The 112,624-nt window shown below is 74.0% G+C and carries 109 protein-coding genes and 2 pseudogenes (2 of these 111 only partly in view); 65 read left to right on the top strand and 46 right to left on the bottom strand.

Annotation, left to right across the window (positions count from 1 at the left end):
- The 4 genes from JN535_RS01155 to JN535_RS01170 all read left to right on the top strand — a co-directional run.
- Positions 1-778 carry the 3' portion of an ABC transporter ATP-binding protein gene (locus JN535_RS01155; RefSeq protein ID WP_205201207.1) on the top strand. It extends 65 nt beyond the left edge of the window, so 778 of the gene's 843 nt are visible here — the last part of the coding sequence; its start codon lies off the left edge, out of view; it ends in the stop codon at positions 776-778.
- A 64-nt stretch (positions 779-842) separates the two neighbouring features.
- Positions 843-1,769 carry a dihydrodipicolinate synthase family protein gene (locus tag JN535_RS01160; RefSeq protein ID WP_205201208.1) on the top strand — a complete coding sequence of 309 codons (927 nt, stop codon included), beginning with the start codon at positions 843-845 and terminating at the stop codon, positions 1,767-1,769.
- Positions 1,762-2,835 (top strand): ROK family protein, encoded by a 1,074-nt coding sequence (locus JN535_RS01165; protein WP_205201210.1) that lies wholly within the window; start codon positions 1,762-1,764, stop codon positions 2,833-2,835. Before JN535_RS01160 ends, JN535_RS01165 begins: the two co-directional genes overlap by 8 nt.
- Positions 2,832-3,548: an N-acetylmannosamine-6-phosphate 2-epimerase gene (locus JN535_RS01170; protein WP_205201212.1), complete on the top strand. Its 717-nt coding sequence runs from the start codon at positions 2,832-2,834 to the stop codon at positions 3,546-3,548. Before JN535_RS01165 ends, JN535_RS01170 begins: the two co-directional genes overlap by 4 nt.
- Before the next feature lie 35 nt (positions 3,549-3,583).
- Here JN535_RS01170 and JN535_RS01175 read toward each other — a convergent pair whose 3' ends face one another.
- Both JN535_RS01175 and JN535_RS01180 read right to left on the bottom strand, forming a co-directional pair.
- Positions 3,584-4,099, bottom strand: coding sequence for a mycothiol transferase (locus JN535_RS01175; protein ID WP_205201214.1), 516 nt, complete (start codon positions 4,097-4,099; stop codon positions 3,584-3,586).
- 93 nt (positions 4,100-4,192) lie between these two features.
- A pseudogene (locus JN535_RS01180) lies at positions 4,193-4,372 on the bottom strand (LuxR C-terminal-related transcriptional regulator); the annotation flags it as partial.
- Between the two features lie 203 nt (positions 4,373-4,575).
- Here JN535_RS01180 and JN535_RS01185 point away from each other — a divergent pair.
- Positions 4,576-6,432, top strand: a complete 1,857-nt coding sequence (locus JN535_RS01185) for a cation:proton antiporter (protein ID WP_205201218.1) — start codon at positions 4,576-4,578, stop codon at positions 6,430-6,432.
- A 64-nt stretch (positions 6,433-6,496) separates the two neighbouring features.
- The gene (locus tag JN535_RS01190; protein ID WP_205201219.1) at positions 6,497-7,297 is read left to right on the top strand and encodes a MerR family transcriptional regulator; all 801 of its coding nucleotides are present in this window, start codon (positions 6,497-6,499) and stop codon (positions 7,295-7,297) included.
- Between the two features lie 18 nt (positions 7,298-7,315).
- On the opposite strand, the gene JN535_RS01195 is transcribed toward JN535_RS01190, so the two are convergent.
- From JN535_RS01195 to JN535_RS01205, 3 genes are read right to left on the bottom strand one after another with little or no spacing between them, the layout of a single operon-like run.
- The gene (locus tag JN535_RS01195; RefSeq protein ID WP_205201221.1) at positions 7,316-8,047 is read right to left on the bottom strand and encodes a zf-HC2 domain-containing protein; all 732 of its coding nucleotides are present in this window, start codon (positions 8,045-8,047) and stop codon (positions 7,316-7,318) included.
- Complete coding sequence (locus JN535_RS01200) at positions 8,044-8,550, bottom strand: sigma-70 family RNA polymerase sigma factor (RefSeq protein WP_307868047.1); 507 nt, start codon at positions 8,548-8,550, stop codon at positions 8,044-8,046. Before JN535_RS01200 ends, JN535_RS01195 begins: the two co-directional genes overlap by 4 nt.
- Before the next feature lie 20 nt (positions 8,551-8,570).
- The gene (locus JN535_RS01205; protein WP_205201223.1) at positions 8,571-9,257 is read right to left on the bottom strand and encodes a YceI family protein; all 687 of its coding nucleotides are present in this window, start codon (positions 9,255-9,257) and stop codon (positions 8,571-8,573) included.
- Between the two features lie 171 nt (positions 9,258-9,428).
- Between JN535_RS01205 and JN535_RS01210 the strand changes: the two genes are divergently transcribed.
- A complete protein-coding gene (locus JN535_RS01210) occupies positions 9,429-10,010 on the top strand; it encodes a COG4315 family predicted lipoprotein (protein WP_205201224.1) in 582 nt (193 codons plus the stop codon).
- 73 nt (positions 10,011-10,083) lie between these two features.
- On the opposite strand, the gene JN535_RS01215 is transcribed toward JN535_RS01210, so the two are convergent.
- The gene (locus JN535_RS01215; RefSeq protein ID WP_205201226.1) at positions 10,084-10,380 is read right to left on the bottom strand and encodes a hypothetical protein; all 297 of its coding nucleotides are present in this window, start codon (positions 10,378-10,380) and stop codon (positions 10,084-10,086) included.
- A 210-nt stretch (positions 10,381-10,590) separates the two neighbouring features.
- Between JN535_RS01215 and JN535_RS01220 the strand changes: the two genes are divergently transcribed.
- From JN535_RS01220 to JN535_RS01235, 4 genes are all read left to right on the top strand, one after another.
- Positions 10,591-11,604: a PDDEXK nuclease domain-containing protein gene (locus JN535_RS01220; protein ID WP_307868048.1), complete on the top strand. Its 1,014-nt coding sequence runs from the start codon at positions 10,591-10,593 to the stop codon at positions 11,602-11,604.
- Positions 11,605-11,695: 91 nt separating this feature from the next.
- Positions 11,696-11,887, top strand: a complete 192-nt coding sequence (locus tag JN535_RS01225) for a hypothetical protein (RefSeq protein ID WP_205201228.1) — start codon at positions 11,696-11,698, stop codon at positions 11,885-11,887.
- Between the two features lie 103 nt (positions 11,888-11,990).
- On the top strand, positions 11,991-12,848 hold the full coding sequence (locus JN535_RS01230; protein WP_205201230.1) for a hypothetical protein: 858 nt from the start codon (positions 11,991-11,993) through the stop codon (positions 12,846-12,848).
- The gene (locus JN535_RS01235) at positions 12,832-13,269 is read left to right on the top strand and encodes a hypothetical protein (protein ID WP_205201232.1); all 438 of its coding nucleotides are present in this window, start codon (positions 12,832-12,834) and stop codon (positions 13,267-13,269) included. Before JN535_RS01230 ends, JN535_RS01235 begins: the two co-directional genes overlap by 17 nt.
- A 209-nt stretch (positions 13,270-13,478) precedes the next feature.
- Here JN535_RS01235 and JN535_RS01240 read toward each other — a convergent pair whose 3' ends face one another.
- Positions 13,479-13,895, bottom strand: a complete 417-nt coding sequence (locus tag JN535_RS01240; protein WP_205201234.1) for a hypothetical protein — start codon at positions 13,893-13,895, stop codon at positions 13,479-13,481.
- A gap of 1,223 nt (positions 13,896-15,118) precedes the next feature.
- Here JN535_RS01240 and JN535_RS01245 point away from each other — a divergent pair.
- Genes JN535_RS01245 through JN535_RS01260 form a run of 4 tightly spaced genes read left to right on the top strand, consistent with a single transcriptional unit; the run spans position 15,119 to position 18,422 of the window.
- On the top strand, positions 15,119-15,658 hold the full coding sequence (locus JN535_RS01245; RefSeq protein ID WP_205201236.1) for a hypothetical protein: 540 nt from the start codon (positions 15,119-15,121) through the stop codon (positions 15,656-15,658).
- A complete protein-coding gene (locus JN535_RS01250; protein WP_205201237.1) occupies positions 15,655-16,752 on the top strand; it encodes a peptidoglycan-binding domain-containing protein in 1,098 nt (365 codons plus the stop codon). The genes JN535_RS01245 and JN535_RS01250 overlap by 4 nt, the downstream gene beginning before the upstream one ends.
- A 4-nt stretch (positions 16,753-16,756) precedes the next feature.
- Positions 16,757-17,392: an ABC transporter ATP-binding protein gene (locus JN535_RS01255; RefSeq protein WP_205201239.1), complete on the top strand. Its 636-nt coding sequence runs from the start codon at positions 16,757-16,759 to the stop codon at positions 17,390-17,392.
- Positions 17,385-18,422, top strand: a complete 1,038-nt coding sequence (locus tag JN535_RS01260; RefSeq protein WP_205201241.1) for a hypothetical protein — start codon at positions 17,385-17,387, stop codon at positions 18,420-18,422. Before JN535_RS01255 ends, JN535_RS01260 begins: the two co-directional genes overlap by 8 nt.
- Positions 18,423-18,445: 23 nt before the next feature.
- Here the strand turns inward: JN535_RS01260 and JN535_RS01265 are convergent, their stop codons facing one another.
- The gene (locus tag JN535_RS01265; protein ID WP_205201243.1) at positions 18,446-18,709 is read right to left on the bottom strand and encodes a hypothetical protein; all 264 of its coding nucleotides are present in this window, start codon (positions 18,707-18,709) and stop codon (positions 18,446-18,448) included.
- Positions 18,710-18,816: 107 nt separating this feature from the next.
- Positions 18,817-19,512: a hypothetical protein gene (locus JN535_RS01270; RefSeq protein WP_205201245.1), complete on the bottom strand. Its 696-nt coding sequence runs from the start codon at positions 19,510-19,512 to the stop codon at positions 18,817-18,819.
- 153 nt (positions 19,513-19,665) lie between these two features.
- Here JN535_RS01270 and JN535_RS01275 point away from each other — a divergent pair, with 153 nt between their 5' ends.
- Positions 19,666-20,649 carry a hypothetical protein gene (locus tag JN535_RS01275; protein WP_205201247.1) on the top strand — a complete coding sequence of 328 codons (984 nt, stop codon included), beginning with the start codon at positions 19,666-19,668 and terminating at the stop codon, positions 20,647-20,649.
- A 41-nt stretch (positions 20,650-20,690) separates the two neighbouring features.
- Here the strand turns inward: JN535_RS01275 and JN535_RS01280 are convergent, their stop codons facing one another.
- The 4 genes from JN535_RS01280 to JN535_RS01295 all read right to left on the bottom strand — a co-directional run bounded on the left by JN535_RS01280 (position 20,691) and on the right by JN535_RS01295 (position 24,545).
- Positions 20,691-21,473 carry a deoxyribonuclease IV gene (locus JN535_RS01280; RefSeq protein WP_205201249.1) on the bottom strand — a complete coding sequence of 261 codons (783 nt, stop codon included), beginning with the start codon at positions 21,471-21,473 and terminating at the stop codon, positions 20,691-20,693.
- Between the two features lie 54 nt (positions 21,474-21,527).
- Positions 21,528-21,800: a hypothetical protein gene (locus JN535_RS01285; protein ID WP_205201251.1), complete on the bottom strand. Its 273-nt coding sequence runs from the start codon at positions 21,798-21,800 to the stop codon at positions 21,528-21,530.
- Positions 21,801-22,104: 304 nt separating this feature from the next.
- Entirely contained in the window at positions 22,105-23,238 is a 1,134-nt protein-coding gene (locus JN535_RS01290) for an RDD family protein (protein ID WP_205201253.1), read from the bottom strand.
- Positions 23,239-23,306: 68 nt separating this feature from the next.
- Positions 23,307-24,545, bottom strand: a complete 1,239-nt coding sequence (locus JN535_RS01295) for an MFS transporter (protein WP_205201255.1) — start codon at positions 24,543-24,545, stop codon at positions 23,307-23,309.
- 66 nt (positions 24,546-24,611) lie between these two features.
- On the opposite strand from JN535_RS01295, the gene JN535_RS01300 reads away from it, so the two are divergent.
- The gene (locus JN535_RS01300) at positions 24,612-25,037 is read left to right on the top strand and encodes a MerR family transcriptional regulator (protein WP_205201257.1); all 426 of its coding nucleotides are present in this window, start codon (positions 24,612-24,614) and stop codon (positions 25,035-25,037) included.
- A 26-nt stretch (positions 25,038-25,063) separates the two neighbouring features.
- On the opposite strand, the gene JN535_RS01305 is transcribed toward JN535_RS01300, so the two are convergent.
- Positions 25,064-25,399: a YnfA family protein gene (locus JN535_RS01305; RefSeq protein ID WP_205201259.1), complete on the bottom strand. Its 336-nt coding sequence runs from the start codon at positions 25,397-25,399 to the stop codon at positions 25,064-25,066.
- 87 nt (positions 25,400-25,486) lie between these two features.
- On the opposite strand from JN535_RS01305, the gene JN535_RS01310 reads away from it, so the two are divergent.
- The 6 genes from JN535_RS01310 to JN535_RS01335 all read left to right on the top strand — a co-directional run bounded on the left by JN535_RS01310 (position 25,487) and on the right by JN535_RS01335 (position 35,309).
- Positions 25,487-26,500, top strand: coding sequence for a LacI family DNA-binding transcriptional regulator (locus JN535_RS01310; RefSeq protein ID WP_205201261.1), 1,014 nt, complete (start codon positions 25,487-25,489; stop codon positions 26,498-26,500).
- Between the two features lie 308 nt (positions 26,501-26,808).
- Positions 26,809-28,983 (top strand): alpha-galactosidase, encoded by a 2,175-nt coding sequence (locus JN535_RS01315; RefSeq protein WP_205202906.1) that lies wholly within the window; start codon positions 26,809-26,811, stop codon positions 28,981-28,983.
- Positions 28,980-29,915 (top strand): carbohydrate ABC transporter permease, encoded by a 936-nt coding sequence (locus tag JN535_RS01320; protein WP_205201262.1) that lies wholly within the window; start codon positions 28,980-28,982, stop codon positions 29,913-29,915. Before JN535_RS01315 ends, JN535_RS01320 begins: the two co-directional genes overlap by 4 nt.
- A gap of 7 nt (positions 29,916-29,922) precedes the next feature.
- A complete protein-coding gene (locus JN535_RS01325) occupies positions 29,923-30,873 on the top strand; it encodes a carbohydrate ABC transporter permease (protein ID WP_205201264.1) in 951 nt (316 codons plus the stop codon).
- 92 nt (positions 30,874-30,965) lie between these two features.
- Positions 30,966-32,306: an ABC transporter substrate-binding protein gene (locus JN535_RS01330; protein WP_205201266.1), complete on the top strand. Its 1,341-nt coding sequence runs from the start codon at positions 30,966-30,968 to the stop codon at positions 32,304-32,306.
- Between the two features lie 99 nt (positions 32,307-32,405).
- Positions 32,406-35,309 carry a hypothetical protein gene (locus JN535_RS01335; protein ID WP_205201268.1) on the top strand — a complete coding sequence of 968 codons (2,904 nt, stop codon included), beginning with the start codon at positions 32,406-32,408 and terminating at the stop codon, positions 35,307-35,309.
- A gap of 437 nt (positions 35,310-35,746) precedes the next feature.
- Here JN535_RS01335 and JN535_RS01340 read toward each other — a convergent pair whose 3' ends face one another.
- The 3 genes from JN535_RS01340 to JN535_RS01345 all read right to left on the bottom strand — a co-directional run bounded on the left by JN535_RS01340 (position 35,747) and on the right by JN535_RS01345 (position 38,169).
- The gene (locus JN535_RS01340) at positions 35,747-36,382 is read right to left on the bottom strand and encodes a sugar O-acetyltransferase (protein WP_205201270.1); all 636 of its coding nucleotides are present in this window, start codon (positions 36,380-36,382) and stop codon (positions 35,747-35,749) included.
- Between the two features lie 118 nt (positions 36,383-36,500).
- The gene (locus tag JN535_RS21105) at positions 36,501-36,635 is read right to left on the bottom strand and encodes a hypothetical protein (protein ID WP_275892125.1); all 135 of its coding nucleotides are present in this window, start codon (positions 36,633-36,635) and stop codon (positions 36,501-36,503) included.
- 97 nt (positions 36,636-36,732) lie between these two features.
- Positions 36,733-38,169, bottom strand: a complete 1,437-nt coding sequence (locus JN535_RS01345; protein WP_205203180.1) for an NAD(P)/FAD-dependent oxidoreductase — start codon at positions 38,167-38,169, stop codon at positions 36,733-36,735.
- A gap of 190 nt (positions 38,170-38,359) precedes the next feature.
- On the opposite strand from JN535_RS01345, the gene JN535_RS20500 reads away from it, so the two are divergent.
- Positions 38,360-38,821 carry an Lrp/AsnC family transcriptional regulator gene (locus JN535_RS20500; RefSeq protein WP_307868054.1) on the top strand — a complete coding sequence of 154 codons (462 nt, stop codon included), beginning with the start codon at positions 38,360-38,362 and terminating at the stop codon, positions 38,819-38,821.
- A 5-nt stretch (positions 38,822-38,826) separates the two neighbouring features.
- On the opposite strand, the gene JN535_RS01355 is transcribed toward JN535_RS20500, so the two are convergent.
- Positions 38,827-40,383, bottom strand: a complete 1,557-nt coding sequence (locus JN535_RS01355; protein WP_205201272.1) for a class I adenylate-forming enzyme family protein — start codon at positions 40,381-40,383, stop codon at positions 38,827-38,829.
- Positions 40,384-40,532: 149 nt separating this feature from the next.
- On the opposite strand from JN535_RS01355, the gene JN535_RS01360 reads away from it, so the two are divergent.
- The gene (locus tag JN535_RS01360) at positions 40,533-41,228 is read left to right on the top strand and encodes a TetR/AcrR family transcriptional regulator (protein ID WP_205201274.1); all 696 of its coding nucleotides are present in this window, start codon (positions 40,533-40,535) and stop codon (positions 41,226-41,228) included.
- A 67-nt stretch (positions 41,229-41,295) separates the two neighbouring features.
- Complete coding sequence (locus JN535_RS01365) at positions 41,296-43,029, top strand: acyl-CoA dehydrogenase family protein (RefSeq protein ID WP_307868056.1); 1,734 nt, start codon at positions 41,296-41,298, stop codon at positions 43,027-43,029.
- A 13-nt stretch (positions 43,030-43,042) separates the two neighbouring features.
- On the opposite strand, the gene JN535_RS01370 is transcribed toward JN535_RS01365, so the two are convergent.
- Both JN535_RS01370 and JN535_RS01375 read right to left on the bottom strand, forming a co-directional pair.
- Complete coding sequence (locus tag JN535_RS01370) at positions 43,043-43,690, bottom strand: response regulator transcription factor (RefSeq protein ID WP_205201276.1); 648 nt, start codon at positions 43,688-43,690, stop codon at positions 43,043-43,045.
- A complete protein-coding gene (locus JN535_RS01375; RefSeq protein WP_205201278.1) occupies positions 43,681-44,772 on the bottom strand; it encodes a sensor histidine kinase in 1,092 nt (363 codons plus the stop codon). Before JN535_RS01375 ends, JN535_RS01370 begins: the two co-directional genes overlap by 10 nt.
- 188 nt (positions 44,773-44,960) lie before the next feature.
- On the opposite strand from JN535_RS01375, the gene JN535_RS01380 reads away from it, so the two are divergent.
- From JN535_RS01380 to JN535_RS01405, 6 genes are all read left to right on the top strand, one after another.
- Entirely contained in the window at positions 44,961-45,674 is a 714-nt protein-coding gene (locus JN535_RS01380; RefSeq protein ID WP_205201280.1) for a DedA family protein, read from the top strand.
- Positions 45,675-45,684: 10 nt separating this feature from the next.
- Entirely contained in the window at positions 45,685-46,125 is a 441-nt protein-coding gene (locus JN535_RS01385; RefSeq protein ID WP_205201282.1) for a phosphatase domain-containing protein, read from the top strand.
- An 89-nt stretch (positions 46,126-46,214) separates the two neighbouring features.
- Entirely contained in the window at positions 46,215-46,790 is a 576-nt protein-coding gene (locus JN535_RS01390; protein ID WP_205201284.1) for a DUF4240 domain-containing protein, read from the top strand.
- 201 nt (positions 46,791-46,991) lie between these two features.
- Complete coding sequence (locus JN535_RS01395) at positions 46,992-47,297, top strand: hypothetical protein (protein ID WP_205201286.1); 306 nt, start codon at positions 46,992-46,994, stop codon at positions 47,295-47,297.
- A 98-nt stretch (positions 47,298-47,395) separates the two neighbouring features.
- Positions 47,396-47,935 (top strand): SigE family RNA polymerase sigma factor, encoded by a 540-nt coding sequence (locus tag JN535_RS01400; protein WP_307868058.1) that lies wholly within the window; start codon positions 47,396-47,398, stop codon positions 47,933-47,935.
- Positions 47,932-48,618, top strand: coding sequence for a hypothetical protein (locus tag JN535_RS01405; RefSeq protein WP_205201290.1), 687 nt, complete (start codon positions 47,932-47,934; stop codon positions 48,616-48,618). The genes JN535_RS01400 and JN535_RS01405 overlap by 4 nt, the downstream gene beginning before the upstream one ends.
- A gap of 95 nt (positions 48,619-48,713) precedes the next feature.
- Here JN535_RS01405 and JN535_RS01410 read toward each other — a convergent pair whose 3' ends face one another.
- The 3 genes from JN535_RS01410 to JN535_RS01420 form a co-directional block, all read right to left on the bottom strand.
- A complete protein-coding gene (locus tag JN535_RS01410) occupies positions 48,714-50,102 on the bottom strand; it encodes an FAD-binding oxidoreductase (protein WP_205201291.1) in 1,389 nt (462 codons plus the stop codon).
- A gap of 116 nt (positions 50,103-50,218) precedes the next feature.
- On the bottom strand, positions 50,219-51,016 hold the full coding sequence (locus tag JN535_RS01415) for an alpha/beta hydrolase (RefSeq protein WP_205201293.1): 798 nt from the start codon (positions 51,014-51,016) through the stop codon (positions 50,219-50,221).
- Positions 51,017-51,091: 75 nt separating this feature from the next.
- The gene (locus tag JN535_RS01420; protein WP_205202920.1) at positions 51,092-52,060 is read right to left on the bottom strand and encodes a 5'-3' exonuclease; all 969 of its coding nucleotides are present in this window, start codon (positions 52,058-52,060) and stop codon (positions 51,092-51,094) included.
- 225 nt (positions 52,061-52,285) lie between these two features.
- Between JN535_RS01420 and JN535_RS01425 the strand changes: the two genes are divergently transcribed.
- Together JN535_RS01425 and JN535_RS01430 are read left to right on the top strand one after the other, a co-directional pair.
- Complete coding sequence (locus JN535_RS01425) at positions 52,286-52,579, top strand: hypothetical protein (RefSeq protein WP_205201295.1); 294 nt, start codon at positions 52,286-52,288, stop codon at positions 52,577-52,579.
- Positions 52,580-52,624: 45 nt separating this feature from the next.
- Positions 52,625-53,029: a transposase gene (locus JN535_RS01430; protein WP_205201296.1), complete on the top strand. Its 405-nt coding sequence runs from the start codon at positions 52,625-52,627 to the stop codon at positions 53,027-53,029.
- Positions 53,030-53,751: 722 nt separating this feature from the next.
- Here the strand turns inward: JN535_RS01430 and arsM are convergent.
- Positions 53,752-54,537 carry an arsenite methyltransferase gene (arsM, locus tag JN535_RS01435; RefSeq protein ID WP_205201297.1) on the bottom strand — a complete coding sequence of 262 codons (786 nt, stop codon included), beginning with the start codon at positions 54,535-54,537 and terminating at the stop codon, positions 53,752-53,754.
- An 89-nt stretch (positions 54,538-54,626) separates the two neighbouring features.
- Between arsM and JN535_RS01440 the strand changes: the two genes are divergently transcribed.
- Positions 54,627-55,001 carry an ArsR/SmtB family transcription factor gene (locus tag JN535_RS01440; RefSeq protein WP_205201299.1) on the top strand — a complete coding sequence of 125 codons (375 nt, stop codon included), beginning with the start codon at positions 54,627-54,629 and terminating at the stop codon, positions 54,999-55,001.
- Entirely contained in the window at positions 54,998-55,432 is a 435-nt protein-coding gene (locus JN535_RS01445; RefSeq protein ID WP_307868060.1) for an arsenate reductase ArsC, read from the top strand. Before JN535_RS01440 ends, JN535_RS01445 begins: the two co-directional genes overlap by 4 nt.
- A gap of 237 nt (positions 55,433-55,669) precedes the next feature.
- Here JN535_RS01445 and JN535_RS01450 read toward each other — a convergent pair whose 3' ends face one another.
- The 3 genes from JN535_RS01450 to JN535_RS01460 form a co-directional block, all read right to left on the bottom strand.
- Positions 55,670-56,356, bottom strand: coding sequence for a response regulator transcription factor (locus JN535_RS01450; protein ID WP_205201301.1), 687 nt, complete (start codon positions 56,354-56,356; stop codon positions 55,670-55,672).
- A complete protein-coding gene (locus tag JN535_RS21380; RefSeq protein WP_205201302.1) occupies positions 56,353-58,365 on the bottom strand; it encodes a sensor histidine kinase in 2,013 nt (670 codons plus the stop codon). The genes JN535_RS01450 and JN535_RS21380 overlap by 4 nt, the downstream gene beginning before the upstream one ends.
- Before the next feature lie 170 nt (positions 58,366-58,535).
- The gene (locus JN535_RS01460) at positions 58,536-59,231 is read right to left on the bottom strand and encodes a hypothetical protein (protein ID WP_205201303.1); all 696 of its coding nucleotides are present in this window, start codon (positions 59,229-59,231) and stop codon (positions 58,536-58,538) included.
- Positions 59,232-59,459: 228 nt separating this feature from the next.
- Here JN535_RS01460 and JN535_RS01465 point away from each other — a divergent pair, with 228 nt between their 5' ends.
- Entirely contained in the window at positions 59,460-59,879 is a 420-nt protein-coding gene (locus JN535_RS01465; RefSeq protein ID WP_205201305.1) for a phage holin family protein, read from the top strand.
- A gap of 41 nt (positions 59,880-59,920) precedes the next feature.
- Here the strand turns inward: JN535_RS01465 and JN535_RS01470 are convergent, their stop codons facing one another.
- Entirely contained in the window at positions 59,921-60,550 is a 630-nt protein-coding gene (locus tag JN535_RS01470; RefSeq protein ID WP_240200419.1) for a PAS and ANTAR domain-containing protein, read from the bottom strand.
- Between the two features lie 58 nt (positions 60,551-60,608).
- The gene (locus tag JN535_RS01475; RefSeq protein ID WP_205201306.1) at positions 60,609-62,396 is read right to left on the bottom strand and encodes a SulP family inorganic anion transporter; all 1,788 of its coding nucleotides are present in this window, start codon (positions 62,394-62,396) and stop codon (positions 60,609-60,611) included.
- A gap of 177 nt (positions 62,397-62,573) precedes the next feature.
- Here JN535_RS01475 and JN535_RS01480 point away from each other — a divergent pair, with 177 nt between their 5' ends.
- The 3 genes from JN535_RS01480 to JN535_RS01490 all read left to right on the top strand — a co-directional run bounded on the left by JN535_RS01480 (position 62,574) and on the right by JN535_RS01490 (position 65,884).
- Entirely contained in the window at positions 62,574-63,071 is a 498-nt protein-coding gene (locus JN535_RS01480; RefSeq protein WP_205201308.1) for a DUF1269 domain-containing protein, read from the top strand.
- A 159-nt stretch (positions 63,072-63,230) separates the two neighbouring features.
- Complete coding sequence (locus tag JN535_RS01485) at positions 63,231-63,902, top strand: GAP family protein (RefSeq protein WP_205201310.1); 672 nt, start codon at positions 63,231-63,233, stop codon at positions 63,900-63,902.
- A gap of 62 nt (positions 63,903-63,964) precedes the next feature.
- Positions 63,965-65,884 (top strand): alkyl/aryl-sulfatase, encoded by a 1,920-nt coding sequence (locus tag JN535_RS01490; RefSeq protein ID WP_205201312.1) that lies wholly within the window; start codon positions 63,965-63,967, stop codon positions 65,882-65,884.
- Between the two features lie 27 nt (positions 65,885-65,911).
- Here JN535_RS01490 and JN535_RS01495 read toward each other — a convergent pair whose 3' ends face one another.
- Positions 65,912-67,201: an AI-2E family transporter gene (locus tag JN535_RS01495; RefSeq protein ID WP_240200420.1), complete on the bottom strand. Its 1,290-nt coding sequence runs from the start codon at positions 67,199-67,201 to the stop codon at positions 65,912-65,914.
- Positions 67,202-67,350: 149 nt separating this feature from the next.
- Here JN535_RS01495 and JN535_RS01500 point away from each other — a divergent pair, with 149 nt between their 5' ends.
- Both JN535_RS01500 and JN535_RS01505 read left to right on the top strand, forming a co-directional pair.
- Entirely contained in the window at positions 67,351-67,758 is a 408-nt protein-coding gene (locus JN535_RS01500) for a DUF7144 family membrane protein (protein ID WP_205201314.1), read from the top strand.
- Positions 67,759-67,801: 43 nt separating this feature from the next.
- Positions 67,802-68,284 (top strand): DUF1269 domain-containing protein, encoded by a 483-nt coding sequence (locus JN535_RS01505; RefSeq protein ID WP_205201316.1) that lies wholly within the window; start codon positions 67,802-67,804, stop codon positions 68,282-68,284.
- A gap of 37 nt (positions 68,285-68,321) precedes the next feature.
- Here the strand turns inward: JN535_RS01505 and JN535_RS01510 are convergent, their stop codons facing one another.
- The 6 genes and pseudogenes from JN535_RS01510 to JN535_RS01535 all read right to left on the bottom strand — a co-directional run bounded on the left by JN535_RS01510 (position 68,322) and on the right by JN535_RS01535 (position 76,409).
- Positions 68,322-69,392: a sigma-70 family RNA polymerase sigma factor gene (locus tag JN535_RS01510; RefSeq protein WP_205201318.1), complete on the bottom strand. Its 1,071-nt coding sequence runs from the start codon at positions 69,390-69,392 to the stop codon at positions 68,322-68,324.
- A 140-nt stretch (positions 69,393-69,532) separates the two neighbouring features.
- Positions 69,533-71,680, bottom strand: a complete 2,148-nt coding sequence (locus JN535_RS01515) for a SpoIIE family protein phosphatase (protein ID WP_205201320.1) — start codon at positions 71,678-71,680, stop codon at positions 69,533-69,535.
- A gap of 360 nt (positions 71,681-72,040) precedes the next feature.
- Positions 72,041-72,832 carry a 2,3-bisphosphoglycerate-dependent phosphoglycerate mutase gene (locus JN535_RS01520; protein ID WP_307868229.1) on the bottom strand — a complete coding sequence of 264 codons (792 nt, stop codon included), beginning with the start codon at positions 72,830-72,832 and terminating at the stop codon, positions 72,041-72,043.
- 5 nt (positions 72,833-72,837) lie between these two features.
- Positions 72,838-75,063 carry a helix-turn-helix transcriptional regulator gene (locus JN535_RS21385; protein WP_307868064.1) on the bottom strand — a complete coding sequence of 742 codons (2,226 nt, stop codon included), beginning with the start codon at positions 75,061-75,063 and terminating at the stop codon, positions 72,838-72,840.
- A 238-nt stretch (positions 75,064-75,301) separates the two neighbouring features.
- A pseudogene (locus JN535_RS01530) lies at positions 75,302-75,784 on the bottom strand (ATP-binding protein); the annotation flags it as partial.
- A gap of 448 nt (positions 75,785-76,232) precedes the next feature.
- Positions 76,233-76,409 (bottom strand): hypothetical protein, encoded by a 177-nt coding sequence (locus JN535_RS01535; RefSeq protein ID WP_205201321.1) that lies wholly within the window; start codon positions 76,407-76,409, stop codon positions 76,233-76,235.
- A gap of 132 nt (positions 76,410-76,541) precedes the next feature.
- Between JN535_RS01535 and JN535_RS01540 the strand changes: the two genes are divergently transcribed.
- From JN535_RS01540 to JN535_RS01550, 3 genes are all read left to right on the top strand, one after another.
- A complete protein-coding gene (locus JN535_RS01540; protein WP_205201323.1) occupies positions 76,542-77,804 on the top strand; it encodes a GNAT family N-acetyltransferase in 1,263 nt (420 codons plus the stop codon).
- Between the two features lie 89 nt (positions 77,805-77,893).
- Positions 77,894-78,586 (top strand): hypothetical protein, encoded by a 693-nt coding sequence (locus JN535_RS01545; RefSeq protein ID WP_237841197.1) that lies wholly within the window; start codon positions 77,894-77,896, stop codon positions 78,584-78,586.
- A gap of 62 nt (positions 78,587-78,648) precedes the next feature.
- Positions 78,649-78,993, top strand: coding sequence for a UBP-type zinc finger domain-containing protein (locus JN535_RS01550; RefSeq protein ID WP_205202935.1), 345 nt, complete (start codon positions 78,649-78,651; stop codon positions 78,991-78,993).
- Between the two features lie 10 nt (positions 78,994-79,003).
- Here JN535_RS01550 and JN535_RS01555 read toward each other — a convergent pair whose 3' ends face one another.
- Positions 79,004-79,939 (bottom strand): SDR family oxidoreductase, encoded by a 936-nt coding sequence (locus tag JN535_RS01555; RefSeq protein ID WP_205201325.1) that lies wholly within the window; start codon positions 79,937-79,939, stop codon positions 79,004-79,006.
- Between the two features lie 126 nt (positions 79,940-80,065).
- Between JN535_RS01555 and JN535_RS01560 the strand changes: the two genes are divergently transcribed.
- Complete coding sequence (locus tag JN535_RS01560; protein WP_205201327.1) at positions 80,066-80,905, top strand: helix-turn-helix transcriptional regulator; 840 nt, start codon at positions 80,066-80,068, stop codon at positions 80,903-80,905.
- A 226-nt stretch (positions 80,906-81,131) separates the two neighbouring features.
- Positions 81,132-84,695 carry a LamG-like jellyroll fold domain-containing protein gene (locus JN535_RS01565; protein WP_205201328.1) on the top strand — a complete coding sequence of 1,188 codons (3,564 nt, stop codon included), beginning with the start codon at positions 81,132-81,134 and terminating at the stop codon, positions 84,693-84,695.
- 94 nt (positions 84,696-84,789) lie between these two features.
- Here the strand turns inward: JN535_RS01565 and JN535_RS01570 are convergent, their stop codons facing one another.
- Together JN535_RS01570 and JN535_RS01575 are read right to left on the bottom strand one after the other, a co-directional pair.
- Positions 84,790-85,251 carry an ATP-binding protein gene (locus tag JN535_RS01570; protein WP_205201330.1) on the bottom strand — a complete coding sequence of 154 codons (462 nt, stop codon included), beginning with the start codon at positions 85,249-85,251 and terminating at the stop codon, positions 84,790-84,792.
- A 34-nt stretch (positions 85,252-85,285) separates the two neighbouring features.
- Positions 85,286-85,555: a GlsB/YeaQ/YmgE family stress response membrane protein gene (locus JN535_RS01575; protein WP_205201331.1), complete on the bottom strand. Its 270-nt coding sequence runs from the start codon at positions 85,553-85,555 to the stop codon at positions 85,286-85,288.
- Positions 85,556-85,782: 227 nt separating this feature from the next.
- Here JN535_RS01575 and JN535_RS21390 point away from each other — a divergent pair, with 227 nt between their 5' ends.
- The 4 genes from JN535_RS21390 (at position 85,783) to JN535_RS01595 (ending at position 88,816) form a co-directional block, all read left to right on the top strand.
- Positions 85,783-86,124, top strand: a complete 342-nt coding sequence (locus JN535_RS21390) for an S-adenosylmethionine decarboxylase family protein (RefSeq protein ID WP_205201333.1) — start codon at positions 85,783-85,785, stop codon at positions 86,122-86,124.
- Positions 86,121-86,876, top strand: coding sequence for a DUF4178 domain-containing protein (locus JN535_RS01585; RefSeq protein WP_205201334.1), 756 nt, complete (start codon positions 86,121-86,123; stop codon positions 86,874-86,876). Before JN535_RS21390 ends, JN535_RS01585 begins: the two co-directional genes overlap by 4 nt.
- A 76-nt stretch (positions 86,877-86,952) precedes the next feature.
- The gene (locus JN535_RS01590) at positions 86,953-87,186 is read left to right on the top strand and encodes a DUF350 domain-containing protein (RefSeq protein WP_307868068.1); all 234 of its coding nucleotides are present in this window, start codon (positions 86,953-86,955) and stop codon (positions 87,184-87,186) included.
- 1 nt (position 87,187) lies between these two features.
- Complete coding sequence (locus JN535_RS01595) at positions 87,188-88,816, top strand: polyamine aminopropyltransferase (protein ID WP_307868070.1); 1,629 nt, start codon at positions 87,188-87,190, stop codon at positions 88,814-88,816.
- On the opposite strand, the gene JN535_RS01600 is transcribed toward JN535_RS01595, so the two are convergent.
- Entirely contained in the window at positions 88,810-89,829 is a 1,020-nt protein-coding gene (locus JN535_RS01600) for an LLM class flavin-dependent oxidoreductase (RefSeq protein WP_205201336.1), read from the bottom strand. The two genes, JN535_RS01595 and JN535_RS01600, sit on opposite strands and share 7 nt — an antisense overlap.
- A gap of 100 nt (positions 89,830-89,929) precedes the next feature.
- On the opposite strand from JN535_RS01600, the gene JN535_RS01605 reads away from it, so the two are divergent.
- The 12 genes from JN535_RS01605 to JN535_RS01655 all read left to right on the top strand — a co-directional run bounded on the left by JN535_RS01605 (position 89,930) and on the right by JN535_RS01655 (position 106,201).
- Positions 89,930-91,096, top strand: coding sequence for a serine hydrolase domain-containing protein (locus tag JN535_RS01605; protein WP_205201337.1), 1,167 nt, complete (start codon positions 89,930-89,932; stop codon positions 91,094-91,096).
- Positions 91,097-91,204: 108 nt separating this feature from the next.
- Positions 91,205-91,939 carry a DedA family protein gene (locus tag JN535_RS01610; RefSeq protein WP_205201339.1) on the top strand — a complete coding sequence of 245 codons (735 nt, stop codon included), beginning with the start codon at positions 91,205-91,207 and terminating at the stop codon, positions 91,937-91,939.
- Between the two features lie 176 nt (positions 91,940-92,115).
- A complete protein-coding gene (locus JN535_RS01615; RefSeq protein WP_205201341.1) occupies positions 92,116-92,955 on the top strand; it encodes a hypothetical protein in 840 nt (279 codons plus the stop codon).
- An 87-nt stretch (positions 92,956-93,042) separates the two neighbouring features.
- A complete protein-coding gene (locus tag JN535_RS01620; RefSeq protein ID WP_205201343.1) occupies positions 93,043-94,287 on the top strand; it encodes a MalY/PatB family protein in 1,245 nt (414 codons plus the stop codon).
- 98 nt (positions 94,288-94,385) lie between these two features.
- The gene (locus JN535_RS01625; RefSeq protein WP_053369180.1) at positions 94,386-94,676 is read left to right on the top strand and encodes a DUF1905 domain-containing protein; all 291 of its coding nucleotides are present in this window, start codon (positions 94,386-94,388) and stop codon (positions 94,674-94,676) included.
- Positions 94,677-94,861: 185 nt separating this feature from the next.
- The gene (locus JN535_RS01630) at positions 94,862-96,358 is read left to right on the top strand and encodes a WXG100 family type VII secretion target (RefSeq protein WP_205201345.1); all 1,497 of its coding nucleotides are present in this window, start codon (positions 94,862-94,864) and stop codon (positions 96,356-96,358) included.
- A complete protein-coding gene (locus JN535_RS01635; protein WP_205201347.1) occupies positions 96,355-97,038 on the top strand; it encodes a hypothetical protein in 684 nt (227 codons plus the stop codon). Before JN535_RS01630 ends, JN535_RS01635 begins: the two co-directional genes overlap by 4 nt.
- Before the next feature lie 144 nt (positions 97,039-97,182).
- Positions 97,183-99,174 carry a penicillin-binding transpeptidase domain-containing protein gene (locus JN535_RS01640; RefSeq protein WP_307868072.1) on the top strand — a complete coding sequence of 664 codons (1,992 nt, stop codon included), beginning with the start codon at positions 97,183-97,185 and terminating at the stop codon, positions 99,172-99,174.
- Between the two features lie 295 nt (positions 99,175-99,469).
- Entirely contained in the window at positions 99,470-102,058 is a 2,589-nt protein-coding gene (locus JN535_RS01645) for a YhgE/Pip domain-containing protein (protein WP_205201349.1), read from the top strand.
- Entirely contained in the window at positions 102,055-104,241 is a 2,187-nt protein-coding gene (locus JN535_RS01650; protein WP_205201351.1) for a YhgE/Pip domain-containing protein, read from the top strand. Before JN535_RS01645 ends, JN535_RS01650 begins: the two co-directional genes overlap by 4 nt.
- A gap of 150 nt (positions 104,242-104,391) precedes the next feature.
- Positions 104,392-104,463, top strand: coding sequence for a putative leader peptide (locus tag JN535_RS21685; RefSeq protein ID WP_369799778.1), 72 nt, complete (start codon positions 104,392-104,394; stop codon positions 104,461-104,463).
- Positions 104,464-104,692: 229 nt separating this feature from the next.
- Positions 104,693-106,201 carry a dicarboxylate/amino acid:cation symporter gene (locus JN535_RS01655; protein WP_374100392.1) on the top strand — a complete coding sequence of 503 codons (1,509 nt, stop codon included), beginning with the start codon at positions 104,693-104,695 and terminating at the stop codon, positions 106,199-106,201.
- Between the two features lie 82 nt (positions 106,202-106,283).
- Here JN535_RS01655 and JN535_RS01660 read toward each other — a convergent pair whose 3' ends face one another.
- The 6 genes from JN535_RS01660 to JN535_RS01685 form a co-directional block, all read right to left on the bottom strand.
- Entirely contained in the window at positions 106,284-106,592 is a 309-nt protein-coding gene (locus tag JN535_RS01660) for an SHOCT domain-containing protein (protein WP_205201353.1), read from the bottom strand.
- A 170-nt stretch (positions 106,593-106,762) separates the two neighbouring features.
- On the bottom strand, positions 106,763-107,428 hold the full coding sequence (locus JN535_RS01665; protein WP_205201354.1) for a response regulator: 666 nt from the start codon (positions 107,426-107,428) through the stop codon (positions 106,763-106,765).
- Positions 107,425-108,738, bottom strand: coding sequence for a sensor histidine kinase (locus JN535_RS01670; RefSeq protein ID WP_205201355.1), 1,314 nt, complete (start codon positions 108,736-108,738; stop codon positions 107,425-107,427). The genes JN535_RS01665 and JN535_RS01670 overlap by 4 nt, the downstream gene beginning before the upstream one ends.
- Positions 108,739-108,945: 207 nt before the next feature.
- Entirely contained in the window at positions 108,946-109,428 is a 483-nt protein-coding gene (locus tag JN535_RS01675) for an SRPBCC family protein (protein WP_205201356.1), read from the bottom strand.
- Between the two features lie 131 nt (positions 109,429-109,559).
- Positions 109,560-110,021, bottom strand: a complete 462-nt coding sequence (locus tag JN535_RS01680) for a hypothetical protein (RefSeq protein ID WP_205201357.1) — start codon at positions 110,019-110,021, stop codon at positions 109,560-109,562.
- Between the two features lie 135 nt (positions 110,022-110,156).
- Positions 110,157-111,086, bottom strand: coding sequence for a quinone oxidoreductase family protein (locus tag JN535_RS01685; protein ID WP_205201358.1), 930 nt, complete (start codon positions 111,084-111,086; stop codon positions 110,157-110,159).
- Positions 111,087-111,272: 186 nt separating this feature from the next.
- Here JN535_RS01685 and JN535_RS01690 point away from each other — a divergent pair, with 186 nt between their 5' ends.
- Both JN535_RS01690 and mgtE read left to right on the top strand, forming a co-directional pair.
- Complete coding sequence (locus tag JN535_RS01690) at positions 111,273-111,650, top strand: TraR/DksA family transcriptional regulator (protein WP_205201359.1); 378 nt, start codon at positions 111,273-111,275, stop codon at positions 111,648-111,650.
- A gap of 127 nt (positions 111,651-111,777) precedes the next feature.
- Positions 111,778-112,624, top strand: partial view of a magnesium transporter gene (mgtE, locus tag JN535_RS01695; protein WP_205201360.1) — the 5' portion only. The gene runs 491 nt beyond the window's last position; only the first 847 of its 1,338 coding nucleotides appear in the window; the start codon lies at positions 111,778-111,780; the stop codon falls past the right edge of the window.

Genomic DNA, 112,624 nt, shown 5'->3' on the forward strand with positions numbered 1-112,624 from the left:
CGTCGTCGAGCTGCGCGGCGTGCACGTCGTCTTCAAGGCCCGCACGGGCACGCTCTTCAAGGCCCACCGGGTGCACGCCGTGAACGACGTGAGCGTCGCGGTCCGCCGCGGCAGCACGCTCGGGATCGTCGGCGAGTCCGGCTCGGGCAAGTCGACCATGGCGAAGGTGCTCGTCGGGCTGCGGGCGCCGACGTCCGGCGAGATCCGCTTCCGCGGGCAGCCGGTCGAGAGGTACACGACGCGCGTGCGGCGCGACGTCGGCCGGGTCGTCTCCGTCGTCTTCCAGGACCCGGCCACCGCGCTCAACGCCCGTATGCGTGTGCGGGACGCGCTGCGCGACCCGCTCGACGTGCACCGCGTGGGCGACGCCGCGGCGCGCGAGGCGCGCGTCCGTGAGCTCGTGCACCTGGTGGGGCTGCCCGAGTCGGCGCTCGACGCGCTGCCCGGCCAGCTCTCGGGCGGCCAGCGCCAGCGCGTCGCGATCGCGCGCGCCCTCGCGCTCGCACCGGACGTCATCGTCGCCGACGAGCCGACGTCGGCCCTCGACGTGTCCGTGCGCGCCCAGATCCTCAACCTGCTCGCCGACCTCAAGGCCGAGCTCGACCTGGGGATGGTCTTCATCTCGCACGACATCCAGACCGTCCGGCACGTGTCCGACGAGATCGTCGTCATGCAGGGCGGCCGCATCGTCGAGTCGGGCCCCGCCGCGCGCGTGCTCGACGATCCCCAGGACGACTACACCCGCACGCTGCTCGCCGCGGCGCCCGCGCTGCTGTGAGCGGGGGGCCGCGCGCGGCCCCCCGCCCGACCGAACCATCGCTGAACCAGAACCGGAGCTCCTCGTGACCACCCCCTCCTTCCACGGGATCGTCCCGCCCGTCCTCACCCCGCTCACGACCGAGGGTGAGGTCGACATCGCATCGCTCGAGCGTCTCGTGGACCACCTCGTCACGGAGGGCGTGCACGGCCTGTTCGTGCTCGGGTCGACCGGCGAGGTCGCCTACCTCACCGACGCGCAGCGCGACGTCGTCGTGCGGTCCGTGGTGCGCGCGGCTGCGGGCCGCGTGCCCGTCATGGGCGGCGCCATCGACCTCACGACGGCGCGCGTCGTCGAGCAGGCGAAGGCGCTCGTGGCGGGAGGGGTGGACGCGGTCGTCGCGACGGCCCCCGTCTACGCGCTCAACGACCTCGACGAGATCGAGCGCCACCTGCGCGCCGTCGCGGCGGCCGTGGACGTGCCGCTCTTCGCGTACGACATCCCGGTGCGGGTCCGCACCAAGCTGCCCGTGGACCTCCTCGTCCGGCTCGGCACCGAGGGCGTGCTCGCGGGCGTCAAGGACTCGTCGGGCGACGACGTCGCGTTCCGCCGCCTCGTCGCCGCCAACGCGGCGGCCGGCTCACCCCTCGTGCTCTTCACGGGGCACGAGGTCGTGGTCGACGGGATGCTGCTGCTCGGCGCCGACGGCGTCGTGCCGGGCCTCGCGAACGTCGACGCCGGCGGCTACGTGCGCCTGTGGGACCTCGCGCAGGCGGGGAAGTGGGACGATGCCCGGGTGGAGCAGGACCGTATCGCCGCACTGTTCGAGATCGTGTTCCAGGCGCGAGGCCGCTCGGGCGACGCCGCGGGCGTCGGCGCGTTCAAGGTCGCCGCGCAGCGCCAGGGCCTCATCGACACCGCGACCATGGCGTTCCCCGTCGAGGCGCTCGACGGTGACGTCGCCGACCGCATCGAGGAGATCACGCGCGCCGCGGGGCTCCTGCGTGGCTGACGCCTCACCGGACGCCGGGGCACCGTCGGTCGTCGTCGGGGTCGACCTCGGGGGGACCAAGACCGCTGCGGCGACCGTCGCGGCCGACGGGGTCCTCGGACCCGTGCGCGCCGTGCCGACCCCGGCCGCGGGCGGCCCCGACGCGGTGCTCGACGCCGTCGCGGGGCTCGTGCGCGAGGTCGTCGCCGCCTTGCCGGGCGGGGTACGGCTGCGCGCGCTCGGCGTGGGCACGGCCGGGGTGGTCGACGTCGGTCGCGGCGTGATCGTCTCGGCCACCGACACCCTGCCCGGCTGGCCCGGGACCGACGTCGCGGGCGGGCTGCGCCGTCGGCTCGTCGACCTCGCCGTGCTCGCACCCGAGGGGTCGTCCGGCGACGCGCCCGCGCTGCCCGTGTCCGTCGAGAACGACGTCGACGCGCACGCCGCGGGCGAGGTCTGGCTCGGCGCGGCCGCCGGGGCGCGCAGCGCGCTGCTCGTCGCGGTCGGGACGGGCGTGGGTGCGGCCGTCGTGCTCGACGGCCGTCCGCTGCGGGGCGCGCACCACGTCGCCGGGGAGCTGGGCCACATGCCGGTCCCCGGGGCGGAGCTCCTGCGCTGCCCGTGCGGCCGCACCGGTCACCTCGAGGCGATCGGCGCGGGACCGGCGATCCACCGCCGCTACCTCGCGCTCGGCGGCGACGCGGCGAGCCCGGACACGCGCGACGTCGTCGCGCGCGCCGCGGCCGGCGACGAGCTCGCGGCGTCGGCCGTGCGGGACGCGGCGCAGGCCGTGGGCCGCGGGGTCGCGGGGGTCGTGACCGTGCTCGACCCGGAGGTCGTCGTGGTCGGCGGGGGTCTCGCAGGAGCGGGAGACCTGTGGTGGTCGGCGCTGGAGGACGCGCTCCGCGCTGAGGTCGTCGACGTGCTCGCCGACCTGCCGCTGCGCCGTGCTGCGCTCGGCAACGAGGCGGCGATCGTCGGGGCCGCGCGCGGAGCGTGGGGCCTCGTCGGCCTGGCCGGTGACGAACCCGGGGCGAGACCCGGCGGACTGGGCGAGGAGACCCATCGAGAGAGGACGACGGCATGACCGGACCGCAGGAGACGCGGACGACCTGGACGCGCGAGCGCGTGCTCGACGCGATGCGCGGTCGGCTCACCGTGTCGTGCCAGGCCTATCCGGGCGAGCCGCTGCGCGACCCGCGCACGACCGCGCAGATGGCGCGCGCCGTCGTCGCCGGGGGAGCGGCCGCGGTGCGCGCGCAGGGTCTGGACGACGTCGCGGCGGTCGTCGCCGCGGTGGACGTCCCGGTCGTCGGGCTGTGGAAGGACGGCGACGGCGGGGTCTTCATCACGCCGACGCTGCGGCACGCGCGCGCCGTCGCCGACGCGGGCGCGCACGTCGTCGCGCTCGACGGCACGCGCCGCCCCCGACCCGACGGGCTCACGCTGGCCGAGACCGTGGCGCGCCTGCGCGAGACGACGGACGTGCTCGTGATGGCGGACTGCGGGTCGCTCGACGACGCGCTCGCCGCGCAGGACGCGGGCGTCGACCTGCTCGGCACGACGCTCGCCGGGTACACGGGCGAGCGGCCGAAGACGTCGGGGCCGGACCTCGGGCTCGTCGACGAGGTGGTCGCGGCGTGCTCGCTGCCCGTCGTCGTCGAGGGGCGCGTGCACACGCCCGCGCAGGCGGCCGAGGCGATGGCGCGGGGTGCGTTCAGCGTGTGCGTCGGCACGGCGATCACCCACCCCACGACCCTCACGTCATGGTTCGTGGAGGCGTTCCCGACGCGCCAGTGAGTCGTCCGCATGTTGCCCGACTTCCGTGGACCACGTCAGGCGCGACCGGTGCGCTCGAGGACGCCACGCAGATAGGCGGCCTGGCCCGCGTGCTGGAGGCTGTCCACCGCGATGCTCACGAGCCGGACGCCGAGCGTGACCGGCGGGTCCCAGGCCTCGTCGACGACGCGGTCGAGGTCGTCGTCGGTCAGCGCGGCGAGCACGTCGTGGGACTCGACCTGGACGGCGTGCACGTAGCCGAGCAGGAGGTCGTCGCTCGCACGCACCCGACCGACGTCGGCGGCGGACTGCCCGTAGCCCGTCGCCTCGTCGTCGAACGGCAGGTCGAACCGGCGTGCCCAGCCGTCGCGCGTCCACACCTGCTCCCGCCCGACGGCGGCGGCGACCTGTGCGTCCTGGCCCCGGGCGAGGTGCCACGCGAGCCAGGCGATCGTGTTGGCACGCGGGTCGAGGCGCGCGGTCAGGGCGTCCTCCCTGAGCCCGTCGACGGCGCGCGTCGCCGTCGGTCCGATCCGGCCGAACAGGTCCTCCAGCACCGTGCAGGCGTCCACGTCTCTCCCTCTCGTCGTCGACCACCGTCCTGTGCAGCCTCCGACGAGCCGCGCGCGGTCGCGACCCGAACGGCGCCTTCTCCGGCGACGGTGTCAGAGCACGAGGCCCGGCTCGTCGGCTCCGACGACGAGCCGGACCCGGTCACAGCAGCCCGTCATGCGCAGGGACTCCGCGACGCGCGACGCGACTGTCGTCTCGGAGACGGACAGCTCCGCCCCGATCTCGGCAGCGGACAGCCCGCGCGCGACCGCGAGCACGACCTCCCGCTCGCGCGCCGTGAGGTCGTCAACGCCGGGCGACGAGCGCGCCCCCGACCACGCACAGGTTGGGCAGCGGGAGGAGCGAGCCCGGGTTCGGCGCGGTCGGGTGAACCGGAGCCCGGGCTCGGCGCGCGGCCCGACGACGGTCCGGGCGGTTAGCGTGGACCCGTCCCCGCGCGCCGAGCCGCGCGCTGCCGCGGCCGCCGGAGGTGCCGATGGAGTTCCCGTTCAGCCTCACCGAGGAGCAGATCCTCTCGCTCATCGTCGTGGGGACGCTCGCGGTCGTCGCGATCGTCGGCGTGAACGTCCTCGCGCCCAAGGCGGGCGTCGCCGCGCCGCTGGTCCTCGTCGCCGTCGGCGTCGCGGTGAGCTTCGTCCCCGCGGTGCCGGAGATCGAGTTCGAGCCCGAGTGGATCCTCGCGGGCATCCTGCCGCCGCTCCTGTACTCGGCCGCGGTGGGCCTGCCGACGATGGACTTCCGGCGCGACTTCACCGCGATCAGCGGGCTCTCGGTCGTGCTCGTGCTGCTCAGCACGGTGCTGCTCGGGTACCTCTTCACGTGGCTGATCCCCGGCATCCCGCTCGCGGCGGGCTTCGCGCTCGGCGCGATCGTCAGCCCGACGGACGCCGTCGCGACGTCGATCGTCAAACGGCTCGGGGCGTCGCCACGCGTCGTCACGCTGCTGGAGGGCGAGAGCCTGCTCAACGACGCCTCGGCGCTCGTCCTGCTGCGCTCGGCGATCGCGGCCATCGCGGTCACGGTCGCGAGCGGCGGCGCCGCGGCATCGGTGTCGGTCTGGGCCGTCGCGGGCGACTTCGTGTACGCGGTCGTCGTCGCCGTGCTCGTGGGATTCCTCGTCGGGTTCCTCGGGCTGACCGTGCGGCGACGCCTCGCCAACCCGGCGCTGAGCACCGCCGTCTCGTTCGTCGTGCCGTTCATCGCGTACCTGCCCTCGGAGGAGCTCGGCGCGTCCGGCCTTGTCGCGGTCGTGACGGCCGGTCTCGTCACGGGCAACGGCGCCGCCAAGTACCTGCGCCCCCAGCACCGGCTCGCCGAGGAGTCGAACTGGCGCACGGTCGAGCTGCTCCTCGAGGGCGGCGTCTTCCTCCTCATGGGCCTCGAGCTGTTCGCGCTCGTCACCGACGTGCGGGAGGCGCACGGGAGCCTGTGGGAAGCCGCCGGCATCGCGGCGCTCGCGGCGGTCGTCATCCTCGTCGTGCGGTCGGCGTACGTCGCGACGCTCCTGCGGTCGCTCGCGCGTCGAGCGCGCCGCGGCGAGTCGATGCGCGACGTGATCCAGGGCATGCAGGAGAAGATCGACGCGCGGTTCGGCCCGGCCGAGGCGCCGCTCGAGACGTACGAGCCCTCGGGGCGTCACCGCGACGCGCCCCGGACGGGCGGGCCCAAGGAGGTCCCGCTGGCACGCGTCGGGCGCATCCGCACGTCGCTGCGCCGTCGCGCGGCCGACATCGACTACCTCACGGCGGAGCCGCTGGGGTGGCGTGAGGGCGCGCCCCTCGTCTGGGCCGGCATGCGCGGCGTCGTGACGCTGGCGGCGGCGCAGACCCTGCCCACCGACACGCCGCAGCGGTCGTTCCTCGTGCTCGTCGCGTTCGGCGTGGCCGCGGGCACGCTCGTGGTCCAGGGCGGCACGTTGCCGTGGGTCGTCCGCCGCCTGGGCCTGGTCGGTGGGTCGTCCCGGGCCGACGAGGACCGCGGCGCGGTCCGCGTCGAGCTCGACGCCGCCGCCGTCGCCGTCATCGACGCGCCCGACCTGCGCCGTCCCGACGGGAGCACGTACGACGGCGACGTCGTCGCCCGCGTGCGGCGCGACGTCGTGCGCGAGCTGGAGAACCGCGACACCGACGCCGCGACGTCGGCCGAGCTGTTCGCCCAGTACAAGGAGCTGCGCCTGCGCGCGATCGCCGCGCAGCGTGTCGCGCTGCTCGCCGCGCGGACCTCCGGCGCGTACAGCTCGCAGGCCCTGCGGCACGCGCTCGACCTGCTGGACGCCGAGCAGATCGACCTCGAGCTGCGCCGCGGCCCGTACGTGCCGGGCGACGACGACTGACCGGTCGGGCCGCGGGCGCCCGACGCTTGCGCCTTCCCCTGGGGGAGGATCTAGCGTCGCGGCCATGGACGAGCGCACGACGGGACAGGTGGCCCGCGCGACGGGGCTGAGCGAGAAGGCGGTCCGCCTGTACGCGGACCGGGGGCTGCTCAGCGCCCGGCGGGACACGGACGACGGGCCGCGTCTGTTCGACGACGGCCAGGTGGCGGCGGCCCGGCTGGTGCGGCTCCTGCGGGGCGTCGACCTGTCGCTCGCGGAGGTCGGGGAGGTGCTCGGCGCACCGGACGCCGTCGCGGCCTTCGACGCGCTGTGGGGGGAGCGGCGGTCCGCCGTCCCCGAGTCGCTCGCGGCCGGGGAGTACGTCCGGTCCGTCCTCGCCGGGGCGCCGCGCCTCGACGTCGAGGTGCGGCGACGCGCGGTGGCGGAACGGCTCGTGCTCGGCACCGTGCGCCGCGCGACGCTCGAGGAGCTCCCGCGCGTGCTCCCGGAGGCCACCGCCGCGGCGTTCGACGTCCTGCGCACGGCCGACGTGCCGCTCGCCGGGTACCCGTACGTCGAGTACCACGAGCGCGCGACCGAGGGTTTCGCGGCGCGTGTCACCGTGCAGGTCCCCGTGGCCGACGCCGTGCGGCCACCCCGGGGGTTCGTCCTCGCCACGGACGGCCCGCACGACGAGGCGTACGTCGGCCTGACCGCCGCGGAGGCGGGCGACCAGGCCCACCTCGTGCTCGTCCACGACCACCTGTCGTCGGGGCACGCCCTCGCCGACGGCGCACCCGCGGGCGACAACCGCGAGATCTACCTGCCCACGTGGGCGACGCGCGGCCCCGGCCCGGTCGTCGAGGTCGCAGTCCCGGTGGCCTGACGCGCGGTCGGCGGCGGCTCAGACGTCGGCGGCCGCGAGCGCGCCGTCGACCCCCACGACCCCGAGCTCGAGGCGCGCGATCCCGTCGACCGGGACGGCGGACGACGCGCCGAGCCCGTCGGAGCTTCCCGCCTCCGTGGACGACCACGTGGCCACGACCTCCCGGGTGCCGACGTCGTCGACGAGGACGAGCTCGTACGTCGCGCCGTCCTCCCACGCCCCGACGGGGTACGAGCACGACCAGTCGAGGCGCGTGCCCCACGCCGCCGGGGTGAGCGTGAGCTCGGCGCGCACGTCCGCGGTCCCGACCGGCTCGAGCGCGACCTCGGTCGTGCCGGCCGCGACCGGGCGCGGGACGTCGTCGGGCCGCGTGACCGCCGCGCCACCCACGCCGCCCGCCACGACCAGCCCGACGGCGGCCGCCGAGAGCAGCGCGCGGCGTCGGACCTGACGGCGCCGCGCTCCGGCCGCGACGACCGCGAGCGGGACGACGACGCCGTCGTCGGACGTGCCGTGCGCGTCGCGTCGGGCGCCCGCGTCGCCCGCGCCGTCCACGAGCGCGTCGGCGTGCTCCGCGGTGAGCATGCCGAGGATCCCGGGCATGCCGGCGAGCTCGCCGACCGCCTCGCGGCACGCGGGGCACGCGGCCAGGTGCTGCTCGAACGCGCGCCGGTCGCGCGGGCTCAGCGCGCCCAGCACGTAGGCCGCGTCCCACTCGCGGTACGGGTCCGGGGGAGGGGTGGCGGTCATGACGAGACTCCCTTCTCCTGCAGCGCGAGCCTCAGCGCCCGGAGCGCGTAGTGCATGCGGGACTTCACCGTCCCGGGCGGGACGCCGTGCGCCGACGCCATCTCGGCCACGGAGCGCCCGTGGTAGTACGCGTCGACGACGACGGCCCGGTGCTCGGGCGAGAGCGACACGAGCGCGTCCGCGACGAGCCACGCGTCGAGGACGGCTTGCGTCGCGTCCGCCTCGCCGTGGTCGGGCACGTCGGCGCTCGCGAGCTCGCGCCGGTGGTGCGCGCTGCGCAGCTCGTCGACGACGAGGTTGCGCGCGACCGTGAAGAGCCACGCGCGCACCGAGCCCTCCGGCCGTTCCAGCACCTCGGGATGCCGCCACGCGCGCAGCAGCGTCTCCTGGACCACGTCCTGCGCCTGCGCGGGGTCGTCGGTGAGGCGCGCGACGTAGCGCTCCAGCGCCGGACCGTGCGCGGCGTGGACCGCCCGCAGCAGGTCGTCGGCGTCGGCGCGCACGCGCGGCACCTCCCCGTCCGTCACGACCCCGACGCCGGCACGAGGTCGAGGCCGAACTCGACGCTGCCCGTGTCGTCGACCGTGACGAACCCGAGGCTCGGCGCCTCGACGTCGAAGTCGGAGAACGTGATCGGCACGCTACCGACCACCTGGACGCCGTCGGCGGTCGGACCGACCTGCGCCTCGACCGTGACGGCCTGCGTCACGCCGTGGATCGTCAGGTCGCCCGCGAGCTCGACGTCCGCCGAACCGGTGGGGAGCTCGACGGGCGACGTGAGCGCGAACGTGGCGGTCGGGTAGGTCCCGACCTCCAGCGCGTCGCCGCGGAAGTACGCGTCGCGCGGCGGCTCGTCGGTCGCGACGCTCGCCATGTCGACCTCGACCGTCGCCTCCGTGAGCGCGCCGTCGGCGACGGTGAACGACCCCGTGACCTCGTCCGTCCGGCCGGTGACGGTGACGTCCTCGCCCTGCAGCACCTCGTGCACGCGGTACCCGGCGTACGAGCCGTCGGCGACCGTCCAGTCGCCCGCGAGGCTCGCCGGGTCGAGCGCGCCGGCGCCGCCCGACGACGCGTCGAGGGTCGGCTCCTCGGCTGCCGCACGGTTGGACCAGTCCGCGTACAGGCCCGGGCCGAACGCGACGGCAGCACCGCCGAGCACCACGACACCGACCCCGACCCCCACGAGCACCTTCGTCCTCCTGCGCACGTCCGCCCCTCCCGATCATCCTCTGCGACTCCGTCACCAGGGAGACGAGGCAGCGGCCCGATCGGTTCAGCCGAGTCTCACCGTGCGATCCGGTGAACCGTCCGGCGAGCCGCGCCGTCGTGAGAGTAGGGGCCGTGCTCGCGACCCTGACCGTCCTTCCGAGGAGTCGACATGCGAGGCACCCTGATCACCACCGCCCCGGCCCGGTCCGTCCGCGCCGCCCCCGCCGTCGTGCTCGTCGGCGTGCTGGTCGGCGTCCTCGGCGGCTGCTCCGGCGGGGGAGGCGGCGGACTGTACGGCGACGACAGCCCCACCCCGTCCGGGTCGACGTCGACGGGCGACGACTCGACCGGCGACGGAGCGTCGGGCGCCGGTCCGGTGCTCGGCACGGCCGACTCCTCGCTCGGCACCGTCGTGGTCGACGGCGAGGGCATGACCGTCTACTACTACGACGAGGACACCAAGGGCTCCGGGACGAGCGCCTGCGAGGGGGAGTGCGCCGCCGCGTGGCCGGCGGTCCACGCGGAGAGCGCGGAACCCGAGGTCGAGGGCGTCACGGCCGAGGTCGGCACGATCACCGGCGTCGACGGCGAGCTCCAGGTCACCGTCGACGGCCGCCCGGTCTACACGTACGCGGGCGACCAGGCCCCGGGGGACGTGTCCGGGCAGGGCGTGAACGACGTCTGGTGGGTCGTCGCGCCCGACGGCACCGAGATCACGGACGCCGCTCCTGCCGCCGGGCCGGGTTACTGACCGGTGCCCCGTGACCCTCGCCCCCCTGGCGGGCGGAACACGGCGCGGCCTCGTTCGGAGGGACCGCTGCTGGTCAGCGGCCCGGTGCACCGTCCGACCGCGCCACGAGCGACCCGTCCACGTAGGCAAGGACGGGCTGGGGACGGAACCCGGCGAAGAACACCTCGCGGTGCTTCTCGATGCGGACGTGGTGCCGTTCACCCGTGCCGACCCAGAACTCGTACACCTTGACCCTGGACAGAGAGAAGATCCGCACGGTGTCGACGACGCTCCGGCCGTCGACCGTGATCGTCAGGCGTCCCCAGAACTGGTCCCACGAGAAGACCACCACGTGGGGCTCGAACTGACCGACCGTGAAGGTGAGCTGCATATCGCCGGACGATACCGAGCACAGCGCCCGCACGGCTCACCGCCCGAGCGGCGAGAGGACCATCCCGCCGTGCGCGGGACTCGCCACCACCCACAGAGCGCTCGGGCAAGGGGCCTCGGGACGGAGTCCGCGCCGGACACCTTTGCGTCTCCTCGACCCGAGCGGCAACGAGCCGGCTCGGGCGCGCCCGACAGGCGGCGGCTAGGGTTCGTGGTCGAGGTCGCTGCCGAGATCCGCAAGTACGAGCGCGAGCTCGTCGCGCTGGTCTACGACCCCGACACGGGCTATCGGCCCGCGACCGAGCGCGAGCAGGCACGGCGCCGACGTCGCCTCGAGCCGGCGATCGCCGAGGCCTGCGACAACCTCGCGCACTGGGAGGGCGTGCGCGCCCAGCGGGGCTGGTCGCGGTCGAACCTGCTGTACATGCGCCGTGCGGCGGAGGCGTGGCCGACGGAGGACGAGTTCGTCCAACGACCCGTTGGACGATTGCCGTGGGGGCACGTCACCGTCCTGCTTGACCGGCTCACGACCCGCGAGGAACGGGACTGGTACGCCGCGAGTGCCGCGGAGTGCGGCTGGTCGCGCGCGGTGCTCGAGCACCAGATCAAGGCCGATCTGCGTCGTGCCGTCGGTGCTGCGCCGACGAACTTCACCGAGGCGCTTGAGGCGCCGGACTCTGAGCTTGCGCAGCAGCTGGTCAAGGACCCGTACGTGTTCGAGCACCTCGCGATGGTCGAGCGGGTGGCCGAGCGGGACGTCGAGCAGGCGCTGATGGACCGGTTGCAGGACACGATGCTCGAGCTCGGGCGCGGGATGGCGTTCGTCGGGCGTCAGGTGCGTCTGACCGTGCCGGACGATGCGAGCGACCGGGTGGACGAGTTCTACGTCGACCTGCTCTTCTTCCACGTCGAGCAGCTGCGCTATGTGGTGGTTGAGCTCAAGATCGGGCCGTTCGAGCCGGCCCACGTCGGCCAGCTCGGCACGTACGTCGCGATCGTCGACGACCAGTTCCGTCGGCCCGAGATCCACGCCCCGACGATCGGGATCCTGCTGTGCACGGGCAAGACCGGCCCGACGGTGCGGTACGCGCTGGCCGGCACCCGGGTGCCGATCGCCGTCGCGGACTACCAGGGTCTGCCCGAGGACGCCCGCGGCGTGCTGCCGTCCGCCGCCGAGCTCGAGGCGGTCATCGAGGACGAGCTCGACCACCGGGCCGAGGGCTGAGAGACCCCTTCTGACCAGCGCAGACGCCGTGCCGATAAGTTATCGTAATGTCACATTAAGCAGTGCGTATCGCATCTACCCGAACTACCTCATGGGCAACCTCCGCGACGCCGGCATCGACCTCCGCGGCGCACGCAACGCACCCCTACGACAACTCGTCCTCGACATGCCACCAGCCATCGCCGCCGACACCCTCGGCTACGCCTACACCACCACCGAACGCCACGCCCGCAACGCCGGCACCACCTGGGTCGGCTACCCCTCAGCACGGCAATCCTTGTGACGACGATCACGTTCGCGATTACCGCAGGCCACGAGCGTGCGGCGCTGCCATGGTCGTGGCGGGCCGACCCGCAGGGGGTCGGTTCCTGAATGAAGGAGTCGACATGCAGTTCATGCACAGCACGAGATCCCATCGACGAGGCGCTGCCACAGTTGCGGCGGCGGTCACGGGTGGTCTCGTGGTTGTTCTGGCCTCGACCACAGCAGCAGTGGCCACGACCGACGATGTCGCTGCTCCCGCCGAGGGGATCGAGTACGTGATGTCGTCGGAGGACACGCTCGGCGACGTCATCGAGCGCGCCGCTCAGGAGTACGGCAACGACGTCATCGCTGCCGACCTCCAGGCGACCGCGCAGATCGCCGAGCAGGGGCTGGACACCGGGGTGCCAGGTCTCGCAGACGCCAACCCCGCGCAGGCCGCGAACGTGCTGGGCGACTTCGTTACCTCGCTTGAGGCGGGAGCCGAGCTTCCCGATATTGCCGACATCCCGCTCGCCGAGGTCGAGGCGGCCCCCGAGGAGCCGGTCATCACTGCCTTCGGTGCGATCAACGACAAGCGCTCCTGGCGCGACACCTACTTTCTGCAGGTGAAGGTCTCGCAAGGTCTCGGCTGGAAGATCACCGATCGTATCGACGGCACCGTGACCGTCGACCCTGGTGCGGCCTCAAGCCGGATCGGTTACAAGGTCACCTACTTCCCTAGCGCAAAGAAGTTCAGCAACATCAGCATCTACACGCGCGCCGAGGACCGCAACCAGGCCTACCGCGGTCAGACCGAAGCGACGTTCACGATCGCAGGCGGGAGCAAGACCCACACCATCACCAACACCGCCCTGATGCGCGACAAGCAGCTGCGCCACGGCTCCGAGCTGCGCGCGACGCTCGGCGGGAAGCGCTACACCGACTACCGCGCCACCGGTTGGGCGACCTGCAACAAGAACGACAATGTCTGCAAGTACTGACGACCGTTCTGACGGCGGCACCTGGCAGATCGTTCGTCACGGCGATCTCGGCCAACGCGCCCGACTCGCCGCCGACGAGTCGGGGAACGTGCCGCGCGACGTCCTGCTCGCACTCATCAACGATCCCGAGCCCGCGGTCTGGGGAGCGATCGCTAGCAACCTCGCGGCCTCCGCCGATGTGCTCGATGCTCTCGCTCGGTCCCATCCCGAGATCTTGCCCACTATCGAGACCCACCCCCACTTGGGACAGGACCGCATGCTCGCGCTTCGCTGCGACGCGCTTACCGGAGCCCAGCAAGACACGTTCTTCAACCGGTTCCAAGCCACCGAGGAAGAACGCCAGCAGTTCAACACCCTGATCGATATCCACGCACCGTGGAAGACGGTCGGACAAATCTGGGCCATCGTCCGACCGGTCTGAGTACACCAAGCGGGTGGCGGCGGCCGAAGCCGCCACCACCCCGGCGCTGATGCCCATTCGCACTACCTCAATACGCACCGTTACCTGTAGCGTCCGGTTCGTGCCGTTCGCCTCCGCGCGGCTCCCGCCCCTCGCCCTGCGGCAGCAAGTTCGTTGGAGATCCGGGCTGCGGGCGCGTAGCGGGCGGCGGTCGCGCTACTACGAGGGGCCTATGCCAATCGCTCGTCGGAGCGGACGAAAGGAAAGACCTTCTTGTTCAAGATCGTCGAGATCTTCCGCAACTGCGGTTGCGTGATCTCGTCCTTCTTGCGCTTGCTGAACATCGTCAACAAGAACTGACAATCGTTGCCTCCGTCGTTGCCATTCCACCGGTCCGGCGGAAACGCTCCTTGCTCGTGCAAGTAGACGAGCACGGCGCGTGAGAAGTGCTCGCTCGTGAGGTCCACTCGCTGGTGTGTGTCAAGCGCTTCCCGAAGGCGGAGGAGTCGAGGCAGAACATCAACATCGCGGTCGAGGTCGGCGCGTCCAAACTGGTTGGTGCACTTGCTGCCGATCGGAAACAACCGGGCGTCGCTGTGCTGGTTCCTAATGGTGAACAGTTGGACAAGGCCGGTCTGACCGCACACGCAGACCCCACCGGCATCCGGATCTTGTTCAACGCCGACGATCTACCACTCCAAGACCGCTGGTGCCCATCGGGACGCCACTGATGCTCCGACAACAGCGGTCGCGAGTGCGTCGAAACTTCCTGTCGTCATGGTGACCTCCCGGGAAGGAACTCTAGCGTGACCCGTGATTCACCCCACCAGGGAAAGCGGGGCGCGCGGCGTCGTCGGCGCCGCTGCCCTGGCGCGTCCCTCGATCGGGTCGATCAGGAGGCCGCCTAGTGTCGACAGCGTCAGCATCCATCGGTCCGTGATACCGAGGGCGGTGCGGGCCAAGTCGAGTTCGCGGCACCGGAGGTGTGCACCGCCGGCACCGGGATCGACCCAGCGGTGGGCAACGGCGTCGAGCCGCACCGCGGCCTGCTCCCACTCCCCCACGCCCACGCGCCCGGCGCCGCGCTCACGCGCCCGGCTGTGCAGCCGACGCCGCTCGGACGTCGTGAGCCGAGCGTCCGCCCCCGACGACGACGTACGTCACGCCGCTTCAAGCGCGCCCAATACCATGTGCGGGTGACGTCGGACACCTGGCTCCCTGTTGTCGCCGCTGCACTTGGAGCCGGCGGAGCGATCGCCGCTCAGGTGGTAGCGGCGACGTTTACAGCCCGTCGAGAGGCCCGACGCTTGCGCTGGGATCAGGATCGCCACGAGGAGGAGAGCCGGCGCGCTCGGGCGCAACAGTTTGCGGCAGACAAGCGTGAGTTGTACAGCCGCTACCTGCAGATTCGCGCCCAGGGCCTTCGATCCTGACAGTTTGTTTCGCGGGGTTGCGCAATAGCCTGCCGACCCCTACGTTGAGCACCACTGTTCGATGTTCGATGACGAAGATTGAGGGGAAGCAGTGATGCGCAAGGGAACGAAGGGGCCTCTGCGCTCCTTGCGGTGGTGGTCTCGGTGGGGCTGATGGTGTCGACGGCGGCGCCCGCTTCAGCGGGGACCGCGTCACGGACGTGCAGCACGGGCGCCATGGTCTACGGGGCGTCGAACTCCACCACAGTGCAATCTGTCGCAGCCGGAAACTGCGGCACTGTGGGCGTGCGGGGCTACTACACGCACGTCGGTGGGGCCTCTTGGACCATGTGGACCACGAAGACCGGATCCGACGTCACCGCCCGACGCACCGGCACCAACTTTACGCAGGCACAGCATTACGGGCAGGGCACCGGCACTTTCACGATGAACGTGTGATGAAACGTCTGTCACGCCGCCGCGGGATACTCCTCGGGGTCTCGCTGGCGGCGCTGCTCGTGGCAGGGTGCTCGGGCGGGGGTGCGGGCTCGAGCGCGGACGGGCTTCCGCACTTCGACGCGATCAACGACGACGAGGACCTCTCTCTTGCTGGTCCGGAGCAGCGCGAGGCGCTGTCGGACGGTGAGGTGACCCAGGGCGAGTACATGGCAGGGTTCGAGCGGTTTCGAGCGTGTCTGCGCGCTGAGGGCTACGAGCTGCGGGACGTCGAACTCGTCGGGGTGGTGTGGCAGGGGGGCATCCCCGCGGAGGCTGTCGACTCCGGCGTCGAGAAGACCTGCTACGACCGCGACTTCAAGTTCGTCGACGTCGTCTGGCAGACCTCGAACCAGGACGAGTCGTCGTTGCTGGACGCGCTGAGGTACTGCCTGCAGGAGCGTGGGCTGGGCGTCCCGTCGACGCTCGCGGAGGCGCAGCGCGCCGTGGCCGGCGCCGGGCTGGACGAGGCGTCGTGCGTCGCGGAGTACGACGCCCTGTGAGGAGCGACCGGGCCCGTGGCTGGGTGCGCCTGGTGCCGTTGGTGGCGCTGTGGGCCGTGCCCGTGGTCGCGGTCGCCGTGGCGTTCCCGCTCGTCGACGCGGCGGAGGAGCGGAGCGTCGCGGTGCCGGCGCCGACGGTCGTCGAGGTCGGTGCCCGTTCCGACGACGGACGGACCGCGGTCGAGGTCGCGACGGTGCGCGCCGTGGCTCCCGAGGTCCGCGCTCCCGCGGGGGGAGTCGTCACCGCGCTCACCGAGGCGGGTCCCGTCGTGGCCGGGCAGGCGCTGTTCGCCGTCGACGGCGTCGACGTGCTCGCGTACCGCGGCGACCCGCTGTGGCGCGACCTGCGCCCCGGTGACCGTGGTGCGGACGTGCGCGCGCTCGGGGGCTACCTCGTGTCGCTCGGGTACCTGGACGCGGACGGCGTCGACGACCGGTTCGGCCCGGCGACGCGCGAGGCGGTCCGGGCGCTCCAGGAGCGCCTCGGGGTTCCCCGGGACGGGGAGTTCCGCCTCTCGTACGTCGTGCGGGTCGACGACGCCGTGCCGGCGGTCACCGGTCCCCTCGTCGGCCTGGGAGACCGGATCGAGGCGGGCGACGCGGTGCTGGAGGGCTCGCAGCCCGTGGAGGCGCTGACCGTCGCCCCGATCGCCGAGGGCGGCGGCCTCGGCCGGCTCGCCCGAGAGCCGGTCGTGCTGCGCCTGGGCGAGGTCGAGGTACCGATGTCGAGCGCGGCGCCCCAGGGCGCCGAGCTGGTCGGCGTCGTGGCGGCGCTCGAGGAGGCCGTGGCCGCGGGCACTCTCGAGCGGATCGCCGACGAGGCGACGTCGACGGTGCGCTACCGGGGGGCGATCCTCGCGCTCCGGGACCCGGCGGAGCGCGGTGCCGTCCCCTCGACGGCTGTGCGCGTGGACCACGACGGCACGACGTGCGTCCTGCTGAGCGACGGCTCTACGGCCACGGCACAGCCCCGCCGGCTCGAGGTCGCGGAACCCGGGAACGAGCTCGCCACGGTGCTCGTCGACGCCGACCTCGTCGGCTCTCGCGTGCTCCGCGACGCGACGCAGGCCACCGGCACGGCAGGGTGCGGGTAGCGGCGTGCGCGTGGACGTGATCGACGCCGCCATCGCATTCGGGCCCGTCCCGGTGTTCGCCGGGCTGACCGCGACGTTCGAGCCCGCACGCGTCACCGCGCTCGTCGGACCGTCGGGGAGCGGCAAGTCGTCGCTCCTCGCCGCCGTCGCGGGGTACCAGCCGCTCGCGACCGGACGGATCGAGCTCCACGGGAACGACGGAGCGCCCCGACCACCCTCGCCCGGCGTCGTCGCCTGGGTCCCCCAGGGGTCCAACGCGCTGGGGCGCCGCTCCGTCCTCGACAACGTGCTCGTCGCACCGCTCGCGGCGGGCCGCCCCGGACGAGAGGCCAGGGAGACCGCGCGCGCCGCGCTCGACCAGGTCGGGCTCGCGGACCGGGCCGACGAGCAGGCCCGGCGCCTGTCCGGCGGCGAGCTCCAGCGGGTCGCGCTCGCGCGCGCCCTCGCGTCGGGCAAGGAGCTCATCCTCGCCGACGAGCCGTCGGCCAACCTGGACGCCGCCAACACCGAGCTCGTCGCCCGGATCCTCGCGGGGCTCGTGTCGCACGCGACGATCGTCGTCGCGACCCACGACCCCGTGCTCGTCGCCGCCGCCGACGCGACCGTCCCGCTCCGGCGCGAGGCGGTCGTCCGTGCGTGACGGCTGGCGCGTCGCCGACCTCGCGCGCGAGGCCCTGCGCAACACCCTCGGTCGCTCGGCACGGCTGCTTCCCGCGGTCGCGCTCGCCGTCGTCCTCGGGTCGGGCACCGCGGCGTTCGTCGCGCTCGAGACCGTGTCGCTCCAGGACGAGCTGGACGACCTCGCCGGGCGCGGGCGGGGCGTCGTGAGCTACATGCAGGCCAATCCCGACCAGCCTGCCCTCGTCTCGCGCGCGTCGTGCGAGGCGCTCACCGGAGCACCGGGGGTCGAGGCCGCGGGCGCCGTCGTGCCGGGCGGCAGCGCGGAGGTCGTACCGGTCGGCCCGGACGTCCCCGTGCAACGTGCGTCGACCACCCTCGTCCCCGGCCTCGCCGGCGTCGACGCGCTCGTCGACGCCGGCCTGCTCGACCGCGCCGGACCCTCGGACCAGCGCGTGCTCGTCGGCGCCGAGGCGCTCGGCTCCGCGCGGACCCCGGACCTGCGCGAGGGTGTCGGGGCGGGTCGTTCTCTGACGGTGCCGCTCCGACCCGACGACGCCCTGGTCGAGCGCTGCGTCGTCGTGCTCGATCCCCTGGTGGCCGTCGACGACGTCGCCGCTACCCAGATCGCCTCGCTGCACGTGAGCGGCAACGCCGTGGTCGGCACCGAGGCACTGCGGGCGACGACCGACCCGGTGCAGGCGTTCCTCGACCGTCCGAGCCGCTTCCTGCCCGTCCTCCTAGGGCTCCTGGGCGCCGTCACCACCGCCGTCACGTACCGGCTGCGCGCGAGCGAGCTCGCGGTCTACCGGCTCTCGGGCACGTCCGCGCGCTCGCTGCTCGTCCTCGTCGCGCTCGAGACCCTCCTCGTCGCGGGCGTCGCCGCGACGGCGGCGACGCTGGCCGCCGTCGCGCTCCGTGCCCGGTACCTCGATCCGACGACGCCCGTCCTGTGGGGGCTGGTCCTCGCCGGGACCTGGGCCGTCGTCACCCTCGCCGCGACCGCTGACCTCGCGCTCCGGCGCCCGACGGACCTCGCGAAGGACCGCTGAGCCGGATCGGCAGCACCTCGCCCTCAGTCGAGGAGGAGGGCCTGGGGCTGGGGGAAGAGGGTCTGGTCGAGCACGAGGCAGGCCGCGCCGACGGCGCCGACGTCCTCGCCGAGGTGCGTGCTGACGACGCGGATGTCGTGCATCTTGTCGACGAACGGCGAGCTGGAGATCATCGGCTCGACCGTCGCGAAGAACCGGCGTGAGAGCAGCGGCCAGTTGGGCCCGCCGAACACGACGAGCTCCGGTACTCGGTGCGAAGCGTCGACCCGTCCGCGTCGACGGCCCACGGCTGCGCGATGGTCGCGAGACTGACCGAATCCCCCCGCTCTCGACGTCGCAGACGTTCTGACCCTGGCACGCCCTTCCCACAGGCGAAGACGTGCCAGGCGACGGGTCAGGGAGTGGCCGGCAGAGCAAGCGGGGCGCGGCGGAGCACGTCGTCGACCCGAGACTGCTTGTCGAGCCAGCCCCGCATCCCGGGGTCGAGGTCACTCGTCACCCTGCACATCGCCGCGTACGCGCTGTTCGCGTGGCCCGTGCCGAAAATGGGCTCGAGGTGCGCCACGCGATTGCGGAACCGATGGACCTTGTCGAGGTCGTCGACGAGCTCGCCGTGCGGACGTCCGAGGTGGGGGAAGGCGTTCTTCAGTCCGGCGTTCCACAGCGCCGCTTTGGACGGGGACTTCCGGAGGTTCCTGGCCGGGAGGAGGTACCGCCACGTACCGAGGGTGAGTTGAGCGACGACGTCGTCGTGGCACAGGCTTGCAGTGGGACGGCCGGCGCGCTTGACCGCCTTCTTCGCGCGCTCAAGCGCGGTGGGAAGGTCTCGCGCCGGGAGCTGTCCGAGAGAGTGATGCGGATCGAGGAGCCAATCCTCGCCGTGAGACTGCCCGTTGCGGTCGACGTGGGCGGCGTTCCACGTGCGAAGCTCAGCGTCCATCGCGTTGCGCAAGCCGACCTCGACCAGATGGAGCGCCTCGTACGAGGCTGCTGAGAGCGCCATGTTCCACCGGTAGAGATTGAACGCGTCCGCGGTCTTCCCGCCGGTCGCCCGAAGGTAGGGCTGGAAGCGCGGTTCCGAGAGCGGCACGGCGAGCGGCTAAGGCGAAAGGCGCGGCCTCTGCTGCATCCGCGGTCAGCGTGGGGACCGGTCCCCATCGAAGCGGGTCGGGTCCCCGGATAGCCTCGTTCCGCTGGTCACGTCCGATCTCGAGATGGCGCCGTCGCGGAGGAGCAGAGCCTGGTGAGCACTGCCGAGCCCCGGGCACGCGTGCACGTCCTCATTCGTGCTCTCGGCGTCGTCGCCACGCTCGGCATCTGCGCCTGGGTCTTCACCGCGTGCAACGCGATGGCGATCGCCTCGTGGCGCGCAGCGCCGGCGCTCTCCGCCGTGGTCGGCGACCGCGGCGACTGGTGGGTGAGCACCGACGAGGCGAACGTCAACGTGTCGCCCAGATGCGAGTTCCACGTCGAGCTGGGTGACGTCGAGCCGGCCGCGATCGCCGAGGTCCTCGAGGGTGTGGGCCCAGCGATGGACGGCTCGGACTGTGCGGTGCTCGACGTGCGGGTGCCGTCGGGGTCGCGCGTCGCTGCCGACGACTGGCGGGCCCTCACGCCGCAGGCGCGCTCGGTGATCGCTGAGCGGCTCCTCGCCGTGCCCGGCCTCCAGCTGTCGTTCTCCGACGACGCGTCACCCGTCGCGGCGGTCTTCGAGCGGCAGGGCGGCCTCACCGACGCCGTCATGCTGCTACGGACGATGGTCGGCGACGGCGCGCTCGAACGTGCGCTCGGCGACACCCGGTGGAGATTCACCTGGTCACCCGAGGACGCGCCGCCGTACCACGGCATCAGCCTCGAGCTCGATGGCGCCCCGGACCCCGAGCTGCTGTCGGCGCTCGACCGGGTCGCGGACCTCGATCCGTCCTTGATCGATGGAGCGCCCGACGCGGACGATCTCGCGGGGGCGAACGACGCGGTCCGGGGCGTCCAGGTGACCGTCGAATCCGAGGCGAACGGGCTCCGCACGCGCGTCGACCTGATCGTCGACGACTGGAACCCCGCTCGGATGGCCGGACAGGAGACGTCGATGACCGAGGAGAGCGTCGCAGCGGACGCCGCGCGTGCCATCCTCCTGGCGTTCGCCGACGCCGGTGTGTCGGGAGAGGTCGTCGTGGTCGCGAACGACGGCCTCAGCTGGACCGGCGGCACGAGCCCGACGAACGGATGAGCTCGTCGTCCTTGCCGGGCTGACGTGCCTCGTCGTCGGCCTCAGCCGAGCTGCCCGCGGAGCCACGCGACGTCGGCGGGGACGTCCGCGTGCGTCTCGCACACCACCGACGTCCCGGCCGCCCGGACGACGCCGAGCAGGAGCTCCGGGTCGATCGTGCCCGCGGTGAGGCCCGCGTGGCGGTCCGCGCCCGAGCCGGCGGTGTCGCGGCTGTTGTTGAGGTGCACGAGGTCGACGCGGCCCGTGATCCCGCGGACCTGCTCGACCGCCGTCGTGAGGTCGATGCCGCCCGCCCACGCGTGGCACGTGTCGAGGCAGAACCCGACGTTGTCGGCGCCGTCGGCCTGCTGGATCGCGGCCCACAGGCCCTCGATGCGCTCGAGCCGGCGCGCCATGGAGAAGTCACCGCCTGCGGTGTTCTCGACGTAGACGGTCACGTCCGTCTGGAGCGCGTCGATCGCCTTGCGCCAGTTGTCGAAGCCCTTCGCCGGGTCCTCCTTCGCGGTGACGTGCCCGCCGTGGACCACGACGCCCGTCGCGCCGACCGCCGCCGCGCCGTCGACGATCTGCTGGAGCAGCTTGCGGCTCGGGATGCGGATGCGATTGTTGGGGCTCGCGACGTTGATGACGTACGGCGCGTGCACGACGAGCTCGAGGTCCGCCGCCGCGGCGGCGTCCTTCAGGGCCTCCGCCCCGCCCGGGAACGTGAACTCCGGTCCCTTCCAGGACTGAGGGTCCCCGAGGAAGATCTGGGCAACGTCCGCGCCGATGCTCGCGGCCTGCGCGACGACGTCCGACTGGTCGAGGTGGGCTCCGATCCGCATGGGGACCAACCTACGCGGCGGCGCCCACGACGCGCCGCTCGGCGTCCCGCGAGGTCACCACCCGTTGGCGCTGCGACGGATGACGTCGCGCCGCAGGTCGAGCAGCGCCGCTCGGGCGCGACGACGGCGGTCGGCGGGGTCCACGGTGAGCTCGTCGCCGGGGTTGGCGCGACGCTGCGGCTCCTCACGGGGGTGCAGGTCCCGGGTCACGCCGTGGTCGGCGGGTCGGTGGGCGGTGGTCCGGGTGGCGCGGGCCGGTCCCGCGGGCGGCGCGTCGACGGGGCCGGGGGACGACGGGGCGGAGAAGAGCGGGCGGTTGTCCGGCACGGTGGCCTCCTCGGGTGCGGTCGCCGGGGCGGCCGCTGGTCGGGACGGATGCTGGTGCGCCGGGCTCGTGGCCCGGCGCACCCCCATCGTGCGACCGCGACGTTTCCCCCGGTCGTCCGAGGCGTTTCGGTCGTGTTGCCGCCGAACAGCCGCTCCGTGAGACGGCCGCCACCGCGCCGAGCACGACATGACGGTCGTTGTCGGACGGACGACGACGACCCCCATGTCGTGTTCGGCAGCGGGTGAAGGTCGTCCTCGGTGCACGTCTCCGGCCGGGCGGAGGCGTCGCCCGGGAGGGCAGCGGTCAGGAGGTGCCGCGGCCTCCGCACGAAGCCACCGTCTCGCCCTCGACGACGACCGAGGCATCCCAGCTCCACGCCGCCGGGAGCGCGGCGACGGTCGCCGCCGGGACGTGGACCGCGTCGAGCCCCGAGCCGTCGGGCGTGGGCGGGACGACTTCCCAGTCGCTGCCGCCGTCGGCGCGCTGGTCGACCCGGAACGGCGACTCGAACGTGGCGAGGTCGTCGCCCTCCCACGTCTCGAGGCGCAGGACGAGCGCGGCGTCGAGCGGCTGGTCGAGCGTGGCGTCCAGGTCCACGTCGACGGCGAACGACGCGTCGAGGCCCGTCTGGTCCCCGGCCTCGTCGGGGAGCGGGCTCGTCCGGGTCACGCCCCACCGGCTCTCGGTGCCCGGCGTCGACCAGCTGACGACCTCCACGTCCCCGACGGTCAGCGGTGACTCGTCCGACACCTTCGGTGTGCACGTCGCCGTCCACACGTCGCCGCCGGTGTACGTGGCCGGGCCGAGGGCGAAGACGGCGCTCCCCACCGAGAGGACGGTCGCCGCGACGGTGACGGTGCGCGACGGCGTCGGGCCGCCCATGCCGGTGCCGGGGCCGAGGAACGGCACGGGCGGGCGGACGCGCCGCAGCACGACCGTGCTGCACAGGGAGTCGGCGAACGTCCGGCGCTGCGCGTGCCACAGCGGGCGGAGGAAGCCGATGTACAGGATGGCGTCGAGGAGATGGGCCAGGTGGCGCAGGACGGTGCGGATCAGCCCGGCGGGTCGCCCGGTGGTGTCGTGCACGACGACGATGCCCACCGCCCGCTTGCCGGGCGTCGCCCCGGTCCAGCCCTGGAAGGCGAAGAGCGCGGCCGAGGTGCCGAGAGCCCACCAGGTGCCGCCGGGGACCACGGTGTCCGCGGTCACGCCGAAGCTGATCCCCGGGAGCCAGGCCACCTCGTAGGCGGGCCCGACCGCGAGGAACAGCACCGTCGCGACGATCGCCGTGTCGAGCAGCGACGCGACGACGCGGCGGGACCAGCTCGCGTACTCCTCGCGCGCCGGCTCCGGAGAGAGCCCGGGAAGGGCGGGCTCGAGGTCTCCGGCTCCGACGGCGTGCGTCGGCCCCCTGCCGGTCGGGGCGTCGATGGCCACGCGCCGATCCTGGCAGAGACCCCGGCCGGCGGGAAGCGCGGCCGGCTATGTCCGAGCGGCGGAGCGGTTCAGCGGAAGGAGTGCCGCCGACCCAGGGCGACGGTCGCGAGCACCGGGACCATGAGGGCGAGCGAGACCCACGGGAGGCCGCCGGGGCCCGCGACGGCGAGAACCGCTCCGCCGACGGCTCCGCCGAGCGCGACGGACGTGTTCCACACCGTGACGAGCGCCGACTGCGCGACGTCGGCGCCGTCGCCCGCGGCCCGGGCAGCGGCGGTCGTGTAGAGCGTCCCGGCGCCGCCGAACGCGGCACCCCAGGCGGCGACGGCGACCACGACGACGACCGTCGACGTCGGCGCGAGGCCGAGCACGAGCATCGCGAGGGCGAAGACGACGACCGACCCGAGCGTGAGGGCACGCAGGCGGCGGTCGATGAGCGAACCGAGGAGCACGAGCGCCCCCGCGGACGCCGCGCCGAGGACGAGCAGCAGCGCGCTGGTGCGTGAGCCCTGGCCGAGGTGCGCGAGGTGGACCGCGACGTACGTGTAGAGCGACGTGTTGGCGAGCACGTTGAGTCCAGTCACGAGCAGCACGGGCCGCAGGCCCGGGCGGGGGAGGACCGCGGTGATCGCGAGCTGCGCGCCCCGCGGGGTGCCCGCGGCGGCGGGGGCACCGAACCGGACCCCGGCGAGCAGGCCGAGGCCGACGAGCGAGAGGACGCCGAACGTCCACCGCCACCCGACGGCGGCGCCCAGCACCGCGCCCGCGGGCACGCCGAGCGTGAGGGCGAGCGGACCGCCCGCCATGGCGATCGTCATGGCGCGGCCGAGGCGGTCCGCGGGCGCGATCCGGCGCACGTACCCGGGCAGGAGCGCCCACGTGAGGCCTGCGACGAGCCCTGCGGCGAAGCGTGCGACGAGCGTCAGCGTGAACGACGACGACACCGCGGTGACGGTGTTCGCGACGACGAACCCCGTGACCGTCACGAGGAGCAACGTTCGGCGGTCCCACCGCGCCGTGACGCGTGTGAGCGGGATCGCGGCGACGATCGCCCCGACGGCGAACGCGGTGACGGTCTGCCCGGCCGCGCCGGCGCCGACGCCGAGGTCGGCGGCCATGGCGGGCAGCACGCCCGCGGGCAGGATCTCGGTGAGCAGCGTGAGGAACCCCGACGCCGCGAGCGCGACGAGCGCGCCGACCGGCAACGTACCCGGGCTGCGAGCGCCGGAGGCGGTGGGAAGGGCGCCGGCCGAGGAGGTGCCGGGGTCCGGGACGGTGGCGGTGGTGGGTGTGCTCGTCGTGGACATGGGGTTAGCATCGATGTCTGACATTGATGTGAAGGTCAAGCGACGCGGCCCGGTGAGGTGGATCACGTGCGGATCGGCGAGCTGTCCCGGCGCACCGGGACCCCGACGCGGCTCCTGCGGTACTACGAGGAGCAGGGGCTGTTCACGCCCGAGCGGGCGGAGAACGGGTACCGCGAGTACGGCGAGCACCTGGTCGACCGGGTGCTCCAGATCCGCGGGCTCCTCGAGGTCGGCTTCACGACGAGGATCATCAAGGAGTTCCTGCCCTGCCTCGGCGACGCGCCGGAGATCCACCTGCACAACGCGTACCCGGACAAGATCGCGCTCCTGGAGGCCGAGCTCGCGCGGCTGGAGGACCGCATCCGCATCCTCGAGAAGAACCGCGACGCGATCGCCGACTACCTCGACCGCATTCGCCCCTTCGCCCAGCGCCCGGAGGACCGCGTCCCGGCACCCACCCGGTCGGGCGAGCCGACCGCCGTCGTGCGCTGACCGCCGTCCGGCGGGAGCGTGCTCGGCTACTCGGGGCGCGGCGCGTACATGATGACCGCGACGCCGACGAGGCAGAGCAGCGCGCCGACGACGTCCCAGCGGTCCGGGCGGAACCCGTCCACGACCATGCCCCACGCGAGCGAGCCGGCGACGAACACCCCGCCGTACGCGGCGAGGATGCGGCCGAAGCCGGCGTCCGGCTGGAGCGTCGCGACGACGCCGTAGAGCCCGAGCGCGACGACGCCCGCCCCGATCCAGAGCCAGCCGCGGTGCTCGCGCAGCCCCTGCCACACGAGCCACGCCCCGCCGATCTCGAGCAGCGCGGCGAGGACGAACAGCGGGACGGAGCGCGCGAGATCCATGCGCGCCAGCGTAGGGGGCAGTGCACGCGCCCCGAGTTCGGGGTCTCTCGTGCAAACGTAGGTCGCGATTCGGCGTAGCCTTCCGGGGTGACTCCCAGACACCAGCCGCCCGTGCTCTCCGACGTGGCTGAGCTCGCCGGGGTGAGCGTCTCGACGGTCTCGCGCGTCCTCACCGGACGCACCCCGGTGAGCCCGAAGCTCCGGGACAAGGTGCAGGCCGCCGTCTCCCAGCTCGGCTACCGCCCCAACGCCGCTGCGCAGACGCTCGTCAGCGGGCGCCGGTCGACGGTCGCGGTGCTCGCGCGCAACACGCTGCGCTACGGCTACGCCGCCACGCTCCAGGGGATCGAGGAGGCGGCACGCGCTGCGGGCTACGTCGTCTCGATCGCCGTCGTGGAGTCGGAGGCCCCTCGCGACCTGGGCCGCGCGGTCGACCTCGTCCTGTCGCAGTCGCTCGCCGGGGCGATCGTGGTCGAGTTCGACTCGCTCGGCGTGCGCACGCTCGAGGCGCTGCCGGAGGCGCTGCCGGTCGTGGCGGCCGCCGGCGCGCGGCGCAGGCAGGGGACGCGACCGCACGCGTTCCTCGACGACCAGGCGGGTGGCGAGGAGGCGACGCGCTACCTCCTGGGACTGGGGCACCGCACCGTCCACCACGTCGCGATCCCCGCGACCCGGCCGCGCAGCGGGCGCAGCTGGGGCTGGCGGCGTGCGCTCGACGCGGCCGGGGTCGAGCGGCCGGACGTCGTCCAGGCGAGCTACGACCCCGACTCCGGCTACGAGGCCGGGCTGCGGCTGGCCGACGACCCCGACGTCACCGCGGTCCTGTGCGGCAACGACGAGCTGGCGATCGGCGTCATGCGGGCGCTGGCCGAGCGCGGGCGTCGCGTCCCGGAGGACGTCAGCGTGGTCGGCTTCGACGACCAGCCGTTCGCGCGCATGTGGAGTCCCCCGCTGACGACGGTCGCCCAGGACTTCGTCGACCTCGGGCGCCGGACCTTCGGGATGCTGGCGCGCTGGGTCGAGACGGGCGAGCCGCCGGAGGACAGCGCGACCCGGCCCACGCTCGTCGTCCGGGAGAGCGCCGCGCCGCCGCGCGCCTGACACCGCCGCGCGCCTGGCGCCCCCGCGCCCTCCTGCGCCTGACGGCGCCGCGCGCCCGGCGGCCCCGCGCGCGTGACGTCGCGCCCGTGGCGCTCGGGCTGGCGCACCCGCCTCCGACCGCGGGCTCGGCCTGGACGCCTCCGCCCCGTCCCGAGGTCCCTTCCCGTCGGGTCTCCGGCCGATCGGCCGCCGCATTTTGACCGACGTTTGCAGAACCTCGGATGTGTGCGCTAACTTCTGACCAACGTTTGCAGGACCCGCACCGGTGCGGGGCGACGAGGGAGTGCACGTACGTGGTGAGCACAACGATGGCCGAGGACGTCCGGGACGCGGGCGGGACCCGTGTCTGGCCCCGGGTGGTGCGTCTGTCGGCGGCGGGTGCGGCCGTCGTCCTGCTGCTCCCCGAGGACGGTCTCCCCGAGGTCCTGCACTGGGGCTCCGACATCGGCGAGAGCCGGCAGGACCTCGAGGCCCTCGAGCGGGCGACCAGTCCCGTGCTCGCCACGAACGGGGTCGACCAGGGCGTCCGCGTCTCCCTGCTGCCGGAGTCCTGGACCGGCTGGACGGGCACGCCGGGCCTCTCGGGGCACCGCGCGGGAGCGGCCTGGTCGCCGCGGTTCCGGCCGGTCCGGATCGACGTCGACCAGCGTCGGCACGGCGGCGCGGTCGTCGTCGAGGCGCACGACGCGGACGCAGGGCTGCGCCTCGGGCTGGAGCTGGAGATGCTGCCCTCGGGGCTGCTCCGCCTCCGCGGCCGGGTCACCAACGTCGCCACCCGGCCCTACGCGCTCCACGGGCTGCAGCTCGCCCTGCCGGTCCCCACGACGGCGGACGAGCTCCTCGATCTCGCCGGGCGCTGGGCCAAGGAGCGGGTCCCGCAGCGGTCCGCCTTCGTCGTCGGCTCCCACGTCCGCGAGGGCCGGCACGGCCGGACCGGCGCGGACGCCGCGACCGTGCTGGTCGCGGGGGAGCCGGGGTTCGGTTTCGAGGCCGGGGAGACGTGGGGCATCCACGTGGCCTTCAGCGGCAACCACGTCGTCGCCGCCGAGCGGACCTTCGACGGGCGCCGGCTCCTCCTCGGTGGCGAGCTGCTGCTCCCCGGCGAGGTCGAGCTCGCCCCGGAGGAGTCGTACACGGGCCCCTGGCTCTACGCGAGCCACGCGGACGGTCTCGACGCGCTCGCCGCGCGGTTCCACGACCACCTCCGCGCACGTCCCGGGCACCCGCGCACCCCGCGGCCGGTCGTCATGAACGTGTGGGAGGCCGTCTACTTCGACCACGACCTCGACCGTCTCAAGGAGCTCGCCGACCTCGCCGCCGAGGTGGGGACCGAGCGGTTCGTCCTCGACGACGGGTGGTTCGGCGGGCGTCGGGACGACGCCACGGGCCTCGGCGACTGGACCGTGTCCGACGACGTCTGGGGAGACGGGCGCTTCGCCGACCTCGTCCGGCACGTCAAGGGGCGCGGGATGGAGTTCGGCCTCTGGTTCGAGCCCGAGATGGTGAACCTGGACTCCGACCTCGCGAGGCGGCACCCCGAGTGGATCCTCCAGGTCGACGGACGGCTCCCCGTCGAGGCGCGGCACCAGCAGGTGCTCGACCTCTCGCACCCGGGCGCGTACGAGCACGTGCTGTCGAGCATCGTCGCGATCGTCCGCGAGCACGGCGTCGACTTCATCAAGTGGGACCACAACCGCGACCTCGTCGACGCGGGCTCGACGCGCACCGGTCGTGCCGGCGTCCACGAGCAGACGCTCGCGACCTACCGCCTCCTCGACGAGGTCCGCGAACGGTGCCCGGGGCTCGAGATCGAGTCCTGCTCGTCCGGCGGAGCGCGCGTCGACCTCGAGATCCTCGAGCGGACCGACCGGGTGTGGGCGTCGGACTGCATCGACGCCCACGAGCGACAGCAGATCCAGCGCTGGACGGCGCAGCTCCTCCCGCCCGAGCTGGTCGGCAGCCACGTGGGGGCCGACCGGGCCCACACGACCGGGCGCCGGCTCGACCTGTCGTTCCGCGCGGCCACGGCGCTCTTCGGCCACTTCGGGATCGAGTGGGACCTCTCGGAGGCCACCGAGGCGGAGCGGCGCGAGCTCGCCGACTGGGTGGAGCACTACAAGCAGGTGCGCCACCTCGTGCACACGGGCCGGGTCGTGCGCCGGTCGCTGGAGGGCGGCGACCTGTGGCTGCACGGCGCGGTGAGCCCGGACCGTACCGAGGCGCTGTACGGGCTCACGCTGCGCGAGCGCCACGTGACGTGGCCCGCGGGGCGGGTGCAGCTCCCCGGTCTCGACCCCGACGCGACCTACCTCGTCCGCCCGTCGGGGCCGCCGGTGGTCCGCGGGGGCGACCCGCGCTCGGTGCCCGCGTGGTGGGCGAGCGGGCTCCGGCTGAGCGGAGCGGCCCTCGGGTCCGTCGGGCTGAGCGTCCCCGCGCTCGACCCGGACCAGGCGGTGCTGATCCACGTGGAGGTGGAGCGATGACCACGCAGGTGACGGGGGCGCGGCCGGGGGCCGCCCCTCCGGCGGCGCGACGGCGGTCGCAGGAGCTGCGGAACCTGCCGGCGGCCCTGCTGTTCGTGCTGCCCGCCGGGATCGGGTTCGTCGTGTTCTTCCTGTGGCCGGCGCTCCGGGGGATCTGGCTGAGCTTCACCGACTCGACCGCCTTCAACACCGGCGGGTTCGTGAGGCTCGAGAACTACCAGCGGATGGTCGCGGACCCGGTCTTCTGGAACGCCTTCAAGGTGACCGTCTGGTACGTGCTGCTCAACATCGGCCTCCAGACGGTGCTCGCGGTGGTGGTGGCGGTGCTCATGCACCGGCTCACGCGGTCCCTGGTGGTCCGCGGCATCATCCTCACGCCGTACCTCGTGTCCAACGTCGTGGCGGCGATGCTCTTCCTCATGCTGCTCGACTATCAGCTCGGCTTCGTCAACGAGCTGGTCGAGTCGCTCGGCGGCGACCGCGTCATGTTCTTCGGCGACCAGTCCCTCGTGATCCCGACGATCGCCCTCGTCAACGTGTGGCGCCACCTCGGCTACACGGCGCTCCTGCTGTTCGCGGGCCTCCAGACGATCCCCGAGAACCTCTACGAGGCGGGCCGCGTCGACGGCGCGTCCGAGCTGCGCATGTTCCGGTCGATCACGATGCCGCTCCTGCGCCCGTACCTGGGCCTCGTGCTCATCGTGACGATGATCGGCTCGTTCCAGGTGTTCGACACCGTCTCCGTCGCGACCCAGGGCGGGCCGGCGAACGCGTCGAACGTCATCCAGTACTACATCTACGAGGTCGCCTTCAGCCGCGGGTACGACTTCGGGTACGCGTCGGCCATGTCGGTCGCGCTGCTCGTGGTGCTCGCCGCGATCGCGGTCGTCCAGTTCCGGCTCACCCGGGCGAACCAGAACGACATGGCGTGAGGTACCGATGACCACCACAGCTCCTGCTCCCGTCGCCACGCCGACCGGACCAGCCCGCCCCGAGCCGGGACCCCGCCGGCGCCGCCGCACCACCCCGGGCCGGGTCCTCGGCTGGGTCGTGCTCGCGCTCCTCCTGGTCGTGACGCTCTTCCCGTTCTACTGGATGCTCCGCACCGCGTTGTCCACGAACGCCGCGCTGCCGGGAGGAGCGGCCGACCCGCTGCCCGTGGGGCTCAGCGGGGAGGGCTTCCGCCGTGCGCTCGGGCTCGCCACCGCGCAGGAGTCGCTCGCGGACGGCGGGTCCGGCGCCTCGATGGACTTCCCGCGCTACCTGCTGAACTCCGTCGTGGTCGCGACGCTCGTCACCGTGTGCCAGGTGTTCTTCTCGGCGATGGCGGCGTACGCGTTCGCGCGGCTGCGCTGGCCGGGACGCGACGCCGTGTACGCGGTGTTCCTCGCCGGCCTGATGGTCCCGACCATCTTCACGCTGCTGCCGAACTTCCTGCTCGTGCGCGACCTCGGTCTGCTGGACACGCTGCCCGGCATCGCGCTCCCCACGATGCTCATGACGCCGTTCGCGGTGTTCTTCCTCCGCCAGTTCTTCGCCGGGATCAGCTTCGAGATCGAGGAGGCGGCGAAGCTCGACGGCGCGGGCCGGTTCCGGACGTTCTTCACCATCGTGCTGCCCATGGCGTCGCCCGCCGTGGTCACGCTCGCGGTCCTCACGTACATCACGGCCTGGAACGACTACCTGTGGCCCCTGCTCGTGAGCCAGTCCGACGACTCACGAGTCCTGACCCTCGCGCTCGGGATCTTCCGGGCGCAGTCCCCCCAGGCGTCCCCGGACTGGGCGGGGCTCATGGCGGCGACGCTGCTCGCAGCGCTGCCGATGCTCCTGCTCTTCCTCGCCTTCGCGAAGAGGATCGTCAACTCGATCGGCTTCACCGGGATCAAGTAGCCGCTCGGCACCAGGGGGGCACGGGCCGGCGGCCGTCGGACCCGACAACCATTCCGCACCATCGACGCGGATGTCTGCGAAAGGGAACAACGATGCGAAAGTCTGTCCACGTCGCGGTGGCGGGATGCCTGGTCCTGGCCCTCGGTGCGTGCTCGTCGGGAGGCGGCTCCGGCTCGGGAGGGTCGGGCGAGCAGATCTCGTACTGGCTCTGGGACTCGAACCAGGTGCCCGCCTACCAGGAGTGCGCGGCCGCGTTCACGGAGCAGAACCCGGACATCACGATCAAGATCGAGCAGTTCGCCTGGGACGACTACTGGACGAAGCTCACCGCCTCCTTCGTGGGCGGCTCCGGCCCGGACGTCTTCGTCGACCACCTGTCGAAGTACGGCGAGTTCGCGGCGCAGGGCCAGATCGTCGCGCTCGACGACCTCGTGGAGGAGGACTCGGTGGACACGTCGGTCTACGCCGAGGGCCTCGTCGACCCGTGGCGGTACGCCGACGGCTCGCTCTACGGCCTGCCGAAGGACTGGGACACGACCGCCTTCTTCTACAACGAGGCGCTGGTCGCCGACGCCGGCTACACGGCGGAGGACCTGTGGGCCGCCGACTGGAACCCCGACGACGGCGGCACGTTCGAGCAGATCGTCGCGCACCTGACGGTGGACGCGAACGGCGTGCGCGGCGACGAGGCCGGGTTCGACAAGTCGAACGTCGCGGTCTACGGCCTGGGCATCAACCCGAACTTCGAGGAGACGGGCCAGATGCAGTGGGCCAACTTCACGGGGTCGCTCGACTGGGACTACCTCGACGAGAACCCGTGGGGCACGCGCTACAACTTCGACGACCCGGAGTTCCAGAAGGCGGTCGACTGGTTCTACGGGCTCGCGGACAAGGGCTACGCCCCCGCCGCCGGCGTCTTCTCCGAGGAGACGCTCACCCAGGTGGGTTCGGGCAAGGTCGCCATGGGGACCAACGGCTCCTGGGCGACGGGGACCTTCAAGGCGCTCGAGGGCGTCGAGGTCGGGATCGCGCCCGGGCCGGTCGGGCCGACGGGTGAGCGTGCCTCGGTCTTCAACGGCGTCGCCGACTCGATCAGCGCGTCGTCGAAGAAGCAGGACGCGGCCTGGGAGTGGGTCAAGTTCCTCGGGTCCAGCGCGTGCCAGGACCTCGTCGCCGAGCACGCCGTCGTGTTCCCCGCGATCCCCGGCTCCGCCGACAAGGCGCTGGCGGCCTTCGACGCGAAGGGCTGGGACGTCTCGGCGTTCTTCAGCTACCGCGAGGAGGGGCGCACGTTCCTCCCGCCGATCACCGTCCGGGCCGGCGAGGTGAACGCGATCGCGTCGGTCGCCTTCGAGGACATCGCGCTCGGGAACAAGGACGCGTCGTCGCTGACCGAGGCCAACGAGCAGATCAACGCGGTCCTCGCGGACTGAGCACCAGCACGACGGCGGGGTGCGGCGTCGTCGCACCCCGCCGGCGGGGCGGTCGTCCCGGGCGCCCCGCTTCCCGACAGCACGAAGGAGTGTGGACAGATGCACGGCAGGAGAGCGGACGGCGGGCGCAGGATGCTCCGCCGGCTCACGGCAGGGTTGACCGCGTCCGTGGTCGTGGCGACCGGCGCGGTGACCGTGCTGCCCGGTGCGGCGGCCGCGGAGGACGTGGAGGTCCTGGCCGTCGACCTGGCCGCGTCGACGGGCGCGGTGCAGGGCGGAGCCTCGGGCATGCTCTACGGGCTGGGTGACGACGGCGTGCCCACCGACCCGATCATCGCGGGGGCCCGGCCGACCAACGTCACCCAGAAGGCACCGCACGGCGCGCAGCACCCCAACGGGGACCCGCTCGACGTCGAGCGCTCGCTCTTCGAGAACGGGGGCGAGTACCTGATGGTGAACATCCAGGACTACTACCCCGACTGGCCCTACAACGGCGGCAAGCGTCCCGAGGACTTCGACACCTACCTCGACATCGTCCGCACCGTCGTGACGAGCATCGTCGAGGAGTCCGACCACCCCGAGCGGTACGTCTTCACGCCGTTCAACGAGCCCGACGGCATCAACTGGTACGGCGACTGGAACGTCATGCGGGACACGTTCCTCGCGGACTGGAAGGCCGCCTACGAGACCATCAAGGAGGTCTACCCGGAGGCGAGGATCGCCGGCCCCGGTGACGCGTGGTGGCACGGGACGAGCACCCGCCAGATCCTCACCTACGCCAAGGCCAACGACGTCCTGCCGGACATGTGGACCTGGCACGAGCTCGGTGTCGAGAACCTTGCGACCTTCCGCTCGCACCTCGCCGAGTTCCGTCGGATCGAGCAGGAGGTCGGGGTCGGCCCGCTGCCCGTGAACATCACGGAGTACGCGATGCGCCGCGACATGGGCGTGCCCGGTCAGCTGGTGCAGTGGATCTCGATGTTCGAGGACGAGAAGGTCGACGCCCAGACGGCGTACTGGACGTTCGCGGGCAACCTCAACGACAACATGGCCAAGAACAACGGCGCGAACGGCGCGTGGTGGCTGCTCAAGTGGTACGGCGACCTCACGGGGGAGACCGTGGAGCTCACCCCGCCGGCGCTGAACAAGGTCGACACGCTGCAGGGGCTCGCCGCCCTGGACGCCGAGAAGCGCCAGGCGACGGTGCTCTTCGGCGGTGGCTCGAAGGACGTCCGCGTCGACGTGTCGGGGGTCGACACGGAGGTCTTCGGCGACGAGGTCGACGTCCAGGTGCGCCGGGCGGAGTTCACCGGGCAGGAGGGCGAGGCACTGGCGCCGCCGGTCGTGGTGGCCGAGCGCGCGCCGGTGGTCGACGGCGCGGTGCAGGTCGTCGTCCCGAACGACGACCGCCACTCGGCCTACCAGGTCGTGGTGACGCCGGCCCTCGACGAGGCGCCCGTGGCGGACACGACGTGGAGGCAGCGCGTGGAGGCGGAGTCGACCCGGCTGTCGGGGCTGACGGTCGTGGACCGGCCGGCCGGTGACGCGTGGACGTTCGCGGCCTCGGGCGCCAAGGACGTGCGCGGGTTCACGACGGCGGGGGCGTCGGCGTCGTGGACGGTCGACGTCCCGACGACGGGTACCTACCGCCTGGGCGTCATCGCGGGGGTGAACGGCCCGAACGTGGGGCCGGGTTCGCACGCGCTGTTCGTCGACGGCGCTGCGGCGGGCACGATCCGCTACGAGGCCGGGTTCTCGGACTCCTACCGCGGCAAGGCGGAGGTCCTGGTCGAGCTCGAGGCGGGTGCGCGCGAGCTGTCGGTGCGTGCGAGCGCCGACGGGTCGACCGTGCTGCCCGGGGCGAACGTCACGCTCGACCGGTTCGACCTCGAGCGCGTGGACGGTCCGGACACGACGACCTACCCGGCGAACCTCGCCCGCCTGGAGGGCGCGTCCGTCTCCTACGACGCCGGCGAGGCCGGGCGCGTGCACGTCGGCGGCGAGGGCACGGCGACGTTCTACGTGGCCGCGCGCGAGACGGGGTACTACGACGTCACGCTCGACTACTCCGCGGACGCGCCGACCACGGTCGGCCTGCGTCTCAACGGTCGCGAGGTCGTGGGCCTCGAGGCCGACGCCGCCGGTGCGCGCACCTCGACGGCGCGGGTGCACCTCGCGCAGGGGATCACGGAGCTCGCGGTCACCGCGCCGGGCGGCATCTCGCTCGGCTCGCTGACGACCACGCGAGCGGCCGCGTCCGACGAGACGGTCGAGACGGTCGAGGCCGAGGACGTGCTCCAGCTCTCGGGCGGTGCGCGCATCGAGTCGGTGGCGCAGCCGACCGACGTGTCGGGGCGGCAGGTCTCCTGGCTGGGCGGCAGCGAGCAGAGCGTCGCGGTGTGGCCGCGGGCCGAGGGCGTGGGCGCGGGCCAGTACGACCTCGTGGTGCGGTACGCGAACGCGGAGAAGAACACCGGGCACGCGTACAACACCGACGTCATCACGCGCTTCCTCGACGTGAGCGAGGCCGGGGGCGGCACCACGCGCGGCGCCTTCCGGCACAACTACTCGTGGAAGGGCTTCTGGACCCACACGGTGGCCCTGGACCTGACCACCGACGACGGTGCCCTGACGCTGGGCAACGCCACGGGCTGGGCGCCGAACCTGGACACGCTCGCCCTGGCGCCGCTCGTGCTCGACGTGAGCAACGGGGAGTCCTCGCCGGGCGTCGCGGTGGAGGTCCAGGTGCAGCCACGCTGCCTGGCGGGCACCGCGTACCTCGCCGTGCGTGCGACGAACGAGGAGCCGTCCGCGGTCGACCTCGACGTCGTCACGGCGTACGGCACCCGCGACTTCGCCGCGGTCGCGCCCGAGCGCTCGGGCTACCAGTCGTTCTCGACGCGCGCGGCCCGTCTCGAGGCGGGCTCCGTCACGGTGACCGCGTCGACGGACGGGCGCGACGGCCGGTACGACGTCGCGTACGACGCGCTCGACTGCGGCTGACCGGCTGACGGTCGCCGCGACGTCGCTCGGGCCCCGCACGGAAGTGGATCGTGCGGGGCCCGAGCGTCGTGCTCTCCAGGGAGGTAGGAGGGCCGAGGACCCCGAGGCGGAGCGCCGCGCGGCTACCGCCGAACCTGCTCCAGCGGCTCGGCCAGGCGGGTGCACTCGCTGCACCGCAGGCGTCGTGCCGTCCGCGCCACCGGGTTTCCCACGGAGGTGGCGGGGATCCGGATCCTCACCTCGTGGGTGTGCTCCGTGCACGTGGCCGCGCCGCACTCGCTGCACACGGCCGTCGCGACCCGGCCGTCGCGGGGGGTGGTCCCGCACTCTGCACACTGCATGGCTCCTGCTCTCCGCCGGCGCCGAGCGCCGGCTGTTCGGGGGGACTGCGTTCGTCGTGCGCACCGGGGCGTCGTCGCCCCGGCACGGGGTGCGGTTCAGCGGGAGGTGGTGTCCTCGGCGGCGGTCGCGATCTCGCGGAGGGGTCGGCACGGGTTCCCCACCGCGACGACGCCCGCGGGGATGTCCCGCGTGACCACGGACCCGGCACCGATGATGCTGTCGTCGCCGATCGTCACGCCGGGCGTGATGGTGACCGAGCCGCCGATCCACACGTTGCGCCCGATCGTGACGGGCTCGGGACGCTCCCACCCCTCGTGGCGGCGGACGACGTCCTCGGCGTGGTTCGGCGTGTAGATCGAGCAGCGCGGGCCGATGAGGCAGTCCGGGCCGATCGTGACGAGGCCGCCACCGATGACCATGAAGTCGGCGTTGATGAAGGTCCGCGCGCCGATGAGCAGCCGGTCGCCGTAGTCGATCGTCAGCGGCGGGCGGAAGTCGATCCCTTCCTCGGCGCCGGGGACGAGCCGGTGGAAGAGGCGGCGCGCCTCGTCGACGTCCTCGAAGTACACGCGCCCGATCCGGGCGCACGTCGCGTGCGCGTGGCGGGTCAGCTCCTGCAGCGCGGGCGACGTGCGGTAGCGCAGCCACCCGCCGGAGAGCAGGCTGCGGAGGTCCTCGTCCGTGGCCGCCAGCTCGGCCATCCTCGTCGTCGGTTCGGTCGTGCTGCTCATCGGACTCCCTCGTGCCGATTAGTATTTCGGTTAAACATATAGGCGCCCGCGACGCGACGCAAGACCCCTCGGGCACAGCCTCTGTGCCGCCGTCGCCGGGGCGGCTCCCGGCGCCCGGTCAGGACGTGCGGTCGAGCTCGAGGTTCGCGCGCGGGCCCGGCAGCCCCGACCCCGCGGTGAGGTGCGCGCGCACCGCGGCCGGCTCGCCGTCGAGCGCGCGCAGCGCGGCCCGGTGCTCCTCCCGCACGGTCATGACGACCACGCTGGCGGCGTCCCCGCCCGACAGGGTCTTTCGGCCGCGCTGGGCCGGCCCGGACCCGGGAGCCGTCCGAGGGCGCCCGCCGCCAGGCTCAGCGCAGCGGGTCGAACGCGCGGATCTCGTCGGGCGTCTCGCCGGTCGTCACGAGGCGGGCGAGCGCCCGGCCGGTCGCGGGCCCGAGCACCATGCCCCACATGCCGTGGCCGCCCGCGACGTAGACGCCGCGCGTGCGCGTCGCGCCGACGAGCGGCAGGCCGTCGGGCGTGACGGGGCGCGAGCCGACCCACTCGTCGTGCCGGTCGTCGAGGTCGACGCCCTGGAACAGGTGTCGCACGGACGCGAGGATGGCCTCGATCCGGCGCGGCTGGAGCGGCTCGTCGGGGCCGCGGAACTCCATGGTCCCCGCGACGCGGAACCGCCCCTGGTAGGGGGTGCACGCCACACGGCGCGCGGGGAGGTAGATCGGTGTCTCGACGGGCTCGTCGGTCTTCACGGTGAACGAGTAGCCGCGTCCGGCCTGCACGCGCGTGCGCACGCCGAGCGGCGCCGCCAGCGTCGGCAGCCACGCGCCGGTCGCGAGCACGACGGCGTCGCCGCGCAGCACGACGCCCTCCTCGCGGTCGGCGGGAGAGCCGGCCCGGCTCGGCGCCCCGGCGTCCGGCCCGACGCCGTCGGTGACCCCGGACCCGTCGCTCGCCCCGGCGCCCACGAGCGCGGGGTGCCGGGCGGCGTCGGGGTGCACGGCGCGCGCGAAGACGCACGCGCCGAGGCGGCCGGGCTCGACGTCGAGCACCTCGAGCCCGGTGAGGATCGTGCCGCCACGGGCGCGCACGGAGTCGGCGAGGGCGTGGACGAACGGTCCCGGCTCGAGGAAGCGCTGGCCTTCGAGCGCGTAGACCGTGGAGACGCGCTCGGTGAGCTGGTGCGCGCGCTCGCCGGCCTCGACGCGCCGGACGGGGACGGTCTGCCCGGCGGCGGCGACGTGCTCGAGCTCGCGCAGGAACGGCCGCGTCTCGCGCGCGTGCTCGAACGCGACGGTGAACGGCCCGGGCGTGGTGCCGGCCGCGACGCCGTGCCCGAGGCTGCCGCCCGCGGCGAGCTCGTCGAACGCGTCGAGCGCGACGCGGTCGATGGGGGTGAGGGCCGCCATCGCGCGGTCCCAGCGGGTCTGCGTCGCGTGCGCCATGAAGCGCGCGAAGAACGTCCACAGGCGCGGGTCGAACCGCAGCGGGACGTGCAGGGGAGCGGCGGGGTCGAGGAGGGCGCGCGGCCCGTACGTCCACAGGGACGGGTCGGCGAGCGGCATCGCCATGCCGGGCGTGAGCCACCCGGCGTTGCCCCACGACGACCCGGCGGCGACCCCCTCCCGGTCGACGACGGTGACCTCGACGCCCTGCTCCTGCAGGTGCCAGGCGGTGGCGAGGCCCACCATGCCGGCGCCGACGACGACCGCCGTGCGGGGGGCGCGGCCGGGCGACGCGGACCGCGCGTCGCGGGTGCGGGGACGGGTACGGGGGGTCGTGCTCACGCCGGGCTCCTTCGACCGACGCCCGCCTCGCGGGTGGCGAGGCGGGCGCGTGGCTGGCGTGCGACGGGATGGTGTCGCACGACTCCAGCGTGGTGGATCCTTCGGCGTGCGGCAAGATGTGCCGAAGGATCGTCGTCGTGCGTGGCGTCGATCGACCTCACCTTCGTCTGACCGCCGGAGGAGGCTCCTCGTGCCGAAGGATCTTCGACCCACCGTCCTGGACGACGTCGACCGCCGCATCCTCGACGTCCTCGCCACGGACGCGCGCGCCACGAACGCGGCCATCGCCGCCCGCGTCGGCATCGCCGCGTCGACGTGCCACGCGCGCGTGCGTGCCCTCGTGGACCGCGGCGTGATCCGCGGCTTCCGGGCCGACGTCGACCCGGCCGCGCTCGGCCGCGGGCTCGAGGCGCTCATCGCGATCCGGCTCCAGGCAGGGGCGCGCAAGGGCCTCGAGGCGTTCCGCGACTACCTGCTCACGCTGCCCGACGTCGAGGGCGTCTTCTTCGTCACCGGCGACCGCGACTTCCTCCTGCACGTCGCCGTCGCCGACTCCGACGCCCTGCGCGACCTGGTCTCCAAGACGCTCAGCGTCCGGCCCGAGGTCGCGGGGACCAGCACGACCGTGATCTTCGAGCACGCGCGCCCCTGAGCGTGTCAGACGGCGGGCGCCCCCTCCCGGACCCGCGAGCGCAGCACGTGCTTGGTGAGCTTGCCGGACGGGTTGCGGGGGAGCTCGGTGACGAGCACGACGTCGCGCGGCACCTTGTAGCGCGCGAGCCGGTCGGCGAGGAACGCGCGCAGCGAGTCGAGCGTCGGCTCGGCGCCCGGCGCGGGGACGACGAACGCGACGACCGTCTCGCCCCAGTCGGCGTGCGGGCGGCCGACGACGGCGACGTCGGCGACCTCGGGCGACCCGCGCAGCGCCTCCTCGACCTCCTGGGAGTAGACGTTCTCGCCGCCCGTGATGATGACGTCCTTGAGCCGGTCGACGATGAAGAGGTACCCGTCCTCGTCGACGCGCACGACGTCGCCGGTGCGGTACCAGTCGCCGACGAGCACGGCCTCGGTCGCCTCGGGGTCGTCGAGGTAGCCGACCATCCGGGTGTCCGACCGCAGCCAGATCTCGCCGGTGCCGCCCGGGCCGACGTCGTTCCCGTCGAGGTCGACGACGCGCACGTCCACGCCGGGCATCCCCGCGTGGCCGATCGAGCCGGCCTTGCGCTCCTGGTCGGCCGGGCCGAGCGCGGTGCCGACCGGCCCCATCTCGCTCATGCCGTAGACCTGGTGCAGCTCGCCCGGGTAGGCGGCGCGGATCGCCCGCACGGTGTCGGCGCCGACGGGCGCGCCACCGGCGAGCCACAGCCGCGCGCTCGACAGGTCGAACGTCGAGAGGTCGATGCCCTGCGCGGCCGCGACCTGGAGCGGCGCGACGTACGCGATGGGCGCGCCGAAGAAGGCGGTCGTGCGCTCCGCGGCGACCGTCCGCAGCATCTCGATCGGGTGGTACTCGCGCAGCAGCACCGTCGTCCCGCCGAGGAACACCATCGACAGGAACCAGTTGTTGAGCGGCGACGCGTGCCAGATCGGCATGGCGAGGAGGAAGCGGTCGTCCGCGCGCAGCCCGACGGCGGCCGTCGTGTACGCCGCGACCGAGCTCAGCCCGCGGTGGGTGTGCTCGCAGCCCTTGGGGGCCGCCGTCGTGCCGGACGTGTAGAGCACCTGGGCGATGGTGTCCTGGTCGGGCGGGACGCCGTCCCACGGCGTCGCCGCCGCGACGAGGCGGTCGAAGTCGTCACGCTCGTCCGTCGACCCTGCGTCCGGCCCGACGGCGTCCGCCTCCGTCCACAGCCACCGGACCGCGGGCGCCGCGGCCGTGACGACGGGTGCGAGCGAGGCGTCGGCCACGCCCAGCGCGGCGCCGCCGTGCGCGACGAGTCGCGCGACCTCCGGCGCCTGGAGCTTGTGGTTGACGGGGACGAGCACGGCGCCCGCGCGCCACAGCCCGAACGCCGCGACGACGAAGCCGGGGGTGTTGAACGTCATCACGGTGACGCGGTCGCCGGGGCGCACCCCGGCGTCGCGGAACACCGCGGCGGCGCGGCGCGCGGCGTCGTCCAGCTCGGCGTACGTGAGCCGGCGCTCGCTTAGCACGAGCGCCTCCTTCGCGGGGACCTTGCGTGCCGTGCTCTCCAGCATGCTGGCCAGGTGCATGTCGTCCTCCTCGACGTCGTGCCGGCGTCACCCTCGACGCCGTCTCGGCGGCCCGGCCGGAGCCGGTACCGTGATGGATTGAACCATGATTCAATTCTTGATGGGAAGCCGCGACGGTGCGGTGCACCCTCGACGACGACGGAGGAACCGTGCCCTACCGCGAGACGCCCGCCACGCGGGCCGCCCGTGAGCGCAAGCGCGAGGCGCTGCTCGACGCGGCGCGCGCGATCGTCGCCGAGCACGGCTTCGCGGGCGCGAGCGTGCAGGCGCTCGCCGCGCGCGCCGGGGTCAGCACCGGCGGCGTCTACTCCTACTTCCCCACCAAGGCCGACCTGCTCGTGGCCGTGTTCCGGCAGGCGGCCGACGTCGAGCTCGAGGCGGTGCGGGCCGCTGCGTCGGCACGTGCGGACGACCCGCCCGGCGGGACGACCGTCGCGCGCCTCGGCCGCGCCGTCGACACGTTCGCGCGGCGCGCGCTGCGCGGCCCGACGCTCGCGTGGGCGTTGCTGCTGGAGCCGGTCGACCCGGCCGTGGACGCCGCGCGCCTGGAGTACCGGCGCGCGTACGCGGAGACGTTCGCGGAGGTCGTGCGCGCCGGCGTCGACACGGGGGAGATCCCCGACCAGGACGTCGCGGTCGTCGCGACCGCCCTCGTCGGCGCGATCGGCGAGTCGCTCACCGGTCCGCTCTCCCCGCTCGCGGGCGGCGGGCCGACCGCGTCCGACGGAACGGTCCCCACCGAGGCGCGGGACGCCGTCGTCGCGACGATCCTGCGCTTCTGCCTGGGCGCGGTCGGCGCCCTGGCCGGCGCGCGAGTCGACCCGACCACGTCCGAGCCGACCTGAGCTCCGACCCCGCCGCACCACCGCACGGCGCAGCCCCGAGCCACCCGCAGAGCCGCAGGAGGACACCGTGACCCCCACCGACACCGCACCGACGACGACCACCGCCCCGGCCACCGCTCCGGCGGACCCCGCCGCGCGTCCGGCGCCGCACGTCACGCACCGCGTGACGAACCAGCCTCCGGAACGCGTGGGCGTCAACGAGTACCTCGACCACCCCGTGCTGCGCGAGGCCGTGCACGCCTACGGCGGCGCGTGGGGCGAGGACCGGCTCGTCGAGGTGGGCGCGCTCGTCGGGTCGGGGGACTTCCAGCGCGCGGCCGAGCTCGCGAACGACCACGAGCCGGTGCTGCGCACGCACGACCGCCGCGGGAACCGCGTCGACGAGGTCGAGTACCACCCGGCGTACCACGAGGTGATCGGGGCGGCGGTCGCGCACGGCGCGCACACGAGCGCGTGGGCGGAGCCGGGCCCGGGGGCGAACGTCGTGCGGGGCGCGGTGTTCTCGCTGTTCGCGCAGGTCGAGCCGGGGCACGCGTGCCCGGTCTCCATGACGCACGCGGCGGTACCCTCGTTGCGGCACGCGCCGTCGCTCGCCGCGCTGTGGGAGCCGCGCCTGCTCTCGCGCGGGTACGACGGCGCCCTCGCGGCCCCGGGCAGCAAGCCCGGCGCGCTCGTCGGCATGGCGATGACGGAGAAGCAGGGCGGCTCGGACGTGCGCGCGAACGCGACGACGGCCGTGCCCGCCGGGGCGGACGGGGCGTACCTGCTGACCGGGCACAAGTGGTTCTGCTCGGCGCCGATGTCGGACGCGTTCCTCGTGCTCGCGCAGATCCCGGGCGGCGCAGGAACGGGCGCGCCGTCGTGCTTCCTCGTGCCGCGCGTGCTGGAGGACGGGACACGCAACGTGTTCCGCATCCAGCGGCTCAAGGAGAAGCTGGGCAACCGGTCGAACGCGTCGTCGGAGATCGAGCTCGACGGCACCGTCGGGTTCCTCGTCGGGGAGCCCGGGCGCGGCGTCCGGACGATCATCGAGATGGTGTCGCGCACGCGGCTCGACTGCGTGCACGGCTCGGCCGCGGGGATGCGGCAGGCCGTGACCGAGGCCCTGTGGCACGCGCGGCACCGCAGCGCGTTCGGCGCGGCGCTCGTCGACCAGCCCGCCATGACCGCGGTGCTCGCCGACCTCGCGCTCGAGTCCGAGGCCGCGACCCTCACGTCCGTGCGCCTCGCCGCCGCGCACGACGGCGAGTCCGAGCACGACCGCGCGTTCCGCCGCCTCGCGACGGCCGTGAGCAAGTACTGGGTGTGCAAGCGCGGGCCGCACCACGCGTACGAGGCGATGGAGTGCCTGGGCGGCAACGGCTACACGGAGGCGTTCCCGCTCGCGCGCCGCTACCGCGAGCAGCCGGTCATGGCGATCTGGGAGGGGTCGGGCAACGTCATCGCGCTCGACGTGCTGCGCGCCATGGGCCGGGAGCCCGCCTCCGTCGCGGCGTTCGAGGCGGAGCTCGCCACGACGGCGGGCGCGCACCCCGTCCTCGACGCGCACGTCGCGCGCACGCGCCGCCTGCTCGCCGAGGTCGCGGGGTCCGACGCCGCGGCGCAGCAGGCGCGGGCCCGCCGTGTCGTGGAGTCGCTCGCGCTCGCGCTCCAGGGGTCGCTCCTGGTGCGGCACGCGCCGTCGGCCACGGCGGACGCGTTCGTCGCGGCACGCCTCGGGGAGGACCGCGGCCACGGGTACGGCGTCCTGCCGCGCGGCACCGGCGCGCACGCGATCCTCGCGCGGCACGCGGGCGCGTGACCCGGCGTCGTCGTCAGCCCTGGAGATAGTGCAGGACCGCGAGCACGCGGCGGCTGTACCCGCCGACGGCGTCGAGCCCGAGCTTCGTGAAGATCGCGTTGCCGTGCTTCTCGACCGCCGAGAGCGACAGGTGCAGCGCGGCCGCGATCCCGGCGTTCGTCCGGCCCTCGGCCATGAGGCGCAGGACGTCGTGCTCGCGCTGCGTCAGCCGCGACAACGGGTCGGTGCGGGAGGTGTCCGCGAAGAGCTGGCGGACGACCTCCGGGTCGACGACGAAGTCGCCGGCGTCGACGCGTCGCAACGCGTCCAGGAGCTCCGAGACCCGCATCACGCGGTCCTTGAGCAGGTAGCCGACCCCTGCGCCGTCGCTCGTGACGAGGTCGCGCGTCGGCTCGGCCTCGACGTACTGCGAGAGGACGAGCACGCCGACGCCGGGGAAGCGGCGCCGCACCTCGATCGCGGCCCGGATCCCCTCGTCGGTGTGGGTCGGGGGCATCCGCGCGTCGAGCAGCACGACGTCCGGCGCGGGACGACGGCCGAGCAGGGCGAGGAGCTCGTCGGCGTCGCCGACGGCGGCGTCGACCGTGACGCCCTCGTCCAGGAGCAGGGCCCGCAGGCCCTCGCGCAGGAGGGCGGAGTCCTCGGCGATCATCACGCGCACGGCAGCACCGCCGTCACCGTGGTCGGCCCGCCGGGCGGGCTGTCCACGTCGAGCGAGCCGCCGAGCGCCGCCGCCCGGGCCGCGAGCCCTGCGAGCCCCCGGCCCGCCGCGGTGCTCGCCCCGCCCACCCCGTCGTCGGTGATCGTGGCCGTGACGACCCCGTCGTCCGCGGCGACCGTGACCGTGGTCCGGCTCGCGCGCGCGTGCTTCGCGACGTTGGCGAGCGCCTCGGCGACCACGTAGAACGCGCACGCCTCCACCTCCGGCCGCGGGCGACCGTCGAGGCGGTAGTCGAGGTGCGCCGGCGGCGTGGCCCGTGACGCGAGGCGCGCGAGGACCGGCCGCAGCCCCCGGGTGTCGAGCACAGAGGGGTGCACCCGCCACGCGACGTCGCGGACGGCGGCGAGCACGCGGGACGCCTCGTCGGCGGCGTCGGCGAGCAGCCGGTCGCGCGCCGCGGGGTCCGTGGCCCGCCGACCGCGGTCGAGCAGCATGCCGAGCGCGACCACCTGCTGCTGGACGCCGTCGTGCAGGTCGCGCTCGACCCGACGACGCTCCGCCTCGACGGCCGCGACGATGTCCGAGCGCGAGGCCGTGAGGGCCTCGACCTGGGCCAGGAGCCGCGTGCGGTCCTCCGTGCCCAGCAGCCGGCTCGCCGTCGAGCGCTCGAGCGCCGCGGAACCGACGAGACCCATGACCGCCAGGTAGAGCAGGATCCCGCCCGGGACGACGGCGGACAGGACGGTGAGCCCCGTCGTCGGTTCGCTGTCGTCGTCGGCGAGCGCCGGCACGCGCAGGTCGAACGCCCAGGACGCGACCATGAGGGCGGCCGCCACCGCTCCGTAGGCGAGCAGGAGGCCGATCCCGGCGGTGAGCAGGCCGACGGCGAGGCGCGCGGTGAGGTACCGCAGCGGTCGGCCGGCGCCGTCCGGGGTGTCGGTGCGCCAGGCGAACCACCGCGCGAGGCGCCGCGTGTGCACCTGCACCGCGGCGGCGACGAGCCGGTCGCGCCGCGCGGCGACCCGGGCGGACCGGGCGAACGGGGCGGCCGCGGCGGCGGCGAGCAGCGTCGCCGCGTCCATCGGGACGAGGCACACCCCGACCGCGACGCCGTACGACGCGCGGCGCTCGGCTGGGCACGCGACTCACCCTAGTCAGGCGCGGCCGGGGACGGACTGCGGGAAACCGCACCTCGTGGTGCGGGAGGCCGTCGCGGGTCGTGCGCGACACCGCGTACCGGCGCGGCTCGTGCCTTCCTAGCGTCGTCGGCATGACCTTCTCCTCGACGGCCGTCCTCGCGGCCGAGTCCCCCGGCACCGGTCCGATCTCCCGCATCACCGACTGGGCGGTGAGCCTCATGGAGTCCCTCGGCGCGCCGGGCGCGGGCGTCGCGGCGGCGCTGGAGAACCTCTTCCCGCCGATCCCGAGCGAGGTGATCCTGCCGCTCGCCGGGTTCACGGCCGCACAGGGGCGTCTCGGTCTGCTCGAGGCGATCCTGTGGACGACGGCCGGCTCCGTCGTCGGGGCGCTCCTCCTCTACGGGCTCGGCGCCGCACTCGGTGCCGACCGGCTCCGCGCCGTCGCCGCGCGCCTGCCGCTCGTGCGGGTCGAGGACGTGGACACGGCCGAGGCGTGGTTCGCCCGGTACGGGACGACCGCGGTCCTCGTCGGGCGCGTCATCCCCATCGTGCGCAGCCTGATCTCGATCCCGGCCGGCGTCGAGCGCATGCCCCTGGGGCGCTTCCTCGTCCTCACGGTGCTCGGCAGCGGCGTGTGGAACACCGCGCTCGTCCTGCTCGGCTACGGTCTCGGTGAGCGGTGGCCCGAGATCGAGGCCGCGATCGGGACGTACCAGAAGGGCGTCCTCGCCGTCGTCGCGGTGCTCGCGGTGGCGTACGTCGTCCACCTGCTGCGCCGCCGCGTGCGTGCCGACGCGGGCACGTGGCGGTCCGACGGCGCACCGCGTCGGCACGCACGCCGGTGAGGAGGAACGCATGGGGACGTGGGAGCGAGGCGACGGGGTCGTGGAGCTGCCCGACGGGCGCCGGGTGCGGGGCCGCGGTCTCCGGTCGGGGCCACCCGGGCCGGACGACGTGCCGGAGCTCGGCGTCTACCTCACCGGGACGCCGCCGCCGGCCACGGTGTGGGAGTCGCGCTGGGTCCGGTGGCCGGACTTCGCGCTGCCGCGGTCCACGCCGGACGCCGTCGCCGTGCTGCGCGAGGCCTACGATCGGGCCCCCGACGAGCGCGTCGAGATCGCGTGCGGGGGCGGGACCGGTCGCACCGGCACGGCGCTCGCGCTGCTCGCCGTCTGGGGCGGCGTCCGGCCCGACGACGCCGTCGCCTGGGTTCGCGCGCACTACCGGCCCCGCGCCGTCGAGACGCCGTGGCAGCGCCGCTGGGTGCGGCGCTCCGGGGCCCGGACGGTCGCGTAGCGGTGGACCGACCCTGGTCCGCAGGCGGGCCGATCGGAGCGTCGAGCACCGGGCACGAGCTGTGGGTGCCGGGCCGTACCGTCCGCGCCATGGATCGAGAGACCTTCTGGCAGATCGTCGACACGGCTCGCGAGCGGGCGGGCGCCGGCGCCGACGACCGCGGACCCGAGGACGACCCGCTGCCCGACGCCCTGACCGACCTCCTCGTCGAGCGGCTGAGCCCGGACGAGATCCTCGCGTTCGCCGACGTCGCCGGTGCCGTGGCGCGCGACGCCTACGCGTGGCCGGTGTGGGGAGCGGCGTACCTCGTCGAGGGCGGGTGCGGCGACGACGGATTCATGGACTTCCGCGACGGGCTCGTCCTCGCGGGCCGTGCGACGTTCGAGCGCGCGGTCGCCGACCCGGACTCGCTCGCCGACCACCCCGTGGTCGCGGCGATGGCCGACGGCGGCTCGCCGTGGTTCGGGTACGAGTCCCTCGAATGGCTCGTCGGCGATGCCTGGGCGCGCGCGACGGGTGAGGACCGCGCGGCGTATCTCGCGGCGCGCGAGCGGACGTCGTCGGGGCACGCCCACCCCGAGCCCGCGGGCGAGCGGTGGGACTTCGACGACGACGAGGAGAACGCGCGCCGTCTCCCGCGGCTCGCCGCCCTGTTCGCGGTGTGAGACCTCGCCGTGTCGATCGACGCGCGGTCGGTCGGCAACGGCCCCACCTATCGGCTGGTCCGAGGCTGAGAGACTGCCGGGGTGGGAGATGACGAGGGGGCATCGACGCGACGGGGCGCCGTTCCTGCGCGGCGCGACGGTGACAGCTCGCCCCTGGACGGAGAGGCCCCGAGAGTGCATCCGGTGCTCACGACGTCCGAGATGCGTCGACGACGAGACCGGGCAGCCGCGGGAGCGCTCGTCGCCTTCCTCGGGCTCGTCCTCGCCGTGGTGCCCGCGGGTATCGCGTTCATCCTCGGTGCCGACGCCAACAGTGACACGTGCGTGGACGCGTTCGGCGACCCGTGCCGCACGGCGCCGCAGGCCTTCGGCGTGATGGTCGGTCTCCTCGTGGCGCCGCTGCTTCTGGGGCTGGCGATCGCCCGCCCCCGTCGCACACGCGTGTGGATCGTCGCGACGCTCGGAGCGGCGCTCGTGCTCTTCGTCGTCCTGTTGATCGCGACCTGAATCACCTCACGACTCGACGCCGGTGCGATGCGTCTCAACCCGTGGGCCGAGTCGTGCGTTGTCCTGGGTGATCGGGAGGGTCGATGGTGGAGGTGCGGGTGGAGCAGGGGGCCGGGTCGGGCGACGTCGAGGCGTACCTTCCCCTCGCGGTGGGCGACCGGTCTCCGGCGGTCGAGTTCGAGGTGTTCGTGCGCGACTCGGCGAGGGCGCTGGCCACGACGGCGTACCTGCTGGTCGGCGAGCGGCACCGGGCCGAGGAGCTGACGCAGCAGGCCTTCGAGCGCGTGTGGCGGGCGTGGCCGCGGGCGCGCCAGGACCCGCTGCCGTACGCGCGGCGGGTGCTGGTGAACCTGCGGGTCGACCACTGGCGCCGACGGCGGCGTGAGCATCTCGTCGAGGCCGTGCCCGAGCGCGCGCACGCAGCGGGAGACGACGCCGTGGTGCTGCGCGACGAGCTCGTGCGCGCGCTGATGACCCTGCCGCCGCGCCAGCGTCGGATCGTCGTGCTGCGTCATCTGCTGGACCTCTCGGTCGAACAGGTCAGTGCCGAGCTGGGCGTCACGCCCGGCACCGTCAAGGCTTCCGCGTCGCGCGGCCTCGCCGCGCTGCGCGTCGTGCTGGGAGAGGAGCACCCGTGAACGACGACGACCTCGCCGCCGCGCTGCGCGACCGGCTGCGCGCCGCCCCGCTCGACCCGGACCTCGATCCTGCGAAGGTCCTCACCCGTGCCCGGCGGGCCCGTACGCGCCGCCGAGTCGGCATGGTCAGCGGGTCCGTGGTGGCTCTGGTCGCGGTGGCTGCTCTGGTCGTGCCCGCAGCGCTCGGGGCGTCGGGCACGGACCCCAGCGACCGCCCGGACCCTGTCATGCCAGGTGGCCCGAGCGATCCTTCGAGCCCCGGCCTCAGCACGAGTGACCCGGAGCCGTCCACGCCCGCGCGCGACACGAACGGCGTCCGGGTCTGCGGGAACCACGTGGCACAGTCCAGCGGGAACACGGTGACCCAGTACGAGCCCGACGGCACGACGTACGAGGTCGGCGGGCTCGAGGGCTGGTGGAACTCGATCCCCGCCGACACCGACGGCAGCTACCTGCCCGTCGAAGAGTGGCCCCAGCAGATCCTCGACCACCCCGCGACCGCCACCGTCGAGACCGTCAGCGGCACCGTCCTCGAGTCCTTCGACCGGCGCACCTGCCGACCCGTCGAGGACTACGTCCCCCCGCCGGCCGAGACGCTGCCCGCCGACGCCATCGTCGTCCTGGACGCCCAGACCGGCGAGGTCCTTGCCGAGCAGGCGCTCAACACCCCGACCACGCCGTAGACCCGGCCTGAGACGACACCCCGCGACCGCGGACATGCCCCGCACGACACGGTGCCCGTCGAGTCGCCTCCCCCCGTTGCCGGGGGGCGACGACGTCACACGCGCCAGGCGAAGAGACCTGTGGGGTCGTAGGCCGACCGTACGGACGCGAGCCGCGCCGCGGTCTCCGGGGACCAGGCCCGCGCGAGCGTCTCGTCCGTCCACGGCCCGGGCAGGAAGTTGATGTTGGTCTCCGACGCGGCCCACGGCTGCGACCACTGCGAGAAGGCGGCCGCCGCCTGGATCATGTCCGGCACGCGCGGCGGGTTCACGCCGACCAGGCCGAGCAGGAACCCGGCAGTCCGACCGCCCGCGGCCGAGCCGCCGGGGACGTCGCGGGCGCCGGCCCCGCCGACGTGGCGCAGCTCCGCGGCGACGAACGGCGAGCCGCTGCCAGGCCCGAGCTCGGCGAGGAACCGGTCGAGGAACGCCGCGTCGACCTCGCGGAGCCCGGCGCCGAAGACCCACGACGGACCGGCGTCCTCGGGGTCGGAGTGGATCGACGCGACCGCGGTCGTGGGGATCTCGGCCACCGCGTCGGTCAGGACGGGAGCGAGGGCCCGCAGCGGCGCGGCCAGACGCTCGCCCTCCGCGGCGTCGCCCGGGTAGGCGAACCGCAGGTTGAGCACGGTCCGTCCGCGCAGGTGCTCCGGGATGAACGGCAGGTCCGGGAGGGCGAGCACGGCGACGGAGGTCGTGACGTCGTCGGGCGCGGTCGCGGTCCAGTCGACCCAGCCGCGCAGGACGTCCTCGACGTGCGGGGTGTCGAACGTGAGCGCCCCCGCGTACAGGGTGCGCAGCGGCGCGAGCTCGACGTCCACGCGCGTCACCACGCCCAGGCCGCCCTTGCCGCCGCGCAGCGCCCAGAACAGGTCCGGCTCGGAGTCCGCGCTCGCCTCGACGACCGAGCCGTCGGCCAGCACGACCCGGAAGCCGCGGACCCAGTCCGTCGTGAGCCCGTGGCTGCGCGTGAGCGGACCGAACCCGCCGCCGAGCGTGTAGCCGACGACGCCGACGCCCGTGGACGACCCCGTGACGGGGAGCAGCCCGTGCTCCGCCGCCGCCTCGACCACGGTCTTCCAGCGCGTGCCCGCGGCGATGCGCGCGATCCGGGTCTCCGGGTCGAGCTCGACGCCCGCGAGGTCGCTCGTGCCGATCACCAGGCCGTCGGTGATCGGGGACGACTGGCCGTGGCCCGTCGCGTGGGCCCGCACGCGCAGCCCGTGGTGGGCCGCGAACCGCACGGCCTCCACGACGTCGGCCTCCGTGGCGGCGAGCACCGCGAGGTCGGGGTCGTGCGTGACGAGCGTGCTGTGGGCGGCGACGGCCTCCGCGGCGGTCGGGCCGCCGTCGGGCAGGTCGCCCCGGGCGAGGACGCGGCCCGTGACGCGGTCGCGCAGCGCGGCGACCTCGGTGGGCGGGAGCGTGGTGGCAGCGGTGGTCATGGTGGAGGTCCCCTTCGTCGCGGTGTGCGCGTCTCGACGCCAGGTGCGGTCACCCGGACGACGACGCACGGGCACGGTGTGTGACACGTGCCCCGAGGGGTAGGGAGGGCGCGACGTCAGGTTCGTGGCGTCCCGGGCAGCGGCAGCCAGTCGAGGACGTCCTGGATCGTGCGGTCCCAGAAGCCCCACTCGTGCGTCCCGGGCGAGAACTCCGACCGCAGCGCGACGCCCGACTCATCGGCCACGCGCTCGAACGCTCTGTTGCCATCGACGAGGAAGTCCTCCGTCCCGCACGCGAGGAACAGGTCCGGCAGGTCCGCGGTGCGCCCCTCGGCGGCGGCCCGGCGCAGCAGCGCGAGCAGGTCGTCGTCCGTGCCGGCGATCTCGCGGTCACCGAACACGCGCTCGATGTCCGGCAGGCGGCGCTCGCGGTACGACTCGTCGGCGAGGTCGAGGACCCCGGACAGGCTCGCCGCCGCCGCGAACCGCTCGGGGTGCCGCAGCGCCCACCGGAACGCGCCGTAGCCGCCCATCGAGAGCCCGGCGACGAAGGTGTCCTCGCGCCGCGACGACACCCGGAAGAACTGGTCGACCAGGCTCGGCAGCTCCTCCGACAGGAAAGTCCAGTACCGGTGCCCGTGCAGCTCGTCGGCGTAGAAGCTGCGCTCCACGCGCGGCATGACGACGGCCAGCCCCCGGTCGGCGACGTACCGCTCGATCGACGTCCGGCGCGTCCAGATCGTCTCGTCGTCGCTCATGCCGTGCAGCAGGTAGAGCACCGGCGCGCCCTCGGCGCGGGCGCTCGCGGACCCGGCCATGCCGATCTGGGTCGTCGTGGCCTGCGGGAGCACGACGGTCATGGTCGTGCTCACCTCGAGCACGTCGGAGTAGAAGGAGCAGCGGACGAGGGCCACGGGGTCGCCTCCAGGGGTCGTTCGGGTCGCCCGGGCGTGTGCCCGACGGCGCCCGCCCAGTCTGCCGGACCGCCGTCAGGGCGCGGTGCGCGTCGCGGCGAGCGCGTCCAGCAGTCGCCGGACCGACGTGCCGAGACCCCACCGATCGGTGAGCTCGGCGAGCGCGTCGGGGTCTGCGGGAGCGGTCGGCAGCGCGTCCTGGACCTCCCCGACGGGGGCGTCCGGCGCGACGCGCACGACGAGCGGCGCGACCTCCAGGTAGGACGCTGCCTCGGTGAGCCGACGGCGCTGCGTCGCCGTCAGGCCGGGGTCCCCCGCGTCGCGCGCGGCGAGCACGCCGGCGAGGTCACCGAACTTCGCGAGCAGCGCGACCGCCGTCTTCTCCCCGATGCCGGGCACGCCCGGCAGGCCGTCGCTCGGGTCGCCGCGCAGCACCGCCATGTCCGCGTACGCCGCGCCGGTCGTGATGCCGTACCGCTCGGCGAGGCGCGACTGGTCGACGACGTCGAGGTTCTTCACGCCCTTCGTCGGATAGAGGATCCGCACGCCCGCCGCGTCGTCGACGAGCTGGAACAGGTCGCGGTCCCCGGTGACGACCTCGACGGCGGCCCGGCCCGACGGGTCTGGTGCCGCCCCCTCGGCCGCGCGCCGCGCGACCTCGCGCGCGGTGAGCGTGCCGATGACGTCGTCGGCCTCGTAGCCCGGCGCGCCGACGCGCGCGATGCCCAGTGCCGCGAGCACGTCGACGATCACCGGGACCTGGGCGACCAGCTTCTCCGGGACCTCCTCGACGCCCGTGGTCCCCGGCACCTTCTCGGCGACCCGGTGCGCCTTGTAGGTCGGGATGGCCTCGACGCGGAACGCCGGGCGCCAGTCGACGTCCCAGCACGCGACGAGGCGCGACGGACGCCGGTCCGTGACGAGCGTCGCGATCATGTCGAGCAGGCCGCGCACCGCGTTGACCGGCGTGCCGTCGGGGGCCTTGATCGAGTCGGGCACACCGAAGAACGCGCGGAAGTACAGGCTCGCGGTGTCGAGCAGCATGAGCTCGCCGCCCGCCGTCGGGCTGCTGCCTGCCGGGTCGCCCGCGGGGCCGCTCGAGGGGGCGCCGTCGTCCGTGCTCTGCGTCATGCCGCCATCCTGCCGCACGGTCCCGACACCCGGCCCCCGACGCCCGGTCCCGGCACCGCCTGGTGCCGCGCCTGCCCTCGCCGCCGGGTGACGCGCGCGGTTCACTGGTGCCCTCGACCGGTACACGGAGGTGCGCTCATGTCCACGACGACGCGACGAGGAGCCGGCGCGGCCCTCGCCCTCGCGGTGCTCCTGCTCCTGGGGGCGTGCGCGGCCGGGCCCAACGTGGCCGCGAGCCCGGGCGGCTACGGGTTCTGGTGGGGACTGTGGCAGGGCATCATCCTGCCGGTCACGTTCATCGTGTCCCTGTTCACGGACACGGTGAGCATCTACGAGGTCGACAACAACGGGAACTGGTACGACGTCGGGTTCATGCTCGGCATCGCGCTGTTCTCCGGTCCCGTGATCGCCCTGCGCGGGCGTCGGTCCTGACGACGGGGGTGTCGAGGGCGTGGCTCCTGAGTACCCGCGGCCACGATGCTGCAGAGTGCGCTCGTGGATCGTGGGCGGGAGTTGTCGGACGAGCAGTGGGCAGCGATCGGCCCGTTGATGCCACAGGTCTCGGGCAGGTCGCGTCCGTGGCGTGATCATCGTCGGGTCGTGGAGGGTACCGTTCACCGGTATCGGACCGGGGTCGCATGGCGTGATCTTCCCGAGCGGTTCGGGCCGTGGCAGACGGTGTGGAAGCGCCACGCGCGGTTCTCCCGCGACGAGACGTGGGACAAGATCTTGACGGCCTTGCAGGCTCGCGCGGACGCGAACGGCGGCAGATCCCGGGGCGGGCTGTCGACGAAGATCCACGCCGCGGTCGACGGCAACGGGCGACCGCTCGCGGTGCTCGTGGGACCAGGCCGTGGGCGGGGCGTAGCGCGTCCAGGATGAGGCAGGCCCATCCGACTGACGAGAGTCTTGGCAGGGGAGGCCGCCCAAGATCACCTCGGCGGGATCGGCGGTTCGTTGCGCGCGCAACGTGGGTACCTACGATTGAGCCAGCTCTCCGCTCGAGGCATGCTCCGCGCCGCTCGATGTTCGTGCGGTACCCCGCCCCAGCCTGATAGATCGTGACCTGGGCGTCGACGTGCCGAGCGTCGACAAGATCGTGTGCTGACGCGCCGGAGACTCCTTGACCATGTGCAGCCGGCGCTGGCCAGGCTTCTGCAGACCACGCACCGTCTTGCGCGCGAGAGCGAGCTCGCCAGGGATGATCACCGCGGCGACGAGCAGGTAGTCCTGCTTCTTGCTCCCCGACGAACACGTGACCGCCTCGCGGGGAGCGGTCCGACACGCTGGTAGGCACGACGCAAGGGTACGGACGCCGAGCGACACCTCTGCGGGCGAGCGCGAGTTCAGCGACTGAACTTCTTTCGAGCTCTTGCGAAGAGGACTCGGCCGCGCGCACAACCGACCGATGGGACGCGTACTCGATCGATCCCGTCACCTCGGCCATGGGCCACCTCTCGTCCGCCGTCACACGGCCGTCCGCGACGGCCGGGCCGGCGCGGTGAGCGTGACCGGTACGCCGAGCGTAGGGACGCGACCCACGGAGCGTGCGGCGAACCGGCCGCCGTCCCGGTCGGGGTCGAGGGCCGGTCCGACGCGGACCTTCAGCCCGCGGTGGTCGCCCGCGGCTTCGTGGCCCGGACGATCGCACCGTGCATGCCGTCGGCGACCTCGTGGGTGAACGTGACATCGGCGTCCGCGAACCCCGCGGCGGCGAGGCTGTCGAGGTACTCGGCGCGCGACAGGGCGCCCGCGACGCAGCCGACGTGGCTGCCGCGCTCGGCCCGGTCGGCTGCGGAGAGGTGGTCCTCGGCGACGACGTCCGAGATACCGACGCGCCCGCCCGGGACGAGGACGCGGTACACCTCGGCCAGCACCGCCGCCTTGTCGGGGGACAGGTTGACGACGCAGTTGGAGATGACGACGTCCACGGCGGCGTCCTCGAACGGCAGGTCCTCGATGGTGCCCCGGCGGAACTCGACGTTGGTCGCGCCGGCCTCGGCGGCGTTGCGGCGGGCGAGGTCGAGCATCTCGTCGGTCATGTCGACCCCGTAGGCGAACCCCGTGGTCCCGACCCGCCGCGCGGAGAGCAGCACGTCGATCCCGCCGCCCGAGCCGAGGTCGAGCACGCGCTCGCCCTCGCGGAGCTCGGCGACAGCGGACGGGTTGCCGCAGCCGAGGCTCGCGAGGACCGCGGTCTCCGGGAGCCCGGCGGTCTGCCGCGCGTCGTACAGGCCCGGGCCGAAGACCGGGGGCGACGCCGTGGACCCGCAGCACGCGGACGTCGTCGTGCAGCACCCGTCCTCCGCGGCGGTCCCCGCCGCTGCGGTCCGTGCCGCCTCGGCGTACCGGGCCCGGACCTGCTCGCGCACCTCGTGGTCGGTCGTCATGATTTCCACTCCTCAGATCGATGGGCGTCGATACGAGGACGATGGGCCACGTATCGACATCTGTCAATACGTCTGCGAGAATCTGTCGCATGACGACCCTCCTGCCGATCACCGCCACGACCGGCGGCTGCTGCGGCCCGGCGGAGGCCGGCGGCCTCGACCCCGACGCCGCGCGCGACGCGGCCGCCACCTTCAAGGCCCTGGCCGACCCGGCGCGTGTGCGGCTGCTCTCGATCATCGCGGCGCGGCCCGACGGCGAGGCGTGCGTCTGCGACCTCACCGACCCGCTCGGCCTGTCCCAGCCCACGGTCTCGCACCACATGTCGACGCTCGCCAAGGCCGGCCTCGTGACGCGCGAGCAGCGGGGGAAGTGGGCGTACTACGCGGTCGCGCCCGGTGCGCGCGACCTCGTCGACGGCGCCGTGCGCGCCGTCCTCGCCGACGCCCCGGCGGTGGCCCGGTGAGCGGGGCGGTGGCGCGAGCGAGCGTCCTGTTCGTCTGCGTCCACAACGCCGGGCGCTCGCAGATGGCCGCCGGGTTCCTGCGCGCCCTCGGCGGCGACGCCGTCGAGGTGCGCTCCGCCGGGTCGATGCCGGGGGACCGGATCAACCCGGTCGCGGTCGAGGCCATGCGCGAGGTCGGGATCGACCTGACCGGCGAGCAGCCCAAGGTCCTGACGCCCGAGGCCGTGCAGGCGTCCGACGTCGTGATCACCATGGGCTGCGGCGACGCCTGCCCGTTCTACCCGGGCAAGCGCTACGAGGACTGGGTCCTCGACGACCCGGCCGGTCAGGACCTCGACGCCGTCCGCCCGATCCGCGACGAGATCCGCCGCCGCGTCGTCGCCCTGCTGGACTCCCTCGGTCTCCCTCCGGTCGGCCGGCAATCCGTGTGAGCTTGCCGGGGCGGGAAAGGCTCGTGCCGTGACCGACCTCCTGCTCCGCCCGGCCCGCCCCCACGGCACCGACGCGCTGGTCGACGTCTGGCGGCGAGCCGTCGAGGCCACGCACGACTTCCTCACCATGGACGACGACGCCACCTGACGGCGCCGAGCCTCCGAACCACGGTTCTACCTCGCGCGACCACGGTTCTACCTCGCGCGACCACGGTTCTACCTCGCGCGACCACGGGGCTATCTCGGCTGGCCCAGGCCCTCCTCGCGCGCCCGGACGATCGCGGCGGAGCGGTCGCGGACCGCGAGCTTGGCGAGCACGTTCGCGACGTGGTTGCGCACGGTCTTGGGGCTGAGCGCCAGGCGGCGTGAGATGGAGGCGTTGTCGAGCCCCGCGGCGACCAGGTCGAGCACCTCGCGCTCGCGGTCCGTGAGCTGCGGGAACGGCACGCGCGCCGCGGCACGCCCACCGACGACGTACGCCATGGCCCGGTCGGCGACGGACGGGGAGAGGATCATGGCGCCGTCGGCCACCGCACGGACGGCCCGCTCGACCTCGGCCGGGCTCGCGGACTTCACGAGGAACCCACGGGCGCCGGCACGGACGGCCGCGACGACGGCGTCGTCGTCCTCGTGCATCGTCACGACGAGGACGCGTGCGGTCGGGTCGGCGCGCACGAGGTCGCGCGTCACGTCGACGCCCGAGCCGTCGCCGAGGTCGAGGTCCATGAGCACGACGTCGGGCCGTGCCTCGTCGGCCCCCGCGCCGGACGCCGCCCCGTCGCCGGGCTCCAACCCGAGCAGCGTGCGCGACTCGGCGGCGGACGCCGCGTGCCCGACGACGCGTACGCCCTCGAACGAGTCCAGCAGCGCCGCCATCCCGAGACGGAACACGGGATGGTCGTCCACGACCGCGACCCGGATCACGACGCGCCCTCGCGCGCGAGCGCCCCCGCCGGGACGAGCGGGAGTGTCGCGCGCACGCGCGTCCCCGGGCGCTCGTCGTCGGCCCGCGCCGCGGTGACCTCGAGGCGCCCACCGAGCTCGTCCGTGCGCTCGCGCAGCGACCGCGAGCCGACGCCGCGGGTCGCCTCGGGCGCGATGCCGCTCCCGTCGTCCTCGCACGTGACCACGAGGCAGCCGTCACCGAGCCGGACGGTGAGGCGGCACTCCCCGGCGCCGGAGTGCCGCGCGGCGTTGACGACGCTCTCGCTCGCGATCGCGTAGGCGGCCGCGGCGACGCGCGGGTCGAGGCCGTCGCACGGGTCGCACCGCACGTCCACGACGAACCCGCCGAGCGCCTGGCGGCCCGCGAGCTCCCCGAGCGCGACCTCGAGCCCGTGCTCGTCGAGCGAGGGGGGCAGGAGGCTGCGGGAGAGGGCGCGGACGTCCTCGACGCGCTGCGCCACCTCGGCGCCCAGCGCGTCGAGCACGGCGGCGGCCGCGGCCGGGTCGGTCTCGAGCGTGTTGCGCGCCCCCTGCAGACCCAGGCGCAGGCCGACGAGCCATGGCCCGACGCCGTCGTGCAGCTCCCGGCGGATCACGCGCCGCTCGGCGAGCCGGGCGCGCGTCGTCGCGTCACGCGCCTCCTCGAGCTCGCGCGCGCCCTGGGCGAGCGCGAGGCCCGCGCCGAGCACGGGCAGGAGCTGGTCGAGCGCGTCCCGGGTCCGCGCGTCGAGGCGCTCGCCCGCCCGGGCGACGACGTGGACCCGGCCGAGCACCCGTCCGCCGTGCGTCACGGGGAGCGAGGCGGTCTGCCCGGTCGAGCGGGAGGTCGGACCGGCCCAGGCAGAGCCGGGTCGGTCCTCGGGGACGCCGGGCCCGGTCGGGGGGTCCGGGGCGCGCTCGATCGTCACGCTCTCGAGGCGCAGCGCCTCGCGCACGCCGACCGCGAGGCTCACCACGAGGTCGTCCGCGGTCGACGCGGACGACAGGTGCCGACCGACGCTCAGCGCCGCCCGGCCCGGATCGTTGCCCTCCCCGTAGACGAGCGTGCGGACCCGGTGCCGCAGCCAGGTGTGCAGGGGCTGCACGGCGAGCGCCACCCCGACCGCCGCGAGGATCTGCGCGGCGGGGCCGTCGACCACGGTCGTCGCGAGCACGACGACGACCGTGTACACGACCGCGAGGCCCACGGCCAGCATCGCGGCGACGGTCGCGCGCGAGAGCACGAGGTCGATGCCCCACAGCCGGTTGCGCAGCACGCACACGAGGATCGCCGCGGGGAAGAGCGCCTGGCACGCGAGGTGCGTGAGGGGGAGCGCGAGGAGCACGTCGGGGTCGGCCCACGTGCCGAGCAGCGGGAGGAACGACAGCGCCATGAGCGCGGTCCCGAGCGCGAGCAGACCCAGGCCGCGGCGTTCCCCGACCGGACCGCGGCGCCATCGCCACGCGGTCGCGGCGGCGGTGACGAGTCCCATGGCGACGACGCCGACGATCGCGGGGCGCGGGTCGTCGGTGGGGGCGAGGAAGAAGAAGGCGATGGACGCCGCGCCTCCCGCGACGCCGCACCACGCGCCCGTGCCGAGCCGCGCGCCGCGCACGAACCACGGGACGAGGACGAACAGCCCGACCGTCCCGGGGACCCACGCCCAGCCGTAGGCGTCCGCGAGCGGCGCCAGCGGCGGCAGGCCGGGGTGGGTCGACGCGTAGCTGCGCCACGCGCCGCCCAGGGCCGCGACCCCGCCGCCGATCCCCGCGAGCGCGACGAGCCAGCCGACGACGTGCGGCCGGCGCACGAGGATCACGGCGGCGACGGTACCGTAGACGAGCGCGACCGTCGCGTCGACGACGACGAACAGCAGGTCGCCCAGCAGCAGGGGCACGCCGGACGTGAGCTGGAGCGCGAGCGCGGACACGCCGAGGACCCAGGCGAGGACGCCGATCGTCCAGCCCGTGCGGGGCATCCCGGCGCGGCCGGGACCGGGGTCGGCCACGGGCCCACGGTAGGGCCGCGGCACGCGCGGCGAGAAGGGCCCCGGCGGGAGATCACCCGGCCTCGGCCGACGGCGAGATCGGCGGCCCGGGGCCAGGGCGGCGGTCGCAACCGCCGACCTCGACCGGACGCGCCGATCTCGCCGCGTGCTGCCGATCTCGCGGGTCGCGCTCAGCGCCGGTCCCCGAGGGCGAAGCCGAGCGCGGTGACGAGGAGCCAGATCGGCCCCACGAAACCGGCCATGTACTGCAGCGGCGACACGCCCGTGAGGAGCGCGAGCCCGCCGAGCACGAACCCGACGACGCCGATCCAGCGGGGCGCGGCCGCGTGCCGCAGCGCGGCGACCCCGAGTGCGACGCCCGCGACGCCCGCGCCGACCCACAGCCAGGGGATCGTCGCGACCCAGTCGCTGTAGAACGCGCCAGACTCGGGGACGATGAGCGCGGTGTCGCCGAGGCCGAAGAGGAACTGCGTGTCGAGGCCCGAGCCGAGCAGCCCGGCGACCGAGACGAGCACGAGCCCCCAGCCGGCGACGGTCGGCAGGAGCGACCCGGCGGGTGCCTGCGCGTCGAGACGGCGCTTGAGGCCCGCGGCGAACACGAGCACGAGCAGCGCGCACGCGATCGTCGCGGTGTGGAACACGATCTGGGTCCCGGTCCGGCCGGCGAGGTCGGCGACGATGGCCTCGGCGTCGCCCGCGGTCTCCTCCCAGTTCACGCCGAGCGCCATCGAGGACTGGATCGAGACCAGGCCGAGGACGCCGGCGACGACGCCGGTCCAGGCCCACGCGCGGGGCGTCGTGCCGCGCGAGCGACGGGTCGGGTCGCCGGCGAGCGGCGACGGGGCGGTGAGCGAGCTGTCCTGCATGGGACGACCTTCCGTTCGGGCCGCCCATCCCGCGGCCGGGGACCGCCACGGGTGCGGCGGTCGCCGTAGCGTCGGCCGGGCGGTGTCCCGGGTCCCAGGGGCACGCGTCCCGACGTGCCGGGCAGTCGCGCCGTGCCGTAGAGCCCCCGTTCGTCGGGGGCCGCGACCCGTCCAGAACAGGCTGAACCTGCGGTTGCGGAACCTGACCGGGGGCGGGACCGTTACCGCATGATCCGGTTCCTGCTGAGCTTCGCGATCAACGTGGTCCTCGCCGCCGTGGGCCTTCTCGTCGCCTCGAGCCTCTTCGACGGCGTCACCGTGCACGCCTCGGGCTTCGTCCTCGCCGTGCTGATCTTCGCGGTGGCGCAGGCGGTCCTCGCGCCGTTCGTGTTCAACGTGGCGCGCAGGTACGCGTCGGCGATCCTGGGCGGGATCGGTCTCGTGTCGACGTTCCTCGCCCTGTGGGTCGCGACGCTCGTCGGGGACGGCCTCGAGATCTCGGGCGCGTCCACGTGGATCGGTGTCACGGTCGTCGTCTGGCTGATCGGCGCGCTCGGCGGCTGGTTCCTCGGGTGGCTCGTGCTCACGCGCTGGTGGGACCGTCGCCAGGAGCAGAAGCGGATCCGCGAGGCGACGGCCGGGGGCTGACGGCGCCACGGACCACGGTCGGTCGGGCGCCGTCGCCCGCGCTACCGCAGGAGCGTCTCGACGCGCTCGACGCAGTCCGCACCGCCCCGCACGCCCTCGTCCACGACGAGCCGGGCGAGCTCGCGCAGCGGGACGTTGCGGTCGTTGGACACGCGCTTCAGGCGCGCGAACGCCTCGTCCGGGTGCACGCCGTAGGCGGCCACGAGGACGCCCTTGGCCTGCTCGATCGTCCCTCGGGTCTGCGCGGCGGCCGCGATGTCGCGGCGGGCGCGCTCCTGGGCGTGGTCGGCGACCGTGCCCGTGACGTCGACGAAGTAGCCGACGAGCTCGACGACGCGGCCCGTCTCCCGGTCCCGGCGACCCTGCCCGACGACGACCAGGTAGCGCTCCTTGCCGTGCGCGTCCATGATGCGGTGCACGCTCGAGAAGGGCTCGCCCGTCGCGCGGGCCTCGTCGAGGATCTGCCGGACCCGTTCGCGGTCGTCGGGGTGCTTGTGGGCGAGGACGAGCGCGGTCGTGGGCACGACGTCGCCCGGCTCGAAGCCGTGCAGGCGGTACGTCTCGGGCGACCACCACCACACGCCCGTGCTCAGGTCCAGGCGGTACTGGCCGATCTGCTGGTGCGCTCCGCGCGCGAGGGCTTGCTCGATCGCACGGTCGTCGATGGACATGCTGGCCTCCGGTGATCGGAGTGATGAGGAGCCGGGTCCAGACTCGACCTTCGCGAGCCTACCCCGGTTCCCTTGCCCTCCGGGCGGTCTCGGCCGCGATGGCGTCGTCGATGTCGGCGTAGACGGGCGGGCGATCGTCGCGCTCGACGGCGGCGCGCAGCTCGTCGCGGACCTGACCGACGTTGCGCGCGAGGACGAGCCGGGCGCCGAGGCGGTCGAGGTCGGTGCGCAGCGTCGCGAGCATCTCGGCCGCGTCCACGTCGACGAACGGCACGGTCTCGGTGTCGAGGACCACGAGGCGCGGCGACGACTGCGCGACGAGGCCGCGGACGCGGTTGCGGACGGCGTCGGCGTTGGCGAAGAACAGCCCGGACTCCGGGCGCACGACGAGCACGCCGGACACGGACGTCCCGCCGTCCTTCTGGAGCACGGCCCGCCGGTCCCCGTCCACCCACACGCCGTGCGCGGAGCGCACGAGGACCGCGACGTGCGGCCGCGACGCACGGGCGAGGAGCAGGAGGAGCGACAGCAGGACACCGATGACGAGGCCGGGGAGCGTGTCGAAGACGAGCACTCCGAGGGCCGCGGCCGCCGCGGCGTAGAAGTCGCTGCGCGCCGCGTTGCCGTAGAGACGCCGCATGGTCGGGGTCCGCAGGCCGTAGAGGCGGCGCAGCGCGCGCACGTCCACGAGCTCGACGACGGCCGCGATGACGACCGCGGCAAGCGTCGCCTCGGGTAGCGACTCGAAGACCGGCGTGAGGAACAGGAGCGTGAGGACGACGAGCACCGCGGCGGTGAGCCCCGAGACCTGGCTCTTTGCCCCCGCCCCGCCGTTGACGGCCGTCTTCGACAGGCTGCCGTTGACCACCATCCCCGCGGCGAGGCCCGCCCCGAGGTTGGCGGCGCCCATGCCGATCAGCTCGCGGTTGGTGTCGATGTCGTAGCCCTCGCGCGCGGCGTACGTCTTCGCGGCGCCGAGCGCCTCGGCGAAGCCCACGAGCATGACCCCGGCGCACGGCCCGATCAGCGCGGTGTAGTCGGACCAGTCCATGTCCGGGAATCCGAGCGCGGGTAGCCCGGCGTCGATCGGGCCGACGATCTCCACGCCGTCGTCGTCGAGCGAGAACGCGAGGATCGCGACGATCCCGATGAGGACCGCGACGAGCGAGCCGGGGACCCGGGGCGCCCATCGCTTGGTCGCGAGGAGCGCGGCGAGCGTCCCCAGCCCCAGCACCACGGTCGGGCCGTTCGCGGTGCCGAGCTCGGTGAGGATCGTCCACGCCTTCTCGAAGAAGTTGCCCTCCCCCTTCTCAACCCCGAGCAGGGCCGGGACCTGGCCGATGATGATGACCAGCGCCATGCCGACGATGAACCCCTTGAGCACGGGCTCGGAGATGAACGACGCGACGAACCCGAGCCGGGCGATCCCCGCGACGAGGCACAGGACGCCGGTCACGAGCGCGACGCCCGTCGTGAGCGCGGTGAAGAACGCCGCGTCGCCGGGCGCGAACACCGCGACCACGCCCGCCGAGAGGGCGGCCGTCGCGGACATCGGTCCGACGACGAGGTGGCGCGAGCTGCCGAACGCCGCGTAGAGGATCAGCGACGGCACGGCGGCGTAGAGGCCGACGACGGGCGAGACGCCCGCGATCGACGCGTAGGCGAGCGACTCCGGCACGAGCACCGCCCACACCGTGAGCCCCGCGACGAGGTCGCCCTGGAGCCAGGCCTTCTGGTAGCCGCGCAGCGAGCCGAAGACGAGCGGTGTCCGGGCGGTCCGTGCGGCACCGCGGCCCCGAGAGGTGCCACCGGAAGGTCGCGTCACCGTGCTGCCGGGTCCCGCCATGACCAGCCTCCACGCTCGACGACGTTCCGTGACCGATCATCCCGGCCCCGCGCCGGACCGCCACCGGAGCCGCCGTCGCTCGCCGCGCGCGACCGCACGACGGGGGATACGTTCGACGCGTCCCGGGGCGCGGCGTCGCGCTCCCGCCGAACGCACGAACGGAACGAGGGGTCTGGCATGGCAACGCTCACCGTGTGGAAGTTCGACACCCCCGAGGGTGCGCAGCGCGCCGAGGACGCGCTGCTGGCGCTCCAGAAGCAGGAGCTCATCCAGGTCCAGGACGCGGCGACCGTGTCCTGGGAGGAGGGCAAGAAGAAGCCGAAGACGCGGCAGGGCAACAGCACGACGGCGGTCGGGGCGCTCGGCGGCACGTTCTGGGGCCTGCTGTTCGGCCTCCTCTTCTTCGTCCCGCTGCTCGGCGCGGCCATCGGTGCGGCCTCCGGCGCGATCGCCGGCGCGCTGACCGACGTCGGCATCGACGACGACTTCATCGACTCCGTGCGCAGCAAGGTCACGCCGGGGACGTCCGCGCTGTTCGTCCTCACGTCGGGCGCGGTGATCGACCGCGTGCACGAGGCGCTCCAGGCCGAGGGCATCCACGGCGAGCTCATCCAGACGAACCTCTCCGCCGACGAGGAGGCCAAGCTCCGCGCGGCCTTCGACGAGAACGCCTGAGCGGTCCAGGACCCGCGGCGAGGCCGCACGGGTGAGGTGCCCGACGGCGGTGCGTGACGTCGTCGAGCACCTCGCCCGCCCGTGCGCTTCCCTCCGCGCGCCGTCGTCCCCGTAGATCCCGCCGTCCCGTCCGGGACCGGACCACGAAGGAGGCCGCCCATGGGCGCGGCGATCGGCCAGTCCCTCCCCATCGCGGTCGGCGTGCTCGTGAGCCCGCTGCCGATCGTCGCCGTCGTGCTCATGCTCGTGAGCGGGCGCGCGAAGGCCAACGCCTTCGCGTTCCTCGTCGGCTGGTTCGTCGCGGTCGGCGCGGTGACGCTCGTCGTCGCGCTGGTCGCGGGGTCCGCCGTCCCGCAGGACGGCGGACCGGCGCTGTGGGCGGCGATCCTCAAGCTCGTCCTCGGCGTGCTGCTGCTCCTGCTCGCGCTCAAGCAGTGGCGGGGGCGCCCGCGCGACGGCGTCGACCCGCCCGCACCCCGCTGGATGGCCGCGATCGACGCGTTCACGCCCGTCAAGGCGGCGGGGCTCGCCGTGCTCCTCGGCGCGGTCAACCCGAAGAACCTGCTGCTCGTCGTCTCGGGCGGTGCCGCGATCGCGTCGGCCGCGCCGGACGACGCGACCGCCCAGGTGGTCGCGGCCGTCGTGTTCGCCGTCGTGGCGAGCGTCGGGGTGGCGGCGCCCGTCTTCATCTACCTCTTCATGGGCTCCCGCGCGGCCGCGATGCTCGACGCGCTCAAGGCCTGGATGACCCACAACAACGCGGTGATCATGGCCGTCCTGCTGCTCGTCCTCGGGGCGAAGCTGCTCGGCGACGGCATCGCGGCGCTCTGACCACGCGTCTCGCCGGCCCGCGGGTCGGCCACACGCCCACCCGTCCCGAACGCGAGGAAGACATGAGCCACGGACCGAGCGACCCCACCGACCACACGATCGAGGCCAACCGTCGCGTGCTGGCCGACCTGCCCTTCGACGACACGCAGGACTTCGAGGACGCCCGGCGGGGCTTCGTCGCGACGTTCCCCGACCTGCGGGTCCAGGCGGAGGGCTCCCCTCTCCCGGCCTGGGACCTGACGCAGTACGCGTTCCTCGACGCCGAGGAGGCGCCGCCGTCGGTCAACCCGAGCCTGTGGCGCATCGCCCGGCTCAACCTGATCAACGGGTTGTTCGAGGTGACCGACGGCGTCTACCAGGTCCGCGGCTTCGACCTGTCGAACATGACGATCGTCGAGGGGGAGACGGGGATCGTCGTGATCGACCCGCTCATCTCGCCGATCATGGCGGCCAAGGGACTTGAGCTGTACCGCCGCGAGCGCGGGGACCGTCCCGTCGTCGCCGTCGTCTACACGCACAGCCACATCGACCACTACGGGGGCGTCAAGGGCGTGACCACGGCCGAGGACGCCGCCGCGGGCCGCGTGCAGGTCATCGCCCCGGTCGGCTTCCTCGAGGAGGCGGCGAGCGAGAACGTCTATGCGGGCAACGCCATGGCGCGACGCGCGTTCTTCCAGTACGGCGCGCTGCTCGCGCGCGGTCCGCGTGGCGGCATCGACGCCGGCCTCGGGAAGTCGACGTCGCTCGGGCAGTCGACGCTCATCCCGCCCACCGACCTCGTCGAGCGGACCGGTGAGACCCGCACCGTCGACGGGATCGACATGGAGTTCTACATGGCGCCGAACACCGAGGCGCCGGCCGAGTTCCTCGTCTGGTTCCCGCAGCACAGGCTCCTCGACGCCGCGGAGGACGTCACCCACACGCTGCACAACCTGTACACGCTCCGCGGTGCCCAGGTCCGTGACGCGCGCACGTGGTGGAAGGTGCTCAACGACGTCATCGAGCGCTACGGCGTGGACGTCGAGGTGATCATCGCGCAGCACCACTGGCCGGTGTGGGGGAACGACCGCGTCGTCGCGCTGATCGAGGACCAGCGCGACATGCTCAAGTACCTGCACGACCAGGCGCTGCACCTGGCCAACGCCGGGCTCACGATCACCGAGGTCGCCGAGACCCTCCGGCTGCCGGACGCTATCGGCAAGAAGTGGCACAACCGCGGGTACTACGGCTCGGTGAACCACGACGCGAAGGCCGTCGTGCAGCGGTACCTCGGCTGGTACGACTCCAACCCCTCCCACCTGTGGGAACTGCCGCCCGAGGACGCGGCCCGGCGGTACGTCGAGTTCATGGGAGGCGCGGACGCGGTGCTGGAGAAGGCCCGCGCGGCGTTCGACGCCGGCGACTACCGGTGGGTGGCGCAGGTCGTCGACCACGTCGTCTTCGCCGACCCGGACAACGCCGAGGCACGCGAGCTGGCCGCCCGGGCGCTCGACCAGCTCGGGTACCAGTCGGAGAACCCGACGTGGCGCAACTCGTTCCTCTACGCCGCCCACGAGCTGCGCAACGGCGTGCCGGACCTTCACCTGGGCGCGGTCGCGAGCCCCGACGTCGTCGCTGCCATGAGCGCGGAGATGCTGCTCGACTACCTCGGGATCCGGCTCGACGGCCCACGGGCGGCCGCCGGCGGCCCGGTGACCCTGCGCTGGGAGCTGCCCGCGGCGGGCGACGCTCCCGCGGAGGACTTCCTGCTGGAGCTGCGGCGGGGCGTGCTCGTCTACACCCGCGGCCGGACCGCTCCCGCCGTCGACGCGACGGTCCGGGCGACGAAGGAGGCCTTCGCCGCGATCGTCACCGGCGGCACGACCCTGGACGACGCGCTGTCCTCGGGCGACCTCACCGTCGAGGGCGACGAGGCGGCCGTGCGCACCCTGTTCGACCTTCTCGTCGTCTTCCCCGAGATGTTCCCCGTCGTCACCCCGTAGCGGGGGCGCGGAGAGGACGCCGCCGGCTCAGTCGATGCCCTCGGCGCGCCGCTCGTCGACCGTGCGCTCGGCCTCGAGGTTCGCCTCGCGGTTGCGGCGTCGGCGGCGGGCGGTGCGCCCGTCGCCGTCCTTGGTCCTCCCGTCGCTCTTGCCGTCGCCCTTGCCCCGGCCCGGGCCGTGGCCCTCGGCCTCCGGGTCGTGCAGCATGTGCGACTCGATGAGCTCGTGCCGCTGGAGGTAGGTGTTCGCGACCGCCTGGAACGTCGCCGCGATCGGCAGCGCGAGGAACGCCCCCAGCGCCCCGAAGACGGCGCCGAACGCGAGGACGACGACGAAGCTCACCGCCGGGTTCATCTCCAGCGCGCGGGCGGAGACCTTGGGCGAGAAGTAGAGGTTCTCGAGCTGCTGGTACCCGATGATGAACGCGAGCACGCCGAGCGCCTGCGGCAGGCCCTGGGACGTGAGGGCGACCGCGACGGGGAGCGCGCCGCCGATGTACGTGCCGATCGTCGGGACGAACTGGGACACGACGCCGGTGAACACCGCGAGCGGGAGTGCGTAGGGCGTCTGGATGATCACCAGGAACACGAACGTGAAGACGCTCGACAGCGCCGCGAGGACGATGCGTGAGTTGATGAAGTCCGAGACCTTGACCTGCGTGATCTCCCACAGCCGCAGCACCTCCTGCTGACGGTTGGGCGAGAGCCAGCGGCACACGGCTGCGCGGAACTTGGGCCCCGCCGCGAGCAGGTAGTAGGTGACGAGCATGATCGTCAGCGACGCGAAGATCCCTCCGACGATCGTCGTCGTGACGACGAGCGCGCCGGACGCGACGTCGTCGCCGAAGTCGTTGATCACCTGCTTGAGGAGGTCGTCCGAGTCGGGGACGACCACGTCGAAGCGTTCCGCGACGAGGTCCTGGATGCTTGCGTACAGGTCGGGGATGGACTGCACGAGCTGGATGAGCTGCTGGACGAAGAGGTTCCCGAAGAGCGCGAGGACCACGAGGATCGCGACGAGCGAGCCGAGGAGCGCCACGGCCGCCGCCGCGCCGCGGCGCCAGCCGTGCCGCACGAGCCACACGACGATCGGCTCGAGGGCGAGCGCGACGAAGAACGCGATGAGGATGTTCACGCCGAGCGCCTTGAGCTGACCGAGGGCGTACCACGCGAAGATCCCGACGAAGACCGCGGCGACCGCCATCGCGAGCGCGCGCGGGACCCAGCGCGGCGGGCGCCGCGAGTCGTGCTGGACGGGGCGCGTGCCGGCGTCCGGCACGTCCGCCCACGGGTCCTCGGCGCGGGTCGGCGTCGTCATGGCCATGAACCTAGCGGCGCGGAAGGGCGCGTCCCGGCGGACGCGCCGCACCTTCCGGATGCCGAACCCGCTGACCGGTGCCACGATCGACCCGCACGGTCGTCCGCTCGTCTCGCCCCGGCCTCGGCCGGCACCTCAGGAGGACTCGCATGGCACGCTCGTCGCAGGTCTCGGCATGGGTCGGATGGGTCTGGTTCGCGGGGATCGTCCTCGTGACCATCGGCTTCTTCAACGCGATCAGCGGGCTGGTCGCCGTCTTCTCCCCGGACAGCCTCGTCGGCGTCACCGACGCGGGCATCGTCGTGCTCGACGTCTCGACGTGGGGCTGGATCCACCTCGTCATCGGCGTGCTGCTGATCCTCACCGGCTTCGCCCTGCTCTCCGGCAAGGGCTGGGCGCGCATGGTCGCCATCGTCCTCGTCGTCCTCAACGCGATCGCCCAGTTCACGACGCTCCAGGTGACGCCGTGGTGGTCGCTCATCACCATCGTGCTCGACGTGTTCGTCCTGTGGGCGCTCGTGGTCCACGGCGACGAGGCCGAGCGCGCCGCGCGCTGACCCGCCGCACCCAGCACGCTCGGCCGACGAGGAGGAAAGAGCGATGGCCACGTTCACCGTCTGGAAGTTCGAGTCTCCCGAGGGCGCGGACACCGGGTCCCGGATCCTGCACGACTCCGCCTCGGAGCACGCGATCCGCATCATCGACACCGCCGTCGTGTCGTGGCCCGAGGGCGCGCCCAAGCCGACGACGCGTCACGGTCACCAGGACGAGTGGCGCGGCACGGGCTGGGGCGCGTTCTGGGGACTGCTCCTCGGGTCGCTCTTCTTCGCCCCCGTCCTGGGCGCGGCGGCCGGCGCCGCGATCGGCGCCTCGACGAAGGCGATGGCCGCCGTCGGGATCGACAAGGACCAGCTCGAGCGCATCCGCGAGGGCGTCACGCCGGGGACGTCCGCGCTGTTCGTCGTCACCGAGGACGGCGACCTCGACCGCGTGGGCGAGCGGTTCCACGGCGTCCACGGGAAGCTCGTCGCCACGAACCTGACGGACGCCGAGCGGAGCATCCTCCTCGAGACGTTCGACTGACGGGGGAGAGGCCGCCGGACCCTCTACCCGCGTGCCGTCAGTCGTCGAGCCGCTCGGGGAGGCCGAAGAGCGGAAACCACGACGCCGTGTCGAGGAACGCGTTGATCGCCGTCACCTTCCCGTCCTCGGTCTCGATCACCTGGAGCGCCCACGGCTCGTGCCCGCCGTCCGCCGCGCGGCGGTACTGGCCGAACCCGAACGTGCCGTTCACCGCCACCGGGACCATGCGGGAGCCCTCGCACTCGTGGCCCGGGCCCGTCATCCAGGTGACGATGTCCGCCGTCCCCCGCATCCACAGCGGGTACGGCGGCATGGACAGCGTCGCGTCCTCATGGAGGATCGCGACGAGCGCGTCCATGTCGTAGCGCTCGAACGCGTCGAGGTAGCGCTCGAGCAGCAGCCTCTCCTCGTCGCCGAGACCGGCGTTCGAGGCGACGGGCGAGGGCGCGGTCTCGCCGTCCTCGCCGAGACCGGAGCTGTCCCAGTGCGCCCGTGCCGCCATCGTCGCGCGCGCTCGCTGGAGGGCGCTGTTCACCGACGCCACGGACGTGTCGAGGAGCTCCGCGACCTCGCTCGCCTGCCAGCGCAGCACCTCGCGCAGCAGGAGGACGGCGCGCTGCTTGGGCGGCAGGAACTGCAGCGCGGCGACGAACGCGAGCCGGATCGTCTCGCGGCCCACGGCGACCTGCGCCGGGTCACCGTCGTGCGGCAGCACGCGGTCGTCCGGGACCGGCTCGACCCACGTCTCCTCCGGGAGCACCTGGCCCAGGTTCTCGGCCTCCGGCGCCTGCGGGCCGCCGAGCCCCATCGGTCGCTCACGCCGCTTGCGTGCGCCCAGCGCGTCGAAGCACACGTTCGTCGCGATGCGGTACAGCCAGGAGCGCAGCGACGAGCGCCCCTCGAACCGGTCGTAGGAGCGCCACGCGCGCAGGAACGTCTCCTGCACCGCGTCGTCCGCCTCGAACGAGGACCCCAGCATGCGGTAGCAGTAGCCGGTGATCTCGCGGCGGTGGCCGTCGAGGACCGCGTCGAGGTCGGCGCGCGCGGGCAACGGGGCGGGGTCGGTCGCGGTGGCTTCCGGGCTCGTCGGGGTGGCGAGGTCGGTCATGGCGCTGCCTCTCAGGACTCGATGGTCTCGACGTTCTCGAGGGGTCACGAAGGTCTCGTGGGGATCACGAGGTCGCACGGGCCGGGGGAGTGGCCCACCTCACACACGCTACCTCTGCCCTCCGACACGGCACAGGGGTGTCAGTGGTCGAGGTCGAGCTCGAACCACACGGTCTTTCCCGGCACGCCGTCGAGGACGTCGACGCCCCAGCGCGACGCGCAACGTTCGAGGAACTGCACGCCCCGGCCCCCTGTCTCGTCCGGCCGCGGGGTACGCAGCCGCGGCAGCGCCGCCGATCCGTCGTGCACCGCGACGCGCAGGACGCGGTGGGCGATCTCCAGCTCGGCCTCGACCGGCTCCGCGCCGTGCTGCACGGCGTTGGTCAGCACCTCGCTCGTGAGGAGCATCGCGATGCGGCGGACCGCCGGGGAGACGTCGCAGCTCTCGAGGACGTCGTCCACCCAGCGGCGGGCAGGGCCGATCGCCGACGACGCGTGCTCGACCGGCCGCGTCAGGACCGTCGGCCGCCCCGGGCCGGGCAGCCGTCTGACCGTGTGCCGCACGCGCAGCGCGAGGACGGCGACGTCGTCGCGCTGGTCGGACATGAGCCGGCGCACGAGCGCGTCGGGCAGCGAGGACGTCGCGGTGGCCGTGTGCTCCGCGAGGGCCCCGCGCAGTCCGTCGAGCCGCTCGGCGTAGGTGGTGCCGCGCCGCTCGACCAGGCCGTCGGTGTAGAGGAGGAGCGTGTCGCCGTGCGCGAGGTGGGCGCGGTGGTCGTGCCGCGTGGTCCCCGGCAGGACACCCAGCATGAGGTCCGCGGGCGCGTCGAGGGTCTCGACGCTGCCGTCTGCGCGCAGCACGAGCGGGGCCGGGTGCCCGGCGTTGGACCACGTGACGTCGAACCCGTGCGGGGTGCGGTCGAGCCGCACGACGACGGCCGTCCCGCTCGAGTGCAGCGCGAGACCGCGGTTGGCCCGGTCCAGGAGCCGGAGCAGGACGGCGGGGGGTTCGTCCTGGCACCACGCGAACGTGCGCAGCATGGAGCGGAGCTGGCCCATCTGCGCGGCGGCGCGCATGTCGTGGCCCGTGACGTCGCCGATCATGAGGACGCACGCGTCGTCGTCGAGGACGACCGCGTCGTACCAGTCGCCGCCGACCTGGTCGGTCCGGGTCGCCGACGCGTAGGTCGCGGCGAGCTCTGCGCTGCGCACGGACGGGAGCTCCGTGAGCATCGCCGCCTGGAGCGTCGTCGCGACGCGGTGCCGTTCCTCCAGGAGCCGGACGCGGTCGAGCGCGTGCGCGACGTACGACGCGATCGCGGTCTTCGTCTGGACCGCGTCGTCGTCGAACTCGCGCGTCGTCTCCCAGGCGAGGGAGACCACGCCGAGCAGCCGCTCGCCCGCGAGCACGGGCAGGAACGCGCGGGCCTCGACGTCGTCGGACGCGATGAGGGCCGCGGCCTCCGGCAGCCGCGCGGCGTACTGGGCGTGGTCGCGGAAGAACAGGGGCTCGCGCGTGCGGGCGGCGATCGACGCGCCCCGCTCCGCGTCGACGCGCATCCGGCGGAACGACGCCGGGACGCCCGGCTCCAGGTGGTCCAGCGTCGTGTACTCGAGCCGGGTGCCGCTCGAGTCGAGCACGGCGAGGCCCGCGTAGCGCGCACCGATCCCCGTGCCGACCGCCGAGAGCCGCTCGGCGACGTCGCGCACGGAGGTCGCGGCGGCGAACGACTCGGAGAGCTCCAGCAGGAGCCGGGAGCGCCGGTTGGCCGCGAGGGCGACGCGCTGCATGCGCTTCGCCCGCGCCCGGGCGAGCCGGAGCCGCAGCTCCGACGTGCACGCGGACGCGAGGTCGGCGAGGGTCGCGAGGTCCTCGTCGGACCAGGGGCGCGGCCGCCCGTCGAACGCGCACAGCGACCCGACGGCGTTGCCGTGCGGGTCGAAGATCGGGAACCCGGCGTAGGACACGACGCCGATGTCGTCCACGGCGCGCAGCCTCGCGAGGTGCGGGACGACCCGCGCGTCCTCGACCACGAGGGGGCGTGCGTCGGTCGTGACGAACTGGCAGAACGTGTGGCTCAGGGGAGTGCGGCGCTCGGACTGGTACGGCTCGGGCAGGCCGAGCGCGCCGGGCAGCACCGCCTCGTCGTCGAGGACCAGCGTGACCAGCGCCGACGGTACCCCGAGCTGCCGCCGTACGAGGCGCGCGAACCGGTCGAACGACTCGTCCGCCACCGGCTCGGCGAGCCCCGCCTGCGCGAGCTCGTGGATCGCCTGGGCGTCGGTCATGGTTCAGTATCACCAGGACGAGGCCGGTCAAACAGTGCAAGCCGCGCTAGCCGGGCGCGCGGACGGGGTGAAATCGGCGCGGAGGGAACGTCGGGTGAGCCCCGCGAACGGAAGCCCGGCGCCCACCCCGCCCGAGGACGACTTCCTCGCCCGGCTGCGACGCACGGCTGACGACGCCGTCCCGTCCTCGACGCTCGACCTCGACGTGCTCCTCCGGTCGAGCCGCCGCGGCGTACAGCGGCGCCGGTCGCTCGCGGGGGGCGTTGCGGTGGGGCTCGTCGGCACGGGCGTCGTGACGGCGGGCGGCCCGCCGCTGGCGGGACTATCGCGCCACAGCTCACGGCTCGGAGCGAGAATCCCTCAGGTGCCGCCACGGGACCTGAGATCGGTGAGCGCGTGCTCGGCGCCGTGCGCGTCGAGATAGGTGCCGCCGCGGACCTCGGGGACGAGGGCGCCGTCGGGCCCGGCCGTGAAGCGGTGGACGAGCGGGTGGCCGGTGGGCACGTCGAGGTCCTGGACCTCCTCGGGCGTGAGGCCGTCCACGAGCACGGACAGGGCGCGCAGCGAGTTGCCGTGCCCGACGACGAGGACCGCCGCGCCGCGCGCGAGCGTCGCGAGGGTCGCGGTCCAGAAGGGGCGCAGCCGCTCGACGACGTCCGCGAGCGACTCCGCGTCGGGGCGCAGGGCCGCGCGCGCGGCGTCGGGCAGGCGCAGCAGCGTGTCGTCGACGAGCCGGCGCGCGGGGTCGTCCACCGCGAGCGGCGGCGGCCGGTGGAGGTAGGAGCGGCGGTAGCGCCAGTAGGCGGCCTCGCCGTAGTCGCGCCGGACGACGTCGCGCGGCTTGTCCGTGAACGCGCCGTAGTGGCGCTCGACGAGGCGCCACTCGACGGCGAGCGGCGGCGGGCCGGGCAGCGCGTGGGCGACGATCGCGGCCGTCGCCGACGCGCGCACGAGCGGGGACGTCACGACGCGGCGCGGCGCGAGGGCGGGCTCGCGCGCGACGGCGTCCGCGAGCAGCCGTGCCGCGCGCCCTGCCTCGGCGACCCCGACGTCCGAGAGCGGGACGTCGAGCAGGCCCGTGAACCGGTCGCCCGCGTTGAACGTGCTCTGCCCGTGCCGCACGAGCACGAGCGTGCCGGGCGAGGAACCCACGCGCGTCAGACCTCGAGCAGCCCGCGCTGGTGCGCGAGCGAGACGGCCTCGGCGCGCCCGGACGCGCCGAGCTTGGCCAGGACGTTGGACACGTGCACGCTCACCGTCTTCGCGGAGATGAACAGGCGCTCGCCGATCTGCCGGTTGGTCAGGCCCTGCGCGACGAGCAGCAGGACCTCCTCCTCGCGCTCGGTGAGCACCGCCGTCGTGGACCGCCGGACGCCGGGCAGGTCGAGGCGGCCCCGGCGCCCGAGCGCGCGCACCGCCTCCGCCAGCGGCGCCGCGCCCATGGACTCGGCCTCCTCGAGCGCCTGCGCGGCCTCGATCTCGGCCGCGTTGCGGTCGCCCGCGCCGAGCAGCGCCTGGGCCCAGCGGAAGCGCGACCGCGCGACCTCGTACCGGTAGCCGTAGTCGAAGAGGCGCGTCGTCTCCTCCCACAGCGCCGGGTCGTCCTCGCCCGTGAGGCGGGAGTGCTCGGCCGCGGCGCGCGCCAGCCACGCGCGGCCCTCGGGCCCGAGGCGACCGCCGCGCGGTCGGCCGCGCTCCGCCGTCGTGCGCGCCGCCTCCAACAGCTCGGAACCGCGCGCGACGAGCTCCGCGACCTGTCCCGCTCCGGCCGCGCCCTGGAGGCGTGCGGCGTCCGCCGCGTCGGCGAGCGCGGCGAGCGCGAGCGCCGAGATCCAGATGCGGCCGAGGAAGTAGTCGCTCCACGTGCGACCCAGGTGGTCCACGAGCTCGACGGCGAGCGCGACGGCCTCCTCGTCGCGTCCGGCCCACGTCAGCGCGTCGATCGAGCAGCCGCCGGAGATCAGCGCGATCTGCCCGTCCCGGAACCAGTCGCGCCGCAGCGCCGTGCCGCGCGCGAGGGCGTCGGCGTCGCCGCGCGCCACGGCCGCGTAGAGCTGGACGCAGGAGAGCTGCGGGGCGGAACCCTCGGGCATGGTCTCGCCCGTGGTCTCGGTGGGCGTGAGGTCGCCGAGCACGTAGCGCACGAGGTCGCGGAACAGGCGGAGCTCGACGCCGTACGCGCTCCAGCCGAGCCCCGTCGCGCGTGCCCGGTCGAGACCGTCGGCCGTCACCTGCAGCGCCTCGTCGATGCGGCCCGCGTAGTAGCGGTTCGCCGCGATGTTGTACCAGCAGCGCAGCTCGGTGAGGATGTCGCCCGCCTCGACCGCGCGCTCCCGGGCCTGGGCGAGCAGCACCGCGGCCCGGTCGTCGTCCGCGACCTCGAGGATCGCCATCGTGGTGAGCACGTCCGCCTCGACGTCCGGCGCGTCGAGGCGGTGCGCGACGTCCAGTGCCTCGGCGGCGACCTCCGCGGCGAGCTCGTCGAGGTCGGCGTTCATCGCGGCGCGCGCCCGCATCGCGAGCGTCCACGCGCGGTCGAGCGACGGCGGCTCCTCCGGGAGCACGGCCAGCGCGGCCTCCGTGTGGGCGAGGGTCTCCTCGACCTCCTCCGTCCCGAGCAGGTAGCGGGACAGCACGTGGCGCAGCGACGCCTGGCGCATCGGGTCGCTCGCCGTGCCCTCGACGACCTTGCGGGCCAGCGCGACCGCGCGGTCCGGCTCGCCCGCACGGCTCGCCGCCCCGGCCGCGGCCAGCGCGACGGTGACGCGGTCCTCGCCGAGGAGAGCCGCGGCGTCGGGCACCGCCTGCCACAGCGCGAGCACCTGCTCGAGGTGCCGCAGCTCCTCCGCGGGCGCGAGCACGCGCGCGGCCTTGCGGGCGGCGGCGCGCGACGCCGTCAGCGCGGCCGGGAGGTCGTGCGCGGCGAGCGCGTGGTGGGCGCGCAGCGCGGGGGAGCCGAGCGTGGGGTCGTCGTCGAGCGCGGCGAGGTAGGCGCGGTGCACGCCCACGCGCTCGCCCGGCAGCAGGTCGGACGCCACCGCCTCGGCGAGCAGCGCGTGCCGGAACACGACCGTGTCGCGCGCGCCGTCGCCCTCGACCGCGAGGACGTGGTGCGCGATCGCCTCGCGCAGCGCCGCGTCGAACGAGCGCCCGGTGGCCGTCTCGCCGTCCACCGCGTCCCGTGCGAGCGCGGCACGCAGGAGCGGCTCGCTCACCTGGCGCCCCGACACCGACGCGACCCGGACGAGGTGCTGCACGGCGGGGTCGAGCACCTCGAGACGGGCGCGCAGCACGTCCGCGAGGGACCAGGGCAGCTCGTCGTCGAGGCCCGACTCGACGAGCTCCTCGGCGAAGTACGCGTTGCCCTCGGAGCGCGAGCGCACGGACTCGAACGCGTCCCGCGGCAGGGGGGGCGCCCGCGAGCGCGGTGGTGAACTCGCGCAGCTCGCCCTCGGTGAAGGGGGCGAGCTGCACGTGCTCGACGCGCGGGTGGCGCAGCAGCTCCGCGAGGACGGGGCGCAGGGGGTGACGGCGGTGCAGGTCGTCCGCGCGGTAGCTCGCGACGACGAGGACGTGCTCCGCGCGCAGGCGCGCGACGACGAAGCGCAGGACGTCGCGGCTCGACGGGTCCGCCCAGTGCAGGTCCTCGACGACGAGCACGAGCGGCGCCTCGGCCGTCCCGGACGCGGCGAGCGCGGCCGCGACGCTCTCGAAGAGCTGGAGGCGCTCGCCCTGGCTCTGCTCGTCGTCCGCCGGGGTACCGGCGTCGAGCAGGCGCGCGAGCGCGGGCCGTGCGGCCACGGTCTCGTCGACGGCGGGGTGCTGGCTGCGCAGCGTCGTCAGCGCCTCGGAGAAGGGGAGATAGGGGAGGCCGACCTCGCCGAGGTCCACGCAGTGGCTCCAGACGACGGTCGCGCCGCTCGCGGCGGCGAGCTCGGCCGCGCGCGTGAGCAGTCGCGTCTTGCCGACCCCGGCGTCAGCGCCCACGAGCACCACGCCGGGCTCGCCGCGGCGCGCGCGCTCGACCGCCGCGGAGAGCGCGTCGAGCTCGGCGGCGCGAGCCACGAAGGGCGCGCGCGAGGAGGGGCGTGGCACAGCTCCCATCCTCGCAGCGCGCACCGACACGTGACCAGCGGACAGACCGCCGGAGCCCGCGCCGGGCACGACGACGCCGCCGACGAGAGGGTTCTCGTCGACGGCGTCGGGCGGCGCGGTCACCGCGCCGGGTGGTCGTGGCGCCGACGGCGTCCCCGCCACCAGTGCAGCAGCGAGGGCTCGTCGTGCCGGAAGTCGTCACGCAGCCGCTGCGTGCGGTAGGTGAGATCCGCCTCGAAGGTCGGATCGAACTGTGCGCTCATGGTCGTCCCCGTCTCCGCAGGCACCCTGCCTGTCCGACACTCACGGTCGTCCTGAGCAGCGGGCCGTCGCATCGGACGACCGCGCACGGTTCGGGAGAGGGGGCCTTAGACGGCGCCCTCCACCGGCACTGAGGCGTCTGAGGCGGGCCGTCGCGACTAAGGCACCGGGGACGGTCGGGCCGCCCGGCGCTGCGTCAGCCGGCGTCGAAGCGGTCCTCCTCGTCCCGCTCCGGCTCGTCGGCGGGCACCTCGCCCGGGATCGCCTCGGTGGCGGCAGCCCCCGCGCGGTCGGTGCGCGCCCGTCCGGGTACCTGGCGGTCCTCGGCCGTCGCGCCGTCGTCGCGCCCGGTTCCCTCGTCGTTCTCGCTCATGGTCCGGCCCTCGCTCGTCGTCGTCCTCGTCGTCGACGCTAGGGCGGGGTCGCGGCGCTCGCAGGCGCTGGCCGCGGTCCCGCGCGCGAAATCCGGTGGACCGCGCCGCCCGGCGGGGACTATGACCAGGGCATGACCTCCCCCACGCCCTCCTCGTTCGACGTCCGGCCGCTGGAGCAGGAGGACCGGGACCAGGCGCTGGACGTGGTGTGGCGGGCCTTCGGCTGGGGCTACCGGCAGGACGCCGCCGACGACGTCTTCGCCGGCCGCTCCATCGAGGCCGACCGCACGCTCGTGGCCGTCGACGGCTCGCGCAGCGAGGTCGTCGGAACCGCGAGCGCGTACTCGCTGCGGATGACGATGCCCGGCGGGGGTTCGCAGCCCGTCGCCGGGGTGTGGATGGTGACCGTGGCCCCCACCCACCGCCGGCGCGGCGTCATGACCGCGATGATGCGCCGCCAGCTCACGGACCTGGCCGCGGGCGGCGAGGCCGTGGCCGCGCTCTGGGCGACGGAGGCCGGCGTCTACGGGCGCTACGGCTACGGGATCGCGTCGTGGCGCCAGCCGATCGAGGTCGATCTGTCGCGCGCAGCGTTCACCCCGCACGCGACGAGGCTGGTCGCGGGATCGCCCGCGCGCCTGCACCTCATGAGCCTGCCGGCCGCGCTGCCGCACCTGGCCGCGATCCACGACGACCTGCTGGCCACGCGGCCGGGGACGCTCGCGCGCGACGCGGACCGTTGGCAGTTCCTCCTGGGCGGCGGTGACGGCCGGCCGCCGGCGGAGATCGTCGTCGCCCTGGGCCCCGACGGGCCCACCGGGTTCGCGGCGTACCGGGTGCGCGAGGGCGAGGCGGCACTGGTGCCCAGGGGCGTGGTCGCCGTCCAGGAGGTGGGCGCCACGGACCCGGCCACCCACGCCCAGCTCTGGCGCTACCTGCTCGACCTCGACCTCGTGAGCACGCTGACGTGCGAGTCGCGGCCCGTGCCGGACCCGCTGGCCCACCTGCTCGCCGACCACCGTCGGATGCACGCCCGTCTCGACGAGGCGCTGTGGGTCCGTGTCGTCGACGTCGAGCGGGCGCTCGGCGCGCGCGCCTTCTCCGCCCCCGTCGACCTCGTGCTCGACGTCACCGACGACGCGGTCCCCGCCAACGCCGGGCGGTGGCACGTCGTCGTCGGCGAGGCGGGCGGCACGGCCGCCGTGCGCCGGACCGACGCGCGGCCCGACCTCTCGATGGACGTCGCCGACCTCGGCGCGGCGCACCTGGGTGCCACCCCGCTGCACGTCCTCGCGCTCGCCGGGCGCGTCGTCGAGCACACCCCCGGCGCGGTCGCCGCCGCGGCGGCCGCGTGGTCCTGGTCCCCGACCGCGCACACCGCCGAGATCTTCTGAGGCGTGACGGAGGTCACTCCTCCCGTTGCCAACGACCCGACCCCGGCGCAGACTGGACGAAGGACCGGACCCGCTGTGGGGGTGACCTCGTGACCGACACCTACGACATGCTGCCGATGCTGGGCCGTGGCAAGCACCGCAACCCGAAGAAGGGCGCGTGCTTCATGGAGCTCGCGTCCTACCTCGCGGGGGAGCGGTGGAGCGACCACCCACGGTGCACGCACCCGCTGCTCGCGATGCTCGCGCGCGCCGTGAACGACCTCACGGTCGACCCGGAACGCCCCAAGCTCGCGCCGCTCATCCCGTCCGTCATCGGGCTGACGAGCGACGACCCGCACTGGGACGTGCGCATCGCGTTGCGTGCCGCGGTCGCGGCGCTGCCGATCGCCCCGGCGGACCGGCAGCAGACGCTGGCCGTCGCGATCATCGGGGCGGAGAAGATGCTCGACGTCCTCGACGACCGCCCCGCGGGCACGCTGAGCGCCGAGTCGGCGGACGCGCTCGCGAGCTGCCCGCGTACGGCGCGCTGGGCGCAGCGGTTCTGCGAGGGCGCCCGGTTGCGGCCGAGCCGGTTCGTGCGCGACGCCGCGCCGAGCATCATCTCCGCGGCGGTGCAGGGCATCGCCGAGGCGTGCGTGCCCGACCCGGACGAGCGCCTGCGCGCGCTGCTCGCCGCGACGATCGACGACTGCCGCGCCTGGGCCGCGGCGGAGCCCGCCCCGGCGCTCGACCCCGAGTCCTGGGCGCCCGTCGTCCGCGCCGCGGGTGCGGGGGCGCGGTGACGACCGAGCGCGCGCCGAACGTCAACGGCGAGGGCCTCGACGACCCCGTGCTGGCCGCCGCCCTGGCGACGGCCGTCGACGTGGAGGTGCCCCCGAGCGGCACCGGGTGCGCCGAGTGCGACGCGGACGGCGGCTGGTGGGTCCACCTGCGCCGGTGCGCGACGTGCGGGCACGTCGGGTGCTGCGACACCTCACCGGCCCAGCACGCGACGGCGCACTTCGAGGAGACCGGCCACCGCCTCATCCGCTCGTTCGAGCCGGGCGAGGACTGGTACTGGGACTACGAGACGGAGCAGGTCCTCGAGGGGCCGCACCTCGCCGCACCGCTCTCGCGCCCGCCGGAGCAGGGCTCGCCCGGCCCCGCCGACCGCGTGCCGGCCGACTGGACCTCGCTCATCCACCGCTGACGCGGCGGTCTCACGCGAACGCGACGCGCGTCAGCCGCTCCGACAGGGCCCAGACGCGAGCGGCCTCCTCCGCGCTGCGCAGGGGCGCCCACAGCCGCTGCTCGCCCGGAGGACCGCCGAGGTTGCCCGGCCACTGCGGGCCGTAGAACCCGCCGTTCCTCGCCTCGGGGGACGTCACGGCCAGGAGTGCGGGGAGCGGGGCGGTCTCCACCGTCCCGACGACGAGGCCCCGCCGCGAGAGCGCACGGATCACCCGGACCCCGCGCGTGTCCCCCGCCCGGCCGACCTCGGGGCGAGCCGCGAGCAGGCTCGTCGGCGCGACGCCAGGGTGCGAGAGCATGCTCGTGACGCCCCAGCCGGCTGACGCGCTGCGGCGCGCGAGCTCCAGCGCGAACAGCCCGACCGCGATCTTGGACGCGCGGTAGGCGCGCATGCCGTCGTAGCGGCGCTCCGCGTTCGGGTCCGTCCAGTCGATCGCGCCGCGGCGGGCGGCGATGCTCGTCTGCGAGGTGATCCGTGCGCGACCCGCCCGCAGCAGCGGGAGCAGGTGAGCCGTGAGCGCGAAATGACCGAGGTGGTTGGTCCCGAGCTGGAGCTCGAACCCGTCCGCCGTCTCCTGCCGGTCGGGCGGCGTCATCACGCCCGCGTTGTTGACGAGGACGTGGACGGGGGCTCCCTCGCTGCGCAGCTCGTCACCGAACGCCTCGACCGACGCCAGCGAGGAGAGGTCCAGCGTGCGGAGCGAGAGCCTCGCCCCCGGATGCCGCGCGCGGATCGTCGCGGCGGCCGCTTCCCCCTTGCGCGCGTTCCGCACCGGCATGACGACCTCGGCGCCGGCCGCGGCGAGGCGTGCGGCGATGCCGAGCCCGACGCCGTCGCTGGCTCCGGTCACCACGGCTCGCCTCCCGGAGAGGTCGGGGACGGTGAGGTCGTCTCTCGTGCGCATGGTTGCTCCCGTGTCGTCGGACGGGCGTCGTCCGACGCCCGGGCTCCACGGTGCCTGCCGCGGCACGCGGTATCCACGGCCTGGTGATCCGTGGCTGGGAGGTCCGGCCCGGGGGAGGATGCCTGCATGATCGACCGGCCTGGGCTCGCGAGCTTCCTGCGCACGCGCCGCGAGGCGCTCCAGCCCGAGGACGTCGGGCTGCCGCGTGGCCGGCGGCGCCGGACGAGCGGCCTCCGGCGGGAGGAGGTGGCCGTGCTGTGCCACATCTCCACCGACTACTACTCCCGCCTGGAGCGCGAGCGCGGCCCGCAGCCGTCGGAGCGGATGGTCGCCTCGATCGCGCAGGGACTCCACCTCTCGCGCGACGAGCGTGACCACCTCTTCCGCCTCGCGGGCCACCGTCCGCCCGAGCGCGGCCCGGGCGGCGACCACATCAGCCCGGGCATGCTGCGCATCTTCGACCGGCTCACCGACACCCCGGCCGAGATCGTCACCGAGCTGGGGGAGTCGCTGCGGCAGACGCCGCTCGGAGCGGCGCTCGTCGGCGACAACGGCCGGTTCACCGGGCCGATGCGCAGCATCGGGTTCCGGTGGTTCGCGCAGCCCGGCGCGCGGGACCTCGTCCCGCCCGAGGAGCACGAGTTCTACTCCCGGATGTACGCGTCCGGGCTCCGCCGGGTCGCCACGCTGCGCGGCCCGCGGTCGCGCGCGGCACAGCTGCGGGACGTGCTCAGCGCACGCAGCGAGGAGTTCCGCGCGGTGTGGAGCCGGCACGAGATCGGCGTCGTGCCGCGCGAGACCAAGCGCTACCAGCATCCCGAGGTCGGCCTGGTCGAGGTGGCCTGCCAGGTCCTGCTCGACCCGGACCAGGCGCACTCGCTGCTCGTCTACACCGCCGTCCCGGGCACCGAGAGCCACGAGAAGCTCCGGTTCCTCGCCACCATCGGGGCTCGGACACCGGCCTGACCCGGCGTCGCGCGATGTCGCATGCTGTCACCTGTTGTCTTTTTCTGGTGGAAGTTGTTTGATTCTGGGGAGACGTCGTGCGGTGCGCCAAGGAGGGCGTCCGCCGGACACAGGTGCCCGGCACGCCGCCGCGTCGGAGCAGTCCCTGGATTCACTCGACGAGGAGGAAGCACGGATGCAGTCCATGACAGCGGTAGCACCCCCGCGGGGCAGACCGGCGAGGATCGTGGCGGCGGCGTTGGCCGCCGCGCTCACGGTCCCCCTGGCCGTGGCGACGGCGGTCGGGGCGACGGCGTCGCCGTCGGCCACCGCCACGGACGAGGCGGGCGCGGCTGACGTCGCGGCCCAGGACCTCGCTCTCGACAACGGCCTCAAGGGCGAGTACTTCCTGTCCGGCGGCCCCGGCTGGCCGCTCACCGACCTCAAGGCCACGATCCCCGACCAGCGGATCGAGTTCCCCAACCTGGTCCCGACGTTCGCGGAGCTCACCGGCCGCGGCGAGCGCACCTCCGCGCGCTGGACGGGCCAGATCACGCCCGACTACAGCGAGGCGTACACGTTCTCCGCGATCGGCGACAACGGCTTCCGGCTCTGGATCGACGACGAGCTCGTCATCGACCACTGGGTCGACGACTGGGACGTCGAGCAGACGTCCGCCCCGGTCCAGCTGCAGGCTGGCCAGGAGTACGCGTTCCGCATGGAGATGTTCCAGAACACCGGCGGGTCGCACCTCCGGTTGCGGTGGCAGAGCCCCTCGCAGGAACGTGAGATCGTGCCGACCGACGCGTTCACCTACCCCGACGACTTCGTCGTCTTCCCCGCCCAGGCCGCGCTCGAGAGCGACGGCACGAGCCTCAACGTGACGTTCCAGGACACCGCGGGCGGTGTCGACGAGAGCCTCGTCGACCACCTCAAGGTCCAGGTGGACCAGCTGGCGTGGCCCGTCGCGCAGGTCGCTGCGCAGGGCGACGTCCTCGGCGTCACGCTCGCCGAGCCCGTCGACCGCGCGTCGACCGCTCGCCTCGTCTACGACGGCGAGGGCGACCTGACGGTCGGCGGCGAGAAGGTCGGCTCGCTCAACCTGCCGGTCACGAACGGGTCCGACTTCCGGATCCAGACCCCGTGGGCTGACGACTTCGACCCGACCAACCCCCTGCCCGAGTACCCGCGCCCGCAGCTCACGCGCGACGCGTGGCAGAACCTCAACGGCGTCTGGCAGTTCGAGGCGGCGGAGTCCGACGACGCCGTGCCGAGCGGCCGCGACCTCGAGGAGGAGATCGTCGTCCCGTACGCGGTCGAGTCCGCGCTGTCCGGCATCGAGCGGCGCGAGGACGACATGTTCTACCGCCGCACGTTCGAGGTGCCGCAGGACTGGGCGGTGGGGAGCGACAACCGCCTGCGCATCAACTTCGGCGCGGTCGACTACCTCGCCACGGTGTACGTGAACGGCACCGAGGTCGGCACGCACCGCGGTGGGTACGAGTCGTTCTCCGTGGACGTCACCGACGCGCTCGTCGAGGGCTCCGAGCAGGAGCTCGTGGTGCGCGCCGTCGACACGACGGACGGCAGCAACCAGGCCGTCGGCAAGCAGACGCTCAACCCCGGCGGCATCTTCTACACCCCGACGTCGGGCATCTGGCAGACGGTGTGGATGGAGCCGGTCCCCACCGCGGCGATCGACGCCGTCGTCACGACGCCCGACGTCGAGGCGGGCGTGCTCGCGGTGACCGTGCAGTCGGCCTCCGCGTCCGACGACGCCGAGGTCACCGCCGTCGTGCGGGACGCCGAGGGCGCCGAGGTCGGCAGCGTCACCGGCGCCGCGAACGAGCTGCTCGCCGTCGAGATCCCGGACGCGCACCTGTGGTCGCCCGAGGACCCGTACCTCTACGACGTCGACGTCACGCTCACCGACGGCGGTTCCACCGACACCGTGGCGTCGTACGCGGGCATGCGCTCGATCGAGGTCTCCGAGGTGGACGGCGTCCAGCGCATCCTGCTCAACGGCGAGAACACCTTCCTCATGTCGACGCTCGACCAGGGCTACTGGCCGGACGGCATCTACACGCCGGCGTCCGACGAGGCGTACGTGTTCGACATCCAGGCCCACAAGGACCTGGGCTTCAACACCCTGCGCAAGCACATCAAGGTCGAGCCGGCCCGGTTCTACTACCACGCCGACACCCTCGGCCTGATGATCTGGCAGGACATCCCCAGCGGCTGGTTCAACAACGGCGACACGAACCCGGCGTCCCGCGTCTTCTGGGAGCAGGAGATGAAGGACATCATCGACCAGCACCGCTCGGTGCCGTCGATCGTGGGCTGGGTGACGTTCAACGAGGGCTGGGGCGAGTGGAACCTCGCCGACACGGCGCGGATCGGCGACACGATCGACGAGTACGACCCGAGCCGCATCCTCAACACGCACTCGGGCTACAACTGCTGCGCGTCGAAGGGCGACTCCAAGACGGGCGACATCATCGACTGGCACCAGTACACCGGCCCGGCGCTGCCGAAGCCGGACGCCACGCGCGCCGCGATCGACGGCGAGCACGGCGGCTTCTCGATGAGCGTCCCGGGCCACATGTGGCCCGGCGTGTCCGCCAACCCGTACGGCGGCGTCGCGGACAGCGAGGCGCTGACCGACGCGTACGTGCAGAACACGGAGAAGCTGGTCCGGCCTGCGCAGTGCTACCTGTCCGGCTCGGTGTACACGGAGATCTCCGACGTCGAGAACGAGCTCAACGGCTTCTACACCTACGACCGCCGCGTGCTCAAGATGGACGCCGCGCGCGTCAAGGACGTCAACGAGCGCGTGATCGCGGCGGCGAAGCAGGGCTCCGCGCCGGTCGACCCCGGCACCCCGGGCCTGACCGGCACGGGCCGCTGGTCGTTCGACGAGGGGCAGGGCACGACGGCGGCCGACGGCGTGGGCGACCACCCGGCGACCGGCGCGGGGACCTGGGTGGCCGGGCACGACGGCACCGGGTCCGCGATCAGGCTCAACGGCACGAACCAGTCGTTCGCGACCGAGGGCCCCGTCGTCGACACGACCGGCTCCTACACGGTCTCCGCCTGGGTCCAGCTCGACAAGACGCCCGGCGGCGCGTGGTCGACGATCGTCGGCCAGGACTCGGTCACGGGCTCGAGCGCGTTCTACCTCCAGTACGGCGGGGGCGGCCGCTGGGCGCTCTCGTACGACGGCGAGCCGCGCGCGGAGTACGTCGTGCAGCCCGTGCTGGGTGACTGGTACCACGTCGTGGGCGTCCGCGACGCGGCCGACCAGAAGCTCAAGCTCTACGTCAACGGCGAGCTCGTCGGCCAGTCCGACGTGTGCGGCGGCACCACGCCGTCGGGCCCGCTGACGATCGGGCGCGGGCAGTGGGGCGGCAACCCCGTCGACTACTGGCCGGGCACGATCGACGACGTGCGCGTCTTCGACCGGGCGCTGTCCGACGCCGAGGTCGCCCAGGTGTACACCGGCGACGACGGCGAGGAGCCGGCCCTCGACGTGACGGTCACCGCGCAGACGCGCTGTCTCGCGGGCAAGGCCTACGTGGCCGTGCGCGCGACGAACGGCGAGGACGTGCCCGTGGACGTCACCCTCGCCACGCCGTTCGGGACCAAGGCGTTCACCGCCGTGGCCCCGGGGGCGAACGCGTACCAGTCGTTCGCGGTGCGCGGCACGTCCGTCGAGGCGGGCGAGGCGACGATCACGGCGTCGGCCACGGTCGACGGGGAGCAGGTCACCGCGGAGGTCGTCGCGCCGTACGACGCGACCACCTGCGGCTGAGCTGAGCCGCGAGCGCTGACAGCAGACGCCAGGCCCGCCTCGTCCGGTTCCCCGGGCGGGGCGGGCCTGGCGTCGTGCCCTGCGGGATCCGTCGTCAGGCGGCGAACGTCGCCCACACGGTCTTGACCGTCTCGGTGCGGTACCACCCGACGTCGAGCGAGAGCTGGCGGGCCATGTGGAGACCGACGCCGCCGGCGCCCGGTATGCGGCGCCCGGCGTAGACCGGCTCGTGCGAGACGTCGTGGTCGGCGACCTCGAGGAGGAACCGGTCGTCGGTGCGGGCGAGCCGCACGATGGTGGGCGGCAGGCCGTGCCGCAGCGCGTTCGTCGCGAGCTCCGACGCGATGAGGACGAGCGTGTCCGGCGTGGCGGACAACCGCCCGGTCGTCACCACGCCCTCGGCCTCCAGCGCCCGGATCACTCCGGACCGGAGGGCCGAGAGCTCCTCGGTCGTGCTCAGCACCCACTCCCGGACGGGGCGGTAGCCCTCGGGCGGGTGGGAGGTGGTGAGATCGTCGTCGTCGCTCGGGACGGCGAGGGTCGGCAGGTCGTCCATGAGGCCCCCGGGTCGGGTCGGGTGGTCGCGCCCGTCAGGCGCGGCTGCGGTTTCCCTTGGTGATCGCGCCGTAGACACCCAGCGTGATGAGCGAGCCGAGGATCGCCAGGAGCCAGGTGCGGAAGTCGCCGAGGTCACCGAGCGACGTGCCGAACAGGACGGAACCGAGCCACCCTCCGAGCAGTGCCCCGAGGATGCCCAGCAGGATCGTGATGATGATCGAGCCGGTCTGCTTTCCCGGCAGCACCGCACGCGCGATGAGCCCTGCGACGAGACCGAGCACGATGTACGCGAGCCAACCCATGGATTTCTCCTTTTTGTGTGCTGTGCGAGGTTTTGCCCCCAGCCGCGCCAGCATCGCAGCCGCGCGGGGCACTCGCACGCGGACGAGGGATCACGGCTCCCGGACCGAGCGGCTCGCCGGTGCGTCGGTCGGCTAGGGTGTGCGCGGCCCGCCGGCGCGGCCACCGGACCGCGGGTCGCTCGCCCGCGTGCGGACCACGGAGCGACGAGCGGGACAGGGGGACGGGCGTGCAGCGCAACCTCGTCCACGTCTTCGACGTGACGGGCGCCGATCCTGCGCTGCTCGACGACGACCCCACCGTCCGCCGGTGCCTCGACGCGATCGTCCGGCACGCGGGGATGACCCCGCTCGGCGAGGCGTCGCACCGGTTCGAGCCGCAGGGCACGAGCGTCGTGATCCTGCTCGCCGAGTCGCACCTCGCCGTGCACACGTGGCCCGAGCACGGCACCGCGTACGTGACCCTCACGACCTGCCGGGCCCCGGCGTCCGCCACGTTCACCGAGGACGTGCGCGCCCTGCTCGTCGACGCGCTGGGCGCGGACGACGTCGCCGTGCGGAGCCTCGTGTGAGCCGGACCCTCCCCCGGCTCGCGCTGCGCGTGGGCGAGGACGTCGTCGGCACGCCGCCCCACCGGGCGACGCCGCGCGCCGTCGCCGTCCTGTCGACCGTGCACGGTGGGACCACGTTCACCTGGGAGGAGTGGCAGCTCCTCGCGCACGACGGCTCGGACGTCTGGGTCGAGTACGACCACGACACCCGCGACGTCACGCTCCTGCACCCGACCGAGGCGTGGCCGCCGGTCGTCGACCTCTCCGGGCTGCACACCGGGCGGGCGCTCGACCTGCGCCTCGACGGGCGGCAGCACTCGCTCGTCGTGCGCGAGCGCGGCGCCGGACGGGTCGAGCACGTCGAGGGGCAGTTCGCCGAGCCGTTCGTCGTCGGGCAGCAGGTCGAGTACGTCGACCTGTCGGCCCACGGGACGGTCGTCTCGATCGAGCGCACGACCGGCCCGCTCGGTCCCGTGACGGCCGTCTACCGCGGACGGCGCATCGACGCCGCGGAGCAGCGCCGCCTCTTCGGACGCAGGGTCGCGCCGGCCTCGTTGCGTGGGGGGCGGTTCCTGGCCTTCGGGTTCGTCGGTCTCGTGCTCCTCGGGTTCTTCACCTCGTGCGCGGCACGCGCCGACTCGGACGACGGGCCGTGCACGCCCCGCACCGTCGAGACCGTCGCACCGTCCGGCGAGGTGACCACCACCGAGCAGAGCGGCACGTGCGTGCGCCGTTCCGTCTACGGCGGCGGTGGCGGCGGGCTCGGCAAGTGACCCGAACGACCGTCGGACCCCTCGTCCCACCCGTACGCCCGCCCGACCTTCCCACGACCTGACCCCGGGAGACACCGTGATCGCAACCGCCGCCGCCCCGCTGGCGTTCCTCTGGTCCTTCTTCTCGACCGTCCTCTACTCGGCGCTCGGCATCGTCCTCCTGCTGGTCACGCTCGTGGTCGCGAACAAGGTGTTCCGGCTCAACCTGCACCGCGAGCTCGTCGACGAGCACAACGTCGCGTTCGGCGTGATGATCGCGGGCCTCGCCGTCGCGATCGGCCTCATCATCGCGGGGACGATCAGCTCCTGACGTGCTCGACCAGCAGGAGCTCCCACCCGGGCGACCGCCCGAGACCGACCCCGCGCCCGCGGCCGGACGGTCCGGCCGCGCGCGCTCGATGGACCGGCCGACGGTCTTCGCCGCGGCCCTGCTCGTCGCCGTCGGCGGGCTCGTCTACGAGCTCATCCTCGGGACGGCGGCGTCGTACCTGTTCGGCGACTCCGTCGTCGCGTTCTCCGTCGCGACGGGGCTCTCGCTGTTCGGCATGGGCCTCGGCTCGCTCCTCGCACCCCGGCTCCAGCGCACCGCGGGGCTGAGCTTCGTCCGCAACGAGCTCGTGCTCTCGCTCCTCGGGGGCACGTCGGTGCTCGCGCTGTTCTGGGCGTACGCGTCGACCGAGCTCGCGTGGGTCGTGTTCGTGATCCTGTCGCTCGCGATCGGCACGGCGATCGGCGTCGAGATCCCGTTGCTCGTCGCGGTCCTCAAGGAGCGGGGGAGCGAGGGATCCGTCTCGCTCCTGTCGAAGGTGCTCGCGCTCGACTACTTCGGGGCGCTCGCGGCGTCGCTGCTGTTCCCGTTCCTCCTGCTGCCGTACCTCGGCCTCGTCCGCACCGCGTTCGCGGTCGCGGTGCTCAACGTCGCCGTCGCGGCGTTCATGCTCGCCCGCATGGGCCACCCCCCGCGGTGGACCGCGCTCGCCGCCGTGACGCTCGCCGTCCTCCTCGCGGGATTCGTCGCGGCCACGTGGCTCGAGACGCGCATCAGCGCGGGGATGTACCAGGACCCGGTCGTGGCGCAGGAGCGCAGCGCCTACCAGCAGGTCGTCGTCACCGAGTACCGCGGCGACACCCGCCTGTACCTGGACAACCAGCTCCAGTTCTCGTCCGTCGACGAGGCCCGGTACCACGAGACCCTCGCGCACGCGGCGATGACGTCCGTCGCCTCGCCCGCGTCCGTCGCGATCCTCGGCGGGGGCGACGGGCTCCTCGCCCGCGAGGTGCTGCGGTACGGGTCGGTGCAGGAGGTCACGCTCGTCGACCTCGACCCCGCGGTGACCGACCTCGCGCGGGAGAACCGGCTCCTCACCGACCTCAACGAGCACGCGCTCGACGACCCGCGCGTGACCGTCGTCAACGCCGACGCCTTCCGGTGGGTCGAGGACACGCCGCGGACGTTCGACGTCGTGCTGGTCGACCTGGTCGACCCGTCGACGGAGCGCGTCGCCAAGCTGTACTCGCAGGAGTTCTACGGCATGGTCGCCGCGCACCTGCGGCCGGGCGGCGCCTTCGCGACCCAGGCGACGTCCACGTACTTCACGCCGGACGCGTTCTGGCAGGTCGTGTCCACGGTCCGGGCCGCGGCGCCCGACCGCGCCGTCGTGCCGCTCACGGTCAACGTCCCGTCGTTCGGCGAGTGGGGCTTCGCGCTCTCGCTCCCCGGAGGCGGGGCGGTAGGCGAGACCGGGGAGCCCGACGACGTCCCCGGGCTCTTCGCGCGCACGCCGCTCCCGGAGGGCCTGCGGTTCCACGACGCGGCGTCGCTCGCGGCGACCACGCACCTGCCCGCCGACAACCCGCCGCGCGACCTGCCGCCGTCGACCCTGCTCTCCCCGACCGTGCAGCGCACCTACCAGGAGGACATGCGCGCCTGGCACTACTGAGCCGCGTGCGCCACCGCCTCCAGCGCGTCGAGCGCCGCGAACGGGTCCCCCGGGCGGGCCGCGTCGGGGCTCGTCGCGACGAGCACGACGCTCGACACCCCGCCCGCGCCGAGCTCGGCGAGCCGGGCGCGGAAGGCGTCGGGCGGCCCGACGACGGCGAGCGCGTCGACCCACGCGTCCGGCATCGCGGCGGCGAACGCCTCGGGGGTGTCGCTCGCGTCGCGCAGGGCGCGGAAGTCGTCGGCGAACGGCAACGGGTCGATCTGCGCCGACCAGTCCGCCTCGCCCAGGACGGCGAGGTGCGGCCGGACGATCGCGCGGGCGGTCGCGACGTCGTCGTGCACCGCACCGAGGGAGAAGGCGACGACGCGGTGCTCCCGCGGGGCGGCGTCGCCGGCGCTCGCCCGCCCGGCGTCGATCGCTGCGCGCGCGACGGCCAGGTACTCCGGGGTCACGGGCATGTCGAGGATCGTCCCGTCGGCGACGCGGCCCGAGACCTCGAGCGAGCGCGGGCCGCGCACCCCGGCGAGCACCGGCGGCGGCGAGGCGGGCGGCGCGTGCAGCGCGACGTCGTCGACCGAGACGTACCGGCCGGACGCGGTGACGCGCTGGCCGTGCAGCAGTGCGCGCACCGTCGCCGTCGTCTCCTCGAGCATCGCGAGCGGGCTCGCGGGCCAGACACCGATCTGCCGCATCCACGCCGGCATCCCGTGCCCGAGCCCCAGGTGCAGGCGGCCGGGGTGCAGGGCGGCGAGGGTCGCGGCCTCCATCGCGGCGGTCGACGGCGCGCGCGTCGCCGCGGGGAGGATCCCGATGCCGACGGTGAGGCGCTGCGTCGCGGCGAGGACGGTCGCGGCCTGCGCGATCCCGCCGTGGAACGTCAGGTCCTCGACCACCCACACCTCGTCGAGGCCCACCTCCTCGGCGCGGCGCGCGAACGGCACGATCCGGTCGGCGGGCAGCTCGCGCGGCAGGATCACGCCGAGCGCGGGGGTCGTCGTCGAGAGGGCCATGCAGCGACCGTACCGTGACAGCGCTCCCACCTGCGGCGACGGCGGCCGGTGCGGCGCAATCCGCTGGCCGCGCACGGCCTCGCCCGCCTACCGTCGGGGCATGACCGCCCTCGACGCCGCCGCCCTCGCCGACCTCGACACGCACCTGCGCTCCGCCGCGAGCGCCGACACCTTCTCCGGCGTCGTGCGGATCGAGCGCGACGGCGACCCGCTGTTCGAGCGCGCGTACGGCGTCGCATCGCGACGTTGGGGCGCCCCCGTCCGCACGAGCACGCGGTTCGACGTCGCGTCGGTGACCAAGCTCTTCACGGCCGTCGCGGTGCTCCAGCAGGTCGGGGAGGGCCGCCTCGGGCTCGAGGACCGGATCCACGACCACGTCGACCTCGTCGGCACGACGATCCCGCGCGAGGTGACGATCCGGCACCTGCTGACGCACACGTCGGGCATCGCGGACGACGCCGACGAGGAGGCCGGCGAGTCGTACGAGGCGCTGTGGGTCGACCGCCCGAGCTACTCCGTGACGCGCACGGCGGACTTCCTCCCCGGCTTCGTCCACAAGGAGCCGAACTTCCCGCCGGGGGAGGGGTGCCGCTACTGCAACGTCGGCTTCGTCCTGGCGGGCCTCGCGCTCGAGAAGGTCACGGGCACGACGTACCGCGAGTACGTGCGCGAGCACGTGTTCGCCCGCGCGGGCATGGACCGCTCCGGGTTCTTCCGCATGGACGAGGCCGAGCCGGACGTGGCAGAGGGCTGGGAACCCGTGCGCGACGGCTCGGACGACGGGCCTGTCACCGGGTGGCGGCAGAACATCTACTCCTACCCGCCCGTCGGCTCGCCCGACGGCGGCGCGCACGTCACCGCGCGCGACCTCGCCCGGTTCTGGGCGGCGGTCCGCGGAGGCGAGCTCCTGCCGCCCGACCTCACGCGCACGTTCCTCACGCCGCAGGTCGAGCACGACGACGGCGACACGGGCGAGACCGACGAGAAGGACGCGCCGGAGGCCGAGCGCGCCGCGGGCGTGCACTACGGGTTCGGGCTCGAGTTCGAGCTGCTCGCCGACGGTTCCGTGCGCTCCGCGTACAAGGACGGGATCAACACCGGCGCGAGCGCGATCCTGCGCCACTACCCTGACCCGGGGACTTCGACGGACGGGGACGACGCGCTCCCGCCGGCGGGCGCGCCGGGCGTGACGGTCGTCGTCGTGTCCAACGGCGAGTCGGGAGCGTGGGGCCCGGTCCGGCGGATCGACGACCTGGTCCGCGGCTGACCGGGCCGCCCGTCCCCCGGGACCCTGCGAGCCTTCGCACGAGACCTCCACACCGTCTCGCGCGCATCGGACCCTCGGCGCCGTGGCGCTCGCCTAGGCTCGTGAGCCATGCCCTCCGGAATCTCCGCCGCCCTCTCGGCCGCCCTGCCCGCCGCGTCGACGGCGGAGCCCGCGCTCGACGGCGTCGCCGGGTGGGCCGTGAACCTCATGGAGACGCTCGGCCCGGTCGGCGCCGCCATCGCGATCGCGCTCGAGAACCTGTTCCCGCCCCTGCCGAGCGAGATCATCCTGCCGCTGGCGGGCTTCACCGCGAGCCAGGGCAGCTTCGGCCTCGTCGAGGCGATCCTGTGGACGACGGCCGGGTCGATCGTCGGGGCGCTCGCCCTCTACGCCGTCGGAGCGATCATCGGGCGCGAGCGCACGCGCTGGATCGCGGAGCGCCTGCCGCTCGTCAAGGTCGCGGACGTGGACCGCACCGAGCAGTTCTTCCTCAAGCACGGCGGCGCGACCGTCTTCTTCGGCCGCTTCATCCCGATCTTCCGCAGCCTCATCTCGATCCCGGCCGGGGTCGAGCGCATGCCGCTGTGGAAGTTCACGGCGCTCACCGCCGCGGGCAGCGCGGTGTGGAACACGATCTTCGTCTACGCCGGGTACGCGCTCGGCGAGCAGTGGCACGTCGTGGAGGAGTACGCCGGCGTGCTCCAGAAGGTCGTCGTCGCGGTCGTCGCGGCCGCGGTCGTGTGGTTCGTCGTGACGCGCGTCTGGCGCTGGGTGCACGACGACGAGCGGCCCGCCCACGCGCGCGGCCGCAGGGACTCGACGCCCGCCCGCGACGAGGTCTGAGCCCCCGCGGGCCGAACCTCCGCCGGGCCCGGCGAGCTCTGCGGCGCTCCCGCCCGCGCGGGGCGCAGCTCCCTGCCGGATGATCGGAGACGTGCCCGCCACGACCGGCCCACCGAGCGCGCCGTGAGCGCGCCGCGTGGCGTGCGCACCACGGCCGACGGTGCGAGGGCGGCGTCGTGATCCTCTCGCTCCTCGCGGCCGTGGCCGCGAGCCTCCTGTACGCGGTGAGCACGATCGTGCAGGCCGTCGCGATGCGGCGCGCCCACGGCATCGGGGCCGTGGCCCAGCCGCTCGTCATCGGCGGCCTCGTCGTGGACGGCGTGGCGTGGCTCCTCTCCCTCCTCGCCCTGGACCACCTCCCGCTGTTCGTCGTCCAGGCCGTCGTGGCGGCCTCGCTCGTCGCCGTCGTGCTGCTCGCCCGCCTCGTGCTCGGCGCCACGCTGCGCCGCGCGGACCTCGTGGCGATCGGCGTGGTCGTGGCCGCGCTCGTCGTGCTCGCGCTCGCGGCGGGGGAGCAGCCCGCGACGCACCCGCCCGCAGGGTTCGCGACGTGGGTCAACGCCGCCGCGGCTGCCGTCGCGGTGGGCACGGCCGCCGCCTACCGGCGTGGGCACCCCGTGCTCCTCGCGGTGCTCGGCGGGCTCGGCTACTCCGTCGCCGCCGTCGCCGCGCGCGGCGCGCACGCCTCCGGCGACCTGCTGGACACGGTGCTCCAGCCGCTCGCGGTCGCGATCGTGCTCGGCGGCGCCGCGGGTGCGCTCGCCTACCTCCGCGCGCTCGAGCGGGGCGCCGTGGGGACGGTCGCCGCGACCGTGTCCGTGATCGAGGTGCTGGCCCCGGGCGTCGTCGGGCTCGCGGTGCTCGGCGACGTCGTGCGGTCGGGATGGGCGGTCCCCGCCGTGGTGGCGACCGTCGCCGCCGTCGGCGGCTGCGTCGTCCTCGCGACGAGCCCGGCGAACGCCGCGGCCGAGGAGGGCGCGCCCTCGTCCGCGGCGCAGGAGCCGGAGCCCGCCTAGGGTGGTCCGGGTCGACCGGGCGCGGGCCCCCCTGCGCGGGACCGACCGCCGGGTCGACGTCCGGGCCCGCACCGAGGAGGGAGCACGATGCGCACACCGCTGGACGTCCTCACGCTCGACGAGCTGCGCCGCCGGACGTCGGTGAAGTGGCGCGCGTTCGGCCCCGACGTGCTGCCGCTGTTCGTCGCCGAGATGGACGTCGCGCCGTGCGAGGCCGTGGTCGACGCCGTGACCACGGCGCTGCGCGCCGGCGACACGGGCTACGACGTCGGCACCGCCTACGGCGAGGCGTACGCGCGGTTCGCGGCGCGGCGGTGGGGCTGGTCGTTCGACGCGTCGACGTCGCGCACGCTGCCCGACGTGATGCTCGCGATCGTCGAGGTGCTGCGCGTGCTCACGGCCCCGGGCGACGCGGTGGTCGTCAACCCGCCGGTCTACCCACCGTTCTACGGCTTCACCGCGAACGAGGGACGGCGCGTCGTCGACGCGCCGCTGGGTGCCGACGGACGGCTCGACCTCGACGCCCTCGAGCGCGCGTTCGCCGACGCGACGGGCGTCGCCGCGAACGGGAGCGGCCCGGGGAGCGGGCGCCGCGCCGTCTGGCTCGTGTGCAACCCGCAGAACCCCACCGGGACGACGCACACACCCGCCGAGCTCGAGGCGGGGCTCGCGCTCGCCGCCCGGTACGGGGTGCGCGTCGTCGCGGACGAGATCCACGCGCCGCTCAGCCGCCCCGGGCTCGACGGACACCCAGCGACGACCCATACGCCGCTCCTCGCCGTCCCCGGCTCCGACGCCGCCGTCGCGATCGTCTCGGCGTCCAAGGCCTGGAACCTCCCGGGCCTCAAGGCCGCGGCGGCCGTCGCCGGCCCGGGCGCCGCCGACGACCTGCGGCGGATCCCCGAGGAGGCGAGCCACGGCGTGCAGCACGTGTCGGTGCTCGCCCACGTCGCCGCGCTCGACCACGGCGAGGCGTGGCTCGACGCCGTCCTCGCGGGCGTCGAGCGGAACGCGTGGCTCCTCGCCGACCTCCTCGCGGAGCACCTGCCCGGCGTGCGCTACCGCCCCGGCGAGGCGACCTACCTCGCGTGGCTCGACTGTCGCGGGCTCGACGACGGCGCGGCCCTCGACACGGTCGGGCGCGACGACGGCCGGACGCCTGTGGGCGACCCGCGCGGCTGGTTCCTCGACCGGGCACGCGTCGCGCTCGAGGACGGCCGCCGGTTCGGTCCCGGGGGCGAGGGTCACGTGCGGCTCAACCTCGCGACCGGCGTCGACGTGCTCACCGCGGCGGTCGAGCGCATGGGGGCGTCGGTGCGAGCGGCCGCCTGAGGCGCCGCGTGCCGTCCCGGGAGGTCTCGCCCGATGACTCCCTGCCGCCCGACCGGTCAGCACACCGACCGACGACCCACCACCGCCTGGAGGACCGCATGCCGTTCGACCCCGTCGCCCTCGACCGCACGTTCACCGCGCCCGTCGGCGTCGACGTGAAGGGCGACACCTGGCCCTGCGTCGAGGTGCCCGAGGCGCGCGACCTCTTCGGCTCGCTCCGCTCCGTGCGGGTCGACGCGACCGTCGACGACGTGCCGCTGCGCAACGTCGGGCTCATGCCGACCGGCTCCGGCGGCCTGATGCTGTCGCTCAACGCCGCCGTGCGCAAGCGGCTCGGCAAGGACGTCGGCGACACGGTCACCGTCCGGCTCGAGCGCCGCTTGAGCTGAGGCCGCACGACCCCGTCCGCGCCCCGGGCGGCGGCGCCTCGCGGGTCCGCCGCCTCGCGCGGGATGGGCAGTGCTCCCCATCGCGGCGGGCCTCCGTGCCGCGTAGCGTCGGCGTGCGACCGTCCAGACGCGGCTGTCGACACCGCGCGGGAGGGGACTCGCGCGGGTGCGGGGGAGGAGACGGCATGAGCGGCATGTGGGGCGCCGACGTCCGGGCGCTGCGCGCGCTCGCGTCGGGCCTGCGGGCGGGCGCCGAGGCGCTGCGGGCCCACCGCGCGCAGGTGACGTCCGTCGTCGAGGCCGCGACCCGCTGGGAGGGCCCCGACGCCGCGGAGTTCCGCGACGACTGGGCCGCGAGCCTCGGGCCCTCGCTCGCCGCCACCGCAGCCCTCCTCGACACCGCGGCCGACCAGCTCGCCGCCGACGCGGACCAGCAGGAGTCCGCGAGCAACGACGGCGGCGGCGCCCTGGGCGGCCCGGGCGGTGGCCCGGCGTCGGGTCCGGGCAGCCGACCGACCGTCCCCACGCCGACCCCCGGCGAGTACGCCGCGATGGACGCGAGCGAGCGCGCGGAGTGGCTCGCGAACGCGACGGACGCCCAGGTCGCCGCGCTCTACGCGCAGCTCGTACGGCTCGGCGTCGACCCCGACTCGCCGGGGTTCTCCGACCTCGCCGTCGCGCACTGGACCCGCGTCGCCGCCGGCGAGGCGGGCTTCGACTTCGCCGACTGGGACCCGTCCGCCGGGGCGTCGGCCAACCGCGAGATCATCGAGGGCGTCTACACGTACTACGGCGAGCTCTACCTCGACAACCCGTGGATGCAGTGGGCAGGCATGGCCGCGATGATCGGACCGTCGTTCGCCGCCGGGTTCTTCGACCTCGACATGATGCGGCAGCTCGCGCAGGGCGTCGCGGCGGGTGCCCGGGCGCTGCCGCCCGGCGTCGACCGCGCGGCCCTCGAGGCCCTCGCGACCATGTCCGACGCCGAGCTCGCGTTCTACGAGAACCAGTTCCTGTCGATGCAGCGCGAGATCTTCGTCGACCAGGCCGTCATGCACGAGGCGTACCTCGGCGGCGGCATGGAGGAGATGGAGCGGCTGCTCGAGGCCGGCGTCATCGACGACGCCGCCTACCAGGCCTGGGCGGACATCGAGGCCGGGCGGGGCGGCGACGCGCAGGCGCTCGCCGACGGCAACACCGCGCTGCTGTGGCGCGAGCAGAACCAGATCATCGCGGACGACTGGCAGACCATGCGCGGCCACCCCGTCACGGGCGAGGCGTTCACCTACCTCATGACGCTCGTCGGGGAACCGTCCATCCCCGGCGCGGGCACGTACGCGCAGTACGACCCCTTGACGGTGAGCGTCGAGACCCCCGGCCCGGAGAACATCGCCATCCCGTTCACGGGCATCTCGTTCGACAACCCCGTCCAGGGGACGGTGACGGTCGAGACCCCGCTCCCGGGCGGCAACATCGCCGACCAGGCGACCCGCTGGGAGTACATCGCGAACGACACGCTGCCCGCCTACCAGCAGCTCCTCACGCAGCACCCGGACCAGGCCGCGCAGATCATCGGCACCGACGTGTCCGACAGGATCGAGGACTACCGGCTCACGGACCCCGCACGCATCGGTCGCATCCTTGACAGACTGACCGAGTGGGACGTGGACGTGGACCAGTGAGCCTGCCCGGGGCGCGTGCGCGCCGGACCGCGGGAAGCCTCGGTCGCGGCGCCGCGGTGGTGCTCGCCGGGACTCTCGTCCTGACGGCGTGCACCGTGACGTTCGGCGACCCGGACGACGCGACCACGAGCCCCGGCGGGACGAGCACGACGACCGGCGGGGCGTCGTCGGGCGGCGAGACCGGCACGGCGACGATCGACGACATCGAGAGGGGCGAGCCCATGCGCTGGGACGTGAGCAGGCCGATCACCGCGGAGTCCGTGGGGCTGGGGGAGTCGCAGGCCGTCGTGCAGGTGCCCGACGGCGCGGCGCAGGTCGAGCTGACGCTCCCCGACGGCACGTGGTCGACGACGGCCGAGGAGCTGACGATCCAGCCCCGCCGCGGCTACGTGAGCACGATCAACGTGTTCCGCACCCTGTCCGGCGGGCAGGCGGTCCACGACCAGCTGGTCGCCGACGCCGACGTCCTCGGCTTCCCTCGGTCGCAGGTCGACCGGTGGCTCGACGAGCTGCCCGCGTCGCTCGACGCGTCGCGCGCGGGCGGGACGCGCGAGCGGACCGGGATCAACGGCTCGAACGGCGACGTCGTGACGTCCGTGCAGATCAGCCACGAGCCGGGGCCGGGAGGCGACGAGAGCATCCGGCTTTGGTACGCGATCAGCCCGGTCACCCCGGACTGAGGTCGTCTCCCCGGCCGCGGACGCCGCGCCGGACGTGAAGAAGCCGGGGACGAACCGGGCCGGTTCGTCCCGAGCGTCCGGGACGTCGGGCGCGTGAGGTAGCGTCCCTCCCGTCCCGAACGGCACGGAGCAGGGGAGCAGCGAGTGAGCAGCGTCGCGCACGACCACGGCCGGACGACCACGCAGGGCCGGCCGCGCGGCCGGCACCGGGCCGTGCGCTGGGCGAGCGCCGCGGCGCTCGCCCCCGTCCTGGCACTGCCGCTCGCGGCCTGCACGCCCGACCGGCCGGAGGCGCAGGACGCCGCGGCCGCGCTCGCGCAGGCGATCGAGGCGGGCGACGTGAGCGGGCTGGAGTTCCGCAACGGCGCGGCGAAGGACGTCCAGGGCCACCTCGAGGCGGTGCTCGAGCCGCTCGCGCCGTACGAGCGCACGGTCGAGGTCGAGACCGTGGACGTCGTGGAGGAGGGCGACGACGCGGGCGACCGTGCGACGGCGACGCTCGCCTACCGCTGGGAGGTCGCGGGCGAGCAGGCGTGGGAGTACACGACGACGGCCGAGCTGTCGTTCGCGGAGCCGGCCGACGGCGAGGACGGGCCCGGGGCGTGGGACGTCGTGTGGGAGCCGGACGTGCTCGTCCCGGAGCTCGGCCAGGGCGACCGGATCGCGGTGAACCGCGTGCCGGCCGTGCGCGCGGGCATCCTCGGCGCCGACGACGTCCCGATCGTCCAGGACCGGCCGGTCTACCGGATCGGCGTCGACAAGACCCTCGTCGCCTCGGGCGCGTGGGACCGGGTCGCGCGCGAGCTCGCGGGCATCGTCGGGCTCGACCCCGAGGAGTACGCGCAGCGCGTCGCCGGTGCGGGGGAGAAGGCGTTCGTCGAGGCGATCACGGTGCGCACCGAGGACACGGCGGGCGTGGACGTCGACGCCGCCCGCGCCGTCGACGGCGTCCGCGTGCTCGACGACGAGCTGCCGCTCGCCCCGACGCGCGAGTTCGCGCGCCCCATCCTCGGGCGCGTGGGGGACGCGACGGCGGAGATCGTCGAGGAGTCCGACGGGGCGATCGCGGCAGGCGACCAGGTCGGTCTCTCCGGACTCCAGCGCCAGTACGACGAGCAGCTCCGGGGCGTGCCCGGCCTGTCCATCGAGATCGTGCCCGGCGAGGGCGACGCGGACGGGGAGACGACGGAGGTCTTCGCGGTCGACCCGGTGGACGGCACCCCGCTGAGCACGACCCTCCGGCCGGACATGCAGATCGCGGCCGAGCAGGTGCTGGCGGGGCAGGGGCCGAGCGCGATCGTCGCGATCCAGCCCTCGACGGGTGCGGTGCTCGCCGCGGCGAGCTCGACGGCGGGCGAGGGCCTCTCGACCGCGACGACCGGCCAGTACGCGCCGGGCTCGACGTTCAAGGTCGCGACGACGCTCGCGATGCTGCGCGCGGGGCTCACCCCGGACACGACCGTCTCGTGCCCGCCCACGATCTCCGTGGACGGCCGCGAGTTCCAGAACGTCCCCGGCTACCCGACGAGCGCGCTCGGCGACGTCCCGCTGCGGACGGCGTTCGCGAACTCGTGCAACACCGCGATGATCGGGCAGCGGGACACGGTGACGCAGCAGGCGCTGCACGACGCCGCGGCGTCGCTCGGGCTCGGCGTCGAGTCCGAACTGGGCGCACCGGCATTCTTCGGCGACGTCCCGACCGACTCGCAGGGCACCGAGCACGCCGCGTCGATGATCGGGCAGGGCAAGGTCCAGGCCTCGCCGCTCGCGATGGCGACGGTCGCGGCGAGCGTCGCCGCCGGGCGCACGGTGTCGCCCGTCCTGGTCCACCCGGACGTGCAGACCGTCGCCGACGAGGAGCCCGCCAGCACCCTCACCGAGGAGGAGGCGGCGACGCTGCGCGGCCTCATGCGCGCCGTCGTCACCGAGGGCTCGGCGTCGATCCTCCAGGACCTGCCGGGCGAGCCCGGCGCCAAGACCGGCACGGCGCAGTACGGCGACGGCAGTCAGTCCCACGCCTGGATGATCGCGACGCAGGGCGACCTCGCGGTGGCGGTGTTCGTCGAGACGGGCGACGGCGGTGCCGTCACCGCGGGCCCGCTCATGCACGCGTTCCTCGACGCTCCGAACGCCTGACCCTCCCAGCAGCGCCTCCTCGGCGGGACCGGCGGGCCCGACGCGAGCGGGCTGAGCAGGCGGCCGCCGTCGAGCGAGCGGGGGATGCCAGGGTGATGTGACGGGTGATCTTTGCCCGGCATCACGGGTCGGCCGAGAGTTTTCGTGGCGACCGCGCCAAACTAATGCACCGGGGCACGATCCCGTGCATCCACGGAACACGGTTGTCCGCTGACGTGGGACAACAATGTCCAGGAGGCGGCCAGGCGACGTCCAATTGCGCTCGCTGCACACCACGGGGCGACGAGGAGGAACGATGCGCAATGCCCTGAAGGTGTTCCGCCGCGACGCCGGGAGAATTCTCCACGCACCGAAGGTCTGGGCCATCGTCCTCGGGCTCGTCATCATGCCGTCCATGTACGCGTGGGTGAACATCCTCGCCTTCTGGGACCCCTACTCGGACACCGAGCACGTCAAGGTCGCGGTCGTCAACCTCGACGAGGGCGCGTCGTCGGAGATGACGGGGGAACTCAACGTCGGCGACCAGATCGTCGACCAGCTCAAGTCGAACCGTCAGCTGGGTTGGGGATTTCTCGAGAAAGACGCGGCGATGCGCGCGGTGAAATCCGGAGAATACTACGCCGCCATTGTCGTGCCGCCCACCTTCAGCAAGGACCTGCTGAGCATCACGACGGGGGACTTCGTCCGCCCGGAGCTCGACTACTACGTCAACGAGAAGGCGAACGCCATCGCGCCGAAGATCACCGGCGTCGGAGCGTCGACCCTCGATTCTCAGGTGAACAGCACCTTCGTCTCCACCGTGGCGAAGACCGTCGCGGAGGACCTCGAGAAGGCCGGCGTCGACACGGGGACCCGACTGCTCGACGCGAGGACCACGACGCTCGACGCGCTCGACGACACCGTCGGCGAGCTGGAGGCGGCGCGCGGTGGCCTCGCAGACCTGCAGACCACGCTCGCCGACGCGGGGACCGCGCTCACGGACGCCAAGAGCGCGCTCACACAGGTCGACGAGACGATCGGCGACGTCCAGACCTCGATCACCGAGGCCCAGACGCTCGTGGCCGACGCGCAGCAGGACCTCGTCTCGTTCACCGACTCGGTCACGTCCGCGTACGTCTCGGGCGCCACGCTGCTGTCCGGGGCGTCGGCGCAGCTCAACCTCGCCGTCACCACGCTGTCGGCGGGCGTGCAGCACGCGAACCTCGCGATCGGCACCGCGATCGACGACGCGGGGGCAGTCGCGGACACCAGCAGCACGGCGCTCGCCGAGCTCCAGGCCCAGCTCGCGACCATGGACCCCGCCGACCCGGGGTATCGCGAGCTGACCGAGGCGGTGGACCGGCTGACGGAGCGCAACGAGGCGGACCGGCAGCTCCTCGGCGACCTGGCGGCGCTCAACCAGGACATCACGGACGTCTCCACGGCCCTCCAGACGACCGCCACCGCGATCAACGGCGCCGTCCAGGACTCGGCGAGCTCGGCGGGAGCGATCCACACCGTGCTGATCGGCACCGTCCCGGAGATCAACCGGACCATGGCGGAGCTGTCGGCGAGCGCCGGAGCGTTCTCGACCGCTCTCGACGCGCAACGGGACCTGGTGAGGCAGGCGGTCGTGCTCCTCGACGGTCTCGAGGGCCAGATGGGCGAGGCGAGCTCCGCGGTCACCCTGCTCGACGGCAACCTGCAGGGTGTCGAGCAGGACCTCGAGAGGCTGCGGACCGACGTGAGCGCGCTGAGCAGCGCGGAGGTCTGGCGCAAGCTGAGCGCGCTGACCGAGCTCGACCCGCAGCAGGTCGCGCAGTTCATGTCGTCACCGGTCGAGGTGAAGCAGCACAACCTGTTCCCCGTCGCCACGTACGGGTCCGCCATGGCGCCGCTGTTCACCAACCTCGCCCTGTGGATCGGCGCGTTCATGCTCGTCGTGCTCCTCAAGCAGGAGGCCGACACCGACGGCGTCCCGGACCTGACCGTGCGTCAGGCCTACCTCGGGAGATGGATGCTCCTCGCAGCGCTCAACGTGCTCCAGGCGCTCCTGGTCAGCATCGGTGACGTGGTCATCGGGGTGCAGATGGCCAGCGCCCCGGCGTTCGTCGCGACCAGCGTCTTCGCCGGGCTCGTCTACGTGTCGATCATCTACGCGCTCGCGGTGTCCCTGGGGTACGTCGGCAAGGGCTTGGCGATCCTGCTCGTGATCATGCAGATCCCCGGCGCCTCGGGCATCTACCCGATCGAGATGATGCCCGGCTTCTTCCGGTCCCTGTTCCCGATCTTCCCCTTCACCTACGGCATCGACGCGATGCGCGAGACGATCGGCGGGTTCTACGACGGCTACTACTGGCGCTACGTCGCGGTGCTCCTCCTGTTCGCGGTGCTGGCCTTCGTCCTGGGGATCTTCCTGCGCCAGAGGCTCGGCAACTTCTCTCGGCTGTTCAACGTCAAGCTGGCCGAGACGGGACTCTTCGTCAGCGAGGACGTGCAGATCTTCGGCTCCCGGCGCCGGCTCAGCCAGATCGTCCAGGCACTGAGCGATCGACAGCGGTTCCGCGAGGAGACGGCACGCCGGGCCGAGTGGTTCGCGAAGCACCATCTGACCGTGATCCGCCTGGCGTTGCTGATCGGTCTGGTGGTGAGCGCGGCGCTCCTGGTCATCGCCTGGATCGTGCCGGACGCCAAGGCGACCATCCTCGGCCTCTGGGGCGTGCTGTGCCTCCTCGTGATCGGGGCCGTCGTGACGATCGAGTACATCCGGCAGAACATCGTCTTCGCGGGGAAGGTGGAGGGGATGCCCGAGAGCGCGCTGCGACAGGTCCTGGCGCGGGAGGAGCGGGCCACCCGCTCGGACACGCCGCTGGCGGAGCTCCAGGGCCAGGGGGAGCGGTCGTGAGGAACGTCTCCCTGCTCTTCCGCCACGACCTCCGGCAGGCGACGCGGAGCACGATCGCCCTCGTCGTGCTCTTCGGGGTCGTCGTCATCCCCTCGTTCTTCGCCTGGTTCAACGTGCTCTCGAGCTGGGACCCGTTCGGCAACGTGAAGAACCTCAAGGTCGCGGTGGCCAACGCCGACGAGGGGTACGAGGGCGGCCTGCTGCCCGTGCGGATCAACATCGGGGACCAGGTGCTGTCCGCGCTGCGCGCCAACGCCGACCTCGACTGGGTGTTCACCAGCCCGGAGGAGGCGATACGGGGCACCGAGTCGGAGGAGTACTACGCCGCCCTCGTGCTCCCCGCGGACTTCAGCCAGCAGATGATGACGTTCCTCGTGCCGGGCGCCACGTCGGCCCGGATCGACTACTACACGAACGAGAAGACGAACGCGCTGTCGCCGAAGATCACCGGCGAGGCGGCGACCGAGGTCTCGGTGCAGATCAACGAGACCTTCACCAAGACCTTGAACGAGGTCGGGCTAGGCGTCGTCTCCTCGCTCGCGGACAACCTCGAGGACCCCGAGACGCGAGCGGCCATCTCCCGGCTGGAGGCGAACGCCACGACGCTCGCCTCTCAGCTCCGCGCGGGTGCCAGCAGCGCGCAGGCCCTCGGCATGCTCGTCTCGTCCAGCAAGCCGCTCGTGAGCGGCGCGTCGTCGCTCGCGACCTCGTCTGTCGACGCCCTGCGCGAGACGGCCGGCGCGATCGGTGACGGGTCGAACGCGGCACGAGCCCTCGGTTCGACGCTGGACACGGCGACGGAGTCGCTCGCAGCGGCCTTCTCGACGAGCGCCGACAGCTATCGAGAGCTCGGCGCCCAGGTGGACCAGCTCTTCACGTCCCTGGACTCGCAGAGCCAGGCGGCCGTGGCGACCTTGAACACGCTCGCCGGGCAGGTGGACACGCAGATCGCGGCCTACCAGGGGCTGCGCGACGAGCTCCAGGCGCAGGCGGACGCTGCGACCGACCCCCTGCTGCGCGACGCGCTGGAGCTGGTCGTCTCTCGCATCGACGGAGCACTCGCCCGTCAGGAGCTGCTGCGGGACCGCCTCCAGGAGGCAGCTGCGCGCCTGTCCCAGGGCGAGGCGGACAGCCAGGCGACGCGCGCCGAGGTCATCGCGCTCGTCGACGAGGCCAGGAGCGCCGTCGAGGGCGTCCAGAGCTCGTACACCGAGAGCCTGAGGCCTCAGCTCGAACAGCTCGCCGGAACGCTCGGGTCGATCAACGGCGGGTTCGTCGCGATCGGTGACGACCTGTCGGGCGCGGTCTCCGCCTTGTCGGAGGGCTCCGGGTCCCTCACCGGCGTGCTCACGGCCGCCGAGGGCACCATGACGACGATCGCCGGGGACCTGGACGCCGCGGCCACCCGGTTCGACGGCGTCGCCTCCGCACTGCGCGACGCCTCGGAGTCGGGCGATCTCAGCAAGCTCACCGAGATCATCGGGCCCGACGCGGAGACGTTCGCCGGCGAGCTGAGCTCTCCCGTGGCGCTCAAGACGATCCCGGTGTTCAAGGTCGACACGTTCGGTGCGCAGATGGCGCCCTTCTACTCCGTGCTCGGCCTGTGGGTCGGTGCGCTGCTGCTCTCGGTCCTGATCCGCGTCGACGTGGTGCGGGACCGTCTTCCGTCCGGAGCGGACCTCACGCTCCCGCAGGAGTACCTCGGGCGCTACGGCATCTTCGCCGTCCTCGCTCTCCTGCAGAGCTCGCTGCTGTACGTCGGGCTCATCGGCTTCGTCGGGGTGCGGCCGGTCTACCCGGCACTGCTGATCCTCGCGGGCTGGGTGATGTCGCTGGTGTTCTCGCTCATCACGTACACGTTGGTCCTCTCGTTCGGCGAGGCGGGCAAGGCCCTCGCCGTCTTCCTGCTCGTCGTCCAGATCTCGGCCGGTGGTGGGGCCTACCCGCTCAGCGTGCTGCCGCAGTGGTTCCAGAACATCAGCCCCTTCCTTCCTGTCTCGCACGCCACGACCGCGGTCCGCGCGGCCATCGCGGGGATCTACGACGCGGACTACTGGATCGCCCTCGGCTGTCTCGTCCTCTTCGTCGCCCCCGCGCTGCTCCTGGGTCTGGTGCTCCGGGTCCCGCTCATCGGTCTCAACGACGACCTCGCCAAGGCGCTCGAGTCGACGCGCCTGATGTAGCGCCCGGGTCGGCACCGACCCGGAGCCCGGAATAGGTCCGGGCACCGGCTGGTTGACCACGAGCGGGTATGATCGGTTGCCGCGGGCGTCGATCTGCCCGCCTCGTCAGCGAGAACCCACCGTTCCGGGAGAACCTCCGTGTTCGTCAGCGTGCCTGCTTGGCAGCTCACCCAGCGCCGCGACGTCGACCTCCGTCGAGTCGCCAGCGCGCTGTGTCGCTGACCTCCCGTCGCCGCTGACGCCTCCCCGCCTCCGCACACCCGTCAGGACCCTGGGTCGCCTCGCGACCTGAGCCGCTGACGCGCGTGGCGCGCCCCCGTCAGGGCGCAGGCCACCTCCGTGCCTGCGTCCCTGCCCGGGCCGCGCTGCTGCCGGCGCCCCGCGACGACGTCCCGAGCCCCTCTCCCGAGAGCGGGCGCTCGTGCGCCCGCGTCACCCCGAAAGGTCCTCCGTGTCCTCGACCCCCTCGACGGCCTCCGCGCAGGCCGACCCGCAGGCGAAGCAGGCTCCGGCCTCCGCGCCCGCGAAGAAGAAGCGCCGGTTCCCCTCGTTCAGCGTGCAGATCCTGCTCGGTCTCGCGGTCGGCGTCGGGCTCGGTGCCCTCGCGCTCGCCATGGGCCCGCAGGACGCCGCGGGCGACGTCCCCAACGGCCTCACCACGACGCTCGACACGATCGGCTCGTCGTTCGTGACGCTGCTCAAGGCGGTCGTGCCGCCGCTGATCTTCACCGCGATCGTCGCGTCGATCGCGAACCTGCGGACCGTCACCAACGCCGCGCGCCTCGCCGGCCAGACGCTCCTGTGGTTCGCCATCACCGCGGCGATCTCCGTGGCCGTCGGCATCGGCCTGGGTCTGCTGTTCCAGCCCGGCAACCGCGCGTCCGTCTCGCTCGACGCCGCGTCCGAGCCTGGCCGCACCGGCACGTGGCTCGACTTCCTCAACGGCCTCATCCCGGGCAACGTCCTGGGCCTTGGCGCGAGCACGCAGGTCGAGGTGGCCGACGGCGGCGCGACCGCCAGCACGTCGGTGAACTTCAACGTCCTGCAGATCCTCGTCGTCGCGCTCGTCATCGGCATCGCGGCGCTCAAGTCGGGCAAGAAGGCGGACCCGTTCCTCGCGTTCAACCGCTCCGCGCTCGCGATCGTGCAGAAGGTGCTGTGGTGGATCATCCGCCTCGCGCCGATCGGCACCGCCGGCCTCATCGGCTACGCCATCGCGGCGTACGGCTGGACGTCGCTCGCGTCGCTCGCGTGGTTCGCCGTCGCGATCTACGTCGGCCTCGCGGTCGTGCTGTTCGTCGTCTACCCGATCCTCCTGCGCACCAACGGCCTGAAGATCTCGAGCTACTTCAAGGGCGCCTGGCCCGCGATCCAGCTCGCGTTCGTCTCGCGCTCCTCGATCGGCACGCTGCCCGTGACGCAGCGCGTCACCGAGCGCAACCTCGGTGTCCCGAGCGAGTACGCGTCGTTCGCCGTGCCGCTGGCCGCGACCACCAAGATGGACGGTTGCGCCTCGATCTACCCCGCCATCTCGGCGATCTTCGTCGCTCAGATCTTCGGCATCGACCTGTCGATCACCGACTACCTGCTCATCGCGTTCGTCTCCGTCGTCGGCTCCGCCGCGACCGCGGGTCTCACCGGCGCGATCGTCATGCTGACCCTCACGCTCTCGACCGTGGGCCTGCCGCTCGCGGGCGTGGGCCTGCTGCTCGCGATCGACCCGATCCTCGACATGGGCCGCACCGCGGTCAACGTCGCGGGCCAGGCGCTCGTGCCCACGATCGTGGCGAAGCGCGAGGGCATCCTCGACCTCGAGCAGTACGAGGCCGCGACGGCCGAGGACCTCTTCGTGGACGAGGACGACGACGCGTCGTCCGAGGCGACCACTCAGACCACGACGAGGGGCGAGACCACCGAGGCGCCGTCGGGAACCAAGGAGCCCGTGGGCGCCTCCGCCTGACGCCGGCGCGCGATCACGCGCCGGCGAACACGACCTGGGTGCCGTCATCCACGGGATGACGGCACCCAGGTCGTTCTCGGCGTCAGGGCTGGGGGCGACCCTCGCGCAGCACGGCGAGGCGCGAGCGGTACTCCTGCTCGTCGATCTCGCCGCGCGCGTAGCGCTCGCCGAGGATCGCGACGGGGTCGGGGCCGGCGGTGCGCCACGCGCCGGGGCCGCCCGGTCCCCAGCCGCGTCGCGCACGCCGCGCGATGAGGAAGATCACGGACGCGAACAGCAGGAACCACAGCAGGGGGAAGACGAACCACCAGGGCCCGGGCCCCCAGCCGGCGTGCGCGACGTGCGCGACGGCCTCCGTGGGGACGACGGCCCCGGTGAGTGCGGTGAGCATGACGACCTCCGGTGTCGGTGCGGCCCGCCGGTTGGCGGGGGCGGCCGCGTTCCGGCCGCACCTCCAGGCTTCCCGTCGCCCGGCGCCACGTCGTCGGCCGTGCGTGCCGACCTCGCTCGTCCCGTGGTACCGGTCCCCGCCGACGCCGGGTGGACCGACGGCAGGGTGAGTCAGCCCGCCCAGCCGGGGCGCACGAGCCCGGACTCGTAGGCCGCGACGACGAGCTGGGCGCGGTCGCGCGCGCCCACCTTGGCCATGACGCGCGACACGTGCGTCTTCACCGTCGACTCCGACAGGTAGAGCGTCCCCGCGATCTCGTCGTTCGAGAGCCCGCCCGCGACCTCGACGAGCACCTCGCGCTCGCGCGGCGTGAGCTCCTCGACACCGGGGACCGGCCCGACGGCGCGCGTCGCGTCCGCGACCCGGGAGAGCAGGCGCCGGGTGACGGTGGGGGAGAGCAGGGCGTCGCCGCGCGCCGCGACCCGCACCGCCCGGACGAGGTCGACGGGCTCGGTGTCCTTGACGAGGAACCCGCTCGCGCCGCCGCGGATCGCGTCGGTCACGTACTCGTCGAGCTCGAACGTCGTGACGACCACGACGTGCACGTGCGCGGCCGCGCGGTCGGCGACGATGCGCCGAGTCGCCTCGAGCCCGTCGAGGCCGGGCATGCGGATGTCCATGAGCACGACGTCGGGCAGGTGCTCGAGCGCGAGCCGGACCGCGTCGTCCCCGGTCGCGGCCTCGGCGACGACGCGCATGTCGTCCTCGGAGTCGATGAGCGCACGGAACCCGCCCCGCACGAGCGCCTGGTCGTCGGCCAGCACGACGTCGATCATGGTGCCTCCTCGCGCCACGGCGGTGCGTCGTCGCCCCGCCCGGTGGTGCCCGGCCCGGGCGTCGTGCCCGGCCAGGGAAAGACTGCCCGCACCCGGAAGCCGCGTCCAGCGGTGCCGGAGCCCGCTCCCGGTCCCCGAGCCGGGCCGGGCACCGGCCCGGCCACGAGCGACCCGTGGACGCTCTCGACGCGCTCGCGCATGCCGCGCAGGCCGTAGCCGGGCTCGGGGTCCGACGGCGGGCCCGTGCCGTCGTCGGTGACCGTCACGGTCACACGGCGCGAGCCACGGTCCCCGTCGCCACCGGCGTCGCCCGGTTCGGCCTCGGACTCGCGTCCCGCCTCGACGACGACGCGGACGTCGACGCGCGTCGCGCCGTACGCGTGCCGGCGCACGTTCGTCAGCGACTCCTGGACCACGCGGTAGACGACGCCCGCCAGCCGGTCGGGGAGCTCGGCCGCAGTGGGGTCGACCTCGAGCGCGACGGAGAGCCCGCCGCCCTCCGCCTGCTGCGCGAGCCGCGGGAGTGCTGCGAGGTCCCACGTCGGGGCGAGCGGCGCGTCGTCGTCGCCGTCCTCGCCGCGCACGATCCCGAGCACCGCGCGGACCTCGTCGAGCGCTTCGCTGCTCGTCGTGCGGATCGCGGTGAGGGCGCTGCGGGCCTGGTCGGGGTCGCGGTCGAGCAGGTGGAGCCCGACGCCCGCCTGCACGGTGATGGCGGAGAGCGAGTGCGCGAGGACGTCGTGGACCTCGCGCGCGATGCGCAGCCGCTCGTCCGCGACGGCCGTGCGCTCACGCTCGACGCGCGCGACCTGCTCGGCCTCGCGCGCCGCGGCGATGCGGGCGGACCGGTCGCGGATCGCGCCCGCGACGAGCAGCACGACGACGGTCCAAGCCGTCCCGCCGAGGAGCGTCGCCGGGGGCGGCACGTCGGGGCGCAGCGCCGCGGCGGCGACGACCACCCCCGCCAGCAGCACGGCTCCGCCCCACGCCATGCGGCGCGCTCGCTGCGCGGGACCGCTGAGGAGCACCCCCACGAGCACGCCGACGGGCCCCGCGAGTGCCGGTCCCCACGCGAACCCGGCGACGAGGAAGACTCCGACGGCCGTGACGGACACCGCCACCGCGAGCACCGGGCGCGGCACGAGCAGCACGAGCGCGAGCGGCGAGACGAGGAGCAGGGCGACGGCAGCCAGGTCGAGCGGGCGCGCTACCGGCTGCCCGTGCGTCGCGCCCGCCGACCCGAGGACCGAGACCACCGCGAGCACCACGGCGAGGAACGCCCGGGGGCGGCGACGGTCGAGCGGGCCCATGCGTCGCACGCTACGCCGCGCGCGGACGGACCGCGTCCGACCGGGGTGCCGGGCGCCGTCGTCCCCGGGTGCCGTGCGCGGGCGGACCGCGTACCCGAGCGATCCGGTTCGCCACGGGTGGCACACCCGAGGCCCGCCGGTGTCTGGTGCCTGGCGCCCCGTCGGGGTGGCGTACGGTTCCGGCTGCAGCGCCGCCGGGCGCCGCCGTCAGCGGGTCGGCTCGCGCACCGCGGCGAGCACGACCGGGTCCGCGCAGCCGCGCGCGAAGCCGGCGATCCGGTGGTCGACGTCGCGACCGAGCACCCAGGACCCGAGGCGCTCGGCGAGCGGCGCGAGCCAGCGCGGGCGGCAGCGGAAGGAGTAGCGCCACGTCGCGCGCGTGCCGCCTGACGGGTCGGGGGCGAACCGCCACCCGCCCGCGAGGTTCGCGAAGAACCACGAGCCGCGCACCATGCGCATCCCGACGTTCGTGGGCGGGTTGTAGGAGACGTACTCGCTCACCATGGACAGCCCGCTGCGGTGCCGGGTGAACGTGCGCACGCCCTTGGCGGGCGCGGTGGCGCCGTCGAGGAAGTGCTGCCGCCGGATGAACGGGTCCCAGCGCAGGCGGACGTCGCCGGTCGTCTGGGAGACGGCGAACGCCGTCGCGGGGTCGACGGGGACCACGAGCGAGGACTCGACCACGGGCATGGTCGGATGCTCCCACGGTCGTCGACGCCCCGCTCCGCGTCGCAGGGCGGATACGCGGGTCTCGGGGCCGGACGCGCGAACGGCCCGCCCCTCGGTGAGGGACGGGCCGCCCGGACCGCGGCGCGGGGAGGTCAGGACGCGAACGCGTACCCGGCCTCGGTGCACTGCGCACGGAAGGCGTCGAGGGACTCCTGGAGCTTCGACGTGTCGATCGTCTCGCCCTGCACGGCGGCCTCGAACGGGGCCTTGATCCCGTTGAGGTTCTGCTGGAGGTCGGGGTCGGCGAAGTTCTGGACCGCGACGAGGCGCTCGCGCGTCGTGTAGATCGCGGCGGCCGCGGCCTCGTCCTCCGGCGTCTCGAGCAGCGGCGTCGTCTCGGTGACGAGGCGCTCGGCGGAGTACTCGCCGCTGTAGAAGGTGTTGCACGTCGTGGTCACGGAGACGACGGTGGGCGTCACCTCGGGGGCCGCCTCGGTCGTGGTCGTGGTCTCGGGGGTCGTCGCGTCGTCGCTCGCCGGGTCGGTCGGCGAGGCGCAGGACGCCAGCAGGAGAGCACAGGAGAGCGCCGCGGTAGCGGCAAGAAACTTACGCATGCTAACGATTTCACACTCCCGCGCACGGGGGACGCAAGGAGTTTCCGCTGCTGCGCGCCCAGGAACGGCGGAATACCGCGGTTCCTGGGGCGACCTTGTGCCCAGCGTCACAACCTGTCGGGACTTCGGTCCGGGTCAGGGCACGTCGAGCACGACCTTCCCGCGGACGTGCCCGTCGGCGACGAGCCGCAGGGCCTGCGCCGCGTCGCGCAGCGGGAACCGGGCGGAGACCTCCGTCCGGAGCCGCCCGTCCTCCGCGAGCGCGAGGACCTCGTCGAGGGCGCCCTTCGCGTCGACCTTGTCCACGATGCCCGCGGCACGCGACGCGTCGGACCCGACGATCGTCACCGCGCTCGGCGGGTCGTCCTGCGTCGCGGGGGCGAGGTCCGCGCCCAGCAGGGCGACGGTCGCGGCGATGGTCTCCGCCGAGCCGACGAGGTCGACGACGACGCTCACCTCGTCGAGGCCGTCCGGCAGCGCGCGGACCGCGTCGGCGAGGCCCGGGCCGTACGCGACCGGGGTCGCGCCCAGGCCGCGCAGATAGTCGTGATTGGCCGGCGACGCCGTCCCGACGACGCGGGCGCCCAGCGCGGTCGCGATCTGCACGGCCGCCGAACCGACGCCCCCGCTGGCGCCGTGCAGCAGCACGACGTCGCCCTCGCCGACGTCCGCCTGGACGAGGGCGGAGAACGCGGTCGCCGCGGCGACGGGCAGCACGGCCGCCTGCTCGAAGGGCAGGGACGCGGGCTTGCGTCGCACGTGGTCGGCGCGGACGAGCGAGAGCTCGCGCTGCGCGCCCGTCCCGTGCCACACGACCTCGTCGCCGGGGGCCAGGTCGGGCACGTCGGGCCCCACGGCGTCGACCACGCCTGCCGCCTCGAAGCCCAGCACGCCGGGGACGCGGCCCCCGAACGCGCCGGCGAGCCGCTTGAGGTCCGCGGGGTTGACCCCGACGACGCGGTTCGCGACGCGCACCTGGCCGGACCCGGGTTCGCCGACGTGCTCGTCGTCGACCCGCAGCATCTCCGGCCCGCCGAAGGACTGGAAGGCGACGACCGTGCTCATGCAGACCTCCGTGGTCTCGCCGTCGGACGTCGGTCACGCGCCGCGGGGGCGAGACCGCGCGGCGGGCCCGGGGGAGCCGGGCAGTTCCACTCTTCCATCCGTCGACCGCCGCTGTCATGCCTCGGGCACGGGCAGGACTCCCCGTCCGGGACGGTTTCACCCCCTCCGCGACGTTGAGGGAGCGAGATGACGACACCACCGGACCACCGCACGCCGACCCCGGACCGCGCGGCACGCGACCGCCTGCTGGCCGTGCGAGCGGACGCCGTCGCGCGCCTGGGAGCGTTGCGCGCCGAGGTCGCGGGCATCGTCGAGGCGTCCCGCGACTCGAACGCGGACGACGAGCACGATCCGGACGGCGCGACCATCGCGTTCGAGCGGGCTCAGGTGGACGCGCTCGCTCGCGACGCCGCGGCGCGCGTCGAGGAGGTGGACGCGGCCCTCGCGCGCCTCGACGCGGGGACCTACGGCGTGTGCGAGGCGTGCGCGCAGCCGATCGCCGCCGGACGCCTGGAGGCGCGCCCGACGGCGAGGACGTGCGTCACGTGCGCCCGCAGCCGGTGACCCGTATCCACCGCGCGGCCCCGGAGCACCCGGCCCGGCCGACGCCCTCGACGGCTCGACCGCCGCGCCGCGCCCGGATGTGAGAGCGTGGTCGCGTCGCCACCGACCACGCAGAAGGAGCCGGCGAGTGACCACGGACGGGAACACGAGCCCGGTGCGCGAGCGCGCCCGCCCCCGCCTCCAGGCCCTGCGGGAGAGGCTCGTCGCCGCGGGGACGCCGGAGGTCGTGGCCGAGCTGGGCCGGCTCGACAGGGAGGAACGCGCGGTCGCGTTCCGGCTGCTGCCCAAGGACCGCGCCGTCGACGTCTTCGAGGACCTCGACCCCGCGCTGCAGAGGGAGATCGTCGAAGGGCTGCGCGAGGACGCGGTGCGCGAGCTGTTCGCGGCGCTCGACCCCGACGACCGCGCGCCGCTGCTCGACGAGCTCCCCGCGGGCGTCGCGTCCAAGCTGCTCCACGGCCTGTCCGCGCAGGAACGGCGCCACACGACCGCGCTCCTGGGGTACCCCGAGCACAGCGCCGGACGCCGCATGTCCCCCGAGGTCGCGAGCGTGCCGGCCGGCACGACGGTCGCCGCGGCGCTGACCCGACTGCGCGAGGTCGGGGACGACGTGGAGACGATCTACACGGTGCCCGTCCTGGGCGAGGGTCGTCAGGTCGTCGGCGTCGTCTCCCTGCGCCGCTTGCTCGTCAGCGACCCCGGGTGCGTCGTCGACGACGTGATGGCGCGACCGACCGTGGTGCGCGCGACGGACGACCTCGAGCACGCGGCCAACGTGGTGCGCGACGGCGGCTACGTCGCCGTCCCGGTCGTCGACGCCGAGGACCGGCTGCTCGGCCTCCTCACCGTGGACGACGCGATGCGGGTCCTCGAGGCGGCGGACGACGAGGACTCCGCCCGGACGGGAGGGACCGAGCCGCTCCGGAGGCCGTACCTGTCGACGTCCGTCGTCGCGGTCTTCCGGTCGCGCATCG

The organism is Cellulosimicrobium cellulans (assembly GCF_016921195.1).
Taxonomy (GTDB): Bacteria; Actinomycetota; Actinomycetes; order Actinomycetales; family Cellulomonadaceae; genus Cellulosimicrobium; species Cellulosimicrobium cellulans_F.

What these genes read in the sequence shown, in the direction of transcription:
- JN535_RS01170 (WP_205201212.1), top strand. Translation starts at nt 2,832, where the DNA reads ATGACCGGACCGCAGGAGACGCGGACGACCTGGACGCGCGAGCGCGTG.
- JN535_RS01185 (WP_205201218.1), top strand. Translation starts at nt 4,576, where the DNA reads ATGGAGTTCCCGTTCAGCCTCACCGAGGAGCAGATCCTCTCGCTCATC.
- JN535_RS01190 (WP_205201219.1), top strand. Translation starts at nt 6,497, where the DNA reads ATGGACGAGCGCACGACGGGACAGGTGGCCCGCGCGACGGGGCTGAGC.
- JN535_RS01195 (WP_205201221.1), bottom strand. Translation starts at nt 8,047, where the DNA reads ATGACCGCCACCCCTCCCCCGGACCCGTACCGCGAGTGGGACGCGGCC.
- JN535_RS01210 (WP_205201224.1), top strand. Translation starts at nt 9,429, where the DNA reads ATGCGAGGCACCCTGATCACCACCGCCCCGGCCCGGTCCGTCCGCGCC.
- JN535_RS01215 (WP_205201226.1), bottom strand. Translation starts at nt 10,380, where the DNA reads ATGCAGCTCACCTTCACGGTCGGTCAGTTCGAGCCCCACGTGGTGGTC.
- JN535_RS01225 (WP_205201228.1), top strand. Translation starts at nt 11,696, where the DNA reads ATGGGCAACCTCCGCGACGCCGGCATCGACCTCCGCGGCGCACGCAAC.
- JN535_RS01230 (WP_205201230.1), top strand. Translation starts at nt 11,991, where the DNA reads ATGCAGTTCATGCACAGCACGAGATCCCATCGACGAGGCGCTGCCACA.
- JN535_RS01235 (WP_205201232.1), top strand. Translation starts at nt 12,832, where the DNA reads ATGTCTGCAAGTACTGACGACCGTTCTGACGGCGGCACCTGGCAGATC.
- JN535_RS01245 (WP_205201236.1), top strand. Translation starts at nt 15,119, where the DNA reads ATGAAACGTCTGTCACGCCGCCGCGGGATACTCCTCGGGGTCTCGCTG.
- JN535_RS01280 (WP_205201249.1), bottom strand. Translation starts at nt 21,473, where the DNA reads ATGCGGATCGGAGCCCACCTCGACCAGTCGGACGTCGTCGCGCAGGCC.
- JN535_RS01295 (WP_205201255.1), bottom strand. Translation starts at nt 24,545, where the DNA reads ATGTCCACGACGAGCACACCCACCACCGCCACCGTCCCGGACCCCGGC.
- JN535_RS01305 (WP_205201259.1), bottom strand. Translation starts at nt 25,399, where the DNA reads ATGGATCTCGCGCGCTCCGTCCCGCTGTTCGTCCTCGCCGCGCTGCTC.
- JN535_RS01315 (WP_205202906.1), top strand. Translation starts at nt 26,809, where the DNA reads ATGGCCGAGGACGTCCGGGACGCGGGCGGGACCCGTGTCTGGCCCCGG.
- JN535_RS01320 (WP_205201262.1), top strand. Translation starts at nt 28,980, where the DNA reads ATGACCACGCAGGTGACGGGGGCGCGGCCGGGGGCCGCCCCTCCGGCG.
- JN535_RS01325 (WP_205201264.1), top strand. Translation starts at nt 29,923, where the DNA reads ATGACCACCACAGCTCCTGCTCCCGTCGCCACGCCGACCGGACCAGCC.
- JN535_RS01330 (WP_205201266.1), top strand. Translation starts at nt 30,966, where the DNA reads ATGCGAAAGTCTGTCCACGTCGCGGTGGCGGGATGCCTGGTCCTGGCC.
- JN535_RS01335 (WP_205201268.1), top strand. Translation starts at nt 32,406, where the DNA reads ATGCACGGCAGGAGAGCGGACGGCGGGCGCAGGATGCTCCGCCGGCTC.
- JN535_RS01340 (WP_205201270.1), bottom strand. Translation starts at nt 36,382, where the DNA reads ATGAGCAGCACGACCGAACCGACGACGAGGATGGCCGAGCTGGCGGCC.
- JN535_RS21105 (WP_275892125.1), bottom strand. Translation starts at nt 36,635, where the DNA reads ATGACCGTGCGGGAGGAGCACCGGGCCGCGCTGCGCGCGCTCGACGGC.
- JN535_RS01355 (WP_205201272.1), bottom strand. Translation starts at nt 40,383, where the DNA reads ATGCACCTGGCCAGCATGCTGGAGAGCACGGCACGCAAGGTCCCCGCG.
- JN535_RS01375 (WP_205201278.1), bottom strand. Translation starts at nt 44,772, where the DNA reads ATGGACGCGGCGACGCTGCTCGCCGCCGCCGCGGCCGCCCCGTTCGCC.
- JN535_RS01380 (WP_205201280.1), top strand. Translation starts at nt 44,961, where the DNA reads ATGACCTTCTCCTCGACGGCCGTCCTCGCGGCCGAGTCCCCCGGCACC.
- JN535_RS01385 (WP_205201282.1), top strand. Translation starts at nt 45,685, where the DNA reads ATGGGGACGTGGGAGCGAGGCGACGGGGTCGTGGAGCTGCCCGACGGG.
- JN535_RS01390 (WP_205201284.1), top strand. Translation starts at nt 46,215, where the DNA reads ATGGATCGAGAGACCTTCTGGCAGATCGTCGACACGGCTCGCGAGCGG.
- JN535_RS01395 (WP_205201286.1), top strand. Translation starts at nt 46,992, where the DNA reads ATGCGTCGACGACGAGACCGGGCAGCCGCGGGAGCGCTCGTCGCCTTC.
- JN535_RS01410 (WP_205201291.1), bottom strand. Translation starts at nt 50,102, where the DNA reads ATGACCACCGCTGCCACCACGCTCCCGCCCACCGAGGTCGCCGCGCTG.
- JN535_RS01420 (WP_205202920.1), bottom strand. Translation starts at nt 52,060, where the DNA reads ATGCTGCTCGACACCGCGAGCCTGTACTTCCGCGCGTTCTTCGGTGTG.
- JN535_RS01425 (WP_205201295.1), top strand. Translation starts at nt 52,286, where the DNA reads ATGTCCACGACGACGCGACGAGGAGCCGGCGCGGCCCTCGCCCTCGCG.
- JN535_RS01430 (WP_205201296.1), top strand. Translation starts at nt 52,625, where the DNA reads ATGCTGCAGAGTGCGCTCGTGGATCGTGGGCGGGAGTTGTCGGACGAG.
- arsM (WP_205201297.1), bottom strand. Translation starts at nt 54,537, where the DNA reads ATGACGACCGACCACGAGGTGCGCGAGCAGGTCCGGGCCCGGTACGCC.
- JN535_RS01440 (WP_205201299.1), top strand. Translation starts at nt 54,627, where the DNA reads ATGACGACCCTCCTGCCGATCACCGCCACGACCGGCGGCTGCTGCGGC.
- JN535_RS01460 (WP_205201303.1), bottom strand. Translation starts at nt 59,231, where the DNA reads ATGCAGGACAGCTCGCTCACCGCCCCGTCGCCGCTCGCCGGCGACCCG.
- JN535_RS01465 (WP_205201305.1), top strand. Translation starts at nt 59,460, where the DNA reads ATGATCCGGTTCCTGCTGAGCTTCGCGATCAACGTGGTCCTCGCCGCC.
- JN535_RS01470 (WP_240200419.1), bottom strand. Translation starts at nt 60,550, where the DNA reads ATGTCCATCGACGACCGTGCGATCGAGCAAGCCCTCGCGCGCGGAGCG.
- JN535_RS01475 (WP_205201306.1), bottom strand. Translation starts at nt 62,396, where the DNA reads ATGGCGGGACCCGGCAGCACGGTGACGCGACCTTCCGGTGGCACCTCT.
- JN535_RS01480 (WP_205201308.1), top strand. Translation starts at nt 62,574, where the DNA reads ATGGCAACGCTCACCGTGTGGAAGTTCGACACCCCCGAGGGTGCGCAG.
- JN535_RS01485 (WP_205201310.1), top strand. Translation starts at nt 63,231, where the DNA reads ATGGGCGCGGCGATCGGCCAGTCCCTCCCCATCGCGGTCGGCGTGCTC.
- JN535_RS01490 (WP_205201312.1), top strand. Translation starts at nt 63,965, where the DNA reads ATGAGCCACGGACCGAGCGACCCCACCGACCACACGATCGAGGCCAAC.
- JN535_RS01495 (WP_240200420.1), bottom strand. Translation starts at nt 67,201, where the DNA reads ATGACGACGCCGACCCGCGCCGAGGACCCGTGGGCGGACGTGCCGGAC.
- JN535_RS01500 (WP_205201314.1), top strand. Translation starts at nt 67,351, where the DNA reads ATGGCACGCTCGTCGCAGGTCTCGGCATGGGTCGGATGGGTCTGGTTC.
- JN535_RS01505 (WP_205201316.1), top strand. Translation starts at nt 67,802, where the DNA reads ATGGCCACGTTCACCGTCTGGAAGTTCGAGTCTCCCGAGGGCGCGGAC.
- JN535_RS01510 (WP_205201318.1), bottom strand. Translation starts at nt 69,392, where the DNA reads ATGACCGACCTCGCCACCCCGACGAGCCCGGAAGCCACCGCGACCGAC.
- JN535_RS01515 (WP_205201320.1), bottom strand. Translation starts at nt 71,680, where the DNA reads ATGACCGACGCCCAGGCGATCCACGAGCTCGCGCAGGCGGGGCTCGCC.
- JN535_RS01535 (WP_205201321.1), bottom strand. Translation starts at nt 76,409, where the DNA reads ATGAGCGAGAACGACGAGGGAACCGGGCGCGACGACGGCGCGACGGCC.
- JN535_RS01540 (WP_205201323.1), top strand. Translation starts at nt 76,542, where the DNA reads ATGACCTCCCCCACGCCCTCCTCGTTCGACGTCCGGCCGCTGGAGCAG.
- JN535_RS01555 (WP_205201325.1), bottom strand. Translation starts at nt 79,939, where the DNA reads ATGCGCACGAGAGACGACCTCACCGTCCCCGACCTCTCCGGGAGGCGA.
- JN535_RS01560 (WP_205201327.1), top strand. Translation starts at nt 80,066, where the DNA reads ATGATCGACCGGCCTGGGCTCGCGAGCTTCCTGCGCACGCGCCGCGAG.
- JN535_RS01570 (WP_205201330.1), bottom strand. Translation starts at nt 85,251, where the DNA reads ATGGACGACCTGCCGACCCTCGCCGTCCCGAGCGACGACGACGATCTC.
- JN535_RS01575 (WP_205201331.1), bottom strand. Translation starts at nt 85,555, where the DNA reads ATGGGTTGGCTCGCGTACATCGTGCTCGGTCTCGTCGCAGGGCTCATC.
- JN535_RS01600 (WP_205201336.1), bottom strand. Translation starts at nt 89,829, where the DNA reads ATGGCCCTCTCGACGACGACCCCCGCGCTCGGCGTGATCCTGCCGCGC.
- JN535_RS01605 (WP_205201337.1), top strand. Translation starts at nt 89,930, where the DNA reads ATGACCGCCCTCGACGCCGCCGCCCTCGCCGACCTCGACACGCACCTG.
- JN535_RS01610 (WP_205201339.1), top strand. Translation starts at nt 91,205, where the DNA reads ATGCCCTCCGGAATCTCCGCCGCCCTCTCGGCCGCCCTGCCCGCCGCG.
- JN535_RS01620 (WP_205201343.1), top strand. Translation starts at nt 93,043, where the DNA reads ATGCGCACACCGCTGGACGTCCTCACGCTCGACGAGCTGCGCCGCCGG.
- JN535_RS01625 (WP_053369180.1), top strand. Translation starts at nt 94,386, where the DNA reads ATGCCGTTCGACCCCGTCGCCCTCGACCGCACGTTCACCGCGCCCGTC.
- JN535_RS01630 (WP_205201345.1), top strand. Translation starts at nt 94,862, where the DNA reads ATGAGCGGCATGTGGGGCGCCGACGTCCGGGCGCTGCGCGCGCTCGCG.
- JN535_RS01645 (WP_205201349.1), top strand. Translation starts at nt 99,470, where the DNA reads ATGCGCAATGCCCTGAAGGTGTTCCGCCGCGACGCCGGGAGAATTCTC.
- JN535_RS01660 (WP_205201353.1), bottom strand. Translation starts at nt 106,592, where the DNA reads ATGCTCACCGCACTCACCGGGGCCGTCGTCCCCACGGAGGCCGTCGCG.
- JN535_RS01665 (WP_205201354.1), bottom strand. Translation starts at nt 107,428, where the DNA reads ATGATCGACGTCGTGCTGGCCGACGACCAGGCGCTCGTGCGGGGCGGG.
- JN535_RS01670 (WP_205201355.1), bottom strand. Translation starts at nt 108,738, where the DNA reads ATGGGCCCGCTCGACCGTCGCCGCCCCCGGGCGTTCCTCGCCGTGGTG.
- JN535_RS01675 (WP_205201356.1), bottom strand. Translation starts at nt 109,428, where the DNA reads ATGCCCGTGGTCGAGTCCTCGCTCGTGGTCCCCGTCGACCCCGCGACG.
- JN535_RS01680 (WP_205201357.1), bottom strand. Translation starts at nt 110,021, where the DNA reads ATGCGTAAGTTTCTTGCCGCTACCGCGGCGCTCTCCTGTGCTCTCCTG.
- JN535_RS01685 (WP_205201358.1), bottom strand. Translation starts at nt 111,086, where the DNA reads ATGAGCACGGTCGTCGCCTTCCAGTCCTTCGGCGGGCCGGAGATGCTG.
- JN535_RS01690 (WP_205201359.1), top strand. Translation starts at nt 111,273, where the DNA reads ATGACGACACCACCGGACCACCGCACGCCGACCCCGGACCGCGCGGCA.